This is a genomic window from Microbacterium sp. 2RAF4, assembly GCF_052115285.1.
Lineage (GTDB): Bacteria > Actinomycetota > Actinomycetes > Actinomycetales > Microbacteriaceae > Microbacterium > Microbacterium oxydans.
The window spans coordinates 284523-398678 of the sequence record NZ_JBFRGI010000002.1 but is presented as its reverse complement, the minus strand read 5'-3'; the positions used below and the strand labels follow the sequence as shown (position 1 = coordinate 398678).

99 protein-coding genes, 1 tRNA gene and 1 riboswitch (2 of these 101 running past the window's edge) are annotated in these 114156 nt (G+C 69.7%); of the genes, 49 read left to right on the top strand and 51 right to left on the bottom strand.

The window, feature by feature from the left end:
* The 11 genes from AB4070_RS06080 to AB4070_RS06030 form a co-directional block, all read right to left on the bottom strand.
* On the bottom strand, window positions 1-676 hold the 5' portion of the coding sequence (locus AB4070_RS06080; protein ID WP_441979324.1) for a GNAT family N-acetyltransferase. Its footprint begins 215 nt before the window's first position; the window shows 676 of its 891 coding nt (coding positions 1-676); it begins with the start codon at window positions 674-676; its stop codon lies off the left edge, out of view.
* Window positions 673-1806 carry a M20 family metallopeptidase gene (locus AB4070_RS06075; RefSeq protein ID WP_441979323.1) on the bottom strand — a complete coding sequence of 378 codons (1134 nt, stop codon included), beginning with the start codon at window positions 1804-1806 and terminating at the stop codon, window positions 673-675. The genes AB4070_RS06080 and AB4070_RS06075 overlap by 4 nt, the downstream gene beginning before the upstream one ends.
* On the bottom strand, window positions 1806-5138 hold the full coding sequence (locus AB4070_RS06070) for a serine hydrolase (RefSeq protein ID WP_441979322.1): 3333 nt from the start codon (window positions 5136-5138) through the stop codon (window positions 1806-1808). The genes AB4070_RS06075 and AB4070_RS06070 overlap by 1 nt, the downstream gene beginning before the upstream one ends.
* Before the next feature lie 18 nt (window positions 5139-5156).
* Window positions 5157-6200: an ABC transporter ATP-binding protein gene (locus AB4070_RS06065; RefSeq protein WP_441979321.1), complete on the bottom strand. Its 1044-nt coding sequence runs from the start codon at window positions 6198-6200 to the stop codon at window positions 5157-5159.
* On the bottom strand, window positions 6197-8173 hold the full coding sequence (locus AB4070_RS06060; RefSeq protein WP_441979320.1) for a dipeptide/oligopeptide/nickel ABC transporter permease/ATP-binding protein: 1977 nt from the start codon (window positions 8171-8173) through the stop codon (window positions 6197-6199). The genes AB4070_RS06065 and AB4070_RS06060 overlap by 4 nt, the downstream gene beginning before the upstream one ends.
* Window positions 8170-9168, bottom strand: a complete 999-nt coding sequence (locus tag AB4070_RS06055) for an ABC transporter permease (protein WP_441979319.1) — start codon at window positions 9166-9168, stop codon at window positions 8170-8172. Before AB4070_RS06055 ends, AB4070_RS06060 begins: the two co-directional genes overlap by 4 nt.
* 19 nt (window positions 9169-9187) lie before the next feature.
* A complete protein-coding gene (locus AB4070_RS06050; protein WP_441979318.1) occupies window positions 9188-10780 on the bottom strand; it encodes an ABC transporter substrate-binding protein in 1593 nt (530 codons plus the stop codon).
* A 91-nt stretch (window positions 10781-10871) separates the two neighbouring features.
* Complete coding sequence (locus AB4070_RS06045; RefSeq protein WP_441979317.1) at window positions 10872-11798, bottom strand: serine hydrolase; 927 nt, start codon at window positions 11796-11798, stop codon at window positions 10872-10874.
* The gene (locus AB4070_RS06040) at window positions 11795-13183 is read right to left on the bottom strand and encodes a serine hydrolase domain-containing protein (RefSeq protein ID WP_441979316.1); all 1389 of its coding nucleotides are present in this window, start codon (window positions 13181-13183) and stop codon (window positions 11795-11797) included. The genes AB4070_RS06045 and AB4070_RS06040 overlap by 4 nt, the downstream gene beginning before the upstream one ends.
* A gap of 142 nt (window positions 13184-13325) precedes the next feature.
* Window positions 13326-14690 carry a serine hydrolase domain-containing protein gene (locus tag AB4070_RS06035; RefSeq protein ID WP_441979315.1) on the bottom strand — a complete coding sequence of 455 codons (1365 nt, stop codon included), beginning with the start codon at window positions 14688-14690 and terminating at the stop codon, window positions 13326-13328.
* Window positions 14687-16174 (bottom strand): amidohydrolase family protein, encoded by a 1488-nt coding sequence (locus tag AB4070_RS06030; RefSeq protein ID WP_441979314.1) that lies wholly within the window; start codon window positions 16172-16174, stop codon window positions 14687-14689. The genes AB4070_RS06035 and AB4070_RS06030 overlap by 4 nt, the downstream gene beginning before the upstream one ends.
* A 192-nt stretch (window positions 16175-16366) precedes the next feature.
* Here AB4070_RS06030 and AB4070_RS06025 point away from each other — a divergent pair, with 192 nt between their 5' ends.
* The 4 genes from AB4070_RS06025 (at window position 16367) to AB4070_RS06010 (ending at window position 21708) form a co-directional block, all read left to right on the top strand.
* On the top strand, window positions 16367-17380 hold the full coding sequence (locus AB4070_RS06025) for a LacI family DNA-binding transcriptional regulator (protein ID WP_441979313.1): 1014 nt from the start codon (window positions 16367-16369) through the stop codon (window positions 17378-17380).
* Window positions 17381-17549: 169 nt separating this feature from the next.
* On the top strand, window positions 17550-19163 hold the full coding sequence (mmsA, locus tag AB4070_RS06020; protein ID WP_420845718.1) for a multiple monosaccharide ABC transporter ATP-binding protein: 1614 nt from the start codon (window positions 17550-17552) through the stop codon (window positions 19161-19163).
* Window positions 19160-20530, top strand: coding sequence for a multiple monosaccharide ABC transporter permease (gene mmsB, locus AB4070_RS06015; RefSeq protein WP_058632413.1), 1371 nt, complete (start codon window positions 19160-19162; stop codon window positions 20528-20530). Before mmsA ends, mmsB begins: the two co-directional genes overlap by 4 nt.
* A 62-nt stretch (window positions 20531-20592) precedes the next feature.
* On the top strand, window positions 20593-21708 hold the full coding sequence (locus tag AB4070_RS06010) for a substrate-binding domain-containing protein (protein WP_441979312.1): 1116 nt from the start codon (window positions 20593-20595) through the stop codon (window positions 21706-21708).
* Window positions 21709-21859: 151 nt separating this feature from the next.
* On the opposite strand, the gene AB4070_RS06005 is transcribed toward AB4070_RS06010, so the two are convergent.
* The gene (locus AB4070_RS06005; RefSeq protein ID WP_441979311.1) at window positions 21860-23296 is read right to left on the bottom strand and encodes a DUF222 domain-containing protein; all 1437 of its coding nucleotides are present in this window, start codon (window positions 23294-23296) and stop codon (window positions 21860-21862) included.
* A gap of 59 nt (window positions 23297-23355) precedes the next feature.
* Window positions 23356-24213 (bottom strand): MurR/RpiR family transcriptional regulator, encoded by an 858-nt coding sequence (locus tag AB4070_RS06000; protein WP_441979310.1) that lies wholly within the window; start codon window positions 24211-24213, stop codon window positions 23356-23358.
* Window positions 24214-24325: 112 nt separating this feature from the next.
* On the opposite strand from AB4070_RS06000, the gene AB4070_RS05995 reads away from it, so the two are divergent.
* From AB4070_RS05995 to AB4070_RS05985, 3 genes are read left to right on the top strand one after another with little or no spacing between them, the layout of a single operon-like run.
* Window positions 24326-25210, top strand: coding sequence for an N-acetylglucosamine kinase (locus AB4070_RS05995; protein ID WP_441979309.1), 885 nt, complete (start codon window positions 24326-24328; stop codon window positions 25208-25210).
* Entirely contained in the window at window positions 25200-26135 is a 936-nt protein-coding gene (gene murQ, locus AB4070_RS05990) for an N-acetylmuramic acid 6-phosphate etherase (RefSeq protein ID WP_441979308.1), read from the top strand. The genes AB4070_RS05995 and murQ overlap by 11 nt, the downstream gene beginning before the upstream one ends.
* Window positions 26136-26171: 36 nt before the next feature.
* A complete protein-coding gene (locus AB4070_RS05985; RefSeq protein WP_441979307.1) occupies window positions 26172-26837 on the top strand; it encodes an SDR family oxidoreductase in 666 nt (221 codons plus the stop codon).
* 93 nt (window positions 26838-26930) lie between these two features.
* Here the strand turns inward: AB4070_RS05985 and AB4070_RS05980 are convergent, their stop codons facing one another.
* Together AB4070_RS05980 and AB4070_RS05975 are read right to left on the bottom strand one after the other, a co-directional pair.
* Window positions 26931-28913, bottom strand: a complete 1983-nt coding sequence (locus AB4070_RS05980) for a primary-amine oxidase (protein ID WP_441979306.1) — start codon at window positions 28911-28913, stop codon at window positions 26931-26933.
* 117 nt (window positions 28914-29030) lie between these two features.
* The gene (locus AB4070_RS05975) at window positions 29031-29615 is read right to left on the bottom strand and encodes a TetR/AcrR family transcriptional regulator (protein ID WP_441979305.1); all 585 of its coding nucleotides are present in this window, start codon (window positions 29613-29615) and stop codon (window positions 29031-29033) included.
* An 81-nt stretch (window positions 29616-29696) separates the two neighbouring features.
* On the opposite strand from AB4070_RS05975, the gene AB4070_RS05970 reads away from it, so the two are divergent.
* Entirely contained in the window at window positions 29697-30248 is a 552-nt protein-coding gene (locus tag AB4070_RS05970; protein WP_441979304.1) for a hypothetical protein, read from the top strand.
* Window positions 30249-30257: 9 nt separating this feature from the next.
* Here AB4070_RS05970 and AB4070_RS05965 read toward each other — a convergent pair whose 3' ends face one another.
* From AB4070_RS05965 to AB4070_RS05940, 6 genes are read right to left on the bottom strand one after another with little or no spacing between them, the layout of a single operon-like run.
* A complete protein-coding gene (locus AB4070_RS05965; RefSeq protein WP_441979303.1) occupies window positions 30258-31475 on the bottom strand; it encodes a multidrug effflux MFS transporter in 1218 nt (405 codons plus the stop codon).
* Window positions 31472-32473 carry an alpha/beta hydrolase gene (locus AB4070_RS05960; RefSeq protein ID WP_441979302.1) on the bottom strand — a complete coding sequence of 334 codons (1002 nt, stop codon included), beginning with the start codon at window positions 32471-32473 and terminating at the stop codon, window positions 31472-31474. The genes AB4070_RS05965 and AB4070_RS05960 overlap by 4 nt, the downstream gene beginning before the upstream one ends.
* Window positions 32470-33477 (bottom strand): alpha/beta hydrolase, encoded by a 1008-nt coding sequence (locus AB4070_RS05955; RefSeq protein WP_441979301.1) that lies wholly within the window; start codon window positions 33475-33477, stop codon window positions 32470-32472. The genes AB4070_RS05960 and AB4070_RS05955 overlap by 4 nt, the downstream gene beginning before the upstream one ends.
* 48 nt (window positions 33478-33525) lie before the next feature.
* A complete protein-coding gene (locus tag AB4070_RS05950) occupies window positions 33526-34500 on the bottom strand; it encodes an aldo/keto reductase (RefSeq protein WP_441979300.1) in 975 nt (324 codons plus the stop codon).
* Between the two features lie 8 nt (window positions 34501-34508).
* The gene (locus AB4070_RS05945; RefSeq protein WP_441979299.1) at window positions 34509-35609 is read right to left on the bottom strand and encodes a zinc-binding dehydrogenase; all 1101 of its coding nucleotides are present in this window, start codon (window positions 35607-35609) and stop codon (window positions 34509-34511) included.
* Between the two features lie 10 nt (window positions 35610-35619).
* Window positions 35620-36354, bottom strand: a complete 735-nt coding sequence (locus tag AB4070_RS05940) for an SDR family NAD(P)-dependent oxidoreductase (RefSeq protein WP_441979298.1) — start codon at window positions 36352-36354, stop codon at window positions 35620-35622.
* 100 nt (window positions 36355-36454) lie between these two features.
* Between AB4070_RS05940 and AB4070_RS05935 the strand changes: the two genes are divergently transcribed.
* A complete protein-coding gene (locus AB4070_RS05935) occupies window positions 36455-37417 on the top strand; it encodes an aldo/keto reductase (RefSeq protein WP_441979297.1) in 963 nt (320 codons plus the stop codon).
* A 24-nt stretch (window positions 37418-37441) separates the two neighbouring features.
* Here the strand turns inward: AB4070_RS05935 and AB4070_RS05930 are convergent, their stop codons facing one another.
* Window positions 37442-37885 carry a DUF4259 domain-containing protein gene (locus AB4070_RS05930; RefSeq protein WP_441979296.1) on the bottom strand — a complete coding sequence of 148 codons (444 nt, stop codon included), beginning with the start codon at window positions 37883-37885 and terminating at the stop codon, window positions 37442-37444.
* On the opposite strand from AB4070_RS05930, the gene AB4070_RS05925 reads away from it, so the two are divergent.
* The 9 genes from AB4070_RS05925 (at window position 37884) to AB4070_RS05885 (ending at window position 47446) form a co-directional block, all read left to right on the top strand.
* Window positions 37884-38144, top strand: coding sequence for a hypothetical protein (locus AB4070_RS05925; RefSeq protein ID WP_441979295.1), 261 nt, complete (start codon window positions 37884-37886; stop codon window positions 38142-38144). The genes AB4070_RS05930 and AB4070_RS05925 overlap by 2 nt on opposite strands.
* A gap of 17 nt (window positions 38145-38161) precedes the next feature.
* On the top strand, window positions 38162-39517 hold the full coding sequence (locus tag AB4070_RS05920; protein ID WP_441979294.1) for a DUF222 domain-containing protein: 1356 nt from the start codon (window positions 38162-38164) through the stop codon (window positions 39515-39517).
* A gap of 326 nt (window positions 39518-39843) precedes the next feature.
* On the top strand, window positions 39844-41370 hold the full coding sequence (locus AB4070_RS05915) for an ABC transporter substrate-binding protein (RefSeq protein WP_441979293.1): 1527 nt from the start codon (window positions 39844-39846) through the stop codon (window positions 41368-41370).
* Window positions 41371-41440: 70 nt separating this feature from the next.
* Window positions 41441-42382: an ABC transporter permease gene (locus AB4070_RS05910; protein ID WP_046749688.1), complete on the top strand. Its 942-nt coding sequence runs from the start codon at window positions 41441-41443 to the stop codon at window positions 42380-42382.
* The gene (locus AB4070_RS05905; protein WP_441979292.1) at window positions 42379-44172 is read left to right on the top strand and encodes a dipeptide/oligopeptide/nickel ABC transporter permease/ATP-binding protein; all 1794 of its coding nucleotides are present in this window, start codon (window positions 42379-42381) and stop codon (window positions 44170-44172) included. The genes AB4070_RS05910 and AB4070_RS05905 overlap by 4 nt, the downstream gene beginning before the upstream one ends.
* Window positions 44169-45002: an ATP-binding cassette domain-containing protein gene (locus AB4070_RS05900; RefSeq protein WP_441979291.1), complete on the top strand. Its 834-nt coding sequence runs from the start codon at window positions 44169-44171 to the stop codon at window positions 45000-45002. The genes AB4070_RS05905 and AB4070_RS05900 overlap by 4 nt, the downstream gene beginning before the upstream one ends.
* 47 nt (window positions 45003-45049) lie before the next feature.
* Window positions 45050-45637, top strand: a complete 588-nt coding sequence (locus AB4070_RS05895) for a TetR/AcrR family transcriptional regulator (RefSeq protein ID WP_046749685.1) — start codon at window positions 45050-45052, stop codon at window positions 45635-45637.
* A gap of 34 nt (window positions 45638-45671) precedes the next feature.
* Window positions 45672-46382, top strand: coding sequence for an alpha/beta fold hydrolase (locus AB4070_RS05890; RefSeq protein ID WP_441979290.1), 711 nt, complete (start codon window positions 45672-45674; stop codon window positions 46380-46382).
* A 74-nt stretch (window positions 46383-46456) separates the two neighbouring features.
* On the top strand, window positions 46457-47446 hold the full coding sequence (locus tag AB4070_RS05885) for a methyltransferase family protein (RefSeq protein WP_441979289.1): 990 nt from the start codon (window positions 46457-46459) through the stop codon (window positions 47444-47446).
* A 116-nt stretch (window positions 47447-47562) separates the two neighbouring features.
* On the opposite strand, the gene AB4070_RS05880 is transcribed toward AB4070_RS05885, so the two are convergent.
* The 3 genes from AB4070_RS05880 to AB4070_RS05870 are packed head-to-tail and all read right to left on the bottom strand — an operon-like array spanning window position 47563 to window position 49655.
* On the bottom strand, window positions 47563-48909 hold the full coding sequence (locus tag AB4070_RS05880; protein ID WP_441979288.1) for an amidohydrolase: 1347 nt from the start codon (window positions 48907-48909) through the stop codon (window positions 47563-47565).
* Window positions 48910-48966: 57 nt separating this feature from the next.
* Window positions 48967-49290 (bottom strand): DMT family transporter, encoded by a 324-nt coding sequence (locus tag AB4070_RS05875; protein ID WP_282847920.1) that lies wholly within the window; start codon window positions 49288-49290, stop codon window positions 48967-48969.
* Window positions 49287-49655: a DMT family transporter gene (locus AB4070_RS05870; protein WP_441979287.1), complete on the bottom strand. Its 369-nt coding sequence runs from the start codon at window positions 49653-49655 to the stop codon at window positions 49287-49289. Before AB4070_RS05870 ends, AB4070_RS05875 begins: the two co-directional genes overlap by 4 nt.
* 207 nt (window positions 49656-49862) lie before the next feature.
* Between AB4070_RS05870 and AB4070_RS05865 the strand changes: the two genes are divergently transcribed.
* Both AB4070_RS05865 and AB4070_RS05860 read left to right on the top strand, forming a co-directional pair.
* Entirely contained in the window at window positions 49863-51311 is a 1449-nt protein-coding gene (locus AB4070_RS05865; protein WP_441979286.1) for a glyceraldehyde-3-phosphate dehydrogenase, read from the top strand.
* 57 nt (window positions 51312-51368) lie between these two features.
* Window positions 51369-52445, top strand: coding sequence for a winged helix DNA-binding domain-containing protein (locus tag AB4070_RS05860; RefSeq protein WP_441979285.1), 1077 nt, complete (start codon window positions 51369-51371; stop codon window positions 52443-52445).
* Between the two features lie 27 nt (window positions 52446-52472).
* Here AB4070_RS05860 and AB4070_RS05855 read toward each other — a convergent pair whose 3' ends face one another.
* Entirely contained in the window at window positions 52473-53915 is a 1443-nt protein-coding gene (locus tag AB4070_RS05855; RefSeq protein ID WP_058632906.1) for a helix-turn-helix transcriptional regulator, read from the bottom strand.
* A 109-nt stretch (window positions 53916-54024) separates the two neighbouring features.
* Here AB4070_RS05855 and AB4070_RS05850 point away from each other — a divergent pair, with 109 nt between their 5' ends.
* Entirely contained in the window at window positions 54025-55887 is a 1863-nt protein-coding gene (locus AB4070_RS05850) for a phosphoenolpyruvate carboxykinase (GTP) (RefSeq protein WP_058632905.1), read from the top strand.
* 255 nt (window positions 55888-56142) lie between these two features.
* Here AB4070_RS05850 and AB4070_RS05845 read toward each other — a convergent pair whose 3' ends face one another.
* Both AB4070_RS05845 and AB4070_RS05840 read right to left on the bottom strand, forming a co-directional pair.
* Window positions 56143-58029, bottom strand: a complete 1887-nt coding sequence (locus tag AB4070_RS05845; RefSeq protein WP_441979284.1) for an ABC transporter ATP-binding protein — start codon at window positions 58027-58029, stop codon at window positions 56143-56145.
* A gap of 77 nt (window positions 58030-58106) precedes the next feature.
* Window positions 58107-58313, bottom strand: coding sequence for a hypothetical protein (locus tag AB4070_RS05840; RefSeq protein ID WP_046399014.1), 207 nt, complete (start codon window positions 58311-58313; stop codon window positions 58107-58109).
* A 316-nt stretch (window positions 58314-58629) separates the two neighbouring features.
* Between AB4070_RS05840 and AB4070_RS05835 the strand changes: the two genes are divergently transcribed.
* The gene (locus AB4070_RS05835) at window positions 58630-59010 is read left to right on the top strand and encodes an HAD family hydrolase (RefSeq protein WP_441979283.1); all 381 of its coding nucleotides are present in this window, start codon (window positions 58630-58632) and stop codon (window positions 59008-59010) included.
* Here the strand turns inward: AB4070_RS05835 and AB4070_RS05830 are convergent.
* Window positions 59007-60467, bottom strand: a complete 1461-nt coding sequence (locus AB4070_RS05830) for an MFS transporter (protein WP_046749673.1) — start codon at window positions 60465-60467, stop codon at window positions 59007-59009. The genes AB4070_RS05835 and AB4070_RS05830 overlap by 4 nt on opposite strands.
* 150 nt (window positions 60468-60617) lie before the next feature.
* Here AB4070_RS05830 and AB4070_RS05825 point away from each other — a divergent pair, with 150 nt between their 5' ends.
* The gene (locus tag AB4070_RS05825; RefSeq protein WP_441979282.1) at window positions 60618-61115 is read left to right on the top strand and encodes a metallophosphoesterase family protein; all 498 of its coding nucleotides are present in this window, start codon (window positions 60618-60620) and stop codon (window positions 61113-61115) included.
* Window positions 61112-61603 carry a GAF domain-containing protein gene (locus tag AB4070_RS05820; RefSeq protein ID WP_441979281.1) on the top strand — a complete coding sequence of 164 codons (492 nt, stop codon included), beginning with the start codon at window positions 61112-61114 and terminating at the stop codon, window positions 61601-61603. The genes AB4070_RS05825 and AB4070_RS05820 overlap by 4 nt, the downstream gene beginning before the upstream one ends.
* Window positions 61604-61615: 12 nt before the next feature.
* On the opposite strand, the gene AB4070_RS05815 is transcribed toward AB4070_RS05820, so the two are convergent.
* The 4 genes from AB4070_RS05815 to AB4070_RS05800 all read right to left on the bottom strand — a co-directional run bounded on the left by AB4070_RS05815 (window position 61616) and on the right by AB4070_RS05800 (window position 66655).
* Entirely contained in the window at window positions 61616-63349 is a 1734-nt protein-coding gene (locus AB4070_RS05815) for a glycoside hydrolase family 35 protein (RefSeq protein WP_441979280.1), read from the bottom strand.
* Window positions 63350-63423: 74 nt separating this feature from the next.
* Window positions 63424-64776, bottom strand: coding sequence for an ABC transporter substrate-binding protein (locus AB4070_RS05810; RefSeq protein ID WP_441979279.1), 1353 nt, complete (start codon window positions 64774-64776; stop codon window positions 63424-63426).
* A 69-nt stretch (window positions 64777-64845) separates the two neighbouring features.
* Window positions 64846-65691, bottom strand: a complete 846-nt coding sequence (locus tag AB4070_RS05805) for a carbohydrate ABC transporter permease (protein WP_028503759.1) — start codon at window positions 65689-65691, stop codon at window positions 64846-64848.
* A gap of 46 nt (window positions 65692-65737) precedes the next feature.
* Entirely contained in the window at window positions 65738-66655 is a 918-nt protein-coding gene (locus AB4070_RS05800; RefSeq protein WP_441979278.1) for a carbohydrate ABC transporter permease, read from the bottom strand.
* A gap of 158 nt (window positions 66656-66813) precedes the next feature.
* On the opposite strand from AB4070_RS05800, the gene AB4070_RS05795 reads away from it, so the two are divergent.
* The gene (locus tag AB4070_RS05795) at window positions 66814-67815 is read left to right on the top strand and encodes a LacI family DNA-binding transcriptional regulator (protein WP_441980551.1); all 1002 of its coding nucleotides are present in this window, start codon (window positions 66814-66816) and stop codon (window positions 67813-67815) included.
* 30 nt (window positions 67816-67845) lie between these two features.
* On the opposite strand, the gene AB4070_RS05790 is transcribed toward AB4070_RS05795, so the two are convergent.
* The 7 genes from AB4070_RS05790 to AB4070_RS05760 all read right to left on the bottom strand — a co-directional run bounded on the left by AB4070_RS05790 (window position 67846) and on the right by AB4070_RS05760 (window position 73470).
* Window positions 67846-68199: a Fe-S protein gene (locus AB4070_RS05790; RefSeq protein ID WP_441979277.1), complete on the bottom strand. Its 354-nt coding sequence runs from the start codon at window positions 68197-68199 to the stop codon at window positions 67846-67848.
* Window positions 68200-68252: 53 nt separating this feature from the next.
* Entirely contained in the window at window positions 68253-68726 is a 474-nt protein-coding gene (gene ribH / locus AB4070_RS05785; protein ID WP_441979276.1) for a 6,7-dimethyl-8-ribityllumazine synthase, read from the bottom strand.
* A complete protein-coding gene (gene ribA / locus AB4070_RS05780; RefSeq protein ID WP_441979275.1) occupies window positions 68723-69991 on the bottom strand; it encodes a GTP cyclohydrolase II in 1269 nt (422 codons plus the stop codon). Before ribA ends, ribH begins: the two co-directional genes overlap by 4 nt.
* Complete coding sequence (locus tag AB4070_RS05775) at window positions 69988-70617, bottom strand: riboflavin synthase (RefSeq protein ID WP_441979274.1); 630 nt, start codon at window positions 70615-70617, stop codon at window positions 69988-69990. Before AB4070_RS05775 ends, ribA begins: the two co-directional genes overlap by 4 nt.
* Window positions 70617-71678, bottom strand: coding sequence for a bifunctional diaminohydroxyphosphoribosylaminopyrimidine deaminase/5-amino-6-(5-phosphoribosylamino)uracil reductase RibD (gene ribD, locus AB4070_RS05770; RefSeq protein WP_441979273.1), 1062 nt, complete (start codon window positions 71676-71678; stop codon window positions 70617-70619). Before ribD ends, AB4070_RS05775 begins: the two co-directional genes overlap by 1 nt.
* 63 nt (window positions 71679-71741) lie before the next feature.
* Window positions 71742-71886, bottom strand: a riboswitch (FMN riboswitch).
* Window positions 71887-71962: 76 nt separating this feature from the next.
* The gene (locus AB4070_RS05765; protein ID WP_441979272.1) at window positions 71963-72826 is read right to left on the bottom strand and encodes an Fpg/Nei family DNA glycosylase; all 864 of its coding nucleotides are present in this window, start codon (window positions 72824-72826) and stop codon (window positions 71963-71965) included.
* An 80-nt stretch (window positions 72827-72906) separates the two neighbouring features.
* On the bottom strand, window positions 72907-73470 hold the full coding sequence (locus tag AB4070_RS05760; protein WP_441979271.1) for a GNAT family N-acetyltransferase: 564 nt from the start codon (window positions 73468-73470) through the stop codon (window positions 72907-72909).
* Between the two features lie 78 nt (window positions 73471-73548).
* On the opposite strand from AB4070_RS05760, the gene mfd reads away from it, so the two are divergent.
* The 4 genes from mfd to AB4070_RS05740 all read left to right on the top strand — a co-directional run bounded on the left by mfd (window position 73549) and on the right by AB4070_RS05740 (window position 82414).
* Window positions 73549-77124 carry a transcription-repair coupling factor gene (gene mfd / locus AB4070_RS05755; protein WP_441979270.1) on the top strand — a complete coding sequence of 1192 codons (3576 nt, stop codon included), beginning with the start codon at window positions 73549-73551 and terminating at the stop codon, window positions 77122-77124.
* Between the two features lie 35 nt (window positions 77125-77159).
* On the top strand, window positions 77160-77786 hold the full coding sequence (locus AB4070_RS05750; RefSeq protein WP_441979269.1) for a gamma carbonic anhydrase family protein: 627 nt from the start codon (window positions 77160-77162) through the stop codon (window positions 77784-77786).
* Window positions 77783-80827 carry an aminotransferase gene (locus AB4070_RS05745; RefSeq protein WP_441979268.1) on the top strand — a complete coding sequence of 1015 codons (3045 nt, stop codon included), beginning with the start codon at window positions 77783-77785 and terminating at the stop codon, window positions 80825-80827. The genes AB4070_RS05750 and AB4070_RS05745 overlap by 4 nt, the downstream gene beginning before the upstream one ends.
* Window positions 80828-80986: 159 nt before the next feature.
* Window positions 80987-82414 (top strand): APC family permease, encoded by a 1428-nt coding sequence (locus AB4070_RS05740; protein ID WP_441979267.1) that lies wholly within the window; start codon window positions 80987-80989, stop codon window positions 82412-82414.
* 65 nt (window positions 82415-82479) lie between these two features.
* On the opposite strand, the gene gdhA is transcribed toward AB4070_RS05740, so the two are convergent.
* Together gdhA and AB4070_RS05730 are read right to left on the bottom strand one after the other, a co-directional pair.
* Window positions 82480-83850: an NADP-specific glutamate dehydrogenase gene (gene gdhA / locus AB4070_RS05735; RefSeq protein ID WP_378874521.1), complete on the bottom strand. Its 1371-nt coding sequence runs from the start codon at window positions 83848-83850 to the stop codon at window positions 82480-82482.
* A 132-nt stretch (window positions 83851-83982) separates the two neighbouring features.
* Window positions 83983-86676, bottom strand: a complete 2694-nt coding sequence (locus tag AB4070_RS05730; RefSeq protein WP_441979266.1) for a phosphoenolpyruvate carboxylase — start codon at window positions 86674-86676, stop codon at window positions 83983-83985.
* A gap of 107 nt (window positions 86677-86783) precedes the next feature.
* Between AB4070_RS05730 and nhaA the strand changes: the two genes are divergently transcribed.
* The 4 genes from nhaA (at window position 86784) to AB4070_RS05710 (ending at window position 90915) form a co-directional block, all read left to right on the top strand.
* Window positions 86784-87953, top strand: a complete 1170-nt coding sequence (gene nhaA / locus AB4070_RS05725) for a Na+/H+ antiporter NhaA (RefSeq protein ID WP_441979265.1) — start codon at window positions 86784-86786, stop codon at window positions 87951-87953.
* 103 nt (window positions 87954-88056) lie between these two features.
* Window positions 88057-88662, top strand: a complete 606-nt coding sequence (locus tag AB4070_RS05720) for a MazG family protein (RefSeq protein ID WP_441980550.1) — start codon at window positions 88057-88059, stop codon at window positions 88660-88662.
* A 96-nt stretch (window positions 88663-88758) separates the two neighbouring features.
* Entirely contained in the window at window positions 88759-90009 is a 1251-nt protein-coding gene (gene hisS / locus AB4070_RS05715) for a histidine--tRNA ligase (RefSeq protein WP_441980549.1), read from the top strand.
* 84 nt (window positions 90010-90093) lie between these two features.
* Window positions 90094-90915 carry an SGNH/GDSL hydrolase family protein gene (locus tag AB4070_RS05710; RefSeq protein ID WP_441979264.1) on the top strand — a complete coding sequence of 274 codons (822 nt, stop codon included), beginning with the start codon at window positions 90094-90096 and terminating at the stop codon, window positions 90913-90915.
* On the opposite strand, the gene AB4070_RS05705 is transcribed toward AB4070_RS05710, so the two are convergent.
* Window positions 90884-91426: a VOC family protein gene (locus tag AB4070_RS05705; protein WP_441979263.1), complete on the bottom strand. Its 543-nt coding sequence runs from the start codon at window positions 91424-91426 to the stop codon at window positions 90884-90886. The genes AB4070_RS05710 and AB4070_RS05705 overlap by 32 nt on opposite strands.
* Before the next feature lie 87 nt (window positions 91427-91513).
* On the opposite strand from AB4070_RS05705, the gene AB4070_RS05700 reads away from it, so the two are divergent.
* Window positions 91514-92308, top strand: coding sequence for a helix-turn-helix domain-containing protein (locus tag AB4070_RS05700; RefSeq protein WP_441979262.1), 795 nt, complete (start codon window positions 91514-91516; stop codon window positions 92306-92308).
* A 19-nt stretch (window positions 92309-92327) separates the two neighbouring features.
* Here the strand turns inward: AB4070_RS05700 and AB4070_RS05695 are convergent, their stop codons facing one another.
* From AB4070_RS05695 to AB4070_RS05675, 5 genes are read right to left on the bottom strand one after another with little or no spacing between them, the layout of a single operon-like run.
* On the bottom strand, window positions 92328-93557 hold the full coding sequence (locus tag AB4070_RS05695; protein WP_441979261.1) for an APC family permease: 1230 nt from the start codon (window positions 93555-93557) through the stop codon (window positions 92328-92330).
* Window positions 93558-93561: 4 nt separating this feature from the next.
* Window positions 93562-95280 (bottom strand): CocE/NonD family hydrolase, encoded by a 1719-nt coding sequence (locus tag AB4070_RS05690; RefSeq protein ID WP_441979260.1) that lies wholly within the window; start codon window positions 95278-95280, stop codon window positions 93562-93564.
* The gene (locus tag AB4070_RS05685; RefSeq protein ID WP_441979259.1) at window positions 95277-96575 is read right to left on the bottom strand and encodes an MFS transporter; all 1299 of its coding nucleotides are present in this window, start codon (window positions 96573-96575) and stop codon (window positions 95277-95279) included. The genes AB4070_RS05690 and AB4070_RS05685 overlap by 4 nt, the downstream gene beginning before the upstream one ends.
* Before the next feature lie 35 nt (window positions 96576-96610).
* Window positions 96611-97639 carry an alpha/beta hydrolase gene (locus tag AB4070_RS05680; protein WP_441979258.1) on the bottom strand — a complete coding sequence of 343 codons (1029 nt, stop codon included), beginning with the start codon at window positions 97637-97639 and terminating at the stop codon, window positions 96611-96613.
* Window positions 97636-98646: an alpha/beta hydrolase gene (locus AB4070_RS05675; protein ID WP_441979257.1), complete on the bottom strand. Its 1011-nt coding sequence runs from the start codon at window positions 98644-98646 to the stop codon at window positions 97636-97638. Before AB4070_RS05675 ends, AB4070_RS05680 begins: the two co-directional genes overlap by 4 nt.
* A gap of 104 nt (window positions 98647-98750) precedes the next feature.
* On the opposite strand from AB4070_RS05675, the gene AB4070_RS05670 reads away from it, so the two are divergent.
* Window positions 98751-99755, top strand: coding sequence for a LacI family DNA-binding transcriptional regulator (locus AB4070_RS05670; RefSeq protein WP_441979256.1), 1005 nt, complete (start codon window positions 98751-98753; stop codon window positions 99753-99755).
* Here the strand turns inward: AB4070_RS05670 and AB4070_RS05665 are convergent.
* On the bottom strand, window positions 99736-100206 hold the full coding sequence (locus AB4070_RS05665) for a PaaI family thioesterase (RefSeq protein WP_046749849.1): 471 nt from the start codon (window positions 100204-100206) through the stop codon (window positions 99736-99738). The two genes, AB4070_RS05670 and AB4070_RS05665, sit on opposite strands and share 20 nt — an antisense overlap.
* A 108-nt stretch (window positions 100207-100314) precedes the next feature.
* On the opposite strand from AB4070_RS05665, the gene AB4070_RS05660 reads away from it, so the two are divergent.
* From AB4070_RS05660 to AB4070_RS05610, 11 genes are all read left to right on the top strand, one after another.
* Window positions 100315-100713: a GntR family transcriptional regulator gene (locus tag AB4070_RS05660; protein ID WP_441979255.1), complete on the top strand. Its 399-nt coding sequence runs from the start codon at window positions 100315-100317 to the stop codon at window positions 100711-100713.
* Window positions 100710-101780: a DUF1648 domain-containing protein gene (locus AB4070_RS05655; protein ID WP_441979254.1), complete on the top strand. Its 1071-nt coding sequence runs from the start codon at window positions 100710-100712 to the stop codon at window positions 101778-101780. The genes AB4070_RS05660 and AB4070_RS05655 overlap by 4 nt, the downstream gene beginning before the upstream one ends.
* Window positions 101777-102727: a CPBP family intramembrane glutamic endopeptidase gene (locus AB4070_RS05650; protein ID WP_441979253.1), complete on the top strand. Its 951-nt coding sequence runs from the start codon at window positions 101777-101779 to the stop codon at window positions 102725-102727. The genes AB4070_RS05655 and AB4070_RS05650 overlap by 4 nt, the downstream gene beginning before the upstream one ends.
* Before the next feature lie 31 nt (window positions 102728-102758).
* A complete protein-coding gene (locus AB4070_RS05645; protein WP_046749640.1) occupies window positions 102759-103418 on the top strand; it encodes an O-methyltransferase in 660 nt (219 codons plus the stop codon).
* A gap of 97 nt (window positions 103419-103515) precedes the next feature.
* Entirely contained in the window at window positions 103516-104796 is a 1281-nt protein-coding gene (gene eno / locus AB4070_RS05640; RefSeq protein WP_046749639.1) for a phosphopyruvate hydratase, read from the top strand.
* Between the two features lie 71 nt (window positions 104797-104867).
* On the top strand, window positions 104868-105473 hold the full coding sequence (locus AB4070_RS05635) for an FtsB family cell division protein (protein ID WP_441979252.1): 606 nt from the start codon (window positions 104868-104870) through the stop codon (window positions 105471-105473).
* A gap of 47 nt (window positions 105474-105520) precedes the next feature.
* Window positions 105521-106063: a DUF501 domain-containing protein gene (locus AB4070_RS05630; protein ID WP_441979251.1), complete on the top strand. Its 543-nt coding sequence runs from the start codon at window positions 105521-105523 to the stop codon at window positions 106061-106063.
* On the top strand, window positions 106060-107367 hold the full coding sequence (locus AB4070_RS05625; protein ID WP_441979250.1) for a S8 family serine peptidase: 1308 nt from the start codon (window positions 106060-106062) through the stop codon (window positions 107365-107367). The genes AB4070_RS05630 and AB4070_RS05625 overlap by 4 nt, the downstream gene beginning before the upstream one ends.
* Window positions 107368-107392: 25 nt before the next feature.
* Window positions 107393-108883: an NAD(P)/FAD-dependent oxidoreductase gene (locus AB4070_RS05620; protein ID WP_441980548.1), complete on the top strand. Its 1491-nt coding sequence runs from the start codon at window positions 107393-107395 to the stop codon at window positions 108881-108883.
* A 291-nt stretch (window positions 108884-109174) separates the two neighbouring features.
* Window positions 109175-110029 (top strand): cation-transporting ATPase, encoded by an 855-nt coding sequence (locus AB4070_RS05615; RefSeq protein ID WP_441979249.1) that lies wholly within the window; start codon window positions 109175-109177, stop codon window positions 110027-110029.
* 5 nt (window positions 110030-110034) lie between these two features.
* Window positions 110035-110700: a DedA family protein gene (locus AB4070_RS05610; protein ID WP_441979248.1), complete on the top strand. Its 666-nt coding sequence runs from the start codon at window positions 110035-110037 to the stop codon at window positions 110698-110700.
* A gap of 10 nt (window positions 110701-110710) precedes the next feature.
* On the opposite strand, the gene AB4070_RS05605 is transcribed toward AB4070_RS05610, so the two are convergent.
* Window positions 110711-110783, bottom strand: a tRNA-Leu gene (locus tag AB4070_RS05605).
* 85 nt (window positions 110784-110868) lie between these two features.
* Here AB4070_RS05605 and AB4070_RS05600 point away from each other — a divergent pair.
* From AB4070_RS05600 to AB4070_RS05590, 3 genes are all read left to right on the top strand, one after another.
* Window positions 110869-112116: an amino acid deaminase/aldolase gene (locus AB4070_RS05600; protein WP_441979247.1), complete on the top strand. Its 1248-nt coding sequence runs from the start codon at window positions 110869-110871 to the stop codon at window positions 112114-112116.
* Window positions 112113-113426, top strand: coding sequence for a D-arabinono-1,4-lactone oxidase (locus tag AB4070_RS05595; RefSeq protein WP_441979246.1), 1314 nt, complete (start codon window positions 112113-112115; stop codon window positions 113424-113426). The genes AB4070_RS05600 and AB4070_RS05595 overlap by 4 nt, the downstream gene beginning before the upstream one ends.
* An 88-nt stretch (window positions 113427-113514) precedes the next feature.
* Complete coding sequence (locus AB4070_RS05590) at window positions 113515-114081, top strand: LemA family protein (RefSeq protein ID WP_046749632.1); 567 nt, start codon at window positions 113515-113517, stop codon at window positions 114079-114081.
* A gap of 19 nt (window positions 114082-114100) precedes the next feature.
* On the opposite strand, the gene AB4070_RS05585 is transcribed toward AB4070_RS05590, so the two are convergent.
* Window positions 114101-114156: the 3' end of a hypothetical protein gene (locus AB4070_RS05585; RefSeq protein ID WP_441979245.1), read on the bottom strand. 856 nt of this gene lie beyond the right edge of the window; 56 of the gene's 912 nt are visible here — the last part of the coding sequence; its start codon lies off the right edge, out of view — the gene reads right to left on this strand; the stop codon is at window positions 114101-114103.

The following is a 114156-nucleotide window of genomic DNA, read 5'->3' as shown; positions in this document are numbered from 1 at the left end:
CCTCGCCCACGCTGAGCAGCGGTTCGGCGGTGTCGACCCCGTCGGTGGCCATCTGCTCGATCGCAGGCACCGGCTCCCCGTGACAGGCGGCGACCACCCTGGGGTCGCGCACATACCAGGTCACGAGCATCCGATCGGTGTCGTCCGCCCCGTTGAGAGCATCGGCCATGTGTCCGTAGAAGTTGCGGTGATACGACGTCGGGGTCGCGGCGAGCTTCACGAGATTGAAGTGCGCGTTGCGGCTGATGAGCGGGTCGAAGGTCCAGGAGATCTCATCCAGACCCTCCTCGAGCGCCCAGGCGCGCTGGTGCACCTTGAGGGCGAAGCCGACGCTGCGACCGCGCATCCGCGAGGAGACTCCCGCGATGTGGCTGTGCAGCGCACGCTGATCGGGAGCGGCGAAGAAGCCGAAGCACGCACCGACGAGCTCATCGTGCTCGAATGCTCCGCCCACGTAGCTGCCGGCCTTCGACAGCGCCCGCAGCGTCTCGACGTTCACGGGGGAGGCTTCGCCCTGCTTGGTCCAGATGCTCTGGAACAGCTCGGCGACCAGGGTGAAATCGTCCACATCCTCCAGCAGGCGGATCTCCACCCCGGCTTTCGACGCGGCGGCGTTCGCGGCGTCGGCCGCTTCCTCCGGCGACGCGCGGAAGGCCGCGGCGTCCGTCAGGCTCATGCCCGTTCTCCGTTCCGCGCCGGCGTGCGTTCTCTGACGGCGCGGATCAACTCCTGCAGCAGCACGATGCGCTCCGGGATCAGCGCGACGATCACGTGCTCGTCGTCGGCGTGGGCTCCGCCGCCGACTGCGCCGAGGCCGTCCAGCGTCGGCACCCCGAGAGCGGCCGTGAAGTTGCCGTCCGAGGCTCCGCCGACCGCGACACCCTGGAAGGGCGTCAGGCCCGCGCGCTCGGCGAGCTCGAGCGCCAGGGCGAACAGCGGTGCCGAGGATTCGGGCTCGAGTGGCGGACGGTTCGCACCGCCGACCACGCGCACGGAGGCACCGGGGAGAGTGGCAGGGATCGCACGGAGGGCCGCATCCACGCGCTGCTGCTCCGCGACCGTGCGCACGCGCACGTCGACGGAGAACTCCGCGTCGGCCGGCACCGTGTTGGTCGTGCTCCCGGCGCGCAGGAGGGTGGGGGTCACGCTGGTCCCCGCCGCCTGGTCGCCGAGCCGCGCGACCGCGAGGAGGAGGTGGGCCGCCTCGACGGCGGCGTTCACCCCGCGCTCCGGTTCGAGTCCGGCGTGAGCGGCGCGCCCCGTGACATGCACACGGTAGAGCGAGACGCCCTTGCGTGCGATCTTCACGGCACCGCCGTCGGCTGAGGCCTCGAGCACGAGCACCGCAGCGCAGCCGACCGCCTCCTGCTCGATCAGGGTGCGCGAACTCGGAGAACCGAGTTCTTCATCACCCGTGATGAGGATGCTGATGCCGGTGCGATCGGGCAGTGCAGCGACGGCATGCAGCGCCATCACGACGCCCGTCTTCATGTCGAAGCATCCGGGTCCACGGAGCACACCGTCGTCGATGCCGAACGGCAACCGCCGCAGGGAGCCGACCGGCCACACCGTGTCGTGGTGGCCGAGGAGCAGCACGACCGGATCACCGAACCGCCAGCGCAGATGCGTGCGCCCGTCGATGACGATGCGTTCCGGGGCGATCCCCAGCAGCCTCTCGCCGAGGGCCGCCACGACGTCGGCGCTGCGGGAGACGGCTTCGAGGTCGTCCGACGGCGACTCGCAGGAGACGAGTGTCTCGATGTCGGCGAGGACCAGCTCGAGGTCCGCGTCCGCCTGCACGCGCATCACGACACCTTCGGCGCTGCGCGCACACCGTGGTGCAGGTAGCGCTCGCCGCTGGGCAGGGAGTAGAAGACCACGGCATGCCACCCCTGCTCGCCCTCCGGTCGCATCACGAACTCGCCGTGACGTACCGGGACCAACGGGTGCTCCTGCACCGGATCGGGGAGGAGGGCGGCGAGCGGGCCGTTGAGCGTGGTGCGCATGCGAAGGCCCTCGTCGTCGCGGAAGATCTCGGTGCGGACCCCGGAGCGATCGTAGATGCCCTCGAACTCGGAGAAGTCGTCGGCGAACGGCTCGGCAGGCGGGGTGAGGCCTGCCGGCACGTGCACATCCGCGAGCTCGGAGAAGATCTCGTCGAACAGCTCGGCGTACAGGTCGTGCGTGTTGCCGCCGTTGGTGAGCATCGTCACCGCGAGCTGCTCGTCCGGCAGGATGCGCAGGAACGCCGCCTGGCCGATGGTGTTCCCGTCGTGGCCGTACAGTCGGCGCCCGTCCCAGTCGAACAGGATCCACCCCACGCCCCAGGCATCGCCGAGGGAATACGGGTCGGGCATGTCGACCTCCCGCTGCTGCATCCGTCGCACGCTCTCCTCCGACAGCACCCGCGTGCCATCGGCTGCGAGTCCTCCCGTGAGGTGCATGCGCGCGAAAGCGAGCACGTCGGCGGTCGTGGAGTTCACCAGTCCCGCCGGACCCATCGCGCGCGGGAGCATCCAGGCAGGGGCGAGCGTCGGTCCGTCATCGCCCACTTCGGTGTGGCCGCTGGCGGCGCGGAACATGATGGCCTCTTCGGGGAGCGTGCAGGAGTGCGTGAGACCGAGGGGCGTCATCAACAGATCGCGCATCGCCTGGTCCCAGCTGGTACCCGTGATCTTCTCGATCACTCGACCGGCCAGCACGAATCCCGAGTTGCAGTACGACATGGTGGCACCGAGCGGGTGGTTCTGCGCGACGCCGTCGAGCAGGGCGACGTACTTCTCCAGAGTGTCGTCCCCGCGGCCGGTATCGGTGAACACGTCTCCGTCGATCCCGCTCGTGTGGTTGAGCAGGTGGCGCATCGTGACGGTGCGGGTCACTTCGGGATCCGACGAGGCGAACTCCGGGACGTACTCCACGATCGGGGTGTCGAGGTCGAGCCTGCCCTCGTCGACGAGTCGCATCACCACGGAGGTGGTCCACACCTTGCTCATCGAGCCGATCTGGAACACCGAGTCGTCGGTGGTCTCGATGCCCGTGCGCACGTTGAGTATGCCGTGATGCGCATATACGGGCTCCTCCCCGAGACGGAGGATGCCGAGGGTCGCCCCCGGGACCTTGTGGGCCTCGGCCAGGGCGCTCAGCCGTTGCTGCCAGTGCCGGGCGTCGAGTCGTGCGCGCACCGGCTTCCCCGCGGGCGGGGCGTACTGCTCCACCCAGTCGATCACCCGCTGTGAGAAGTCGGCGCGGTGCGACGGCGGCCCGGACAGCACGAAGAGGTGCGAGCCGCCGGGGTAGAGCACGAGGCGGGTCGGCACACCGCGCTCGCGCAGCGCGGTGAACCACTGCTCCGCCTGACCCACCGGGCAGCGGTCGTCGGCTGCGCCGTGCAGGATCAGCGTCGGCGTCTTCACCTGATCGACCCGCGTGAACGGCGACTGCGCGGAGATGCGCTCCTCGTCGCGCCAGGGCAGACCTCCGTTCTCCTTCGAGGAGAGGTAGTGGCCGAAGTCCGACGTGCCGCCCATCGAGAACAGGTCGGTGACGACGCCACCGGCGACGGCGGCCGCGAAGCGGTCGTCGCGCGAGGTGAGGAAGCACGTCATGAAGCCGCCGTAGCTGTAGCCCGTGACCGCGAGGCGCGCAGGATCGGCGATGCCCTCGGCGACGAGGGCATCGATCGGCTCGAGGAAGTCGTTCGCGTCGTTGACTCCCCAGCCGCCGGAGACCGCCGAGAAGAACGCGTCGCCGTAGCCGTCGCTTCCTCGGGGGTTGACGGTCAGGACCGCCCAGCCGCGGCGCGTGAGCACCTGGTGGTACGGGTGCGCGATGTCTGCGGCCCCGTTCCAGGCGTTGTGCGGCCCGCCGTGGATGTCGAGCAGCAGAGGGAGCGGGCCGGTGGCGTCGGGGTCGCGGCGCAGCCACCCCGTGACGACCGTGCCGTCGGAGATCGTGAAACGGCGCTCCTCGGCTGGCACCAGGTCGAACTCGGGAGTGCCATAGTCGGTGAGGGTGCGCGCGGTGCCGTCGGAGAGGTCCAGGAGCGAGACATCGCCGAAGGACTCCGGCGTGGCGAGCACGATCGCCGCGGACGATCCGGCGACCGACAGTCCCGAGACGTTCGCGGTGCCGTCCACGAGCGACACGGCACCGGAGCCGTCCTGCGCGACCCGGTACACGTGCGAGTAGCCGTTGTCGCGAAGGCAGAACACGATGTCGCCGTCTTCCGTGAACTGCGGCATGCCACCGGGGTACCCCGGACCACCGGGCATCACGTTGCGGTCGATCCCCGCGGTGAGGTTCCGCGGGTCTCCGCCGTCGACGGGGAAGAGCAGCAGGTCCGCGTTGCCGACCTCGGTGTCGGTGCGTCCGGCCGCGAGCACGTGGCGACCGTCCGGGGTCCAGCCCACCGCCGTCGCCTGCACGTCGGCGGGGCTGACCTGCACCGGCGGGCTGTTCGGATCGGTGGACGAGCACACGAGCACGGGGATCCGCATCGTCAGGTCCGCGTCGTCCTCGACGCTCGCGGAATAGGCGATACGGGTGCCGTCCGGCGACCAGAAGGGCTCGGAGGCGTGCGAGCGTCCACGCGTGAGCACGGTGATCTTCCCGGAGGCGACGTCGAGCACGTGCAGCTGCTGCACGAGTGTGCCGAGGTTTCCGGCGCCATCCGCCTTGTATCCGAGACGGTCGGTGCCGGTGGGAGCCGAACGACGGGCCAGGATGGTGTCCTTGTCCTCGCCGGGGAGTGCCGCACTGTCGACGGGGGCGGTGAAGGCGATGCGTGCACCATCCGGACTCCAGGCCGCCGCGCCGGCGCCGAGAGGGAGAGCGGTCAGGCTGCGGCCCTCGCCTCCGCCTGCAGGGAGGACCCAGAGCTGCGCTGGTCCGTCCTGTGCCCGCAGGAACGCCAGCTGCGCACCGTCGGGGCTCCACACGGGGGCAGAATCCCCCGTGCCGTGCGTCAGCGGTGCGGGGGCTCCGCCGGAGGACGCCACCTGCCAGAGCGCGCGGGTGTCGCGGTCGCCGTCGCGGTCGGTCGTCCGCAGCACGTAGGCGATGCGGGTGCCGTCCGGAGACAGCGCAGGCTGCTCCGGTGTGCGGACGGAGAGCAGGTCGTCGACGGTGACGCGGTTCATGAGAGCTCCAATCGATGGTCAGTTCACTGTGTCCGCTGAGAGCGGGGACGGTGTTGTGGTCGCGGCCGAAACCAGGGGGATGCTTTGGGAGGTGGGCACAGTTCCGAGCGCGACGTCCGCATGGGTGCCGGCGAAATGGCATGCGGCTCCGGCTGAACCGGAGGGCAGGGGAGGATCCGCGATCACGCAGATCTGACGATCGGGTCGCGCCGCGGGACCGATCGGGCACCGCGGGTGGAATCGGCATCCGCTGGGCGGTGCATGCGGATCGGCGGGCTCCACGTCCACGGGGGCGAGCGGGTCGACCGCCAGCAGGTCGCCGTTCCTGGTGGGCGCCGCCTGCAGCAGGTCCCTCGTGTACGGGTGCTGCGGGTCGGCGAGCACCTGCTCGGTGGGTCCGAACTCCACGATCCGCCCCAGATACATCACGGCGATGTGGTCGCTCAGATAGCGCACGACCGAGAGGTTGTGCGAGATGAACAGCATCGTGAGGTCGAGTTCACCGCGCAGCTCCCGCACGAGGTTCAGCACCGAGCCCTGCACCGACACATCGAGCGCCGAGGTGATCTCGTCGGCGATCACGACCTCCGGCCTCGCGGCGAGGGCTCTGGCGAGGGCGATGCGCTGTCGCTGCCCGCCGGAGAGCGCTGCCGGAAGAGACGGGGCGCGGTCGGCGTCCAGGCTCACCAGGTCGAGCAGTCGGGCGACCTCCGCCCGTCGAGCAGCGGTGCCGCGGATGTCTCGGGGGAGCGCCTCGGCGATGGACTCGCCGATCGTCATCCGGGGGTCGAGCGAGGAGAACGGATCCTGGAACACCATCTGGATGGGGCGCCGACGACGGAAGCTCCGCACATCCGCACCGTCGAGTGTGATCGTTCCCTCACTGATCGGCGCGAGGCCGATCGCCGCGCGAGCCAGCGTCGACTTGCCCGACCCCGATTCGCCGACCAGCCCGACCACGGACCCGGACGGCACGACGAGGGAGACGTCGTCGACGGCCGTGAGACCGGCGCGGTGCGTTCCGTATCGCACACTGACCCGATCGAATCGCAGTTCGCTCATCTCAGGACCGTCTCTTCCTCTTCAGTGCTCGTCTCGTCAGCAACCGTCTCGTCAGCAACCGTGGCGATCGCCACGGGTACCGGCGCCTCGCCGTCGACCGGGTGCCAGCACGCGACCCGGTGTCCCGCTGCATCGGCCACGAGTTCGGGGTCGCTCTCGCGGCACAGATCGGTGGCGAGGGGGCACCGGGCGGCGAACGCGCATCCTACGGGGAAGGCCCCTGGTGCCGGCGGGCGGCCGGGGATCATCTTGAGCGGCTCGCTGCGGTCGGCGTCGAGCTCGGGCACGACCTCGAGCAGTGCCCTGGTGTACGGGTGCCTGGCGTCGGTGTGCAGGGTCGCCGCGGGCAGGTCTTCGACGATGCGGCCCGCGTACATGACCAGCACCCTGTCGCAGGTCTGCGCGACCACGGCGATGTCGTGGCTGATCAGCAGGATCGCCGCATCGGTGTCGCGCCGCACTCCCGCGAGTAGCTGGAGCACCTGTCGCTGCACCGTCACGTCGAGCGCGGTGGTGGGCTCGTCGGCGATGATCAGCCGCGGGTGGTTCATGAGTCCCATCGCGATCATCGCGCGCTGCCTCATGCCGCCGGAGAACTCGTGCGGGTACTGGTGGGCGCGGCGGGCGGCCGCGGGCACCCGCACCGACTGCAGGCGCTCGATCGCCCGGTCCATGGCCTGCTTCCGCGTGATCTCCTGGTGTTCGGAGGCTGCCTCGGCGAGCTGCGATCCGATGCGCCTGGTCGGGTTGAACGACGTCATCGGGTCCTGGAAGACCATCGCGAGCGACGTGCCGAGCAGGCTTCGCACCGACCGATCCGAGGTGGTCAGCAGCGGGGTGCCGCAGAAGTCCAGCTTCGCGGCGGCGACATGGCCGGGACGCTCGATGAGCCGGGCTGCGGCGAGGGCGGTCAGGCTCTTGCCGGACCCGGATTCGCCGACCACGCCGATCGCCTCGCCGCGCGACACGGTGAACGAGACGCCGCGCACCGGGGTGACCCACCCGGCGGGCGTCGGGAAGGAGACGCGCAGGTCGTCGACGAGGAGCACCACTTCTTCACCGTCGACCTGCGCGGGCTTGCTGGCATCGAGTCCGGTCGCTCCGGAGAGCGCGACGGCGGGGAGGCGGTGGCGGCGCCGAGCCGACCGTCCGCCCAGGGCTGCAGCGGCGGTCTCCCCGAGGAGGTTGAAGGCGAGGCCGGCGATCACCACGGCCACGGCCGGTCCGAGCGCCGCTGCGGGGTTGAGGTAGATGCGGTTGAGGCCCTCGCCGAGCAGGCGACCCCAGTCGTACTCCGGCACCTGCACGCCCAGACCGAGGAACGAGAGTCCGGCGAAGGCCAGCAGTGCGGAACCGGCCGCGACGGTCGCGTTCACGATGAGCGGTTCGCCGATGTTGGGCAGGATGTGGCGGATGAGGACGCGCACGCGCGAGACTCCGGCGACCCTGGCAGCGGAGATGAAGTCGCGACCGGCGATCGCCGCCGACAGGGTCTGGGTGAGACGGGCGAACTGCGGCGCCATCGCGAAGCCGATCGCAAGCACGGCACCGGTGGAGCCGACCCCGAAGATGACGGCGAAGAACAGGGCGAGGAGGAGGCCGGGGAAGGCCACGGCGATGTTGACGAAGCCGACGATCGGGCGTCCGACCCATCGGGGGAGCACCGACGGTGCTGTCCCGAGCAGCGTTCCGGCGACCACGCCGATGAGCACCGCGACCACGGCGAGCACCACCGAGAGCCGGGTCGCGACCAGTACGCGGGCGAGCACGTCGCGGCCGAGGGCGTCGGTTCCCAGCAGATGCTCCGCGCTCGGTCCCTGCGTGATCGCGGTCGGGTCCACCTGCTCGGCCTGGGCGCCCCAGATCACCGGGGCGAAGATCGCGCCGAGCGTGACGAGCAGGATCAGGCCGAGGGCCGTTATGCCGAGGGGCGAGCGAACGATGCCGGACCATGCCGTGCGTGCGGACATCATGCCTCCCTGATGGCGGAGCGGGGATCGAGGAGCGCGAGGATCACGTCGATCACGAGGTTCACGACCAGCACCCCCACGCCGTAGACGAGCACGATGCCCTGCACGACCGAGTAGTCCTTGGTGAGGATCGACTGCACGATCATGGTGCCGAGCCCCGGCCAGGCGAAGACGTTCTCGACCAGCACGGTGCCCGCGACCATGCCCGTCAGGAGCAGGCCGGTGAGGGTCAGGGTGGCGGTCATGGCGTTCGGCAGCGCGTGGCGGGAGTAGATGCGGTGCGGGGCGAGACGCTTGGCCCGTGCCGTGCGGATGAAGTCCTGGCCGAGCACGGAGAGCACCTCGACCCTGATGATGCGCGAGAAGACCGCGATCGGCCCGACCGCGAGTGCCACGACCGGCAGCACGAGCGCGAACGGAGCGGTGTTCCCGGCGACCGGGAACCACCCGAGCGACACCGCGAACACGTAGACGAGGCCGACGGCGAGGAGGAATTCGGGGATCGCGGCGAGGATGACCGAACCGGTCGCGAACGCCAGCTCCAACCCGCGTCGGCGACCGCCGCGGGTGGCGACGGCCATGGTCACCCCGAGCGGGACCGAGACCAGCAGGACGAGCACGACCGCGAGCAGGGCGAGCTGGAGGGTCGCGGGGAGCCGGGTGGCGATGATCTCGGAGACGGGCTGGCTGGTGATCATCGAGGAGCCCATGTCACCGGTGAACAGCCCCCCGATGTAGCGGAAGTACTGCACGATGAGCGGCTGGTCGAGGCCGAGAGCCGCGCGCCGGGCCTCGACGAGCTCGGCCGGGGCGTTCAGCCCGAGCGCCGCGCGCACCGGGTCGCCAGGCACGAGGTGGATCATGAGGAAGGCAGCCGTGACCAGCACCCACACCGAGAGCAGGAACTGCCCTCCGCGCCGGACCAGGAAGGACAACCAGGGGTTGTCCGACCGGGCGGATCTGATCAGTATCGCCTGCGTGGCGGTGGTGCTGGCCATCGGCTGTCTCCGGTCTCGATTACTCGTACATGCGGATCGACGTGGGGTCGATGCCGTCGCCCTCGGTGAACGTCGCCTTGGTCGCGAAGGTCGACCGGTCGATGTTCGCGTACGGCATGACACTGGTCGTCGCGTACAGGGCCTGCTCGGCGGTGCCCCAGTCGTCGCACCCTTCGCTGCCGGCCTTCGCGGATGCCGCGGTGACGGCCTCCGTGTACTCCGGGTTGTCGATCGAGGCGAAGTTGGTGCCGTTCGGCGGCGTCGGGCCCGAGTAGAACGGCACGAGCATGCTCGGCAGCGAGACGGTGAGCGGCGCGGCCGAGATGTCCCAGTCGCCCGTGGAGAACAGGGTCTCGCTCAGCGTGGGCGAGTCCACGGCGGCGACCGTGATGTCGACGCCCAGCTCCTTCCAGGCGGCCTGGGCGAGCTCCGCCGCGGCGTTGCCGGCGTCGCCGAGCTGCGAGGAGTAGATCATGCGCAGGGTCAGCGTCTCGCCGTCCTTGGTACGCACGCCGTCGCTGCCGGCCTTCCACCCCGCGCCGTCGAGCGCTGCGGCTGCGGCCTTCGCGTCGAACTCGGGCATGAAGCCCTTCAGCACGTCCGCGCGGCAGGGGTTCGGCGACACGGTCACGAGCCCGGTGGGCACGCTGGCGGATCCGCTGCCGAGAACCTGGCGCATCTGGTCGAGGTCGAGTGCCTCGAGCAGCGCCTCGCGCACCGCCTGGTCCGCGGTGGGGCGTCCCTCCGCCTGGTTGAAGATGAACTGTCCTGCCGGGGTCGGGATCTCGGTGTGGAACAGCCCGGCGTCCTTGAGGCGCTTGTTGTCCGGGCCGATCACGAGGGCGGCGTTGACCTCGCCGGAGAGCAGCAGGTTCGTGGCTGTCGTCTCGTTCGGGATGACGCGGAAGACCACGGCGTCGGGGAGCCCCTTCTGCTTCGGGTCCCAGTCGTCGGGGCCCCAGGCGAAGTCGTCGCGACGGGTCAGCGTGTACTGGCTGTTGGGGACGACCTCGGTCATGGTGAACATGCCGGTGGCCCCTTCGCCCTTGGCGAGCGCATCCGGGTCGTCGATCACCGATCCGCAGACGATCGAGATGCTGCCGATGTTCTCGATCAGGAACGAGTCCGGTCGTCCACTGGTGACGGTCACCGTGCCGGCGGTGTCGTCGCCGACGGCACTGGTGCCCGGCTGCACCTGCAGCCCGACCAGGGGCGAGCCGTTGGCCGGGTCTCCGATGTGGGTGATGTTCGCGGCCACGTCGGTGGCCGTGAGCGGGGTGCCGTCCTCGCACGTGAGGCCGTCACGGAGAGTGAAGGTCGCGGTCGTGGTGTCCGCCTCCCAGGAGTCGGCGAGGCCTGAGGCGATGCTGCCGTCCTCCAGGACCTCGACCAGCCGCGCGTACAGGAAGCGGTCGATCGAGCGCGCGACGGACATCACGGTGACGAAGGGGTCGAGGCTGCCGGGGTCGGTGGAGATCACCGAGGTGAACGTCTTCCCGTCGGCGAGCACGCCGTCCGTGGCATCCCCGCTGGGCGGGGCGCCTCCGGCGCAGGACGTCAGGGCGAGCGCCGCAGCGCCGAGCAGCGCGATCAGCGGGGTACGAGAACGCATCAGAAGCCTCCAGCAGTGTTCGGGATGGTGCAGGTGGATGGTGCAAGGGCGGTGCAGGGGTGGTGCAGATGGGGGGAAACGGGGGCGGCGATCAGCGCGAGCGCAGCTCTTCGACGGCGGTGGAAGCGGCGCGTCCGATCGAGGCGTCCACGAGCGGCTGCCGGTCGGTGAGCGCGTCCGCACGGGTGAACACGGCCACGGCGTACTGACGGCCGTCGGGGTAGGTGACCACGCCGGCTTCGTTGCGCCAGGTGGGAAGCGTGCCGGTCTTCGCGGCGATGCGCACCTCGGCAGGGAACCCGGAGGTGAGTCGGTGCGGCCAGATCTGCAGTGCCATGATGTCGCGCGCCTGGCGGCAGGCCTCCGGCGTGGCGGCGGCGTCGGTCCACAGCGCGTTCAGCACGGCGGTCACCGCGCGCGGCGTGGAGTGCGAGGTCCGCAGCGGGTGCACGGCGTCGAGAGCGAGGATCTGCTCCGCGCTCGCTCCGGCCAACAGGTCGTCCAGGTCGCTGTCGGCCGCGCCGCCGAGGTCGGCGACCACCGAGGCGAAGAGGTCTTCGCAGCACCCCACGAGCTGGGTCTGCCGCAGCCCGAGGTCGGAGATGACACGATCGATGGCCTCCCCGCCCAGGCGGTGGTAGATGACGTCGGTCGCCGCGTTGTCGCTCATGGTCATCATGTTCAGGGCCAGATCGCGCCAGCTCATCTCCACGTCGTCCGCGAAGCCGGCTGTACCCACCCCTCCGATGCGGTAGCGCGCCGTCACGGTCGTGCGTGCCGTGGGGTCGAGCTCTCCCGCGGCGACGGCGCGGACGAACGCGGTCAGCACCAGGATCTTGAAGACCGAGGCGAGCACCACCGGCTCATCGGCGCCGACGGTCACCTCAGGACCGCCCTCGACGCCGATCTCCCTGGCATGGAGGAAGCCCGTGGCCCCTGCATCTGCGAAGATCTCGGCGATCCGTCGTTCGAGGCCCGACGCTCCCGTTTCCGGTACGGCGGCCGCGACGCTGGTCATGCGTCCACCCGGCGGTCGGCTCGTCCGGTGTGCAGGTACAGAGCACGTCCGCTGCCGTCGTCGCCGACGAAGGCGTGCGGCATGCGCATCCCGTTCTGCGCTTCGCGGGGGAGCAGGGTGTCTCCGGCCCAGCCGATCAGCTCGACGGGCTCCGGCGCCGGTCCCAGCTCGGCGAAGATCCCCTTCATGGTGCGTTCGAGCCAGATGCGGCCATCGTCGTCGACCCGCACTGTCGAGTCGGAGACCGACGACGAGTACGTGCCGAGGATCCGCTCGAGGTCGATCGCGACCGGAGAGTCGGGGATCGACGGCAGCTCCGGAACGGTGACTCCGGCGAGGGCGGCCAGCACCTTCGACGTGATGGCATGGTACGCGTCGACCGTGCGTCCACCGTTCGTGAGCACCGCCACCGCGACTCCCGCGCCCGGCACCATGCGCAGGAAGGCGTTCTGACCGATCGTGCCGCCGTCGTGGCCGATCACCGGTCCGCCGTCCCAGTCGAAGATCTCCCAGCCCAGACCCCAGGCGTCGCCCATCAGTCCGAGTTCGGGCAGGTCGACCTGCCGTTCCTGCATGGCCAGCACGCTCTGCTCCGAGAGCACCCTGGTGCCGTCTGCGGCGACGCCGCCGTCCAGATGCATGCGGGCGTAGGTCACCAGGTCTCGCGACGTCATGGCGAGCATCGATCCCGCGGGGGCGTTCGAGCGCACCAGGCTCCACACCGGCGCTGCCACGGGCTCGTCGCTGCCCTCCGCGGGGATGTGCCCGAGCGCCGCGCGGAACATGATCGCCTCCGCGGCCGTGGTGGCGACGTGCGTGAGCCCCAGGGGAGCGGCGAGGTGGGTGCGCAGCGCCTGATCGTAGGACGTACCGCGCAGCACCTCGACGATGCGGCCGAGCACCACGAATGCGGCGTTGTTGTACGAGAACCGCTCGCCGGGGGCGAAGAGCTGCGGGGCGTCGGCGATCGTCGCGAGGTACTTCTCCACCGCGTCGTCGCCCACCCCGGTGTCGTTGAAGAGGTCGCCCTCGAAACCGCTCACGTGACTCAGCAGCTGACGAGGGGTGATCGCGCTCGCCGCCGTGTCGTCGCCGATCGTGAACGCGGGCACCACCTCGCGCACCGGGGCGTCGAGGTCGAGCAGACCCTCGTCGACGAGCTGCATGATCAGCGTGGCCGTCCATGTCTTCGTGATGGAGCCGATCTGGAAGACCGAGTCCTCGTCGGCTTCGACGCCGGTGTTGCGATTGAGGATCCCGGCTGCGGTGGTGAAGATCTCGCCACCGGCCAGGATCGCGACGGATGCGGCAGGGATATGCGCGTCGGCCAGCATCGTGGGAAGGTTCTCCCGCACCCAGCTGCCGATTTCGTTCAGGTCGGACACGTGCGCTCCTCTTCGTCGAGTGGGCCGTCGTCTTCGGGCGACGGCGATGGGGCCGAGACTATTCGGGCGATCCGATGCCTCGTTGGTTCCCGGCGACGAGACTTGCGCAGACCTTGGTGCGGCCGGACGAACGTTCCGCGGGTCAGCGCCGCCGCACAGCGCGCAGGCCCACATGGAGCAGCTCGGGGCCGCCTTCCGTCTCGTCGAGGAGACGGCCGACGGGCTGGGCCGCATCCGTGATGAGGGCGCCGTCGGCACGCACACGCAGCCGCAGCGGTGGCCGCGGGGGGATGCCGAGCGCGGCGATGTCCGCACGCAGCACCATCGCGAACTCGAGAGCATCACCCGCGCGGGTCACGTCGTAGTGCCACTGCCCGGCGTCGTAGACGCCCACCACGTCGTCGAGCCTGTCCGCGGGGCTGAGCTCGACCGTCTCCGGCGTCTTCTCGATGCCGCGCAGATGGCGGAAGCACCAGTCGACGACGGCCGTCCCCAGCGCTTTCCCGCCTCCGCTGTTGGTCAGGACCGTGACCGCGAGGTCTTCGTCGGGGGCGAGCACGAACTCGCTGAGCTGGGTGTCGGCGATGTTCCCTCCGTGCATCACGACCCGCGCCGACCCGTGATGGGCGAGCAGCCACGGCAGACCGATCGCATCGACGGGCGGGCCGGCGGCGAGGTGGGGCTGCTGCATCAGGAGTCGCGTGGCGTCGCTCACCGGCGTCGTTCCCGAGGTCTCGCCACGCATCTGGAAGCGGGCGTACGCGAGCTGATCGCGCACGGACGACACGATCCCGCCCTCCGGCGCGATGTCACGGGTCAGCGGCCAGTGCGGGAACGTCGTCATCGCTCCTGATCCGTCGGGGACGTGACCCACCGCGTGCGGGCGGGCGATCACATCCCAGGGGAAGAAGAACGTCGCGGTCATGCCCAGAGGATCGAGCACGACGCGCTGCACGGCACGTTCGAACGACTCGCCGGTGACTCGCTCGATCACACGGCCGAGCAGCCGGATTCCCGCGTTGCTGTACGAGGCGATGGTGCCGGGAGGGAAGAGCTGCGGGAGCTCGCCGAAGGTCGCCACGTTGCGGGCGAGAGCATCGTCGTCCCACCCAGGGCGCTCATCCGCGTCGCCGAGGAAGCCGCCGGAGTGGGTGAGGAGGTGCCGGATGCGCAGCTCCGCCAGCGCATCCTCGTCGGCGAGCCGGAAGTCGGGGAGCACCTCGGCCACGCGGGTGTCGAGGTCGATGGCCCCGGTCTCGACCAGATGCATCGCGACCGTTCCGGTGAAGGTCTTCGAGGTCGAGCCGATCTGGAAGAGGGTGCTCTCGGTCACGGCTGCGCCCGTGTCGCGCGCGGCGACACCGGTCGTCGCGACGATCTCCCTGTCCCCGTCGATCACCCCGACGACCGCGCCTGGCACGTCCAGCGCAGCGGCCGTCTCATCGAGGAAACCCTGCAGGTCTGCGCTCGTCCCGTGCGTCGTGCTCGCCCCGTGTGCTGTGCTCATGATGCATCCCCCCGTACGGCGCGCCCCGGAAGCGCAGTGGTCACGAGCTCTCCGTCGTGCACGACGCGAGTGCCGTTCACGAACAGCTCCCGTACACCCTGCGACGGTCGGGTCGGATCGGCATAGGTCGCCCTGTCGGTCAGCGTCGTCGGGTCGATCACCACCACGTCCGCATCCGCTCCGACGGTCAGGTGCCCCTTGCTCCGCATGCTGGACGAGACCTCGTCCAGCACACGCGCCGGCAGGAAGGAGCAGCGGCGGAACGCCTCCAGCCAGCTCCAGGTCGAGCTCTCGAGCACCATCAGCCGGAGCGACTTGGCGAACGTGCCGGCGGTGCGCGGATGCGTGTGCCCACCCGGAGGGAGCGGCCAGTCGCGCTGCTCGTACAGCGTGCGGCCGTCGATCCCCGTCCAGGAGACCGGCATCGCGTCGCTCGCCACGATCGAGTCCGGGTAGGCGAGCGCGCGGTGCAGGTGCGCGCGGTCGAACGGATCGGCCTCGTCGAGGAACGTCACGATGCAGGTCGCTCCGGGGTCGGTCGCCCGCACCTCCCGCAGCCTGGCCTCGTCGGCGATGCGCTCGCCGGTGTCCACGAGCACCAGCGCGCTCGGGGTGATGCCGAGGCCGGGGAGCTTCTCGGGGGCGAGGAAGAATGCGCCGATCGCCGTGCTGCCCGCGCCGTAGGGGTAGGCCTCGACCGTGACGCGGGACCCTGCGGCGCGGCTGCGTTCGATCAGCCCCAGCACGCGGTCCACGTGGCGCAGCGAGGTGCTGTTCACGTGGCAGTGGTGCATCGCGGCCCCCGTCTCCGCGGCAGCGCGGACGAGCTCCTCAGAGCCGTCGATCGGAGTGCGGGGGTCAGCTTCTATCAGCTCTCGCACATGCGTGAAGGTCGGAGCGTGCGCGGCGGCGGCGAGGCGGGAGAGGTCGAGGTACTCGTCCGGATCGGAGCGTGGCGCGTATCCCATGAGCACGCCGATGCCGAGGGCACCGGCCCCCAGCTCGTCCTCCAATGACCCCAGCCAGCGGCGGCGCTCCGCGGGGGAGGACGAGCGCTGCCACTCCGGCGTGCCGAGCAGATCCATCGACGCGGTGAAGTCGGCGACGGGCACCCGGTCGAGGTGCGCGTACGCCCGCGCCTGCGACCAGGAGGCCGAGAAGCCGTAGTTCAGCGGCCGGCCGTCAGCGGCGGCACGGGCGAGGGCTTCGGCGATGGGCATGAGTCCGGCCTCGAGGTCGAGCGCCGTGGTGACGCCGTCCATCGCCTGCAGCCGCTGTCCCGCGATGGAGTGCACGTGGCTGTGCAGGTCGACGAAGCCCGGCCCGACGATGAGACCGGTGGCGTCAACCACCTCGGCATCGGCCGGCGCCGTGAGCCCGTCGCCGAGCGCCGCCACGCGCCCGTCGGCGAGGAGGAGGTCGGTGATCCGGTCGGTCTCCGTCTTCGGGTCGATGACGCGCCCGCCGCGCAGCAGAGTGTCCACGCTGTCACCCTGCCATGCGGGACGGGGGCGATCCGGTGCGGTGCGACGAAACCGGGTGGTGGTTCCGGTGCGGCCGTACAACCCGTTCTGCGCGCCTCGGTGCGCGAGTCGGTGCACGGGGAGGTGCACGGGAAGGCGTCGACAGACATAATGTACTGGGGATGTGACCGTGCACACGCAAGGAGGCAAGTGATGTCCACCGCCTCCGAGCGCGCCCGCCTGCCGAGTATCCGCGATGTCGCCCGCCTCGCCGGTGTCTCGCATCAGACCGTGTCCCGCGTGCTCAACGATCATCCGAGCATCCGGCCGGAGACGAAGGCGAAGGTACTCGACGCCATCTCGGTCCTCGATTACCGGCCCAATCTCGCCGCGCGCGCCCTGGTCACCAGCAAGTCGAACATGCTGGGGATCCTGTCCGCGACGATCGGTGAGTTCGGACCCACCTCGTCCATCGCCGGCATCGAGGATGCGGCGCGGGAGGAGGGCTATTCGGTCTCGACCCTGAACCTCGCCGACACGACGCCGGAGGCGATCGGCCATGCGGTGCGGCAGCTGTCGCGGGAGCAGGCCGACGGGATCGTGGTGCTCGCTCCCCAGGTGCGGGTCTTCCATGTCCTGCGCGGCATGTCCGTCGACATGCCGTTCGTGACGCTGCAGACGGCGTCCGGATCCGACGGCGTGAGCCTGTCGGCGGATCAGGTGGCCGGTGCGAAGGCGGCCACCGAGCACCTCATCTCCCTCGGACACAGTGACATCCTGCACCTGGCCGGTCCCCAGGACTGGATCGAGGCGGAGTCGCGCATGCGGGGGTATCTGGACGGACTGCGCGAGGCCGATCTGCCCACGTTCCCGCCCATCCGCGGCGACTGGACGGCGGACTTCGGGTACTTCGCGGGCAAGGAGCTCTCACTTCGACGCGACTTCACGGCGGTGTTCGCCGCGAACGATCTGATGGCCATCGGTCTGATGCACGGGTTCCGGGACTCGGGGGTGCGGGTGCCGCACGACGTGAGTGTCATCGGCTTCGATGACATCCCCGTCGCGGCACACGTCGCTCCGACGCTGAGCACCGTGCACCAGGACTTCCCCGAGCTCGGTCGGCGGGCGGTGCGTATCCTGCTCGCGGAGATCCGCGGCGAGCAGCCGCCGGCCTTCGGTCCGCTGCAGACGATCCTGCGCGCCCGCGAATCCGCCGTCGCCCGCTGACTCGTCCCCGGCCGCGCTGCGCGAAGGCTCGCGAACGCATCGAATCCTTTCGATCCGTGCTGTCGCCTGGGGGCTCACGATCACGCGCATCTCGGCAGTGTCACGGTCGGGAATCGAAATGCCGATGCCGACTTGACAGCGGTCCCGACGAAGACGACGATATACCGATGTGAACGGTCACATCGAAGGTGACCGCACGTCGCGAGGAAGATCCGTGAGCACCACAGCAACGTTGCCTACCGTGTCAGGCCCCATCCTGGAGATGCGCAGCATCACCAAGGAGTTCCCGGGGGTCAAGGCGTTGGCCGACGTCTCCATCACCGTCCGAGCCGGCGAGATCCACGCGATCTGCGGTGAGAACGGCGCCGGGAAGTCGACCCTGATGAAGGTCCTGTCCGGGGTGTACCCCTACGGGACCTACGACGGCGAGATCCTGCTCTACGGCGAGGAGCAGCGGTTCAGGGACATCGCGGCCAGCGAGCAGGCGGGTATCGCGATCATCCATCAGGAGCTCGCCCTCATCCCCGAGCTCTCGGTCACCGAGAACATCTTCCTCGGCAACGAGATCCAGCGCGGTGGCCGCATCGACTGGACGGCTCAGAAGGAGCGGGCCATCGAGCTCCTCGCCCGCGTCGGGCTGAGCGAAGACCCCGACGTGCAGATCAAGACCCTCGGCGTCGGCAAGCAGCAGCTCATCGAGATCGCGAAGGCGCTCAACAAGGACGTCAAGCTCCTGATCCTCGACGAGCCGACCGCCGCGCTCAACGAGAACGACTCGCAGCACCTGCTCGACCTGATCCTCGGGCTGAAGGCCAAGGGCATCGCGTCGATCATGATCAGCCACAAGCTCAACGAGATCGAGCAGATCGCCGACGAGATCACGATCATCCGCGACGGCCGCACGGTCGAGACGCTCGACATCTCGCGCGGAGAGATCAACGAGGACCGCATCATCCGCGGCATGGTCGGTCGTTCGCTCGAGAGCCGCTACCCGGATCGCACCCCCGAGATCGGCGAGGTGTTCTTCGAGGTCAAGGACTGGTGGGTGCAGCACCCGACCGTGCCGGAGCGCATGGTCGTCAAGGGCTCGAACATCAACGTGCGCCGCGGCGAGGTCGTCGGCATCGCCGGTCTCATGGGAGCTGGTCGCACCGAGTTCGCCATGAGCATTTTCGGGCGCTCCTACGGCACCTTCCTCTCCGGAACCCTGATCAAGGACGGCCAGGAGGTCGCCCTGCACGACGTCGCCTCGGCGATCAAACACGGACTCGCATACGTCAGCGAGGACCGCAAGGTGCTCGGACTCAACCTGCTCGACACGATCAAGCGGTCCATCGTCGCGGCGAAGCTCTCCAAGATCGCGCACAACGGCGTCGTCGACTCCCGTGAGGAGTTCTCGGTGGCTGAGCGCTACCGCAAAGCTCTGCGCATCAAGACGCCGTCGGTCGAAGAGGGCGTCGGCAAGCTCTCCGGCGGAAACCAGCAGAAGGTCGTGCTGGCCAAGTGGATGTTCACCGATCCCGACCTGCTGATCCTCGACGAGCCGACCCGCGGCATCGACGTGGGTGCGAAGTACGAGATCTACGCGATCATCAACGAGCTCGCCGCCCAGGGCAAGGGTGTCATCGTCATCTCCAGCGAGCTTCCCGAACTCCTCGGCATCTCCGACCGCATCTACACCGTCTTCGAGGGTCGGGTCACCGACTGCATCCCGGCCGACCAGGCGACACCCGAGGACCTCATGCGCAGCATGACCTCCACGAACCAGAAAGCATCCGCATGACCACCGACACCACCGCAACGAAGCGCGGCTTCCACTTCAAGGACATCACGAAGATGTTCGGGGGAGGGCAGTCGACCCTCCGTCAGTTCGGCATCCTCGGCAGCCTCGTCGTGATCCTGGTCGTCTTCCAGGTGCTGACGTGGATCTTCAAGGGCACCGGACTGACGCTGTCCTCCGGCAACCTGATCAACGTCGTCAACCAGTACTCGTACATCCTGATCCTGGCGATCGGCATGGTGATGGTCATCATCATGGGCCACATCGACCTCTCGGTCGGATCCGTCGCCGCGTTCACGGGCATCGTCGTGGCCAAGGCCATGGCCGACTGGAACCTCCCCTGGCCGCTGGGCATCCTCCTCGGTCTCGGTGTCGGCGTGCTCGTCGGTGCCTGGCAGGGGTTCTGGGTCGCCTATGTCGGGGTGCCGGCGTTCATCGTGACGCTGGCCGGCATGCTGTTCTTCCGCGGCGCGAACCAGTGGGTCGGCGACTCGCAGTCGGTGCCCGTGCCGCAGGGCTTCAAGGTGATCGGTGCCGGCTACCTGCCCGAGCTGCCGTTCATCCCGGTGCCGTTCAACGTGTTCACGATGCTCCTCGCCCTTCTGGGTGTCGCCTGGATCGTGTTCTGGGAGTTCCGCACGCGTCGCATCCAGCGCAAGATGGGTGCCGATATGGCGCCGGCGTGGGTGAGCGTCACCAAGGTCGTGCTGATCTCCGCCGTGATCCTGATCGCGGGCTGGCTGTTCGCCACCGGGCGTGAGGGCACCAGCTTCCCGATCTCGGGCATCATCCTGCTCGCCCTGGTCATCCTCTACTCGTTCATCACGAACAACACCGTGTTCGGCCGTCACATCTACGCGGTCGGCGGCAACCGGCAGGCTGCGCGCCTGTCGGGTGTGAAGGACCGCTGGGTCGACTTCTTCGTGATGATGAACATGTCGGTGCTCGCGTCGCTGGCCGGCATGATCTACGTCGCCAGGGCGACGGCCTCCGGTCCCCAGGACGGCAACGGCTGGGAGCTGGACGCGATCGCCTCGGTCTTCATCGGTGGCGCGGCCGTCTCCGGCGGGATCGGAACCGTGATCGGGTCGATCATCGGTGGTCTCGTGATGGCCTTCCTCAACAACGGTCTCGCCCTGCTGGGCGCCGGTGCCGACGTGGTGTCGATGATCAAGGGACTCGTGCTCCTGTTCGCCGTCGGTGTCGACGTCTGGAACAAGCAGCAGGGTCGCCCGTCGATCATCGGGTTCCTCACGCGTCGCTTCGGCCGCAAGCAGGATCCGGCGACCGACACGTTCGATCCGACCAAGACGAACTACCCCACCAGCCAGAAGTACGAAGCCCCCGCCGTCGAAGAGACGCGCGGATAGTAGGGGCCCAGGCGCGTACCGCACGCGCACCTGGACCTTCACACACCAGAGAAAGAGATCACATGAAGAAGATTCTTCTGTCGGCGACAGCGCTTGTCGTCGCGGGCGCCTTCGCCCTCACCGGCTGCTCCTCGGAGCGCGGTGGCACCGGCTCGGGAGCGGGGGAGGAGACCGCCAAGGGCTTCGCCGCCGACGCCACGATCGGTGTCGCCCTTCCGGACAAGACCTCGGAGAACTGGGTTCTCGCCGGTCAGCTGTTCACGGATGGTCTGAAGAAGGCCGGGTTCAAGGCCGACGTGCAGTACGCGCCGGCCAGCAACACGGTCGCCGAGCAGCAGAACCAGATCCAGGCGATGGTCACCGGTGGCGCCAAGGTCATCATCATCGGCGCGAAGGACGGCAAGCAGCTCGCCACCCAGGTCGAGGCCGCCCGTGACGCCGGCGTCACGGTCATCGCGTACGACCGTCTGATCGAGAACACCGAAGCCGTCGACTACTACGTCGCGTTCGACAACTTCAAGGTCGGTCAGCTGCAGGGTCAGGCTCTGCTCGACGGGCTCGCCGAGCGCGCGGGTCACGAGGCTCCGTACAACATCGAGCTGTTCTCGGGGTCGCCCGATGACGCGAACTCGGCCGTGTTCTTCAACGGTGCGATGGACGTGCTGCAGCCGAAGATCGATGACGGCACGCTGAAGGTCGTGTCCGGCCAGACCGAGATCGCCCAGACGGCGACCGAGGGCTGGAAGGCGGAGAACGCTCAGCGCCGCATGGACTCGCTCCTGACGTCGACGTACAGCTCCGAGACGCTCGACGGCGTCCTGTCCCCGAACGACACCCTCGCTCGCGCCATCATCACCTCGGTGCAGGGTGCGGGCAAGCCGGTCCCGGTGGTCACGGGTCAGGACTCCGAGGTCGAGTCGGTGAAGTCGATCATGGAGGGCGTCCAGTACTCCACGATCAACAAGGACACCACGCTCCTCGTCGAGCAGTCGATCAAGATGGTCGGCCAGCTCCAGAAGGGCGAAGAGGTCGACGTCAACGACACCGAGCAGTACGACAACGGCGTGAAGGTCGTTCCGGCCTACCTGCTCGACCCGATCATCGTCACCAAGGAGAACGCGGCAGAGGCCTACGCCAACGTCCCGAGCCTCCTCGAGATCGTGAAGTCGTACCAGTAAGACACATCAGTCCGCGACGCTCGTCGTCGCGGAACACGAGCCGTCCGGACCCTCGGGTCCGGGCGGCTCGTTCGCGTTGCGAGGCGAGTGTGTTCGCAGTAGCGCAGACGGGTCTGCGTACTGAGCGTAGGTGCGCACCTGCATGGTGTCATCAGAAGCGCGGGCGAACTGGCTCTTGCGCCAGTCTCTCGTCTGGTGCTGGTTCGTCTGGTGCCGGTTCGTCCGGTGCCGGCTCGTCCGGTGCCGGCTCGTGGGTGAACACCACCGTGTTCTGGGGTGGTGGGCGGTCGATGTATTCGCGCCCGGTCGGGCTCGTCCATTCCAGGACGCCACCGGGGCGCTGCTCGACATGCCAGGGGGAATGGTGTTTGAGCATGTGATGTCGTCGGCAGAACGCGGAGAGGTTCGAGTCGCAGGTGGGCCCGCCCCTCGCGGCCGCATGATTGTGGTCGAGGTCGCACTTTCGGGCGACGATCCCGCAGCCGGGGAACCGGCAACGTTGGTCTCGGGCTCGAAGGTGTCGTCGCAGCTGCGCGTTCGGCCGGTAGCGATCCACCGCGAGCATCTCGCCGGAGATCGGATGCGTGAGCACCCGATCCCACCCGGAGGAGAGACCGGCGAGGGCTCGAGCAGTCGCCGTGTCGATCGGAACCACACCGTCGAGCTCTGCCGGCGGCGACGCGGAACCTGCCGGCGGCGGCACGGAACCGGGCACGAGAGGTAAAACCCTTCGCACGGCATCTTCGCAGCCCATCAGGGTCATCACCGGAACCGTGATCTCGACGCGGGCCTGGATCTCTCCGAGCAGGCCGTCGGCGGTGTCGTGTCCTGTGGGCGCTCCGGTGAGCACGAGGTCGGCCAGCAGGTCTGCGCGCAACTGATCGACCGTGCGCTCATCGGTGGTGTGCTCATCGGCGGCGTGATGATGGACGGCGGCGGTGCTCTGCTCCTTCACCGCGTGAGCCATCTGCGAGAGCCGATCGAACATGCCGTGCACGAGCACGGCGGGACCCTGGACGCCGAGCTCGGCCATGCCGTCATCGAGGTCGCGCACCCAGACCCGGCGCTTCTCCCGCGCATCGAGATGCCTCTCGGTGAGCGTGCGCTCCTGGAATCGGTCTGCGAGCCGGCGAGCCAGCCTGCGCAGCCGGTTCGGGGACTCGCCCTCGGCCAGTTCCACCGCCTCGTCAGCGAACGCCTGTCGGTCTGCAGCGTGGTCGAGGTGCGCGCCCGCATCGACGATGACGCGCGAATGAGCCGCGCTGATGCGTCCCTCGCCCTGGGCCTGCCACACCGCCGGGAAGCGCTCGACCAGCCAGGAGGCATCGGCCATCCGCCGTTCCACCGTGCGGTCACTCACGCGCTGTGCGGCCCCGATCTCGGCGGCCACGGCGCGGATCGCCATGTCTCCCCGGTCGGGGTGCTCGGCGGCGCGGGCGATGTCGACGGCAAGGCGCCCCGCCATCGCCAGCATGCCGTCGCGCGCGGCTTGCATGCTGCTCAGCGTGGCCTCCGCCGCTTCGAGCGACGCGACCAGATCGGCGAGCATCGCCATCTGGGTGTCCGTCGCGTCGAGCAGTGCGTTCATGGACTCAGTCCATCATGAACCACCGACACTCCGACGGGAGCTGTGCACGGTGAAGTCGCTCAGCCGCGAAGCTCCCGCGTCGCCTGGCCCGTGCGCTGCAGCGCGTCGACCGTCTCGGCGTAGCGACGCTTCGCGACGCCGAGGAACAGGCAGTCCACGAGCGTGAGCTGGGCGATGCGGCTCACCATCGCCCCTGCGCGGAAGCTCGACTCGCGCACCTCGGTGAACAGCGCGTGGTCGGCCGCACGGGAGAGCGGAGAGTCCTTGGCGGAGGTGACCGCGATCGTGGTCGCGCCGCTTGCGTGCGCGGTCTCCAGGAAGCGGACGGTCTCGAGGGTCGAACCCGAGTGCGAGAAGCCGATCGCGACCGTGCTCGCGGTGGGCAGCGCCGACACGGCGACGGCCTCGTGGGGGTCGGTGGGCATGTGGGCGTTGCGCCCGACGCGGAGCAGCTTGTGGCTGAGGTCCTCGGCCACGAAGCGGCTGGCGCCGAGACCGTAGAGGAGGATGCGCTCCCCGCGGTCGATCGCGTCGACGGCAGCCTCGAGCACGTCGAAGTCGAGCCGGGCGACGGTCTCCTCGATCGCCAGGAGCTCGAGCGACGCGACCTTCGACACCGCCTCCTCCAGGGTGTCGGACTCCGAGATCTCCGACCCGTAGGCGCCTCGTGCCGAGAACTGGGCGGCCTCCTTGCCGAGCTCGGAGGCCAGGGCCATGCGCAGCGGCGCATATCCGCTGAAGCCGATCGCCCGGCAGAAGCGCACCACCGACGCGACGGAGGTGTCGCACTCCGTGGCGAGTTCGTTGATGGTGCTGTCGATCACGACGGAGGGGTTCTCGCGCACGACGAGGGCGATGCGGGCGAGGGAAGGGGTCAGCGTGGATGCTGCCGCCTCGATCGTCGACTGGATGCTCATGCGTCCTCCGTCGTGGTGAGGTGTAAATTCTTTTTGCCGAGTCTACTTCCGATGTAGGCTCTTTTCACAGACTTTTTCGCCGATCCGGAGGGGAGGGCCCATGGAGGCACGCGTGACGGCATCCATCGATCTCGGCAAGTCACGGTGCCGCGTCCTCGTCACCGGACCCGACCGGCGGATCGAGCGGGACGGCGTCGGAGCGCCCGGACTCGCCGCCGCGGGCGGGGTGGAGAGCGCGCTCGCCGCGATTCTTCCGCTCCTGTCGGGAGAAGACAGTCTGCAGCTGGTCGGAGTGGGTGCGGCCGGGGCATGGCTCGCGCCCGATGCTGCGCGGGATCTGGCCTCGTCGCTCGCCGCGGCGACAGGAGCGCAGACCGCTGTCGCGTCCGACGTGGTCACGGCTCATGCGGGAGCCCTCGACGGCCACGCCGGCGTGCTCCTCATCGCCGGGACCGGAGCGGCCGCGTTGGGCATCGACGCCGAAGGAGCGCGCCTCGTCGACGGCTGGGGTCCTGAGGTCGGCGACCTCGGCAGCGGCTCGTGGCTGGGACGGGAAGCGCTGCGCGCCGTGCTGCGCGCGAACGACTCGCTGGGGCCGAGCACGGTCCTCACCGCTGCTATCGCCGATCCGGTCGGCGGCGTCGCCGACATCCAGGAGTGGCTCGCGGGCGGCGAGCCCCTTCCGCGGCGCCTCGCGACGCTCGCGCCCCTCGTGCTCGACGCCGCGCAGGACGGCGATGCGGCTGCCTCCGCGATCGTCGACGAGGGCATCCGTCTGCTCACGGCGACGGCGACCGCCGCTTCCGCCCTCACCGCCGACACCGTCATCCACGGCGGTCTCACCGACCACGTCTGGTTCCGCCAGCAGCTCGCGTCGTCCCTGCAGGCAGCCGAGCGTCGGGTGGTGCCCGCGCGCGGCGACGCCCTCGACGGGGCGCTGCTTCTCGCGCGCCGCACAGACCTCCCCCATGAAAGGTTCGTCCATCGTGCCGAATGACGACTCCCGCCTGACTGCCCTCCTCTCCGTGCTGGAGCGCCTCGACACCGAGGCCTCGACGACGGAGCGGGGCGACCTCGACCTGCTCGGCACGGCCGAGCTCGTGCGACGGATGAACGCGGAGGACCGCCGCGTGCCCGAAGCCGTCGCCGAGCGTGCGGAGGAGATCGCGACCGCCGTCGACGGCATCACCGAGCGGTTCCGTCGCGGCGGACGCCTCATCTACATCGGAGCGGGCACCGCGGGACGCATCGGCGTGCTCGACGCGAGCGAGTGCCCGCCGACGTTCGGCACCGACCCCTCGATGGTGGTCGGTCTGATCGCGGGTGGTGAGACGGCCATCCGCTCCGCCGTCGAGAACGCCGAGGACGACGACGCGGCCGCCGAGGCTTCGCTGCGCGAGCTCGGACTCACCGAGCGGGACACGGTGGTGGGCATCTCGGCCTCCGGTCGCACCCCCTACGTCGTCGGCGGTCTGACCTACGCGCGCGGCATCGGCGCGTTCACGGTGGCGATCGCGTCGAACGCCGACTCCGAGATCGGGGCCGCGGCCGAGGTCGCGATCGAGGTGGTCACCGGACCCGAGTTCATCTCCGGGTCCACGCGGCTGAAGTCCGGGACGGCGCAGAAGCTCGTCGTCAACATGCTCACGACGCTGTCGATGATCAACCTCGGCAAGACCTATCGCGGGGTGATGGTCGATCTGCTGGCCACGAACGAGAAGCTGCACGCCCGTTCGATCCGCACGGTGTCGCAGCTGTCCGGCGTCGACACCGCGCGGGCGGCCACCGCGCTGCAGGAGGCGGACGGTTCAGTGAAGCTCGCGCTGCTGATGCTCGCCGCCGATGCGACGGCGGAGGCTGCAGCGTCCGCGCTCGACGAGGCCGACGGGATCCTCCGCGACGCCATCACCGCGCTCGCCTGATCGGCGCGCTTCCCGAGCGTCCGGTACGGTATGCGGATGCCCCTCGCTCTGATCACCGGCGCCGCGCGCGCCGACAGCATCGCCGCCGGAATCGTCCCCCGGCTGCGTGCCGCAGGCTGGACCGTCGTCACCAGCGACCTGCGCGATGCCGACCACCCCGCCGACCTCTCCACGGTCGAGGGACCCGAAGCGCTGATCGCGGAGGTGACGGCAGCTCATGGACCGATCACCGCCCTCATCCTGAGCCACGCGCACGATGTGGAATCCGGAGTGCTCGACACCACCGCGGAGAGCTTCGACCTGCACGTCGCCGTGAACGCGCGTGCGAGCCTGCTGCTGATCGCGGCCTTCGCGCGTCAGGTCGGCGACGACGGGGGAGTGGTCCTGGCACTGACCAGCGACCACGTGACCGGCAACCTCCCCTACGGTGCATCGAAGGGGGCGCTCGACCGCCTCGTCATCTCCGCGGCGCGCGAGCTCGGCCCACGGGGGATCTCCGCGAACGTGCTGAACCCCGGACCCGTCGACACCGGCTGGATGGACGATGAGACGCGCACGGGCCTTGCCGGGATGACCCCGCTCGGACGCCTCGGCCGACCCACCGATGTGGCGGCCGTTGTGGAGTTCCTCGTGTCCGACGATGGTCGCTGGATCTCAGGGCAGCTGCTGAAGTCCGACGGGGCCTTCTCGGCGCAATACTGAGGCGCGGTGCCTGGCACCCTGCAGGCCGGGGCGGTCCGCTCGCCCGCGGGCCCAGCGCCCGCAGGTGCAGGCCCAGCGTCCGCAGGTGCAGGGTCAGTGCCCGCAGGTGCAGGACCCTCCGCCGCAGCAGGCGGATGCCGCACCTCCGTGCGCCTGAGAGGACTCCGGCACGTCCATGGCCGGGTTCTGATCGAGGAACCCTGCGGGCTTGAACCAGAATCCGGCGTAGTCGACGGGCATGATGGGCCAGTCCTCGGGGCGGGGGAAATGCGTCAGGCCGAAGGTGTGCCAGAGCACGATGTCCTGCCCGTCGATGTCCCGGTCCGCGGCGGCGTACTCCGGCAGCCCGGAGCCGCCCTGGTGGGCATTCGGGTAGCGACCGGCCGGCCAGATCTGCCCCGGCTCGAAGCGCGTCGCCCACAGGTGCCTCGTCGCGAAGGCGGCGCGCGCGGCGACGGAGGACTCCGGGTCGGCCATCAGCAGCGCCGTCGGCTCCGGGATGAGGTGGTACGCCGTAGGCCGACCGACGTGATTCGTGCGCGATGCGCTCTGCACCTCCCAGACGCGTGCCACCGAGGAGTCCGCGTCGCGCTGCGCCTCGGACTCGGTGCGCAGCGGCGTCTCCGACCACGTGAAGGCGTTGCCGAAGGGGTTGTCCTCGCCCATCGGGATGCGCTGGGCATCCACCTCGACGAGCCGGTTGTCCTCGCCGTCGATCGCGACGTCGAGGCGCGCGCAGAACAGGTGCTGGTGCACGGGGGCGAACACGCCGGGCGCGAGTTCGGTCGCATGCTTCTGCCGCACGCCGGGTTCACCCGCACCGGCGAACACGATGCCCGTGGCCTTGGCGACGACCTCGATCGAGCCGTCCAGGCCGAAGTTCCAGTAGAAGCCGTAGTCGTAGTTGCCGATCGTGGAGAAGTACGACACCACGAACCGACGCGAGCGGCGCACGTCGGAGCGTCCGGCGAGGTCGGTGTGCTTCCAGAGGATGCCGTAGTCCTCCTCGTGCATGCAGATCACGTTCGGGATCCGCACAGGGTGGCCGTGGTCGTCGGCGACGTAGCCATCGACGTACCGGATCACACCGAGGCAGTCGCAGCCGAGCTCGAGGTGGTTGGCGTTCTTGCCGAGCAGGTACTCGCCGGCGTCGAAGTAGCTGATCCAGAACCGTCCGGGAGCGGTGTCGCCGTAGGGGACCACCATCTCGGGAACGCTCGCCCTGCTCAGCACGGACCGTCCCTGGAACGTGACGTCGTGCAGCACGAGGCCCTCGCGCGCGTTGAAGTCGACGCGCATCGACCAGCCCTCCCACTCCACGAGCGACCCGGTGACGGAGAAGCTGGGCCCCTCCGGCTGGGTGATCTCGATGGGTTTCAGAGTGGTGCGCGCCTCGCCCTGCACCTCGGGGTAGTAGTTGCCGTGTCCGGCCGGCACCGGCACGTCGCCATGGTCCTCGACGCGGATCACGCTGTTGGAGGTGAGATCGATGTGCACGATGAGGCCCTCGACCGGGTGCGCCCACGGGGAGTCGTGCTCGTCGTACTTGAGGAACGTCAGCGAGCGGATCACCCGGCGGCCCTCCTCATCGGCACGCCCGGTGTATCCGGGGGCGAGGGGGCCGCAGAAGGCGAGAGCCATGTGCTCCTCGAGGCCCCGACGCTTCATCGCGGCCTGCCATTCCGGCGAGGCCTTCGCGATGCTCTCCGCGCGCTCGTACTCCTCGAACAGATACTGCGGCTGTCCGTAGGGCGGGGCGTCGTTCGGCACCCGGTGCGTGCGCAGCACCTCGCGGCGGGTGATCGAGACCACGACCTCCGTGGCGATCCCGGTGGCGATGTCGAGCAGCGTCACGTCGACGCGGCGGTCGACGGCGGAGCCTGCTGTCCACGTCGCGAGCTCGTCCTTGGTGGGCTCATCGGGGAGCAGCATCGGCACCCGGGTGGTCGCCGTCATCAGACCAGCGGCGTCGAGCACCTCGCGGGCGGCGGCGATCTCGGGTCCCGTGAGGGGGTCGTGCGGGTGCGGAGTGGCGATCTTCCCGATCGACACGGGCTGCGGAGCATGGTGGGACATCGTCGACCTCACTATTTTCGAGCGACTGCTCAATAAACGGGTTGGCACGATGATAGGGCCGACGGCCCGTTCTTCGCAACGCCCCGTTCTTCGCAACGGGGCGTGCGGAGACGGGCCTCAGGCGCGCCAGGGAGCGAGCGCAGCGTCGAGCACGGCGAGGTGCGCGGCGGCGGACTGCGGCTCCGTGACCTCGACGATCTGCTGCCCGTAGGTGATGGAGCGCAGCAGCGTCACGATCGTCTCGGTCGGGGTGTCGGTGCGCAGCTCGCCGTCCTCGACCGCCTCGCGCAGCGCGAGCCGTGTGCTGTCCTGCCAGGTGGCGAGGGTCGGCACCGCCGCGTCCGGTGCGGGTGCGAGTGCTGCGAGGCGCCCCCAGAATCCGACGACGACGTGCGCCTCGGTCCGGGTGCGCTCGTCGATCGGGAGCACCTCGCGCATGAGTGCGTGGAGGCGGGGGAGGCCGCGGAGTCCTGCCGTGGCCGCGGCGATGCGGTCCTCGGTGCGTCGGGTCACCTCAGCCGCGGCCGCGCGCACGACCTCGTCGAAGCCGTCGAAGTAGTGCCAGAGTGCGCCCGTCGCGACGCCCAGTTCCTTCGCGACGGCCCGCGATGACACGCTCTCGTGTCCGTCGCGAGCGGCGACGGCGAGCAGCGCCTCGGCGATCTGCCTGCGGCGCTCATCGTGGTCGACGATGCGGGGCATGTCTCCATCCTGGCGCATGGCGTCGAGACCTGCGGCATTGCGGTCTAGCGTTATTGAGCGATTGATCAATATACTGCGGCTGTGGATCACCTCCTCCCCGCAGCACCGTGGCTGATGGCCGCGGCGGCGATCGTCTCTGCCGCCGCCACCGCGGCGCTCTGGCGCGCCGTGCCCTGGCAGGGGAGGCAGGCGTCGCTCATCATGGCGGCAGCCATGCTCGCGCTCGCGGCGACCGACGGCCGCAACCCGCTGGTCGGGCTCGTCCTGGGGGCCGTGCTGCTTGTGTCGGCCATGGTGGGCACGATGGGGGTGCGCGGCACGTCGGCAGCGGCGAGCTGCTGTCATCGAGCGCTGGTCTCCCTGGTGATGGCGATGTGCGCGTTCGACGGGGCGGTGGCGGCAGATCCGGTCGGAGCAGGCGTCTCGACATCCGTGTCTTCCGGTCACGGCGGGCACGGGCTGTCGGGAGTGCTGTCGGTGCTCGTGCTGGTCGGAGTCGTCGGGGTCGTGCTGTGGACGGTCGTCGCTGAGTGGTTCGTCGCTCCCGTGCATCGTGGCCGCACGGCGCGTCTGCTCACCGTCGAGTCGTGGGCGATGGCCGCCGGCGTCGCCGTCATGTGCCTCGGGTTCTGATCGGAGCTCTCAGACGGCCGCGGCCGGGCGCACGAACGCCCACGCGGCGACCGCGGCGACGGCGGCCGCCACGGTCATCGTCACGGCCATCGTGACGGCGTTCGTGCCGCCGACTCCTGCGGCGATCGGCGCGAGCACGGGTCCGAACAGGAACGTCGACATCCCCAGCAGGGCGGAAGCCGTGCCCGCTCGCGCGCCGTGGTGGGCGAGGGCGAGGGTCTGGCCGTTGGGGCCACCCAGCCCCGAGCACAGCATGAAGCCGATCAATGCGGCGACGATGCCCGTGACGCCGACGTCGGAGAGGGCGAGCATCAGGAATGCGGTCGTCGCGACCAACGTGGCCGAGATGCCGCCGAGGTACACGCGCAGCGGGCCCCATCTGCCGACCACGAGACGGCTGAGCTGGCTGCCGGCGATGCTGGCCAGCGCTCCGGCCGCGAAAGCGAGGCTGAACGACTGCGGGCTCAGGCCGAATTCGTCCTGCAGCACGAACGACGACATGGACAGGTAGGTGAAGAAGGCCACACCGCCTCCTGCTGCGGCGCACAGCACCGCCACGAACAGACGATCGCGGACGACGGCCCCGGCATGGAGTCCGAGCGTGCGCAGACCTCCGCCGTGACGGGCGGCGGCGGGCAGGGTCTCCGGCAGGGCGAGCACGACGACCAGGAGCAGCACGACACCCACCGCGCTGAGCACGCCGAAGATGCCTCGCCAATCCATGATCAGCGCGAGCTGACCGCCGACCACGGGCGCGACGATCGGCGCGGTGCCCGAGACCAGGAACAGCAACGACAGCATGCGCGACAGCTCGATGCCCTCGAACTGGTCGCGGGCGATCGCGAGACAGATCACGATGCCGGCCGAGCCCGCGAGACCCTGCAGGAAGCGGACCACCAGCAGGACCTCGATCGTCGGGGCGAGAGCGCACAGGAGGGAGAGCACGGCGAAGGCCGAGACGCCCACCATGAGCGGGAGCCTCCTGCCGAGACGGTCGCTGAGCGGTCCGGCGACGAGCTGGCCGAGGCCGAGGCCGATCATGCAGGCCGACATCGTCGCCTGAGCGAGCGCCTCGGTGGTGTCGAGGGACGCGGCGAGCTGCGGCAGCTGGGGCAGATACAGGTCCATCGACAGCGGACCGAACGCCTCCAGCATGCCGAGCACGAGCATGGCCCGCAGTGTGCTCATCCGCGGGCGCGGGGCTGCTCCGGACGCGGTGATGCTCATCCGTCCAGGCGCAGGGTGCGCCGCAGCCAGCTGTCGCGAGCGGCGTCGGCCGCCCGTGAGACCTCCGCTTCGGCGGAGAAGCCGGAGAACCCGTGATAGCCGCCGGCCCAGACGTGCAGCTCCGCGCGGCCTCCCGTCGCCCAGATACGCAGGGCGTAGTCGACGGCCTCGTCTCGGAACGTCTCGGCCGCTCCGACCTCGATGAACGCGGGCGCGAGGCCCGACAGGTCGTCGGCCCGGGCGGGCGAGGTGTACGGAGAGACCCGGTCGGTGCCGCGGTCGGATCCGGTGATCGCGTTCCAGGCCGTGTCGTTGTTGTGGCGATCCCAGGCGCCGAACCCGTCGTACTGGCGACTGGAGACGGTGTCGTTGCGGTCGTCGAGCATCGGGCAGCCGAGCAGCTGTCCTGCCAGGCGCGGCCCGCCGCGGTCGCGCGCCATCAGGGCGACGGCGGCGGAGAGCCCGCCGCCCGCGCTCATGCCGGAGGCGATGATGCGGTCCGGGTCGATGCCGAGCTCGTCGGCGTGCGCGGCCATCCATTCCAATGCCGCGTAGCAGTCCTCCGCCTGTGCGGGGCCGGGATGCTCGGGGGCCAGGCGGTACTCGACGGCGACACCCACCACGCCGTGGCGTTCGGCGAGGTCGATGAGCTCGCCCGTGCCGAAGAACCGGGTGCCGAGGACCATGCCGCCGCCGTGGATCGACAGCACGGCGGGTGCCGGTGCATTCGCGGGTGCCGAGGCGTTCGCGGGTGCGGTCGGGCGGACGATCGTGATCTCGATGTCGGGGGCGCCGTCAGGGCCGGGGATCGTCCGGTCCTCCCAGGCGACCGCCCGCCCTTCTGCCTGTGTCGCCATGGGCGGGATGATCGTCGCGAAGTGGTCGCGGTTGGCGTGGATCGTCTCGGCGCGCAGCGGGATCACCTCGACGAGGTCGACGAACGCCGTCAGCCCAGGGACGAGCGCGGGATCGTACGGCACCGGTGCGGGAGCGGTCATCGGCGGGCCAGCCAGATCCGGCGCAACCAGGAGGCGCGGGTGGCGAGGGCCGCGCGCGAGATCTCGGCATCCGGCATGTACATGTCGAAGCCGTGCGCGCCACCGCCCCACACGTGCAGCTCCGCCTGGCCGCCGGTCGCCCAGATACGCAGGGCGTACTCGGTGTCCTCGTCGCGGAAGGCCTCCGCCTCGCCGACCTCGATGAAGGCGGGTGGGAGGGAGGAGAGGTCCGTCGCACGGCTCGGAGCGGCGTACGCAGGGGCTTCCGGACTGAAGGCGAGGTCGTCGCCGAGCACGCACGACCAGGCGAGGAGGTTCATCTCCCGCTGCCAGGTGCCGATGCCGTCGTACTGGCGGCTCGCGACGCTGGTGTTCGTGTTGTCGATCATCGGGCACAGCAGCAGTTGCCCTGCCATGAGCGGGCCGCGCCGGTCGCGGGCCATCAGCGCGACGGCCGCCGCGAGACCACCGCCGGCGCTGCCGCCTCCGACCACGATGCGATCGGGGTCTATCCCGAGGTCGGCGGCGTGGGTGTGCACCCAGACGAAGGCCGCGTAGCAGTCCTCCACTCCGGCAGGGAAGGGGTCCTCCGGCGCGAGACGGTATTCGACGTTCACCGCGACGACGCGGTGCTCGGCGACGATGTCGACCACGCGGCCGGTCTCCCAGGAGCGGTGGCCGACGATCATGCCCCCACCGTGGATGTTCACGAAGCCGGGGAGCACATCGTGCGCGGTGCCAGCAGGACGGAACACCGTGATCGCGATGTCCGGGGCGCCGGCTGGGCCGGGGATGATCCGGTCCTCCCACTCGATCGCCCGTCCGGCGATCACGGTGTCGTTGTCCGGGAACATGCGGTCGGTGCCCTCGCGCGGGAGGGTGTCGCGGGTCAGCGCCGGCTGCGGGTTCCTGTCGAGCTCATCGAGCACGGCCTGCACCTCGGGGTCGAACGGCACGGGGGTGAGGGTGGGACGTCCGGCGGCGGTGGCGGTGGGGGTGGTCATGGGTCTCCTTGCGAAGGGCTTCGGGCGGGCGTGGTCGCGGGACCGGGTTCAGGGGCCCTCGGGATCGACGACGTCGCGGTCGGCCCAGAACGGCTCGACGAGTTCGCGGAGTGCCGCGGCGCCGACGCGCTCGACCAGCACGGCGGCGTCGAGGTTCGCCCGCAGCTGCGTGACGCTCGATGCGCCGAAGAGCGTGGTCGTGAGGGCAGGATGCGTGAGGGTGAAAGCCAGGCCGAGCTGTGCGGGCGAGGCGCCGAGCGATTCCGCGAGCGCCGTGAACGCGGGCACGTCGGCGATGATCCGCGTGCGGATGTCTCCGGGGTCGCGGCCGATCTGCCGGTCGCCGTTCACCTTCCCGGCGAGCACGCCGCCTTCCAGGCAGTCCGACGCCTGCAGGGTGAGGCCCTGCTCCCACAGGCGGGCGAACGGGGCGCCGTCGGGGATCGAGCGTCGGGACACGCTGTACTTCAGCTGTGCGATCTGCGGTCCGGCGACCCCCTCTCGTGCGGCGAGGTCGATCAGCGTCTGGATGCTCGAGGCCGACCAGTTGTTCACGCCCCACGCGCGGATGAGTCCGGCGTCGGTGAGCCGGGCGAGATCGATCACGAGGTCGCGCAGGTCGAGGTCGTCGCGCCGCAGGTCGCCCAGGATCACGAGGTCGGCGTGTTCGACTCCCACCCGCATCAGGGCGTTCTCGAGCTGCGGGCGGAAGCCGTCGGCGTCGAAGGCCTCGAGCCACAGCTTCGAGGACAGCAGCCAGTCCTCACGGGCGAGACCGGCGGCGCGGACCATGGCGGAGAAGATGACATCCGTGAACACGGGCGGGGCGCCGGGCGCGGAGTACACGCCGACGTCGAAGAGGTTGACACCGCGCTCCACGGCCTCCCGCAGCATGGCCACCGCGTCGGCGAAGTCCATGCGGTCGTAGGTGTGCCACGAGCCGAGCGAGAACAGCGAAGCATCGATGCCGCTGCGACCTATCTCGCGGCGGGGAACGCTTCCGTGGGGGCGGGGAGTGATCATCTGAAGGCTCACATTCTCGGGTCGATGACGGCCTTGACCTCATCGAGGTGGTGCATACGGGCGATCTTGTCCGAGGCGTCGGCGAGACCGACGGGGGCGCTGAACAGGGTGTCCCACGGGTAGCGATCGGCGAAGGCGGCGAAGAAGTCGATGGCCCTGGCGTAGTCCGAGATGTCGCCGTTCAGCGAACCGACCACCGTGAGCTCCTTGCCCATGATCGTGCTGAGGGCGAAGCCGTCGCCCGCTGGTCCCGTGGAGCCGACGATCGCGATCGTGCCGCGCTGCGCGGCCATGCCGACGGCATCGGGGCCGACGCTCGGTGCCCCGGCGAAGTCGAAGACGTGGTCGGCGCCGACGCCGCCGGTGAGTTCCAGAACCTGATCCACGACGGGTCCGTCGCGGAAGTCGACGACGGCATCGGCACCGAAGCGCGCGGCGAGCTCGAGGCGCGCGGCAGGAGCGCCGACCGTGATGACGCGACCCGCACCGGCGATCTTCGCGACGGCGGTGGCGAAGATGCCGAGCGCTCCGGACCCCTGGACCACGACGGTCGAGCCTGGACGGATGCGGCCCGCGCGCTCGAAGGCGCGCAGCACGGTCTTCGCCGCGCATCCCGCCATCGACGCCCACGTGTCCTTGACCGTCGGTGGCAGCAGCAGCTTGGCCGCACCGGGCGTGACGTAGGCGTACTCGGAGAGCCCCGCGGTGGCGAACGGGTGCACATCGGCGCGCTGCAGGAATCCGTAGCCGCGGCGCGAGCATGCGACGGGCTCGCGCAGGACGACGCAGCCGTGGCACTCCCCGCAGGTCGACTCCGACCAGCCGATGCGGTCGCCCGGGGAGAGCGGTCGCCCGAGCGCATCGCGGGTGTCCTGGCCGACGGCGACGATCTCGCCGACCATCTCGTGCCCGAGGACCATGGGCAGCATGCCGGGGAAGGTCATCCTCCCCTCCCAGATCTCGATGTCGGTGCCGCAGAGGGTGGTGCAGGCGATGCGCACGAGCGCGGCGCCCGGGTCGACCTCGCTCGGAAGGGGGAGCTCCTGCAGCGCGAGGGGTTCGCCGTGGGCGGTGAGCACGGCGGCGCGGGTGAGGGTGGGGATCGACATGGGGGTCCTCTCAGACCAAGAGCTGGCCGCCGTCGACGGCGACGGAGACTCCGGTGATGTGGCTGGCGGCGTCGCTCGCGAGGAACAGCACGAGCGGCGTGATCTGGTCGACCTCGGCGATGCTCCCGAGCGGGATGCGCGACTCCCAGGCGGCTCGGGCGTCGGGGTCGGAGGCGAAGCCGGCGGTCAGCGGGGTGAGGACCGGACCCGGCGCTATGGCGTTCACGCGCACTCCCGAGGCGGAGAGCTCGAGGGCGGCGGTGCGGGTGAAGGCGTCGACCGCGGCCTTGGTCGCCTCGTAGTGTCCGAGGCCCGCGGTGGGCTGGCGGGCGCCGATCGAGGAGATGTTGACGATCGAACCATGTCGCGCCTCGGCCAGCAGCGCGCCGAAGACGTGGAGCATGAGGAACGTGCCGCGTACATTGACGCGGAGGACGGCATCCACCACATCCACCGGCACCTCCTGCAGCGTGCCGCCACCAGCGACGATGCCGGCGTTGTTGACCAGCACGTCGATGCCGCCGGACTCCCTGACCCGCTCGGCCGCCGCTCGCACCGACGCTTCGTCGCCGATGTCGAGGGGGAGCGGGACGGCGCCGATCTCGGCGGCGACGGCAGCGGCTGCGTCGGCGTCCACGTCGCCGATGAACACCTCGTCGCCGGCCGTGCGGAAGGCGGCGGCGATGCCGCGGCCGAGCCCGGACGCCCCTCCGGTGACCAGGATGCGGCGGGGGGAAGCGGTCATGGTCGTCCTCACTGACGGGTGTTCTGACGGGATGAGTCCGTTATATTCTACAAACATAGAAAAACACAACCCTGTGCTACGAGACGGCGAAGGAGCCCTCATGCCCGATCCGACATATCCCCGCACACCCCTGTTCTCGGGCGGTGCGCCGGTACCGCCGCTCGCCCTGGGGTCGTGGAACACCTGGGATCGCATGGAACGGGACGAAGCTGTCACTCTCATCCGGCGCGCGATCGAGCTCGATGCGGGGTTCTTCGACGTCGCGTACTACAACATGGGTCCGCACGCCGAGAACTCCCGCACCGACGTCCTGTTCGGCGAGGCGCTGCGGGCGAGCGGCGTCGACCGGGCGGACATCGTGCTGTGCGGGAAGCTCTGGCTGTGGGACTGGCCGAACCAGGGGTTCCGTGCGCAGCTCGTGGAGTCGCTGCAGCGGGCCGGCCTCGACCGGTTCGACACCCTCGTGGTGGGCGACTACCTCGATGCTCCTGACCTGCCGCGGCTCGTGGCCGACGTGAACGCGCTGATCGACGAGGGTCTCGTCGGTTCCTGGGGTATCAACAACTGGCGCATCGAGCACACGCGGCAGGCGCTCGCGGAATCCGAGGCTCAGGGGGCGGCCGGACCGGTGTTCGCGCAGTTGAAGTACGGCATCGCTCGTCGGTCGATGGCGGAGGGTGAGGCTTACGGGCCGCTGTTCGCCGACGGCACGTTCACCCTCCAGGCGTCGGACGTGTTCGAGGGCGGCATCCTCGCCACCGGGCGGATGCCGGAACGGAAGATCGGTGCCGACGTCGGCGGGATCCGTGAGCAGATCGCGGCCGTCTACCCCGAGGTCGCGCGGGTCGCCGAGGGGTTCGGCGTGACGCCGGCAGCACTCGGCATCGCCTTCTGCCTGTCCAACCCCGCGACGGCGAACGTGCTGTTCGGCGCCTCACGCGTCGCACAGCTCGAGCTCAACCATGCCGCCCTCGCGCTGGCGCGCGACCACGGCGACGAGGTGCGCACCGCCCTCGCCGACTGCTGGGTCGACCGCGGAGTGCGGGCGGATGGAGCGTGGTGAGTGGTGGGGGAGTGCGGGTGGTGTTTACGACTCCCGCTCGCGGGCGAGTGAAACGGCGCGCTCGAAGGTCGACACGATGACCTGTCGCCGGTCGATGCGATAGTCCTCGTCGGGATCGAGCTCGTCGATGTACTCGTCCCACACGCGGACGTATCGATCCCGCCACCCTTCGAGGGTGCTGCGGGAGGGGAAGGTCGCCCCCACGCGACCTGCGGACGCGATGTCGGTGAGGATCTCGAGCCACGCGGGGGCCATCGACCCTCCCCATTCGTCAGGCTGCAGCTCGGTGTCGTCGTCCTCGTCGGCGAACACCTCCGCGATCTTCGCGATCAGGTCGTCGGTGATCGCGCTCAGTCCGTCCGCGACGGTGTCGTCGTCGAAGTTCCCCGGTCCCCATGTGCCCACGTCGCCCTCTTCTCTGTCGTCCGGTGCGGTTGCTCCGGTGAACCATGCGAGCATGATGCGCATGGCGGGAAATGGAGAGCGGGAGTCGGTCGAGTTGCAGCTGACGGCTGGCGGAGCGCTGGTGCTCTTCGAATGGCTGGCCGCTGCCAACGCGAGTGGTGCGCTCGTGGTCGATGAGGCGGAGCGGCGTGTGCTCTGGGATCTGGAGGCGCAACTCGAGACGAAGCTCGTCGAGCCGTTCCTCCCCGGGTATCGTGCGCTCGTCGATGAGGCGCGGAATGCCGGAATGGAATCGAACATAACTTCGAAACTGGAGCGCTGATTCGATAGAATCGAGGCATGTCGAAGTTGGCCGTGTTGCACGAGGCGATGTCCCGCCTCGATGCGGCATGGGCCGACGCCGAGAGTTCGGGAGACCTCTCGCGTGAACAGCTGATCGCGGTGAGTACGTCGATCGGCGTGCTCCAACGCCGGCTGGACGCGGTGCATATCGAAGTCGCCGCATGCATCTCGCGGGAGTCGCGTCCGGAGCTGGGGGCGGAGAGCCTTGCGAAGCAGCAGGGCTTCCGGAATCCGGCGACCTTGATCGCGGCGACCGTCGGGGTGTCGCGCGGTGACGCGCATCGGCTGGTGAAGGTCGGAGAGGCGGTCGCACCACGCGCCGATCTCCTCGGCGTACCGCTGCCGCCGAGGTATCCGCTGGTTCGGGAGGCGCTCGGCGCGGGCGCACTCAGCGCTCAGGCGGCGGCGGTGATCATCGCGCTGCTCGACCGATGCCGCGTGGCGGTCGGCGTCGAGCGTGTCGCCGAGACGGAGCGTGTGCTGGTCGAGAAGTCGGCGGGGCTCGCGCTCGACGACGTGCGGAGGCTGGTCGTGCGGGCGGAAGCCTGGTGGGACCCGCAAGGGGTGGAGTCGCGTCTGGAGGAGCAGCGTTCCCGACGATCCCTGACCATCCACGAGCGCGGCGGGATGGTGCATCTGAATGCCGTCCTCGATGCGGAGACCGCCGCGCCCGTCGTGACCGCCATCCGCGGCTACGTGAGCGCCGCATTCGCCGCGCGGAAGGATGCGGCGGCCCCGGACGCGCCCGATGTCGATCGTCGCACCGTGCCGATGATCCAGGCCGACGCGCTCGCGGTGTTCGCCGGGCATGTGCTCGACTGCGAGGCTCGCCTGCCGTTGGCGGGCGCGACCGTCATCGTGCGGCTGAGTCTCGACGCCCTGGAAGGGGGTGCGGGGTCGGCCGAGATCGACGGAATCGAGCAGCCCGTCAGCATCGGGGCTGCGCGGCGGATGGCTGCGGGCGGGGGCGTGATCCCGTGCATACTCGGTACCGCGAGCGAGGTGCTCGACTGGGGCCGGGAGAAGCGCCTCTTCACGCGATCGCAACGACTGGCCCTCGTGGAGAGGGATGGCGGCTGCGCCATGTGCGGACTCCCACCGGAGATGACGAAGGCGCACCATATCCGCTGGTGGAGACGTGACCACGGGCCGACCGATCTCTCGAACGGCGTGCTGCTGTGCGAGACCTGTCATCACCGCATTCACGACAACGGGTGGGACATCCGCATCGGTGGCGGTGGCGGGGGCGGTGGCGGAGATCGCGACAGGGTGTGGTTCCTGCCGCCCGCCTCGATCGATCCGGCGCGCACTCCGCGACTGGGAGGGCGAGCACGCTTCGATGTCGCTGCCTGAGATGTCGCTGCCTGAGACGGGCGCTGCCTGAGACGGGTGCTGCCTGAGGTGGGCGCTGTCTGAGGTGGGCGCTGTCTGAGGCGGGTGCTGCCTGACACGGGCGGCGTCTGTGTGGGGTACCGATCTGCCGCTATGCCTGCGCGCTCGGACAAGCCCGGTGCACCCCCGGGCATGGAGCGGGGTATCCGCACTGAGAATCGCCCTTGCGCTCTTTTTCCACGCCTGTAGACTAACCAGCGCGACACATCGAGGTGACGCCGGATCCGGCCTCCGGCCAGCGGCACTCCGAGCCTTCTTCACCACCCTTGCACCCGAGAGAAGGAACCATGAAACGAATGCCCCTCGCGCTCGCCGCAGCCGTGGCCGCGACCCTCGCGCTCGCCAGCTGCAGCGGCGGAGCACCATCCCCGTCCGACGGCAGCGCCGCCGAAGGCCCCGACGCCCTGAACATCGGCAACTTCCTCGACATCACGTCGTGGGATCCCTCCCTCGCCGACATCGGCTTCGACGGTCCGTACCTCTCCGCGGTCTACGACGCCCTGATCGCCCTCGACGCCGACGGCGAACCGATCCCGTCGCTGGCGACCGAGTGGACTGTCGCCGACGACGACCTGAGCATCGACCTCGACATCCGCACCGACGCCGTGTTCAGCGACGGCACCCCGGTCGACGTCGACGCCGTCATCACCAGCCTCGAGTACCTGAAGGCGGGAGCGCGCTCCGGGGAGGCCTACGTCAACGTCGCCGCGTTCGAGAAGGTCGACGACGACACCGTGCGCATCGTGCTCACACAGCGCGACGACACGATCCTCTACTTCATGGGCCTCGGCCGCAGCTATGTGGCCTCGCCCGCCGCCATCGAGGCGGGAACCCTCGGCAGCGAGCCGATCGGCTCCGGCCCCTACGTCCTCGACAGCGCCACGAGCGTCGCCGGTGCGGAGTACCACTTCACCAAGACCGCCGACTACTGGGATGCCGAGACCTATCCGTTCTCCGAGCTCGCGATCTACCCGATCACCGACGCCACCGCTCGGCACAACGCGATGCTCAGCGGCCAGATCAACGTGCAGTACGGCGACGTCGCCAACCTCGAACAGGCGAAGCAGCAGGGCTGGAACACCGCGGAGCGCGTCTCCGGCTGGGCGGGACTCGTCATCACCGACCACACCGGCGCCAAGAGCGAGCCCCTCGGCAAGCTCGAGGTGCGCCAGGCCCTGAACTACGCGTTCGACGGCGCCGCGATCCTCGGCGCCGTCGGCAGCGGCGCTGGCGTCGCCACGAACCAGGTGTTCCCCGACGGCGGCTCGGTCAACGACCCCGCCCTCAACGAGACCTACGCCTACAACATGGACAAGGCCAAGCAGCTGCTCGCCGACGCCGGCTACCCCGACGGCTTCGCGATCTCGATGCCCATGTCGCCGATCTTCGAGATGTGGAAGCCCTCCGCAGAGCAGGCGCTCAACGAGCTGGGCGTCACGGTCACCTGGGACAACATGCAGATGCCCGACTACCAGCTGAACGCGCCCAACTACCCGATGTTCATCTCGTTCCTCGCGATGGACGGCAACGACGTCGCGACGGTGGCCCGCCAGGTCACCAGCGTGCAGTGGTTCAACCCCGAACCCGACTATGCCCAGAACGAGGTCATCGCCCCGCTCGTCGACAAGGTGCAGAAGGAACGCGGCGACGCGCAGACCGACGCCGTCAAGGAGCTCAACAAGGCCCTCGTCGATCAGGCGTGGTGGTCGGTCTGGTACCAGGCCAACAACATCTACTACACGGCGCCCGGCATCCAGCTGCAGCCCGTCGTCGGGATGATGTTCCCCACCCTGCGCTACATCACCCAGGGCTGATGCCCTCCGGGGGCGGCCACGACACGGCCGCCCCCGGATCCTTCCCCCTCCGACCCCTCCCGAGGTTCTCATGCTTGTGTTCACGGCGAAGCGGGTGCTGTCCGGCATCCTCCTGCTCGTCGCGGTCTCGATCGGCACCTTCTTCCTGGCGCACCTCGCCATCAGCGACCCGACCGCGTCCCTGCTCGGCACCACGGCGAGCCCCGCCCAGCAGGCGGCGTTGGCCGAGAAGATCGGTCTCGACCGTCCGCTCCTCGTGCAGTTCTGGGACTGGCTCTCACACGCCGTGCTGCTCGACTTCGGCGTCTCCTGGCGCAACTTCCAACCGGTGAGCGCACAGCTCGCGATCAAGGTCCCGGTGACGCTGAGCGTCGTGACCTTCGCGACGCTCATCACCGCGGTCGTCGGCATCGGGTTCGGCATGATCACCGGACTCCGACCAGGCACCTGGTTCGACCGCATCATCAAGGGCATCTCCGTCGTGCTGTTCGCTCTCCCGGGATTCTGGGTCAGCCTCGTGCTGGTGATGTGGCTCGCCGTGCAGCTGAAGTGGTTCCCGGCCGTGGGCTACGTGCCCCCGACGCAGTCCGTCGACGGCTGGCTGCGCTCCATCACCCTTCCGGCGATCTCGCTCGCGCTGGGCGGCATCGTCGCCGTGTCGGAGCAGCTGCGCAACGCCGTCATCGCGCAGAGCCGACAGGACTGGGTGCGCACGCTTCGCAGTCGTGGACTCTCCGCCGCTCGCGTCAACCTGCACATCCTGCGCAACGCCTCGCCGGCGGCCCTCACCGTGATCGCGCTCATGTTCGTCGGCCTCCTCTCCGGTGCGATCGTGGTCGAGCAGATCTTCAGCCTCCCGGGTCTCGGCCAGCTCACGAACCAGTCATCGCAGAACGGCGACATCCCCATGCTGCTCGGCATCACGGTCGTCTCGGTCGTCTTCGTCGTCCTCATCAACCTCCTGCTCGACCTCGTGCTCGGCTGGATCAATCCGAAGGTGCGCGTCGCATGACCACGACAGACATCAGGGTCGCGTTCGACCGTGCGGCGCAGAAGCGGAGGTCGAGCCTGTTCCGGCGGTTCCTCCGTCACCCCGGTGGGTACATCCCGCTCGGCATCTTCGTGCTCATCGTGCTGGTGGGCGTGTTCGCCCCGCTGCTCGCACCGATGGACCCGAACTTCGTCGACCTGTCCGCCGCGAAGGCCGCACCGGGACCGGAGCATCTGCTCGGTGGCGACTCCACGGGGCGGGACATCCTCAGCCGCCTCATCTACGGCACCCGCACGACGCTGTGGGGCGCGCTCATCACGATCGTCACGGCCCTCGTGATCGGTGTGCCCGCCGGTGTCGCCGCCGGCTATTTCGGGGGAGCGTTCGATCGGGTCTCCACCTGGATCAGCGACGCCCTGCAGTCGATCCCCGGCATGATCATCCTGCTCGTCGTGGCCGCAGGCTCCCGCAACAACTTCGAGCTCCTGATGGCCACCGTCGGCGTCTTCATGGTGCCCGGCTACTTCCGCATCGCCCGCTCGCAGACGCTCGCCGTGCGCAGCGAGCCGTACATCGACGCCGCGAGGGTCTCCGGCCTCTCCGACGGACGGATAATCTTCCGCCACGTGATCAAGGCCGTCTACCCGCCCGTGATCATCCAGACGGCGCTGACCGCCGGCATCGCGATGGGCATGCAGGCCGGCCTCCAGTTCCTCGGCATCGGCGATTCCAATGTCCCGAGCTGGGGAGCCATGATGCTGGAGGGCTTCCGCCTCATGCTCACGTATCCGCTCATGCTGCTGTGGCCGTCGGCAGCCCTCGGTCTCACGATCGCGGTGCTCGCGATCATGGGGTCGACGCTCGCCGAGCTGGTGCAGGTGCGCACGCCGCGGGTGTCCCGTCGTCGGAAGGACGCCGCCGTGTCCGCCGCCGTGTCCGCCGCGAACTCCTCGTCCGGCGCGGCGCAGCACGCCGCGGAGGCCTCGGCTCTGCGCGTGGAGAACCTCCGGGTCGTGCACGCCACACCGAACGGCGAGACCGAGGTGGTGCACGGGGTGACCCTCGACGTCGCCCCCGGCGAGGTCGTCGGCATCGTCGGCGAGTCGGGATCCGGCAAGTCGCAGACGGTCTTCTCGGTGCTCGACCTGCTTCCGGCCACCGGGCGGGCGACCGCCGACGCGATCTGGGTCGGGGGTGTCGACGTCACGCGGGCGACACCCGCGCAGCGCCATGCCCTTCTGGGGCGCTCCATCGGCTACGTGCCGCAGGAGCCGATGAGCAACCTCGACCCCTCGTACACGATCGGCCATCAGCTGGTGGAGCCGCTGCGCCGCACGCACGGACTCGGCAAGGCCGCGGCGAAGGACCGCGCCAGGGAGATGCTCGTGCGAGTGGGCCTCACCGATCCCGACCGGGTGATGCGCAGCTACCCGCACCAGGTGTCGGGTGGCATGGCGCAGCGGGTGCTGATCGCGGGGGCGATCGCCGGCAAGCCGTCGCTCCTCGTCGCCGACGAACCGACGACCGCACTCGACGTCACCGTGCAGGCCGAGGTGCTGGAGCTGCTGCGCGAGCTGCAGGCGGAGTACGGGATGGCATTGCTCATCGTCACGCACAACTTCGGCGTCGTGGCGGACATCTGCGATCGGGTGATCGTGATGCGCGGGGGCGACATCGTGGAGTCGGGCCCGGTCGACGACCTCTTCGCCGCCCCCACCGTCGACTACACGCGAGAACTGATCGCCGCGTCGCTCGACGACGCCGAGGGCAGAGCCGAGCTCGACCGCCGCACGACGGGAGTCCCCGCATGAACCCGCTGCTCGAGGTGAACGACCTGGTCGTGGAGTACGGTCGCGGACGGCAGGCCTACCGGGCACTGCACGGCGTCTCTCTCGATATCGGACCGGGGGAGTGCCTCGGTCTGGTCGGAGAGTCCGGGTCGGGGAAGTCGACGCTCGGCAAAGCCATCCTCGGGCTTGCCCCCGTCACTGCCGGCAGCATCCGGTTCGACGGGCGCGAGATCAGCCATCTCGGCTCCCGTCATCGCCGCGCGCTCGCCGATGACGTGCAGGTCGTCTTCCAGGACCCTTACGGTTCGCTGAATCCCGCCATGACGATCGGCGACATCCTCGCCGAACCGCTGCTCACCACCGGCATCGGTGCCAGGGCCGCAGAGGCGAAGGTACGGGAGATGCTCGATCGCGTGCGGCTGCCGTCGACGTCGGTGGACCGGTATCCGAGCGAGTTCTCCGGCGGGCAGAGACAACGGGTCGCGATCGCCCGCGCTCTGGTGCGGGGCCCTCGCCTGATCGTGTGCGACGAGCCGGTGAGTGCGCTCGACCTCACCACGCAGGCGACGATCCTCGACCTGTTCATCGAGCTGCAGCGCGATACCGGCGTGGCCTACCTCTTCGTCTCCCACGACCTGGGCGTCGTGCGGCGGGTCTGTCATCGGGTCGCCGTGATGTATCGCGGTGAGCTGGTCGAGGTCGGGGAGGGCGAGCAGGTGACCCGTGCGCCCGAGCATCCCTACTCCGAGCGCCTTCGGCTGGCCTCGCCTGTCGCCGACCCGCGCGCCCAGCGCGAACGTCGCGCGCAGTGGCTCGCTCTGCGGGAGGTGCGCGATGCGGCGGTACGGTAGCTCCAGGCCGGAACACTCCACGCAGCAGAATCGGCCGGAAGGACGACATGCCGAAGATCATCGACCACGACCAGCGTCGACGGGACATCGTCGAGGTGGCGAAGAGCATCATCCTGAAGGGCGGATTCGAGGCGGCGACCATGCGCAGCATCGCCGCCGAGGCCGGATTCGCGAACGGCGCCCTGAAGCACTACTTCCCCGGGAAGGAGAGCATCGTCGCCGCCACCTTCGAGACCGTGCTGCTCGAGCACGACACCTGGCTCCAGGAGTCGATCTCGGAGGGCGCGACGCCCGAGCGGATGCTGCAGCAGGTGCTCGAGGGAACGTTGCCGAGCAGTGTCGGGGAGATCGCGAGCGGGCGTGTGCTCCTCGCCCTCTGGGAGTACGCGATGTCGAACGATCAGCTCACGGTGCTCTACCGCACGCATCTCGCGCGGTGGCACGCGATGCTCGTCGAGCGGATGGAGGCGGCGCGCGATGCCGGATCCATCCGGGATCAGGACTATGCGGCCCTCGCGAACGAGTTCATCTCGGTCGCCGTCGGAGCGACGGTGATCAACCTCATGTATCCCGAAGGCGAGCGCATCGCCGACTACGAGGACTACATCCGGAAGTTCCTGGCGCGACTCCGCTGACCGCGAGGCGCCGTATTCGAGAGGAAGGCGCCTCATGACCGCATTGCTGTCCGTCTCGCACCACGCGGGGGTGGGGCGACCGGTCGTGTTCCTCCACGGCCTGGCCTCGCGGGGGCGTCTGGACTGGCCCGAAAGCGAGTGGGACGTCGTGTTCGGCGAGCGGCCGCGCATGGCGATCGACCTCCCGGCACACGGCGACAGCATCGCGCTCGGGGCCGCGCCGACCTCGGCCGTGATCGACGCGATCGCCGCGTCGATCCGTGCGACCGTCGGTGAGCAGGAGGTCGACCTCGTCGGCTACTCGCTCGGGGCACGGCTGGCGTGGGATCTCGCGTCCCGTGGCGACCTCGCCGTGCGGCGGCTCGTGCTCGGCGGGCTCAGCGCAGAGGAGCCCTTCTCCTTCGTCGACCTCCCGGCCGCGCGAGCCTCCCTCGCGGACGGCAGCGCGCCGGGCGATCCGCTCACGGGCATGATCCTCGGCATGGTGTCGACGCCGGGCAACCGTCCCGCCGACCTCCTCGATCTGATCGAGGGGCTGGCGGCGGAGCCGTTCGTCGCCGATCGCAGCGGGCCGAGCGTTCCGGTCCTCCTGATCGGCGGAGTCGACGACGGGATGGCGGCGGGGATCGACGACCTCGCGGCGCTGCTGCCCGATGCGCGGACCCGGCATGTTCCCGGCGACCATCTCGCGGCCCTGCACGCACCGGAGTTCCGGACCGCGGTGCGGGAGTTCCTCGCGGACTGAGACCACTCCACGACACCCGGCTCCACCCCTGCTCTTTATTTCCAACATTTGTAGACAATTCGAAAGGCTCGCTCATGACCGACACCCCCACCGCCGACGCGGCGCGGATCCTCGACATCGCCACCGGCTACATGGCCTCCAAGCAGCTCTTCCAGGCCAGCAGGATCGGCCTGTTCGCGGCGATCGCCGACGGAGCGGACACGGCTGCCGCGATCGCCGAGCGGTGCGCGGTCAGCGATCGCATCGCGACGCTGCTCGCCGATGCGATGGCCGCCAAGGGGCTGCTCGCCCGCAACGGCGGACGCTATGCGCTCGCCGAGGACGCCGCCGCGTACCTGGTCGGCGACGAGGCGGCGATCGACCTCGCCCCCTTCCTCACGTTCCTCGACGAGATCAGCTACCCGCACTGGCTGCAGTTCGCACATACGGTCGATACGACCGAGCCGGGCGACCTGCAGATGGACGACGCCCGCTGGGCGACCTTCATGGCCGGCGTCATGACGTACAACCGTCTGCACGCGCAGGAGTTCGGCCGCCACGTCGACCTCGGCGGCGCGACCAGGGCGCTCGACTTCGGTGGACTGTCCGCCGAGTTCGCGCTGTCCGTCATGGCGGACAACCCCGAGCTGCACACCACGTTCCTCTATGCTCCCGGCTTCGAAGACGGCATCGCCGACGCGGTCGCGGCTGCGGGAGTGCAGGAGCGTGCCACGGTCGAGGTCGGCGACACGGCGACCACCGCCCCGGAGGGGGAGTACGACGCGGTCTTCGCGAACCACGTGATCCACCGCTTCTCCGCCGAGGAGAACGCGCAGATCTTCCGCAACCTGCGGGCGGCTGCCGTCGACGGCGCGACCCTGACCGTGCTCGACTTCTTCCTGGACGAGGATGTGGAGCAGCGCGGACTCGACGCCCTGCACGCGGGCGAGTACCTCGTGATCGACGGCACCGTCGTCTATCCCGAGACCGAGGTGCGCGGATGGCTCGCCGACGCCGGCTGGTCGGTGCGCGACAAGGTCGCCCTGCCCGGCAGCCCGCGGGTGCTCGTGGCGACCGCGGTGTGAGACTCGTTCCGGCACCGGGCGACCGGCGCCGGGACGCACGACTGGTCCGAGGGGGATCAGAGGCGGGCGGCATGCGTGAACATGCCGCCCGCCGTTTTCGTGCGTCGCTGTCGGGATCAGCCTCGCGAGAAGACCGTGCGCCCGTCCACGATCGTGCGGCCGACGCCGATCGTCGCGAGGTCGCGGCCGGGCGTCAGAGGATCCTCATCCAGGACGGTGACGTCGGCGACCATGCCGACTGCCAGCGAGCCCTTCCAGCTCGAGGCGCCGTCCTGCCGAGCAGGGTCGACGGTGACGGAGCGCAGCAGTCGGTTCCTGGTGCCCGCGTCGTCCGCGACACCGGCGGCGGTGAGCAGTCCGAGGGACGCGTCGAGACCCAGCCGCCAGTCCGGGCTCGCGATGGGGGAGTCGCTCGTGATCGTGGTCAGTGCGTCCGAGGTCAGCATCTCGGCGAGCGGCCATGCGGAGGCGAGTCTGGCCTCTCCCAGCTGCAGCGCCGCCCAGGAGTGCGTGTGCGCCGCGATCAGCGGCTGCACGGCGAACCCCGCGCCTATGCTTCCCATCCTGGTGATCTGCTCGGTCGTGGCGAGATCGCCGTGCACGACATAGTGCGGACCCGACGGCGTGGGGTGCTGTGCGTGCAGGCCCTCCAGCACGGACAGGAACTCGGCGATCGAACGGTCTCCCGTCGCGTGCACCGCGATCTGCAGCCCGCGGGCCGAGGCCAGTTCGAGCATGCGCCGGAAGGCGGTACGGGCGTCGGGCTCGCCGCGGGTGAGCAGGCCGCCGGTGGTGCCGTCGGCGTAGGGTTCATCGACCCAGGCGGTCGCCATCGGGGGGATGCCGTCCGCGAAGATCTTCACGCCGGGGATCGCGAGCCATCGAGGGTCGGAGGACGGTGCGGGGGTGCGCACCCCGCGCTCGAAGTCGTCGAGTGTGCTCTCGCCGTCGATCGTGCCGAACAGCCTCAGCAGGGTCACGCGGGAGGTCTGCGCCCGCTCGCGGTGCAGCTCGAGGTAGGTGTCGAGCATGTCGGAGCCGAAGCATCCGGTCTCGCCGTCGTCCTCGCCCGGGCCGATCCCCGGCTCGGTGTAGCTCGTGATGCCGAGCTCGGCGAGCAGTGCCCATGCGCGTCGCAGCGCCGACCGGCGTTCCCCCGACGTCGACACGAGCCGCCCGGACGGCTGCTCCTCCGGCGGTGTGTCGGAGAAGAAGAGATGCGGCCACCGTGCCCCCAACCACGCGGCGTGCAGGTGGGCGTCGTTGATGCCGGGGACTGCGGTGCGCCCGTCGAGCTCGATCACCGCGCGCGAGTCCAGGGCCTCCGCCTCCGCACCGAGGGCGACGATGACCCCGTCGCGGATGGCGAGCGACTCCGTGACCGTCTCGGAGGAGTCGAGGGTGCGGATGCGGCCGCCGCGGATGATCAGGTCGGCATCGTCGCCGTGGAGTGACTGTGTCATTATTCCACCAGTGTAGACGTAAAACTGCTGCGCCGGAGAAGCTCATGCGCGCTGTCGTCAGTGGCCGCCGCCGAACTCGATCATCCCCACGCCGACCGCGATCAGCGCGACGCCGACCGCCATCATCGCCGAGAAGTGATCCTTGAAGATCACCCGCCCGAGCACCGCGGTCAGCGCGACGCCGGCGGCGGCCCAGATCCCGTAGGCGACCCCCACCGGCATCCCCATCGCGAGGATCGTGCCGAGCAGGGTGAAGGCGGCGAGATAGCCGACGACGATCACGGGGATCCAGCGGCGACGGCGCAGGCCCTCGGATGCGCGCAGACTCAGTGTCGCCGTGACCTCGCTCGCGATCGCGAGCGCGAGGAACACCCAGGTCATGGCGTCGCCTCCGTCGTCTCGCGCGTATGGGATCCGAGTTCGACGAGCAGCACGCCGACCACGATCACGCCGACGCCGACGATCTGCACCGGTCCCAGCAGCTCGCCGAACAGCACCGTGCCGAGCGCGGCGGTGAGCACGACGCCGATCGCCGACCAGATGCCATACGCGACGCCGACGGCCATGCCGCGGTCGAGCACGACCGACAGCAGCCAGAGCGACCCCGTGTAGCCGAGCACCACGAGGATCAGCCAGAGCGGATGTGTGAACCCCTCGGCGGCTCGGAGCGAGAGGGTCGCGCTCACCTCGAGGGCGATCGCGAGCAGCAGAGGCGGCCATGCCGAGCGGCGGGGGCTGGGGGTCATCGCGAGCCTTTCGTGGAGCGTCCGAGGGGGAGAACGCGACGGGTGACCGGGGGATTCCCTCGAGAACCGGGGCGTGCTCGACCCTGGTCCGCAGCCGTCGGATTCGGCACGTGTTCCTGCGACTTGTACGCTGGATGCATCCCCCGATCCACCCGGCAATTCGCGCGCCGGTGACCTCGGCGCGCGCTCACACATGCAAGGACGCAGATGAACGATTCCGCGGCACACCGCGACGACTGGACAGAGAGCGAAGAGCTCGCGGAGCGGATGATCCCGCTCATCGGGGCGCTCCGACGGGAGCACGACGTCGTCACCTCGCTCCACGGGCATCGTCTGCTCGGCTTGTCGGCGACGGGGCTGGTCGAGGTGCACGAGCGTGTCGCCCAGCTCGGTCACGAGCGTCTGCCGATCGAGGACAGCCTTGCGGTGCTGGAAGCGATCCATGCTCTCGCGCCCGGGGCCTCCTCCCTCGACGTCGCCCGCCTGGTCGCCGGCCACGCCGAGAGCGGCCAGCCGTTGGAGGCCTATCTCGCAGATGTGCTCGCTCCGGCCATGGGAGCCGTCGCCGCCGAGGCCACCGACGTCGTGCTCTACGGGTTCGGGCGCATCGGTCGCCTCCTCGCGCGTATCCTCATCGCCCACACGGGAGGCGGGAGCGGGCTGCGTCTGCGTGCCATCGTCGTCCGTCGCGGTGCCGAGAACGATCTCGTCAAGCGCGCGTCGCTGCTGCTGCGCGACTCCGTGCACGGACGCTTCGCCGGTTCGGTCACGGTCGACGAAGAGGCCGAGCAGATCATCGCGAACGGCACCCGCATCCAGGTGATCTACTCCGACGACCCGGCGACCATCGACTACACCGCGCACGGCATCCACGACGCGATCGTCGTGGACAACACCGGACGCTGGCGCGACGAGGCGGGGCTCTCCCAGCACCTGCAGTCGAAGGGCGTCGCCCGCGTGCTGCTCACGGCCCCCGGCAAGAGCCCGCTCAAGAACATCGTCCACGGCATCAACGACGACACCATCGCCGACTCCGACCGCATCCTCTCGGCCGCGTCCTGCACGACCAACGCCATCACTCCCGTGCTCGCGGCGATCGATGAGGCGTACGGCGTCGTCAAGGGGCACGTCGAGACCGTGCACTCGTTCACGAACGACCAGAACCTGATCGACAACTTCCACAAGGGCGACCGACGCGGACGTTCGGCCGTGCTCAACATGGTCATCACCGAGACAGGGGCGGCCAAGGCCGTGGCCAAAGCGCTCCCGCAGCTCGAGGGAAAGCTCACGGGCAGCTCGATCCGCGTGCCCACGCCCGACGTGTCGCTCGCGGTGCTGCACCTCACCATCGAGCGCCCCGCGACCAAGGACGAGGTCAACGACTACCTGCGCCGCGTCTCGCTGCACTCCAAGCTCCGTCAGCAGATCGACTACGTGGAGAGCCCCGACGTCGTCTCCACCGACTTCGTCGGCTCGCACCGTGCGGGCATCGTCGACGGCCTCGCCACCATCGCCGACGAGGACACCCTCATCCTGTACGTCTGGTACGACAACGAGTTCGGATACTCCTGCCAGGTCATCCGCGTGCTCGAGGTCATGGCGGGCTCGCACCCGATCGTGCTGCCGGAGCGCCGCGAGGTGACCCTGCAGGGCTGAGTCTCGTCGTTCGCCGGGTTTCATCGTATCGTCCGGGGTACCCGGCATGATGAGGTCATGAAGACTGCGGCTCAGCGTACCGATCGCCTCCGTTCGCACCGCCTCCGTTCGCTCCGCCTCCGTTCGCACCGCCTGACCGCTCCGGCGCGCACCGTGACGGATGCGGCACAGCACATGCTCGCCGTGCAGAGTCAGGACTTCACGGCCGGGCGGTGGGCGCTCGCCGTCCGCACCCGCGGTGAGCCGACGCTGCGCGACGTCGACCGGGCCTTCGATCGCGGCGACATCGTGCGCGCGTGGACCATGCGCGGCACCCTGCACACCGTCCCGGCGCGTGATCTCGGCTGGATGCTTCAGGTCACCGCCGGACGGCAGCGGCAGCAGGCCGCCACCCGTCACCGTGACCTCGGCATCGACGACGACATGGTCGCCGCGGCCGTTCGCGCCCTGACCCCGCGTCTGCGCGATGGCGGGTGCACGCGCGCGGAGGTGTTCGAGGTCCTGGAGGGGATCGGCATCGACCCCTCCGGTCAGCGCGGCATCCACCTGCTGTTCACCCTCACGATCGCCGGTCTGATCTGCCAGGGACCGGTCATGGCCCGCGTCGGTGTCGCCCGCGAACAGCGCTTCGTCCTCGTGGAGGAGCACATCCGCGAGCACGCAGCACCCGATGATCCGCTCGCCGAGCTGTTCGTCCGCTACGTCGACGGTCACGGTCCTGCCGGGGTCGCCGACTTCGCATGGTGGTCGGGCCTCACCCTGGGGCAGTCGCGTGAGGCGGCGGAGCGGGCGGCCTCCCGCGTCGACGAGGTCAACGATGGACTCTTCGTCGCGCGCCGGCCCCCGCGTCGGGCGAGCGGCGCCGCGGCGGTCCATGCCCTCGGTGCGTTCGACGAGTACTACATCTCCTACGCCGACCGCACGGCCGTATGCGACCCGGCGCACGTGGCGGCGATCGGGCCGGGGAAGAACGGCATGGTGCGTCCGACGATCGTCGAACAGGGCCGCGTCATCGGCACCTGGTCGCATGCGAGCGCGACCAGGAGTGCACCGCCGGAGCTCTTCGAGGAGCCAGAGGATCCCCACGCCGTGTCCGCAGCCATCGCGCGGTTCGCCCGGTTCGCCGACGACTGAGACGCCCGCCCGAGCCCGACCCGCCCGCTACTCGCTGGCGTGGCGCGCGAGGAAGCTGTAGACCTCGTTGTCGTCGACGCCCGGGAATGCGCCGCGGGGGAGGGGGGAGAACATGTGCGTGTGCACACGTGCGCTCGGCCAGGCCCGTCCGCTCCACCGATCGCTCAGCTCGGCCGAGGGGCGACGGCAGCACGACTCGTCGGGGCACGTCGACACCGCGCGGTCGTTCGTCTCGCGTCCGCGCCACCACCGCGCGTCGTCGAAGGGCACTCCGACCGTCACCGAGAACTCGCCGTCGGTCGACGAGCCGGTCTGCGTCGAGCACCAGAAAGTTCCTGACGGGGTGTCGGTGTACTGGTGGTGCTCCACCGTGCGGTTCTGCTGAGTGAACGCGGCGCGCGCCTGGAATTTGCGGCATACCCGCTGCCCCTCCACGGCACCGGTCACATCCATCGGCAGCGGCAGGTCGTCGTTCTCGTACACACGGGTGATCGCGCCGGTGGAGTCGACGCGCAGGAAGTGCAGCGCCATGCCGAGGTGCTGCGTCAGCAGGTTCGTCATGCGCATGCCCGCCGCCTCGTGCGTGACCCCGAAGCCGTCGCGGAAGTCCTCGACCGCGAGGTTGCGGTCCTTCTTCGCCTGCTGCAGGAACGCGACGGAGGCCGTCTCCGGCATCAGGCAGCACGCGGCGAAGTAGTTGATCTCCAGGCGCTGCTGCAGGAAGTCGGCGTAGTCGGTCGGCGGGGTGTGTCCGAGAAGTCGGTGCGCCATCGCCTGCAACGCCATCGAGCGCAGGCCGTGACCGCCGGGGATCGATGCCGGCGGCAGGTAGATCCGCCCGTTCTCGAGGTCGGTGACCGACCGTGTCGAGTGCGGGAGGTCGTTGACATAGATCAGTTCGAACCCGAGCTTCTCGGCCATGATGCTCACGGTGCGGTGGGTGAGCGCACCCTGCACGTGTCCCGCGGCCTTGAGGTGCTTCTCGGCGAGCTTCTCGATCTCGGGGAGGTAGTTGTTCTGGGCGCGCATCCGCAGCCGCAGCTCGGTGTTGGCTCGGCGTGCTTCCTCCGGGGTCGCGATCGCCTCGCGCTCCCGCCGCTCCAGCTCCCGGTGCAGGCCGAGAACGGATTCGATGGTCTCGTCGCTCATCCCCTTGGTCACTCGCACGGGTGCGACACCGAGCTGCCGGAACACCGGGCTCTCCTGCGCGCGCTCCAGGGCGATCTCGAGCGCGGCACGCCGGTTCGGCGGCTCGCCGGAGATGAGGTCGGTCACCTCGGTCTTGGTCGCCTGCGCGATCGCTTGAAGGAGGGAGAGCTTGGGTTCGCGCTTGCCGTTCTCGATCAGGCTCAGCTGCGAGCCGGCGACACCGACCAGCGCGCCGAGCTCGTCGAGCGTGTAGCCGTTCTCCAGCCGGTGGTGACGGATGCGGTGGCCGAGGGTCGTGAGGTGGATGCCGGAGGACGCCATTCCTTGAGTCTAGCGAAAGAATCGCTGTTCTTATCGCTCGAAATTGCCGAAAGTCGAGTTCGAACCGGAAGAAGATAGGTGCAACGCCCCACACTTCTAAGGAGCAGTCATGGCCATGGCCGAAGTCCTCACCCCTCGCACGTCTCCCGTCTCCCCGACGCGCACGTTCGGGGCGGCTCCGACGTATGACACTCCTGCGATGGCCGAGCTGGCCGCCTGGGTCGAGGAGATCCGGGCGCTCACCCAGCCCGATTCCGTGCACTGGGTCGACGGCTCGCGGGCTGAGAACGACTGGCTGCTGCGCGGACTCGTCGACGAGGGCAAGCTGATCAAGCTCAACCCCGAGTGGCGACCCGGCTCGTACCTCGCGCGCTCGCACCCCAGCGACGTCGCTCGCACCGAGGGGCGCACGTTCATCGCCTCCGAGCGCGAGGAGGACGCGGGCCCCACGAACAACTGGGCGGCTCCGGCGGAGATGCACGCCAAGATGGATGAGATCTTCGAGGGATCGATGCGCGGGCGCACCATGTACGTCGTCCCGTTCTCGATGGGACGCGTCGGCGGCCCGCTCTCGCATATCGGCGTGCAGATCACTGACAGCGCCTACGCGGTCGCCTCGATCGGCATCATGACCCGTGTCGGCGATGCCGTCACGCGTCAGATCGCCGAGGGCGCGCCCTGGGTCAAGACCGTGCACACGGTCGGTGCCCCGCTCGCGCCGGGCGCGCAGGACGTGGAGTGGCCCTGCAACGACGACAAGTACATCGTGCACTTCCCGGAGACGCTCGAGGTCTACTCGTACGGCTCGGGCTACGGCGGCAACGCGATCCTCGCCAAGAAGTGCTTCGCGCTGCGCATCGCCTCGGTGATCGCCCGCGACGAGGGCTGGCTCGCCGAGCACATGCTGCTCATCCGCGTGATCGACCCGCAGGGCAAGGCCTACCACGTGGCCGCCGCGTTCCCCTCGGCATGCGGCAAGACGAACCTCGCCATGCTGCGTCCGACCATCCCGGGCTGGCGCGTCGAGACCCTCGGTGACGACATCGCCTGGATCCGTCCGGGTGAGGACGGCCGCATGTGGGCCATCAACCCCGAGGCGGGCTTCTTCGGCGTCGCACCCGGCACCGGCGAGTCGACCAACGTCACCGCGGTCGAGACGCTCTGGGGCAACACCATCTTCACGAACGTGGCGCTCCGCCCGGACGGCGACGTGTGGTGGGAGGGCCTGACCGACGAGGCGCCGGCGAACCTGATCGACTGGGAGGGCAACGACTGGACCCCCGAGTCGGGACGCCCTGCTGCGCACCCCAACTCCCGTTTCACGGTGTCGGCGGCCCAGTGCCCGCAGATCTCCGAGGACTGGGAGGAGGCCGTGCCGCTCGACGTCATCCTGTTCGGTGGACGCCGCGCGAGCAACGTGCCGCTCGTCGTCGAAGCAACTGACTGGACGCACGGCGTGTTCCTCGGCTCGAACATCTCCTCGGAGCGCACGGCGGCGGCCGAGGGCACGGTCGGCGAGTTGCGTCGCGACCCCTTCGCGATGCTGCCGTTCTGCGGCTACAACATGGCGGACTACTTCGGCCACTGGCTCAAGGTCGGTCGCGGTCTGCGCTTCGACCGCGCACCGCGCATCTTCCAGGTCAACTGGTTCCGCCGCGGCGACGACGGCCGGTTCCTGTGGCCGGGCTTCGGCGACAACTCGCGTGTCGTCGACTGGATCATCCGCCGTATCGCGGGCGACGTGCCTGCAGTCGACAGCCCGATCGGACGCCTGCCGCGCGTGGAGGACCTCAACCTCGACGGGCTCGACATCCCCGCCGCCGACCTCGACGAGCTGTTCTCCGTCGACGCCGAGGCGTGGAAGACCGAGGCCGATCTGACCGAGGAGTTCTACGACACCTTCGGCGACAAGGTCCCCGCGGCGCTGCGCGCCGAGCTGGCCTCGCTGCGCTACCGCCTCGACAAGGCGTAGCCCCCAGACCGGTGCCGGTTCGGGGGAGCCGGCACCCTCAGGGCCTCGTGCCCTGCAAACCCGCGAAGGCGGGACATCAGAGACGAACCCATGGCTGAGTGGTCTCCGACGTCCCGCCTTCGTGTTGTCGTGTCTCTCGTCGAGACCCACGCTCGTCGTCGAGACCCACGCTCTCAAGCGTGGGGGAGGATGGGTCTCGACGAACGCGATGGGTCTCGACGCCGTGGGGACGGGGTGCGGGACGTGGGGACAGGGTCAGGCGAGCAGCTGGTGCCGGGCGAGATCGCGGTACAGCGGCGTCGACTCCACGAGCTCGGTGTGGGTGCCCTGGCCGACCACGACACCGTCCTGCAGCACCACGATCAGGTCGCTGTCGACCACGGTCGAGAGGCGGTGGGCGATCACGACGAGCGTGCGATCTGTGGACACGGCGTCGATGGCCTCGCGCATGCGCTGCTCGTTCACGCCGTCGAGCGATGACGTCGATTCGTCGAGCAGCAGGATCGGGGCGTCGGTCAGCAGGGCACGGGCGATCGCGAGCCGCTGACGCTCGCCGCCGGACAGCATCACGCCGTCCTCGCCGACGGGTGCCTCGATCCCGAGGGGGCTGCGCTCGAGCACGTCGCCGAGATTCACGGCGCGCAGCACGCGCTCGCAGTCGGCGTCGGTCGCCTCGGGGGAGGCGAGCCGCAGGTTCTCGGCGAGAGTGCCGGCCAGCGTCGGCGCATCCTGCTCGACGTAGCCGAAGTGGGCGCGCAGCTCGTCGCGCGGATACGTGCGCGCGTCGTGGCCGTGCACGCGGATCGATCCGCCGGTCGGGTCGTAGAAGCGCTCGATGAGCGACAGGATCGTGCTCTTGCCGGCGCCGCTGGGGCCGACCAGGGCGACGCGCGCACCGTGCGGCACGGAGAACGACACCCCGCGGAGCACCTCGTGGTCCTGTGCGGCGGCCGTGGCATCCTCTGCGGATTCCAGGTGTGCATCGGCGAGCAGGGTCCGGGCCTCCTTGGCAGCGGCCTCGCGGGCGGCGACGACATTCGCCGGGTAGTGGAAGCGCACGTCGCGGAACTCGATGGCCGGCGCGTCGGGGGCCGGTGTCTCGCGAGGCAGCGACGCCGCGATCTTCTCGTCATCCTGTGACTCGGTCGGCAGATCGAGCACCTCCTGGATGCGACCGAGCGCACCGAGGGCCTGGTTCACCGAGGTGATGGCGCCGAACGTGGTGGCGAGGGGCATCACGAGCAGGAACAGGAACATGATGAACGAGATCAAGGAGGCGATCGTGATCGCCCCGGCCGCCACGCGGAAGCCGCCGACGCCGAGGACCACCAGCAGCGAGAGCTGCAGGGCGATGCCGGAGACGGGTACCACCATGGAGGAGATCTTGGCGATGCGCACGCCGATGCCGTAGGCGTCGGAGGCGAGCGCGGACACAGCGGTGGTCTCGCGCTCGGTCGCCCCGGAGGCGCGGATGGTGCGGATCGAGCCGACTGCGCGCTCGACGCCGGAGGCCAGTTCTCCGACCTTCTCCTGCTGGGCGGTCGATGCGGTGCGGATACGCCCGCTCAGGAGCACGACGACGGCGACGGAGATGCCGATCACCACGACGATGAGCAGCAGCAGGATCGGGTCGATCACGAGCATCGCGATCAGCGCTCCCACGAAGAGCACCGCGCTGCCGACGGCATCGGCAAGGCCCTGGGTGAGCACGGCGTAGAGCAGCGTCGTGTCCGTGCCGACGCGGGAGACGAGGTCGCCGGTGCGGCGCGCGTCGAACTCGGAGGTCGGCAGGTGCAGGATGCGGGCGATCAGCTTGCGACGGCTCGAGTACACCACGGCGGTGCCCGTGCGCTGGAGCAGGTAGTGCTGGAAGCCGGAGATGATCGACGACACGATCACGAAACCGACCAGGAGCCAGACGAGGATCCCGATCCCCGTATCGGACTGCACGGCCTCGATGACCTGGGCCACGAGGAGCGGCTGCACGAGCGACGTCGCTGCGCCGATGACGCTGAGCACGGCGACCACGATGAGGGTGCGCTTGTGCTCGAACAGGAAGGGGAGGAGTTGGCGGAACGTCGCGCGGGGGCCTTCGGGCTGTGCGCCACGTCCGCGACGGCGTGCTGTCGCCGAACCGGACATGCGGGACCTCTATCTGGAGATGGTACTTCGACCGTACTTCGTTCGCGGTCGGATCCTATGGAGTGGCTGTAAGAGCGTCAGGAGCGGCCGAAACGTCGGTGGGCCGCCTGTTTGCTCACCCCGAGAGCGCTGGCGATGGCCTGCCACGAGTAGCCGAGGTTGCGTGCACGACGCACGTTCGCCTCCTCGGCGCGGGCGACCTCCTTCCGCACCTCGGCGAGGCGGTGCAGGGCGGCCAGGGGTTCGCTCCCGTCATCCTGGGCGATCGCGGTCGGCATTGTCATGATGGACCTCCTGCGTCAATAGTCATTGACGCAGGCCGGGAAGTCAATACATGTTGACGTGGCACTCTGGGGAGATGCCTTCGAAGAGATGGGTCCTGTTCGACATCGGCGGAGTTCTGGAGGTCGTCGACGACGACGCATGGCAGCAGGAGTGGTGGGATCGCTGGCGCGCGGTGAGCGGTCTCGACCGCGGTGTCCTCGATGCGCGCATCGCGGCCGCCGATCTTCCGGCGATCGACGTCACCACGGGGACGGAGTCGGAGTTCTGGGGCGCGGTGACCACGGCGCTCGACCTCGATGCGCGCAACGCAGCGCCATGCGCGCCGACTTCTGGGACGCGTACTGCGGCACTGCCAACGTCGATCTGGTCGAGTACGCGCGAACCCTCTCGTCGCGCGCGCGAACCGCGATCCTCTCCAACTCGGCCGATGGCGCGCGAGAGGAGGAGGAGCGTCGCTTCGGGTTCTCCGAGATCTTCGATCCGATCTGCTACAGCCACGAGCAGGGTGTCAACAAGCCGGATCGTGAGGCCTACCTGCGCGCGTTGCAGCGCATGGGGGCGAAGCCGGGAGACGTGCTGTTCATCGATGACCACCAGGTGTCGGTCGACGGAGCCGAAGCGGTCGGGATCCGCGCCGTGCGGCATGTCGACAACGCGACGACGATCGCCGCGATCGAGGCGTTCCTCGCGGACTAGAGTTCGACGGCTGCGGCCACGCCGAGGTCGTCGTCGTAGTCGTGGTCCTTCGTCTCCGGCGAGAGGATCAGCGCGATGAAGGTCAGCACACCCATCGCCGACAGGTAGAGGCCGACCAGCCATGGCGCGCCACCGGCCACCTCCCACAGCTTCAGAGCGATGAGCGGGGCCACCGCGGCGCCGAGGATCGAGGAGACGTTGTACGCGATCGCCGACCCCGTGTACCGGACGTTCGTCGGGAACAGCTCGGGCAGCAGAGCCCCCATCGGACCGAACGTGGCGCCCATCAGCATGAAGCCGAACACCAGGAACGCCTGCGTGAGCGCGCCCGTGAACTTGGGGTCGATCGCCGGGAGCAGGAACGCGTTGAAGGTGAGGCCGAACACGATGATGGTTCCCGTGACCCACAGCAGCAGCTTGCGCCGTCCCACCGCATCGGCGATGGGACCCGAGAGCAGGGTGAAGACACCGAAGAACACCACACCGATGATCTGCATCAGCACGAAGTCGGTGTAGCCGAAGCCGAGTCCCGGATAGAACTGCGCGGCGAACTTGGTGGGATCGAACGAGGCGCCGGTCGCCTCGGCCGCCGCCTTCGCCGCAGCCGAAGCCGTCTCCAGCGACGCGGGCTTGGTGCCGTAGGCCAGGGTGAAGTTCGTCATCAGATAGAACAGCACGTACGTCGCCAGCATGATGAACGTGCCGAGGATGAGCTGCTTCCAGTGGTGGCGGAACACGGTCGCGAGCGGCAGCTTGCGGATCACGCCCTTCGTCTCGGCCTTCTTGAAGGTGTCGGACTCGACGAGCTTGAGCCGCACCCACAGGCCGATGATGACCATCACGGCGGAGAACAGGAACGGGATGCGCCAGCCCCAGGCGAGGAACGCCTCGGACTTCAGTGCCGGGTTGTCGGCGTGCGGCAGCAGCCAGTTGATCGCGAGGAAGAGGAAGTTGGCGATGATGAACCCGAGCGGGGCGCCCAGCTGCGGGAAAGTGCCGTACCAGGCGCGCTTGCCCTTCGGGGCGTTCTCGGTGGCGACCAGCGCGGCCCCGGACCACTCGCCGCCGAGCGCGAAGCCCTGCGCGAGGCGGAGGATCAGCAGCAGCAGTGCCGCCCACCAGCCGATGTCCTGGTAGGTCGGCAGCAGACCGATCACGAAGGTCGCGATGCCCATCGTCAGCAGAGATGCCACGAGCGTGGCCTTGCGTCCGAACTTGTCGCCGAAGTGGCCGAACACCACAGCGCCGATCGGTCGGGCGACCATCGCGGCGCCGAAGACGGCGAACGAGGAGAGGAGCGATGTCGTGTCGTCGCCGGTGGGGAAGAACAGCACCGGGAACACGAGCACGGCCGCCGTCGCATACGCGTAGAAGTCGTAGAACTCGATCGTGGTGCCGACCAGGCTCGCGGTGATGACGCGCGAGCGGGGATTCGCCGGCGCAGTGGCAGTGCTCATGTGTGTTCCTCCGATCGAGTCCCCGGTATACCAAGGGACTCGGGCGAGTTTACGCCTTCCTGAGTGTTTGCTGTACGCGCATGTCGCGTGTCATCCCGGAGAGCGCGTGCGGTGCGTAGAGTCGGGGACACGGGACGCGGGGAGGACACCATGGCGACGAGGATGCTGCTGCTGGCGGACACGCACGTCCCGAAGAGGGCGAAGCGGCTGCCGGAAGCCGTGCTGCGCGCGGTCGACGAGGCAGACATCGTCGTGCATGCGGGCGACTGGGTGGACGAGGCGACGCTGGACCTGCTCGCGTCCAAGGCACGCATGCTGCAGGGCGTGTTCGGCAACAACGACCCAGGCGAGCTGCGCGCGCGGCTCCCCGAGGTCGCCCGATTCACCGTCGAAGCCGTCGACGTCGCCGTCGTGCACGAGACGGGGCCGTCGCGGCAGCGCGAGAGTCGTATGGACGAGGCCTTTCCCGAGGCCGACCTGCTGATCTTCGGGCACTCCCACATTCCGTGGGACACCGTGTCGCCGGCGGGCATGCGGCTGCTGAATCCCGGGTCGCCGACCGACCGTCGACGACAGCCCGCCTGCACGATGATGTGGGCCGAGATCGACGGCGCCACGGTAGAGGCCACGCTGGTGACGCTGCCGTGAGCGAGCTTCCCGTGTACCGCGCGCCGATGCGTTCGCGTGACGACCGGGTTCCCGCAGGAGCCGCGGTCGAACGTGCTCTCGTCCTCGGCGTGTGCGGGCTGGGTGGACGCCTCGATGCCGCCCCCGAGGGGCTGACGGATGCGCTCGTCGCGGTCGACCTCCGGCACGGCGAACGCATGGCTCGACGGATCGAGCGCTTCGCTGCGGCGCCGGACGGGGCGCTGGTGTGGACACGTGATGCCGACGGACTCTTCTGGCTCGGCGCGCTCGACGGGCCGTGGCGCTTCGACGACTCGTCCGCCGCGGACGAGGTCGACCTGGTGCACGTCAGGCCGTGCCGGTGGCTGGCGACGCCCCTTCCGCCCGCGCTCGTGCCGGCCGGGGTGCAGACGGCTTTCGAGCGCGGGGGCCGCAATTGGCAGCGGATCCGGGACGTGGACGCCGCGGCGGCCAGTATCGAGCTTCAGCGGCGTCTCGCCGACGCGTGAGCGCCCTGGCCGTCACTCCTCCGTGACGCCCAGCATCGGCGACTCGACGAACACGGCACGCGGGGCGATGACCTCCTCGAGTTCTCGCACGACGAGCGTGTTCGTGCCCTGTCGCGTGACGGGGGCCGGTACATAGAGCGTGCGCTGCGGCCCGTTCCGCCAGTAGCGGCCGAGGAAGAACCCGTTCACGAACGCGTATCCCTTGCCCCAGGTCGCGGTGTCGAGGAACAGGTCTGCGGGCGTCTCCAGCGTGAACTCCGCCGTCCAGGCGAGCGGCCCTGCACCGGCACCGCCGTCAGCCTCAGCATCGGGGGCGGGGTCGATCTCGGCCACGTCCACCGGTGTCGACGTCCATCCGGTCACCGGAGTCCCGTCGATGGCGACCCCGCCGATCAGGCCCTTCTGCTCGCCGAGCCGATGGTCGTAGTTCACGCGTCCCTGATCCTCGACCAGGAGGCTCAGCGCCTGCCCGTCCGGTATGCGGATCGCGCGATCGTTCCGTGTGCGGGAGAGCGTGCCGACGACAGGTCCGTCGACGCTCACCCAGGCCAGGTCGCGCACCTCTCCGACGACGAGGAGCCCGCCACGCCCGCCCGGCAGCGCCGCGTCGTAACGCACCAGGGCGCTCGAGTGGCCGAGCGCGTCGAAGGTCTTCGGCTCCGAGGTCGTGGCTGCGGAGGCGGGGGTGTCCGTCCAGGCGCCGGCAGCGGCGAGAGGGACGTCGAACGCGGGTGCGGGGTCGGCTGCGGGGGGAATCTCGTCCGGCACCGGTGCGTATCGGGAGATGACGTCTCGGAAGGCGAAGAACTTCGCCGTGGGGTTGCCCGCCTCATCGAGCGGGGCGTCGTAGTCGTAGGACGTCACGAGGGGCAGATAGCGGCCCTTGTGGTTCGCGCCGTTCGTGAGGGCGAAGTTGGTCCCGCCGTGGAACATGTAGATGTTGACCGATGCTCCCGCCGCCAGCAGCTCGTCGAGGTCGTCGGCGGCGGTGGCGACATCGGTCGTGTGGTGCACGCCTCCCCACCAGTCGAACCATCCGTCCCAGAACTCCGAGCACATCAGGGGCCCGGTCGGCTGGTGCCGGCGCAGGGTCGCGAGCCGCTCCGCACTGCGGGAGCCGAAGGAGGCGGTCTTGTGCAGCTCGGGAAGACTTCCCTCGCTCAGCATCCGATCCACGGGCTGGTCGACGGTCGTGAGGGGAACCGTGATCCCGGCGTCGCGCGTGACGGCGACGAGAGCCTCGAGGTAGGCCCGGTCGGATCCGTAGGCGCCGTACTCGTTCTCGATCTGCACCAGCACGACGGGACCGCCACGATCGATCTGCCGCGGCGTGACGATGTCGTACACCCGGCGCAGGTACGCGCTCACCTCCTCGAGGAAGTCGGGAGCGGAGGAGCGCAGACCCTCGACGCTCCCGGTCAGCCACACCGGAAGCCCGCCGTTGTGCCACTCGGCGCAGATGTAGGGTCCCGGCCGCACGATCGCATCGAGTCCCTCGGCACGGACGAGATCGAGGAAGCGCCCGAGGTCGTTCCACCCGCTCGCGTCCCACTCGCCGCGGCGAGGCTCATGCGCGTTCCAGGCGACGTAGGTCTCGATCGTGTTCAGCCCCATCAGTCGGGCCTTGCGGATCCTGTCCTGCCACTGGTCCGGATGCACGCGGAAGTAGTGGATGGCGCCGGAAATCACCTGATGCGGCTGTCCGTCGCGGAGGAAGTCGGTGTCACCGAGGGAGAAGGATGTCACGTGTCGTGGTGCTTTCGATGAGGCGGGTCGAGCCGGTCCCGGCCCGGGGATCCGGGACCGGCTCTGCCGCGGTCCTACTTGTTGACGGTGAAGCCCTGCGCGTTGCCGTACTCGACCAGCGCGTCCTGCCAGGCGGTGAGGCCCTTGTTCAGGTCGGTGCCGTCCTGGTACGACTGACCCACGGTGTCGCCGAAGATGCTGTTGGCGTAGACCTGGTACGGCAGGTAGCTCCAGCCCTCGACCACATCGTCGGCCGCAGCCGCGAGCACCTCGTTGATCTTCTGGCCCCCGAAGTACTCCGGCGCCTCGGCGAGGAATTCCTCGCTCGACAGGTCGGCGGTCGTCGACGGGAAGCCACCGCTCTCGAGGAAGATCGAGATGCTCTCCTCGGAGTTGTTCAGCCACCACAGGAATCCGGCGGCCAGCTCGGGGTTCTTGCTCTGGGTCGTGACGGCCTGGCCGCCTCCGCCGTTCTCCGCGCTGGCCGGGGAACCGTCGTACGTCGGCATCGGCGCGACGCGCCAGTCGCCGGAGCCGTCAGGGGCGCCGGAGATGAGGTTGCCCGGCATCCAGGCGCCGATCACGAGGCTCGCGAGGCTGCCGTCGCCTAGCGCGCGGAACCATTCGTCGCTCCAGCTGGAGTACGGCGCGAGCAAGTCCTCCTCGACGAGCCGGTTCCAGTTCGCGGTCCACTTCTTCGACCCGGCGTCCTGCAGGTCGATCGTGACGTCGGTCCCCGAGGTCTCGAAGGGCTTCCCTCCGGCCTGCCAGATCATCGAGGTCGCGAATCCCGCGTCTCCCGTGTCGTTGGTGATGTAGGCGTCGGGGTTCGCCGCGTGGATCGCCTTGGCGGCCTCGTAGTACTCGTCCCAGGTGGTGGGGACGGCGACACCGGCCGCATCGAACACGCTCTTGTTGTAGAACAGCGCCATGGGACCGGAGTCCTGCGGCAGGCCGTAGATCGCATCGCCGTCGGTCACCGAGTTCCAGGTGGAGGCGGTGTAGTCGTCCTCGAAGTCGGCGAACCCGTACTGCGACAGGTCGACGAACGCATCGGTCAGCGCGAACTGCGGGAACGCGTAGTACTCGATCTGCACGACGTCGGGGGCGCCGGAGCCCGCCTTGATCGCGTTCTGCAGCTTGGTGTACTCCTCGTTGTTGGTGCCGGCGTTCACCAGCTTGACCGTGACGTTCGGATACTCCTTCTGGAAGGCCTCGACCTGGGCCTCGGCAGACGGCGTCCACGACCAGTACGTGATCTCGCCGCCCTTCTCGAGAGCGGCCTCGATCGAGTCGAAGGAGCCGGAGCCGCCGCCGCCGGAGCCGGCGTCGCTGCCGGTGCTGCAGCCGGCCAGCGCGAGCGCTGCCACGGTTCCTGCGGCGAGCACCGCGAGGGTGCGCCGCGTCGGGGAGGGAAGGTGCTTCATTGCTGTGTCCTTTCGGGAGGTGCGATCCGGCGTCGGATCGCGGAGGTGATGCCGGAGGGGTGCGGGGCGCTACTGCTTGACGCTCCCCGCGGTGAGACCTGACTGCCAGAAGCGCTGCAGCAGCAGGAAGGCGATGACGATCGGGATGATGGTGAGGAGCGACCCCATGATCACGAGGTTGTAGATGGGCTGCGACCCCGCGCCGATGGCTTGAGCGCTCCACTGGTTCAGACCGACGGTGAGCGGATACCAGGCGGGGTCGGACAGCATGATCAGCGGCAGGAAGTAGTTGTTCCAGGTCGCCACGACCGTGAACAGCGCGACCGTCACGATGCCGGGGGCGAGCAGCCTCATCGAGATCGTGAAGAAGGTGCGGAACTCGCCGGCGCCGTCGATGCGCGCGGCCTCGAGCAGCTCCGTCGGCACGGATTCCGATGCGAACACCCAGATCAGATACAAGCCGAACGGGCTGATGAGCGACGGGATGATGACGGCCCAGGGCGTGTTCGTCAGACCGAGCTCGCTGAACAGCAGGAACGTCGGCACGGCGAGGGCTGTGCCCGGCACCGCCACCGCGCCGAGGACGACGGCGAACACCGCGCGGCGTCCGGGGAACCGGAACTTCGCGAGGCCGTATCCGGCCATGGTGGCCAGCAGCGTGGCCCCTCCGGCGCCCACGACGACGTACAGCAGGGTGTTGCCGAGCCAGCGCAGGAAGATGCCGTCGCGGTAGGAGAACGTGGCCACGAGGTTGTCGAAGAAGGCGAAGTCGTCGGCGAACCACAGTCCGAAGGAGCTGAACAGCCCCGCCTGCGTCTTGGTCGAGCTGAAGAGCAGCCAGACCAGCGGTACGAGCGTGTACAGCGCGTACACGATCATCACGATCAGCAACGTGTTCGACTTCCGCGGATTCATCGGGTCGTGGCGTCGGCGGGACGGGCGGGCGAGGGGGAGTGCCATATCAGCGCACCTCCGACTTCGAGCCGCGCAGCTGCACGACGTAGGCGATGACCGCGGTGATGACGCCCATGATGATGGCGATGGTGGCGGCGTAGTTGAACTGCTGGCCGGCGAACGACAGGTTGTACGCGTACATGTTCGGGGTGAAGAACGTCGTGATCACGTTCGGGGCCAGCGGGCGCAGGATGTTCGGTTCGTTGAAGAGCTGGAAGCTCCCGATGATCGAGAAGATGGTCGCGATCACGAGCGCCCCGCGGACGGAGGGGATCTTGATCGAGAAGATCGTGCGCCAGGCTCCGGCGCCGTCGAGCGAGGCGGCCTCGTACATCTCGGTCGGGATGGTCTTGAGCGAGGAGTAGAAGATCAGCATGTTGTAGCCGACGAACTCCCAGGTGACGATGTTGCCGATCGAGAGGAGCATCCACTCCTTCGCGAACGGGGTGATCGCATCGACGCCGAGGAAGTCGTTGATGTTGCTCGTGAGGCCGAACTGGTCCCCGTAGATGTAGCCCCACATCAGCACGGCGACGACTGCGGGGACGGCGTAGGGGAGGAAGATGAGGATGCGGAAGAACGAGGCTCCGCGCAGGCGGGCGCTGTCCAGGGCGAGCGCGGCGCCGAGGGCGAGGACCAGCATGATCGGCACCTGCACGACGAGGAAGACCAGCACGCGGCCGAACGCCTCCCAGAACTGCGGGTCGGTGAGCGCGCGCACGTAGTTGTCCACCCCGACGAACGCGGTGCCTCCGATGAGCTTCTCCTGGAAGAAGCTCAGGTACAGCGCATAGGCGAGCGGTGTCAGGAACACCAGGGCGAACACGATCATGAACGGGCCGACGAAGGCCCATCCCTTCCAGTCGCGCTTGTCGCGACGCCGGAGACCGGGGGCGCCGGGGGCCGCGGGGATATCAGTCGTCATCGACGAGTCCTTCTTACGTTCGGGCGCACCGTGCGCCGTGTGTCAACGTCAACATATTCGACCGACTGGTAGTGTGTCAACGTCAACACATGAGGGGATGGGTGATCGTGACCCCAACGCATCCGGCGGACGCCTCGACGCGTCGACGCGAGCCCTCGATGGAAGACGTCGCCCGTGAGGCCGGAGTCTCCGGTCAGACCGTGTCACGCGTCGTCAACGCCAGGGGCTACGTCGGTGCCGCCACCCGCGAACGCGTCGAGGCGGCGATGCACAGCCTGGGGTACCGCCCCAACAGTGCGGCTCGCGCGCTGCGCTCAGGGCGATTCCGCACGATCGGCGTCGTGATGTTCTCGTTCAGCTCGTACGGCAACCAGCGCACGCTCGACGCGATCGCCGTGCGGGCGGCGCAGCTCGGCTACGCCCTCACGCTCATCCCGGTCGAGTCGAGCGCGACCGAGACGGTGGCCGGAGCCTTCCGCCGGCTCGAGGAGCACGCGGTGGACGGCGTCATCATCGTGATCGAGGCCCACCAGCTGGACGAGGCCGACATCGAGATCCCGGAAGCACTCCCTGTCGTGTTCGTCGACTCGAACCGCGGCGAGACGCATCCGTTCGTCGACACCGATCAGGCGCAGGGTGCGCGACTGGCGACCGAGCACCTGCTCGACCTCGGTCACGACACGGTCTGGCACATCACCGGTCCCGCGCGCTCGTACTCTGCGGAGCGTCGGCGCGAAGCCTGGCGGGAGACGCTCGAGAAGCACGAGCGCACCGTGCCTGCGCCGATCGCGGGGGACTGGACAGCGGCATCGGGCTACGCAGCCGGCGTCGAACTGCGGGAGATCGAGGGCGTCACCGCGGTCTTCGCCGCGAACGACCAGATGGCGATCGGCGTGTTGCGGGCCTTCCGCGAAGTCGGGCGCGAGGTGCCGGGAGACGTCAGCATCGTGGGATTCGACGGGCTGCCCGATGCCGCTCAGCTCTGGCCGCCACTGACCACCGTGCAGCAGCACCCCGAGCGCGTGGGAGCACTCGCGGTGGACGCTCTGCTCGCGGAACTCGAGGGTGCGGGGTCGGCCGCTGTCGACCGACCGCAGACGCCTCTGGTCGGAACGGAACTCATCGTGCGGGAGAGCACAGCGCCTCCCCGGAAGCGCTGAGCGCTCCGAGCGTCATGCCGACGTGTGCGGTCAGCGCCAGATGACGGCGAGTCCCGCGTTCAGGAGTGCCAGGATGCCGATCAGCCAGAACACGGCCGGCGGCACGGAATCTCCGCGCTTCTGCCGCGCCGAACCGATGCCGAGGAGCGCGCCGATGATGACCAGCACGACAAGCTTGACGCCGATCTTGACGTAGTTGAGGTCGTAGTCGATGCCCCACGGCGCGGCGAGGGCGAGACCTGCGACACCGGCGATCGCGAGACCGTAGTCCATGATCTTCGTGATCTGGCGCTTACCGCCGAAGGCCTGCGCGGCCCAGGCGCCGAACAGCACGGCGAAGCCGATCAGGTGGATGAACACGACGATATGACGCAGGATCTCCATGCCCTCACCGTACGAGCGCGGAGCCCTCCTGCGCTAGCAAGGGCAGGCTGACCTCAGCCGTGGAGCTCCCTCGTGACGAGAGCGGTGCGCAGCGCGGCATCGGCGGCCTCGGCGCCCTTGTCCTCCTTGGAGCCCTCCAGCCCCGCACGGTCCAGTCCCTGCTGCTCGTCGTCGAGAGTGAGCACGCCGAAGCCGACGGGCTTGCCGGCATCCAGTGCGACCCGCGTGAGGCCGTCGGTAGTCGCCGCCGACACGTACTCGAAGTGCGGCGTTCCGCCGCGGATGATCACACCCAGCGCGACGACCGCATCCGCTCCACCGGCGAAAGCGGCCTGCGCGGCGATCGCGAGCTCGAAAGAGCCGGGCACGCGCACGAGCCGATGCGTGGCGTTGGCGGCGTCGAGCACGCGCTCCGCCCCGGCGATCAGGCCGTTCGAGATCGTCTCGTGCCAGGTGCCGGCGATGATGACGACGTTCAGACCCCGCCCGTCGATGTTGCCGGTCTCGGGTGCTCCTGCGCCGCTCATTCGTCGTCCTTTCCGTGGGCGAGTGCCTCTGCGAGGTCTGCTTCGCCGATGATGTGACCCATCCGGTCACGCTTGGTCTCCAGATACTGGTGGTTGTTCGGACCCACCCCGACGATCAGCGGCACCTGCTCGACCACGTCGAGGCCGAGCTCGCGCAACTGCGCGACCTTGTCGGTGTTGTTCGTCAGCAGACGCACCTTCGATACGCCGAGGTCCGAGAGGATGCCGGCCGCCGCGGCATAGTCGCGCGCATCTGCGGGCAGCCCCAGCGCGAGATTGGCGTCGACCGTGTCGAGGCCCTCCTCCTGCAGGCTGTAGGCGCGCAGCTTGTTGATCAGGCCGATCCCTCGCCCCTCGTGGCCGCGCATGTAGATGACGATCCCGCCCTCCTTCTCGATCGCGTCGAGTGCGGAGTCGAGCTGCGGACCGCACTCGCACTTCAGCGACCCGAACGCCTCGCCGGTCAGGCACTCCGAGTGCACGCGCACCAGAGCGGTGTCGCCCGGTTCGCCGGAGACGACCGCGATGTGGTCGGTGCCGGTGATGCGGTCCTTGTACGCGAGGAAGCGGAACGTGCCGTGGGTGGTCGGGACGGTGGCGTCGGCGCGCAGGCTCACGCGACGTCCGCGGTGCGCACTCGGCGTCGCGCCATCGGGGTCGATCTCGTTCAGATGGGCGATCAGCTGCTCGATCGTGATCACGGGTACGCCGTCTCGCGCACCGAGCTCGATGAGTCCGGGGAGGCGCATCATGCTGCCGTCCTCCGCGACGACCTCTGCGATCGCGCCGACCGGGCGGAGCCCCGCCAGCTTCATGAGCTCGACGGCGGCCTCAGTGTGGCCGCTGCGCTCGCGCACGCCGCCGTCGACCGCCCGCAGGGGCAGCACATGTCCGGGGCGGATGATGCTGGTCGACGTCGACTCCGGGTTCGACAGCACGTTCAGTGTGTGGGCGCGATCATGGGCACTGATGCCGGTGGTGACCCCCTGCGCGGCGTCGACGCTCACGGTGTAGGCGGTCGAGCGGGCGTCTTCGCTCGCGGCGACCATCGGCGGCAGGTTGAGGTGGTCGGCGAGGTCGGCGGGCATCGGGGCGCAGATGAAGCCGGACGACCAGCGCACGGTCCAGGCCACCCACTCCGGGGTCGCGAGCTCTGCCGAGAGGATGACATCGCCCTCGTTCTCGCGGTTCTCGTCGTCGGCGACGAGGACGGGACGCCCGGCGCGCAGGGCTTCCAGGGCTTCGTCGATCGTGGAAAGGCTCATCGCGAGCCTCCTTCCGGTGCAGCCCGGAACGCGAGAAGGCGTTCCACGTGGCGGGCGAGGATATCGGTCTCCAGATTCACGCGGTCTCCCACGGCGCGGACGCCGAGGGTCGTCGCGGCGAGGGTCTCGGGGATCAGCGAGACCTCGAACCACGGAGAGGGGTCTGCGGGGGCGCTGACGGCGCTCACCGTCAGCGAGGTGCCGTCGACCGAGATGGAGCCCTTGTCGACGACAAGCGGGGCGAGATCGGCGGGCAGGCTGATCCGGAGCACGCTCCACTGCGCGCCGGGCCGCACCTCGAGCACCTCGCCGACCCCGTCGACGTGGCCCTGCACGATGTGTCCGCCGAGTCGGGCGCCCACCGGCATGGCCTTCTCGATGTTCACGCGGGTGCCGACCGTCGCCGATCCGATCGCGGCCACATCGAGCGTCTGCTTCATCACGTCGGTGTCGAAGGTGTCCGCGGTCGAGCCGACCACGGTCAGGCACACACCGGAGACGGCTATCGACTCGCCGTGCACGGCATCCGCAGCAGCGCGGGGCGCGCGCACTGTGAGGCGCCAGCCGTCGCCGGCGGGGGCGATCGCGGTGATCTCGCCCATCTCCTCGATGATTCCGGTGAACATCAGGCGGCTCCTTCGCTCTGGGGGTTCGCGGTGTGCGCAGGGTCCGCCGCGTCCGCGGGGTGTGCGTCGGCGAGCAGGTCCTCGCCGAGAGGTACCCATTCGTCGACGACGAGGCGGCGCGCCTCGTCGATGGATCCGACGCCGATCTCCGTCAGGGCGAGCCGGCGTCCGCCCAGCAGCACGGGCGCGATGTAGGCCAGGACCCGGTCGGCGAGCCCCGCCGCGATGAAGGCACTGGCGAGCGTGGGGCCGCCCTCCACGAACACGCTCTGCACGCCGCGGGCATGGAGGTCGGCCGTGACGGCGTGCAGGTCGCGGGTGTCGAAGAACAGGGGTGTCTGCGGGTGGCGATGCACTGCTGCCGCGGCGGGTGTGGGCCGCGTTCCGATGATCACGGGGATCGGCTGATGCGGGTGCAGAGCGTCACCGTCGCGGGCCGTGAGGGCGGGGTCGTCGGAGAGCACCGTCCCCGTGCCGACGACGATCGCATCGGCCACTGCCCGGCGACGGTGCACGTCGGCGCGGGCTGCCGGTCCGGTGATCCACCGGCTCGACCCGTCATCGGCGGCGGCGCGGCCGTCGAGGCTCTGCGCCCACTTGACGGTGATGTGCGGACGGCCGAGTCGCTGCGCCGTCAGCCATCCGGCGATGAGGGAGTGCGCGGCCTCTGCCTGTTCGCCGGCCTCGACCTCGACGCCGGCAGCGCGCAGACGTTCCGCGCCGCCCCCGGACACCACGCCGGGATCGTCGAGGGCGTAGACCACCCGTGAGATGCCCGCCTCGATCAGGGCGACGGCGCAGGGGCCCGTGCGCCCGGTGTGGTTGCAGGGTTCGAGGGTGACCACGGCCGTCGCGCCGTCGGCCTCGCCGGGAGCGAGTTTCGAGAGGGCGTCGACCTCGGCGTGCGGAGTGCCGGCGCCGTGGTGCCAGCCCTCGGCGAGCACGGCGCCGTCGGGGGAGAGGATGACCGCGCCGACCTGCGGGTTCACCCCGCGGGGCCCGCGTGCGGCGAGGTGGAGAGCGCGATCCATCGCGGTGCGCTCTGCCGCGTTCACTGCCATCCGTCGTCCTCCTCTGAGGCTCCGGAGTCGTACAGGGATGGCGGAACGGACGCACGTATGCGTCTCGTGCTGCCTCCCTTCCGGACTAGCGAGGTCTCCCTCGCATCACCGTCGGTCCCGGAATTCCACCGGATCGGCATCTCGATCTCTCGAGACGCTCGCGGACTGTCACCGCCGGTTCGGATTCCCACCGACCCCGGAGCACGTTGTTGATCTGAGTGTAGTCAACGCATCTGCGCAGATTTCATTCCAAGACATGAATCCGGGTGCGCCACGGCTCGCCGTCACTTGAGAAGCCGGGACAGTCGCCGGTCGGCGAGCACCTTGCCGCCGGTCTGGCAGGTGGGGCAGTACTCGAGCGAACGGTCGGCGAAGAACACGCTGCGGACGGTGTCGCCGCACACCGGGCAGGCTTCCCCCCGGCGGGCGTGCACCTGCATTCCTCGACGCTTCGCATCCTTCAGGTCGGCCGGTGGCTTGCCGGAGGCTTCGGCGACCGCTTCGGTCAGGGTCTCGCGCATGGCGTCGAAGAGGCGATCGATCTCCGCACCGTCGAGCGTGTCGGCGATCGCATACGGCGACATGCGAGCGGCGTGCAGGATCTCGTCCGAGTACGCGTTGCCGATACCGGCGATGACCGCCTGGTCGCGCAACAGCCCCTTGATCTGCATGCGGCGGCCCTCGAGCAGAGCGGCGAACGTCTCGCGCGTGAACGTCTCGTCGAGCGGATCGGGTCCGAGCCTGGCGATGCCGGGCACCTCCTGCGGATCGCGGACGACATACACCGCGAGCGACTTCTTCGTGCCCGCCTCGGTGAGATCGAACCCGCTCCCGTCGTCGAGCGCGACGCGCAGGGCGATCGGCGACTTGCCCGGCTTGATGAGCGTCGTGGGGAGGGCCTCGTACCAGCGCAGCCAGCCGGCCTTCGCGAGGTGGAACACCAGGTGCAGTTCGTCGCCGCAGGAGAGCACGACGAACTTGCCGAGACGGGTGGACGCCGTGATCGTCTGCCCCTGAAGCGCATGGATCGGCGGATCGTACGTCTTCAGCGCGGCGATCGCCGAGACGGTGGCGCGCATGATCGTGTGCCCCACGGCGCGCTCGGCGAGGAAGGTGGACAGCCCCTGGACTTCCGGCATCTCCGGCATGTGTTCATCCTGTCATCGGCCGCCGACACTGTCACCCTCGGCTGCCGAGGTGGTCATCGCCCGCCGCGCGGTCACGAACCTCAGAGGATCGGCCAGTCCACCGGCGTGCGGTCGTCGCTCGGCAGCAGCCCGGCCATCCAGCCGTCGTCCCGGCCCCGCGGGCTCGTGAGCGCCTGCCGTTGCAGGCCCTCGTACCGGAAGCCCAGTGCGCGCGCGGCGCGGGCGGAGGGGACGTTGCCCGCGACGGCCTGCCAGCGGATGCGCACCAGCCGGAGTCCGACGAACCCCCAGTCGACCACGGCCCTGCCCGCTTCCGCGAGATAGCCCTTGCCCCTGGCCGCCTCCGTCACCCAGTAGCCGAGCTCGGCGGTCGAGCCCGTGAAGTGCTCGGTCATGTTGTGCAGACCGATCATGCCGACGAGTTCGCCCTCCGCGTACATGCCCCAGACGACCTCCGACCCGGTGTCCCACTGCGCGGCGACCATGCGCACGAACTCTGCGGCGTCCTCGCGACCGTACGGACTCGGAACGGTCGTCCAGCGCGGGATCTCCGGGTCCTGGCAGGCATCCGTGATCGCATCGATGTCCGCCTCCGTCGGGGCGCGGAGGACGAGGCGTTCGGTGGTGAGGACGACGGATTCCATCCCGACAGCCTAGGGAGAACGGCGCCCTTGCGAACGCGGAGCGGCCGGAGTGTCGGTGGGCGCGACTAGTCTTGTCCGGTGACTGTTCCGGGGATTCTGCGCGCCTTGGAAGAGGCGTCTCTGTACCGCGATGCCCTCAGCTGGGCGCGCACCGACGCCGATCTCGGCCTGGTCGACGGGCTCGATGCGCCCGCGCTCGCCGGGCTGCTCGAGAAGCGCGCCGCGGCAGGGCACCCCGCCGCCCTGCTCGCCGTCGTCCCCACGGGCAGGAGGGCGGAGAGCCTCGCGCTCGCGATGCACGCCTACCTTCCCGACGCCGACGTCCTGACCTTCCCGGCCTGGGAGACGCTGCCGCACGAGCGGCTCAGCCCGAGCCCCGACACGGTCGGCCAGCGACTGCAGACCCTGCGCCGGATCGCCGAGTGGTCGGGCGATCACCCGCTCGTCGTCGTGGCATCCGTGCGCGCCGCGCTCCAGCCGATCGCGGGCAACCTGGGAGAGATCGCCCCGCTCGAACTCGCCGTGGGCAGCAGGGGCAACGAACTCGATCTGGTGGTGGAGCAGCTGGTCGAGCGCGCGTATTCGCGCGTCGACATGGTGTCCCGTCGCGGAGAATTCGCGGTGCGCGGCGGCATCCTCGACGTCTTCCCTCCTACGTCGGAGCATCCGTATCGCGTCGAGTTCTTCGGCGACGAGATCGATCAGATCCGCGCGTTCTCGGTCGCCGATCAGCGCTCCCTGCCCGGCGATGTCACCGGTGTCGATCTGCCTCCCACCCGCGAGCTGCTGCTCACCGCCGAGGTCCGCGATCGTGCCCGTGCCCTGGTCGGAGGCTTCCCCGCGATCTCGGGAATGCTCGAGAAGATGGCCGAGGGCATCCCGGTCGAGGGCATGGAGTCGTTGCTCCCCGCCGTCGCAGGGCCGCTGAAGTCGCTGGCCGAGTACCTGCCGGTCGGCAGCGCCACGGCGATCATCGACCCGGAGCGTTCGAGTGCGCGTGCCATCACCCTCGGCGACACGAATCGCGAGTTCCTCGATGCCGCGTGGAGCGCCGCGACCTCGGGAGCGTCGGCTCCCATCGACCTCGGCGCCGGCGACTTCCTGACGATCGCGGAACTGCGCGACGTCGTGCGGGACCGGGACGGAGTGTGGTGGCGGCTCAGCCCGTTCGGGGCCGGGCTCGGCGAGGGCGACGCCGACGCCACGAACCTCGGCGCCGCCGTCATCCCGTCGTTCCACGGCAACGTCGACGGCGCGATCTCCTTCGTCGAGGCGAAGCTGACCGACGGGTGGCGCGTCGTCGTGATCGCGGCAGGTGGCGGTCTGGTCGACCGCGCACGTGACGTGCTCGCCGACCGCGGCCTGGCCGCCAGAGTCGTCGAGACGCTCATCGAGGCACCGGAGGGCGGCGTCGCGACACTGGTCACCGGCTCCGTCGAAGCCGGCTTCCAGGTGGCGGAGGCGAAGCTCGCGGTCCTCACCGACAACGAGTTCTACGGCCGTACCATCGGCGGAGACCAGCGGGTGGTCAAGAAGCTCGCGTCGCGCCGCAAGAACGTGGTCGACCCGCTGCAGCTCAAGCAGGGCGACTTCGTGGTGCATGCCACCCACGGCATCGGCCGCTTCGTCGAGATGACCAAACGCGAGGTGTCCACCGGCGGACGCAACGCCACCAAGTCCATCCGCGACTATCTCGTGCTCGAGTACGCGCCCTCCAAGCGCGGGTACCCCGGCGACAAGCTGTTCGTTCCGACGGATCAGCTCGACCTGCTGTCGAAGTACGTCGGCGGCGAGGCGCCCACACTCTCGAAGATGGGCGGCAGCGACTGGTCGCAGGCCAAGGGCAAGGCGCGCAAGGCCGTCCGCGACATCGCCGTCGAGCTCGTGAAGCTGTACTCCGCCCGCATGAGCGCGAAGGGCCATGCGTTCGGGCCGGACACCCCCTGGCAGCGCGAGCTGGAAGAGGCCTTCCCATTCGCCGAGACCCAGGACCAGCTGCAGACGATCGACGAGATCAAAGCCGACATGGAGCGGCCCATCCCGATGGACCGACTGCTCTCGGGCGATGTGGGCTTCGGCAAGACGGAGGTCGCCGTCCGCGCCGCGTTCAAGGCGATCCAGGACGGCAAGCAGGTCGCCATGCTCGTGCCGACGACGCTGCTCGTGAAGCAGCACCTCGAGACGTTCACGGAGCGCTTCGCGGGCTTCCCGGTCAAGGTGCGGCCGCTGTCGCGCTTCCAGACCGACAAGGAGGCGCGCCTGACCCTGCAGGGGCTGCTGGAGGGTTCGGTCGACATGGTGATCGGCACCCACCGCATCCTCACCGATCAGGTGATCTTCAAGGACCTGGGCCTGATGATCATCGACGAGGAGCAGCGCTTCGGCGTCGAGCACAAGGACGCGCTCAAGAAGATGAAGACGAACGTCGACATCCTCGCGATGAGCGCGACCCCGATTCCGCGCACGCTGGAGATGGCGGTCACCGGCATCCGCGAGATGTCGACCCTGGCGACGCCACCGGAGGACCGGCATCCAATCCTCTCGTTCGTCGGTCCCCGCAGCGACAAGCAGATGGCGGCGGCGATCCGACGCGAGATCCTGCGCGAAGGCCAGGTGTTCTTCGTGCACAACCGGGTGCAGTCGATCCAGCGGGTCGCGAGTGAGCTGGCCGAGCTGGTGCCGGAGGCCAGGATCGCGGTCGCACACGGTCAGATGGCGGAGCACCAGCTCGAACAGGTCGTCGACGACTTCTGGGAGCGCAAGTTCGACGTGCTCGTGTCGACGACCATCATCGAGACCGGACTCGACATCGCGAACGCGAACACGATCATCATCGACCGCGCCGACAAGTACGGACTCAGCCAGCTGCACCAGCTGCGCGGCCGCGTCGGTCGTGGTCGAGAGCGCGCCTACGCCTACTTCCTCTACGACGAGATGAAGCCGCTGAGCGAGACCGCAGCCGACCGTCTGCAGACGATCGCGGTCAACAACGAACTCGGTTCGGGGATGCAGGTCGCGCTCAAGGACCTCGAGCTGCGTGGTGCAGGCAACATGCTCGGTGCAGAGCAGGCCGGCCATATCGCCGGCGTGGGCTTCGACCTCTACCTGCGCATGATCGGCGAGGCCGTCGCGACCTTCCGCGGCGACGAGGTCGAGACCGGGCAGGAGCTGCGGCTCGAGCTGCCCCTCGACGCGCGCATCCCCGAGTACTACATCGACAGCGAGCGGCTGCGCCTCGAGGCGTACCAGAAGCTCTCCGCCGCATCCGCTGCGACCGCGAAGGACGATGCCATCGACCTCGTCGTCGAGGAGCTCGTCGACCGCTACGGCACTCCGCCGGAAGAGGTCGAGGGGCTGCTGGCGGTCTCGCGCCTTCGTCGTCGTGCGGCACGGGCCGGGCTGACGGACGTCGTCGTGATGGGGTCGAACCTGCGCATCGCGCCCGCGCGGCTCGAGGACTCGATCAAGGTGCGGCTGCAGCGTCTGTACCCGAAGGCGAAGCTCGTCTCCGGGGGAGAGGCCCTGGTCGTGCCGATGCCCACGGTCCCTGCTGCAGTCGGCGTGGGGCTCGAGCCCCTGCCCGACGCGCAACTGCTCGAGTGGGTCGGACAGCTGTTCACGGCGATCTTCCCCGAGCCGGTCAAGGCCGAGTAGCGCGCGGCCGCGAGCGGCAGTACTAGTCTGGCCGCATGTTGTACGAGCACCTCGGGGCTCGCCCCCGCATCCATGACACCGCCGTCATCGCCCCCACCGCCGTCGTCTCCGGAGACGTGGAGATCGGGCCGGGCTGCCAGGTGCTGCACGGCGCCGTGATCACCGCCGAGGGAGGCACGATCACCCTCGGCGAGCACGTCATCGTCATGGAGAACGCGCTCATCCGGGCGACCGCGGCGAACGCGGTGCACATCGGATCGCACACCCTGATCGGCACGCTGTCGAGCATCGCCGGTGCGACCGTCGGGGAGGAGACGTTCCTCGCCTCGGGGTCGCGGCTGTTCAACGGCTCCCTGATCGGATCGCGCTGCGAGGTGCGCGTCAACGCGATCGTGCTGCGCCGCGCGGTGCTGCCTGAGGGCACCGTCGTGCCGATCGGGTGGGTCGCGGTCGGCGACCCGGTGCAGCTGTTCTCGCCCGACCGGGAGGAGGAGATCGCGGCGGCGCAGCCCGACCTCGACTTCCCCGGGCACGTCTTCGGCGTCGACAGGGACACCCCCGACCTGATGGTGCAGCTGACCGAGCGCTACGGCAGCTCGCTGTCGCGGCATGCCCACGATGTCGGCCTCGACGACGCGCACCGCGGGCAGCCCCGCGCATGACGGGCGACGTGGGCCTGGTCCGCCCCGCCGTCAGCACGTCCGATGCCGAGCGTATCGCCCTCGACTGCTGGGGGATCGTGGTGACCACGGAGGAACTGGGCAGCAACCAGGATCGGAACTTCCTGCTCACCGCGCAGGACGGGGCGAAGAGCGTGCTGCGGATCGACAACCCGGTGTTCGGCGAGCACGAGCGCGAGGCGCAGCACGTCGCGCTCGACGCCTACCGTGACGCAGGCGTCCAGGTCCCGGCGGTCCTCCCCGGGCTCGACGGCGCGCTCACCCAGCGCTGGAACGGGTTCGCCGTGCGGCGCAGCGAGTTCGCGCCGGGCGAGCCGATGGTGGACGCCGGATATCTCGCTCCCGTGGTGCTCGCGGAGTTCGGGGCGCTTGCCGCCGCATCCGTGAACGCGCTGTCGGCGCTCGATCATCCCGGCCTCGACCGCCGGCAGATGTGGGACATGCGCGTCGCGTACGAGCAGATCGATGCGCTCGCGCCGTCGATCGCCGATGCCGCACTCCGGGGACGGGTGCTGCGCGCCGCGACGAAGGCGCATGCCGCCGTCGAGCCTCTCGCCGACCGGCTCCCCGTGCAGGCGATCCACGGCGACCTCACGGACGACAACGTCATGGGGGAGAGGGGCGACGACGCACGGCTGCACCCGCGCACGGTGCTCGACCTCGGCGACCTCGGGCTCGGCTGGCGCGTCGCCGAGCTGGCGGTGTGCGCGGCATCGATGCTGCATCACGAGCCGGAGCGGCCGTTGCGGGTGCTCGAGACGGTCGCCGCCTTCCATCGCCATGCACCGCTGAGCGACGCGGAGGCGAGAGCGGTCTGGCCGCTCGTGGTGCTGCGTGCTGCCCTGCTGGTGGCGAGCGGGTGGCGTCAGCTCGAGATCGACGGGGGCAACGACTACGCGCGCGAGAGAGTCGCGGGCGAGCAGGCGATCTTCGACGCCGCGACACTGCTGCCGCTCGTCGAGATGACCGAGCACGTGCTCGCCGCGGTCGGTGTCGATGAGGGCCCCGGCTTCGACGCGGCCGATGTGGTGACCGATCCGGACGCCGCTCCTCTGGCCGCGCTCCTGCCGGATCTCACCGGCCGCGTCGCGGTGCTCGATCCCGGTGTCGAGTCCGCGGACCTCGACAGCGGACGCTGGCTCGAGGAGACGTCGGAGCGGGATCTGGTCGCCGACGCGATCGAGCTCGGTGTCGCCGTGGCGGTCCTGCCCTACGGGGTGTTCCGACTCACGCGGGCGCGCATCGACGAGGCGGAGTCGGGGGAGACATGGGCGACGGCGTGCGAGCTGCATCTCCCTCCGGGCCCTCGCGTGAGGGTGGCGGCACCGGCGAGCGGGCGGGTGACGCAACGGGGTCGGGTGGCCCGTCTCGTCCTCGATCTCGACGGTGCTGGCGACGGTGATCTCGACGGTGCTGGCGACGGTGATCTCGACGGTGATCTCGAGGGTGCTGGCGATCGACCCGGCGACGGTCACGACCGGGTGCTGGAGATCTCGGGGCTCGATGCGGAGGAGCGGCGCGAGCGTCCCGTGGCCGTCGGCGAGACCGTGGGCTGGCTCGCCGCCGCATTCGAGCCGCGACGCCTGACCGTCGGCATCCACCGCGATGACGCTCCCGAGCATCAGGCGGACGGTGCGCCACTCGTCGCGCCCGAGCGCGTCCCTGCGTGGAGTCGTCTCACCGCCGACCCTGCGCCGCTGCTCGGGCTGCCGTCGTTCATGCAGCGCGACGACGCGGCCGCGGAGCTGCGGCGACGTGAGCGGATCTTCGCCTCTGCACAGGAGCGCTACTACGAGCGTCCCCCGCAGATCGAACGCGGATGGCGGCACCACCTGATCGACACCACCGCGCGCACCTACATCGACATGGTGAACAACGTCGCCGGCCTCGGGCACGCCCATCCGAAGGTCGCCGATGCGGCGGACCGCCAGCTGCGCACCCTGGCCACGAACTCCCGCTTCCTGTTCCGCGACCTCGCGGAGTACAGCGAACGGCTGCTCGCGCTGATGCCGGAAGGAAGCGGACTCGACACGGTGCTGCTGGTCAACAGCGGGTCGGAGGCGGTCGATCTGGCGATCCGTATGGCCCAGGCCGCGACCGGACGACGCACGGTCGTCGCACTGCGCGAGGCGTATCACGGCTGGACCGCGGCGAGCGATGCGGTCACGACCAGCGCCTACGACAACCCCTCCGCTCTCGAGACGCGTCCCGACTGGGTGCACGTCGCGGATGTGCCCAACCGCTTCCGCGGCACGTATCGAGGTGCGGATGTCGCCGGGGACTATCTCGCCGACCTCGGGAGCGATCTCGACCGGCTGCAGGGCGAGGGGCGGGAGGTCGCGGCGTTCCTGTGCGAGTCGATCCTCGGCAACGCGGGCGGGGTGGTGCTCCCCGAGGGCTACCTGGATGGTGCCTATGCGCGGATCAGGGCGGCGGGCGGACTGTGCATCGCCGACGAGGTGCAGGTCGGGTTCGGGCGGATGGGGTCCGCCTTCTGGGGGTTCGAGCTCGCCGGCGTGGTGCCGGACATCGTCACGATCGCGAAGCCTATGGGCAACGGCTACCCGATCGGCGGAGTGATCACGTCCAAGCGCATCGCGGACGCGCTGTCGACGCAGGGGCAGTTCTTCTCATCGGCCGGGGGCAGCTCGCTCAGCTGCCGTGTCGGACTCGCGGTGCTCGACGCCATGGTCGAGGACGACCTGCAGCGCAACGCCGCCGTGATCGGCGCCCGCCTCGCCGAGGGCCTCCGCGGCCTCGCCGACCGGCATCCTCTGGTGGCCGTCGTGCATGGGGAGGGGCTGTACCTCGGCGTCGAACTCGTGCGTGACCGCGACACGATGGAGCCGGCCGCCGCCGAGGCTGCGGCGATCTGCGAACGGATGCGGGAGCTCGGTGTGATCGTGCTGACCACCTCCGAGAGATCCAACGTCCTGAAGATCAAGCCGCCGCTGTGCCTCACGGCCGAGAGCGCCGACCATGTCGTCGCGATGCTGGATCGGGTGCTCACCGAAGGATGGTGACAGCGGGGCGGATCTTCGAATCCCGCGGTCGGTCCGATTGTTAAAAGCGCATTTCGAACCGAATTCGCCGTAGCGCAGGTGATTCCCTCCGGTCCATACTGTTGCTCAGCGTCGGACGACCCGAAGTCCGACCCATGCGCTGTCCCCCGAGGAGTACCCATGGCCACGAAGACGAAGCCGCTCGCGCAAGGCGGAGGAACGCTGAAGAGAAACCTCGGGCTGTGGGCGATCGTCGGCCTCGGTCTCGGGTACATGACGCCGACCGTCGTGTTCGACACCTTCGGCATGGTCGCCCGTGACACGGACAACGTCGTACCGGCGGCGTACCTCGTCGCCCTGGTCGTGATGGTCTTCACCGCGATCAGCTACGGCAAGATCTCCAGTGCGATCCCGAGCGCCGGGTCCGCGTACACCTACGTGCGCGAGTCGATCCACCCGAACCTCGGGTTCATGGTCGGCTGGACGTCGCTCATCGACTACGTGCTGCTGCCGATGGTGAACTGCCTCATCATCCGCAGCTATCTGGAGGCGCTGTTCCCCGACATCCCGGGCTGGATCTGGGTGGTGCTGTACTGCATCCTCGTCACGAGCATCATCTACCTCACGATGCGCGGCACCTCGAACATGAACATGATCCTGCTGGTGTTCTCGATCGTCGTGATGGCCGTGTTCGTGGTCCTGGTCGTCGCGCAGCTGATGCGCGGCGACGGTGCGGGCACCGTCGCGTCGATGACCCCGTTCTTCCACGACGGGGCCACGATGGGTGCGGTGCTCATGGGTGCCACGATCGTGTGCTTCTCGTTCATCGGCTTCGACGCCGTCACCATGTACGCGGAGGAGGCGAAGGACCCGAAGATCATGCCGAAGGCGATTCTCCTCACCGTGCTGCTGGGTGGGGCGATCTTCCTGATCTCGGGCTACCTCACGCAGCTGCGTTTCCCCGACTGGAACGAGTTCGCCCCCGGCGGCGACATGCAGTTCGTGGAGGACTCCACGCTGCCGGTCATCGGGAACCTGGTCGGCGGCCCTGTGCTCATGGCCGTGCTGACCGCGGCCGGCTTCTGCGCGACCCTGGCCTCCGGTCTCGCCTCGCACGCCTCGGTGTCGCGCATGCTGCTGGTGATGGGTCGCAACAACGTGCTGCCGCAGCGGGCGTTCGGCTACATCAACCCCCGCACCCACACCCCGACGTTCAACATCGTGCTGGTGGGCGCCATCTCGCTGCTCGCGATCCCCTTCACGCTCGAGCTGATCGCGGCGTGGATCAACTTCGGCGCGCTGATCGCCTTCACGTTCGTCAACATCTCGGTGATCGCCTGGTTCGCGATTCGCAAGGGCCGCCGCAAGACCCCCGGCGACATCTTCAGCTTCATCGTGATGCCGGGCATCGGCATGCTGCTGACGGGCCTGCTGTGGGCGAACCTGCACGAGGACGCGCTGCGCGGCGGGCTGGTGTGGACCGCGATCGGGGTGGTCTACCTCGCGATCATCACCAAGGGCTTCCGCAAGAAGGTCGTCGCGTTCGACGAGAACCAGGCGGTGACCGGGTACAACAAGGTGGTCAAGGTGCCGGTCGACGAGAGCTGAGCCCGCTCCGGTCGCGATATGTCAGCTCAAAAGGCGGAAACAGCTGACATATCGCGACGGGAAGGTCAGATCACTCCCTGTGCAAGCATCGCGGCGGCGACGCGCTCGAAGCCGGCGATGTTGGCGCCCGCCACGTAGTCGCCGGGGACGCCGTGACGCTCGGCGGCGTCGAAGGCGGCGTGGTGGATGTCAGCCATGATCTCGCGGAGCTTGTTCTCGCTGTCGCCGAAGCTCCAGCGCTGCCGCGAGGCGTTCTGGCTCATCTCCAGCGCCGAGGTGGCGACACCACCGGCGTTCGCGGCCTTGCCGGGGGCGAACAGCACGCCGGCCTTCTGGAACGCATCGACGGCGTCGGGAACGCAGGGCATGTTCGCACCCTCGGACACGGCGCGCACGCCGTTCGCGATCAAGGCCTCCGCATCCGCCAGGGAGACCTCGTTCTGCGTGGCGGAGGGCACCGCGATGTCGACGGGCACCTCCCACACGCTGCCGCCTTCCACGAAGCGGGCGCTCGGGCGACGGTTCGCGTACTCGACGATGCGGGCGCGCTCGACCTCCTTGATCTGACGCAGCAGGTCGAGGTCGATGCCGGCGTCGTCGACGACGTAGCCCGACGAGTCGGACGCCGTGACCGCGGTCGCGCCGAGCTGGGTGGCCTTCTGGATCGCGTAGATCGCCACGTTGCCGGAGCCCGAGATGCCGACGCGCTTGCCGTCGAGGGAGTCGCTGTGCACGGCGAGCATCTCCTGCGCGAAGAACACCGCGCCGTAGCCGGTGGCCTCGGTGCGCACCTCGGCGCCACCCCAGCCAGTGCCCTTGCCTGTGAACATGCCCGACTCGTGCCGGTTGGTGACCTTGCGGTACTGACCGAAGAGGTAGCCGATCTCGCGCCCGCCCACGCCGATGTCACCCGCGGGGACGTCGGTGTGCTCGCCGAGGTGCCGGTACAGCTCGTTCATGAACGACTGGCAGAACCGCATGACCTCGGCGTCGGAGCGGCCGTGCGGGTCGAAGTCGGACCCGCCCTTGCCGCCGCCGATGCCCTGACCGGTGAGCGCGTTCTTGAAGATCTGCTCGAAGCCGAGGAACTTGATGATCGACAGGTTCACCGAGGGGTGGAAGCGCAGACCGCCCTTGTACGGGCCGAGCACGGAGGAGAACTGGATGCGGTAGCCGCGGTTGACGTGCAGCTTCCCGGCGTCGTCGATCCACGGCACACGGAAGAGGATCTGACGCTCGGGCTCGACCAGGCGCTCGAGGATGCCGCCGTCGACGTATTCCGGGTGGCGCTCCAGGACGGGTGCGATCGAGTGCAGCACCTCGTGGACGGCCTGGTGGAACTCCGGCTCGTGCGGGCTGCGGGAGAGCACCGTGTCGAACACGGGCTGCACGGAGTCGGCGAGCGGGTGGAAGTCGGCAGGAGACGTAGCGGTCACGCGGAAGGGCTTTCTGGTGGCGGATGGGGTGCGGGCGATCGTGTCGCACGCGAAAGCAGAGCCGGGTGAGGCGGAGGTTTCACTCTAGCGTCGGCCACAGCCGCGTCAGCGCACCCGGCGGGAGGGCTCGGGTCACCCGGTGTTCTGCAGGCCGGCGGCGACCCCGCTGACCGAGAGCAGCAGCAGCCGCTGCTGCTCCGCGTCGGCTCCGGAGCCGGTCGGGCCGTGATCCGCCGAACGCAGGGCCCGCAGCGCCCGGAGCTGCAGGAGCGAGAGCGCGTCGACGTAGGGGCTGCGCAGCTGCACGGCCCGCTGCAGCACGGGCTTGTTCTCGAGGAGTCCGGTGCCGCCGGTGAGACGGATCACCCAGCGCCGCGTGAGGGCGAGCTCGTCCAGCACCAGCTGGGCCAGGTCGTCGCGGTCACCGAGGGCGAGGTACTGGCGGGCGATGCGCTCGTCGGTCTTGGCGAGGCTCATCGCGACGTTGTCGATCATGGTGTGCAGCAGCGGCCACTCCCGGTACGCCTCGGCGAGCAGTTCCTCGTCGCCGACGGCTTGCAGGGCGGAGCCGAGTCCGAACCAGCCGGCGAGGTTGATGCGGGCCTGAGTCCAGGCGAACACCCACGGGATGGCGCGGAGGTCCTCGAGCGACTCGACCGACAACCCCCGTCGGGCGGGGCGCGAGCCGAGCGCGAGCAGGCCGATCTCCTCCATGGGGGTCACGGTGGCGAACCAGGATGCGAACCCCTCGGCCTTCACCAGCGAGAAGAAGCGCTCACGAGAGGCCGCGTCCATCGCCGAGGCGACCTCGGAGTAGCGCTCGGCCGCGCGGCTGGTGCGCTCCTCCTCGGTGGGGGACGATGCGAGCAGGGTGGCCGCGGCGACCTGGTCGATGTGCCGCATCGCGATCGCGGGCTCGCCGTAGCGCGCGAAGATGACCTCGCCCTGCTCGGTGAGCTTGAACCGGCCGTCGACCGAGTGCGGTGGCTGCGCCAGGATCGCCGAGTTGGCGGGGCCGCCGCCGCGCCCGAGTGCGCCGCCACGACCGTGGAAGAGCGTCAGTTCGATGTCGTTGTCCTGGGCCCAGCGCGCGATCTTCTCCTGCGCTTCGTACAGTGCCAGGTTCGCGGCGACGGGGCCCACGTCCTTCGACGAGTCCGAGTAGCCGAGCATGACCTCGAGTCGGTTGCCGGTCGCGGCCATGCGCTCGCGGAACTCGGGGAAGGTCACGGCCTCTGCGAGGATGCCCGGGGCGGCCTGGAGGTCGGCGAAGGTCTCGAACAGCGGCACGACGTCGAGCACCGGCGCATCGTCGCCGAGTGCGTACCGGGCGAGACGGTGCACATTGGCGAGGTCGGAGGCTGCCTGGGTGAAGGACACGACGTACCGTCCCGCCGCACGCAGACCCCGGTCGTGCTGGATGTCCGCGATCGCGCGGAACACGTCGAGCACCTCTTCGGTCTGTGCGCTGACGGCTTCGCCCGCGTCGAGCTCGGCGAGAGCCTTCGCGTGCACCTGGGAGTGCTGACGCACCTCGAGCTCGGTCAGGTGGAAACCATAGGTCTCGACCTGCCAGATGAGGTGCTGCACCCCGCCGAACGCGTGGCGCTTCGCGCCGGCGTCCGCGAGCGACGCCTGCACCGCCCGCAGATCGGCGAGCAGCTCCTCGGGACGCGCGTAGGGCTGGCCGCCGTCACCGCGGCGGGTGTCGGCGACGCGGCGCGCCAGCACCAGCAGCACGCGACGGTGCGGCTCATCGGGTGAGCGGGTGGCGAGCTCGGCCGCCTGGTCGGGCTCCGTCTGGGCGAAGCGCTCCCAGAGCGCCGTGACCTCGGCACTCGGGGGCGTGTCGTCTGCGGCGAGGGTGAGGGTCCGGCCGATGCGCCCCAGTGCGCGCTCGAGACCGCGCAGCACATGGTCCGCGGCGATCTGCGACGCCTCGCGCGTGACGGAGGCCGTGACGAACGGGTTGCCGTCGCGGTCACCGCCCACCCAGGAGCCGATGCGCACGAACGCGGGGACCACCGGGGCGCTCGCACCGGAATCGTCTCCGCGGAGCGCGTCGTCGATACGGCGGTACACGTGCGGCACCGTGGTGAAGAGGGTCTCATCGAAGACGCCCATCACGGTGCGCACCTCGTCGGTCGGAGTCGGCTTCTGCGACCGCAGCGGGGCCGTGCGCCAGAGCGTGTCGATCTCCTCCAGCATGCGCCGGCGGGCACGGTGCTCCTCCGCACCGCCCTCGCTCGCCGCATCGTGCTGCGTGAGCAGTTCGGACAGACGGCGGATGCTCGACGACACCGCACGACGGCGGGCCTCGGTCGGGTGCGCGGTGAAGACCGGGTGGAAGCGGAGCCCCTCCAGACGGCGTCGCGCCTCGTCGTCCCCCACCTCGGTGCGCAGGCGCGCGTATGCGGTGGCGACGGTGTCCGCGGCGTCCTCGCGACCCGGCTGGCCGGCGCGCTCGCGCAGCACGCGCACGCGCTGATGCTCCTCCGCGAGGTTCACGAGGTGGAAGTAGCAGGTGAAGGCGCGGGCGACCTCATCGGCACGGGCGACCGTGAACGACTCGGCGATGGCAGCGGCACGCTCGAAGGCGTCCGAGGTCTCGTCCTCATAGGCCTGGATCGTGGCGAGGCGCAGACGTTCGACGTCCTCGAACAGCTCGTCGCCACCCGCCTCGCGCAGCACTTGACCGAGCAGCTGGCCCAGCATGCGGACATCGGTGCGCATGGCATCGGGGATGCCCTGGCCCGCCTCGAATCGGCCGATCACGCGGATGGCCTCGGTGTTCGTGGGTTCGGAGAAGGAGTGTGCGGGGGTCACCCCTCGAGAGTATCCCGCGTGCGAGGGGTCGCCTGCACGCATGACGACGCACTCCGTCACGGCGTCATCGGGGGCCCGCAGCACGTGCGCGACCTACGATGGACGGGATGCGCATCTCAGCAAACCCCCTCCGCGGACAGCAGTTCCCCGCCGTCCTCCTCCTCATCGCGGCCGGTCTCGGCCTGTTGCTCGCGAACCTCCCGACGCATGATGCGCTCGCGGCCTTCCTCGAGGTGCACATCCCCGTGCCCGGCACAGCCCTCGACCTGTCGATCGCGCACTGGGTGTCCGACGGTCTCCTGGCCGTCTTCTTCCTGGTCGTGGCCATCGAGCTGCGCCACGAGCTGACCCACGGTGAACTCGACTCCGCGCGCAAGGCGGTGCAGCCCGCCATCGCGGCCACCGGGGGCGTCTTCGTCCCGATCGCGGTCTACCTGCTGATCGCCGGTGGGGACAGCGTCACGGCACCGGGCTGGCCCATCCCGACCGCGACCGACATCGCCTTCGCGCTCGGCGTGCTGGCGATGTTCGGCAAGGGGCTCCCCTCCCGAGTGCGCGTCTTCCTGCTCGCGCTGGCGATCCTCGACGACATCATCGGGATCGTCTTCATCGCCGTGCTGTTCGCCGTCGACGTGCAGTGGCTGCTGTTCGGGCTCGCGATCGTGGGCGTGGCCGTGTTCTGGGCCCTGAGCCGCCTCCTGCATGCGAAGGGCCACCCCCTGATCGCCGTGGCCATGGCCCTGGTCGGCGTGGTCACCTGGGGTCTGGTCGCCTCCTCGGGCATCCACGCGACGATCGCCGGCGTGCTGCTCGGACTCGTGATGGCCCCGGTCCCCGCCGAGCGCACGAGACACGCGCTCGAGCCGACGGTGAACGGGGCGATCCTGCCGCTGTTCGCCTTCGTCGCGGCGTTCGTCGTGATCCCCGCCGTCTCGATCACGCAGCTGTCCCCGGCGTTCTGGGCGATCGTGGTCGCCCTGCCCGTGGGCAAGATCATCGGCATCTCGCTGTTCGGCTGGATCGCGATGCGCATCCGCCCGAAGGGATCGGATCCGGCGCTGCCGTTCGCCGACATCCTCTCTGCCGGCGCTCTCGGCGGTATCGGGTTCACGGTGTCCCTGCTGTTGGCGAACCTCGCCTTCGCGGAGGACGGCGGCATCAGGGACCAGGCGATCCTCGGTGTGCTGGTGGGTTCGCTGATCGCGCTGGTGCTCTCCGGCATCATCGTGTCGCTGCGTGCGCGCTGGTACCGTCGGCTCGCATCCGCATCGTCGTGATCGGGTCGTCGTGATCGGGTCGTCGTGAGAAGGAGGAACCGTGAGCGTTGAATCCGAGGTCCGCTCGCACGGGGACGACCCGCTGCGCGAGGCTGCCGAGACCATGCGCGCGGTCAGGGAGCGCTGCGTGTGGTCGCAGCAGATCACGCATCGTGATCTCGTGCCCTATCTGATCGAGGAGTCGCACGAGGTGATCGACGCCGTCGAGGCGGGAAGCCGCGACGACCTGCGCGAGGAGCTGGGGGATCTGCTCTGGCAGGTGCTGTTCCACGCGGCGATCGCCGCGCAGGACCCCGATGACCCGTTCGACATCGACGACGTGGCGCAGACGCTCACGGAGAAGATGGTGCGACGTCATCCGCATGTGTTCGCCGGAGAGGTGGCTGAGACCCCCGAGCAGGTGCTGGTGCACTGGAACGCCGCGAAGGCCGCGGAGAAGCGCACCCGCAGCAGCGTGCTCGACGGAGTGCCGCGCGGGATGCCGGCGCTCGCGCTCGCGCAGAAGATCGCCGGTCGTGCAATCGGCGCAGGAGTGCCCGTCGAGCCGGTCGCCGCTGTCGCCGCCCCCGCCTCGGAGGGAGAGCTGGGCGACGCGCTCCTCGCACTGGTGGCGACCGCCCGCGAGCAGGGGTGGGACGCCGAGCGAGCCCTCCGCGAGAGGCTGCGCGCGGTGGAAGACGAGGTGCGCGCCGCCGAAGCCGCGCGCTGACCCCGGCACGACCATCCCGGCACGAGCATCTCGGCACGACGGAGTCGGCAGACCTGGAAAGATGGAACCGTGGCTACCGTGAACCCGCCGCGCGGCATGCGCGACATCCTCCCCGCCGACAAGGCCCGCCGTGAGCGTGTGCTCTCCGTCATCCGCGAGCGCTATCTCGCCCATGGATTCGACGAGATCGAGACGCCCGTCGTCGAGGAGTACGACCGCCTTCATGCCGGCATCGGCGGCGACAACGAGAAGCTCTCGTACAACATCCTCCGCCGTGGCCTGGATGCCGACGCGATCCGCGCCGCCGCCGACGACCCCGCCGCGCTCTCCGATCTCGGCCTCCGCTACGACCTGACGGTGCCGCTCGCGCGTTTCTACGCGAGCAACCGCGGTCAGCTGCCGGCCGTCTTCCGCTCGATCCAGATCGGACCGGTCTGGCGGGCGGAGCGCCCGCAGAAGGGCCGCTACCGCCAGTTCGTGCAGTGCGACATCGACATCATGGGGGACGACACCGCACGTGCCGAGGCCGAGCTGATGGTCGCCTCGCTCGACGCCGTCGACGCTCTCGGCCTCGACGGGGCGACCGTGCGCATCAACGATCGCCGGGTGCTGGAGTGGATGCTCGACAGCTTCGGGTTCACGGCCGAGGAGCGTCCCGGTGTGCTCATCACGATCGACAAGCTCGACAAGATCGGCCCGGAGGGAGTGGCGACCGAGCTCCGAGAGCGCAGCGCGTCGACCGCAGCCGCCGACGCGTTCGACGCCTTCCTCCGCCGCCCGCAGACGCTGGAGTACAACCCCTTCGGCGAGCGGCAGATCCGCAAGGCGCTGCCCGACGGCGCCCCCGCCGAACTCGTGGAGCACCTGGTCGGCATCGGCGAGGCCGTGGCTGCGGGGCGGGGACAGTCCGACATCCCGCTCGTCTTCGACCCGTTCCTCGTGCGCGGCATGGGGTACTACACGGGCACGATCTTCGAACTCGCGCATCCGTCCGTCAGCTACTCCCTCGGCGGTGGCGGACGCTACGACGGCATGATCGGCCGCTTCCTCGGGCAGCAGGTGCCCGCGGTGGGCTTCTCGCTCGGGTTCGAGCGCCTCGTCGACCTGATCTCCGAGGAGTCGGACGTCACGACGAACGCGGTCGTGCTGATCCACGACGCCGACGTTCCGGTGCACGAGCTCGTCACGCACAAGGCCGCGCTCATCGCGGACGGCGCCAGGGTCCGACTCGAGCGCCGCACCAAGAACGTCAAGGCGCTGCTCGAGCGTTCGGCGGCCGACGGCTACACCTCGTTCGCGATCGTTTCCGCCGGCGCTGCAGACCTGGAGCTCAAGCCCCTGTCTTGAGCATCGTCCGTCCGGCTTCCGAGGGCGCCTGCCGGACCGATGCGCGTTCACGCCGCGTTCACGCCGACGGGGTGCAATCGTGGGGTGAGTCGCATCGGCACCCCGTTCGTCGTCCGCATCGTCCTGGCTGGCGCCGCTCTGGCCATCGTCCTCGGGGTCGTCCGCGTCGTGCTGGTGCAGCAGGCCGCGCTCGCCCGACGGCGGATCGGGAAGCCGCTGGGGGAGCACTCCCTCGACGCGGATCGTGTCTGGCGTCGGTCGCTCGGCGGCGAGCCGCTGGAGCTGCTGGTGCTCGGCGACTCGATCGCGGCAGGGCTCGGGGCCGAGCACCGCAAGGAGACTCTCGGCGCTCGCCTGGCGAAGGCGACGGGGCGCCGGTTGCAGCGACCGGTGCGGTTGCGCACGGCAGCCGTCGTCGGGTCGGAGTCTCCCGATCTGCCGAGTCAGTTCGATGCGCTCCCCGAGGGATACCGTCCGCACGTCGCCGTGATCGTCGTCGGCGGCAATGACGTGACGCACCGACTGCCTCCTGCGCTGTCGGCACAGCATCTGCATGAGGCGATCCGCAGGCTGCGCGGCATGGATGCCGAGGTCGTCGTCGGCACGTGCCCCGACCTGGGCGCGCTCCGCGCCGTGCCGCAGCCGCTGCGGCGGATCGCCTCCGGTCTGTCCCGCCGCCTGGCCGAGATCCAGGACGAGACGGCGCGGCGAGCGGGCGCGGAGCCGGTCGATCTGCGTCGGGCGGTGGGCCCGATGTTCTTCGACGAGCCCGAGGCGATGTTCAGCCTCGACCGCTTCCACCCGAGCGCCCTGGGCTACCGCCGCACGGCCGAGGCGCTGCTTCCGGCGGTGTGCCGCGCGGCGGAGCGGTCGCTCAGCTCGCCTCGTCCGCCGGAGACGCGCTGAACGACGCCGCCCACTCCGCCACCCGACGGCTGCTCTCCTCGTCCGAGATGTCCTCGACGCGCGTCATCACAGACCAGCGCACCCCGAACGGATCGCGGATGCTGGCGAAGCGATCACCCGAGACGAAGGGTGCGGGTGCTTCGCGCACTGTCGCCCCCGCGGCGACCGCCTTCTCGACGACCGCATCGACGTCCGCGACGTACAGGCCCATCGAGTAGCAGTCGTCGTCGCCCTCCGGGGAGCGCACGAGGTGGTACTCGGGATGGGGCTCTCCAAGCTGGAGCAGGCCGAGACCGAAGTCCAGGTCGGCGTGCGCCACCACGCCGCCGAACTCGGTCACGTCGACGACTCTGGCTCCGAAGACGTCGCGGTAGAACGCGATGGCCAGCTTCGCGTCGGGGATGGCGAGGAAGGGGGTGAGCGAGGTGGCGCTGTGCGGGCGGCCGTTCGTCGTGTACGTCCCGTTCGCGCCGGTCGTGGGGGTGTGCATCGTGGTGTGGTCTGTGCTCATGACGCAACGGTAGGACAGGGGATGCGGCGGCGGCTTGAAGATCCGCGACAGCCTCGCCCTGTCGGCGTCGGGGCCTACGCTGGGCCGATGGTGAACCCGACCCGCGGGGTGCTCTACCCCGCTCGCCTTCCGCAGTTCCACCGGCTGCCACCGCCGCCAGCAGCCGCGGAACTGGTGGAGTGGTTCTGGATCCCGGAGTGGGACATCGAGCCGGGGCGCTCGTCGCGGCAGGAGATCGTGGCGTATCCGGCGCTGAACCTGGTCGTCGATGCGAACACCGTCACGCTCGCCGGAGCGACGACGCGGGCGTCGCACCGCGATCTGCGGGGGAGCGGCTGGGCCGTCGGGGCACTGCTGCGTCCGGCGGCCGTCGCCGCCCTGATCGACGATCCGGCGTCTCTCGTCGACGGCGAGCGGGGCCTGGATGATGTCGTGGAGGGGATCGCCGACCTCCGCGGCGCCGTCTCGGCAGCGATGGCCTCTGGCGAGGGCCACCGCGAGAAGGCGGTGGCGATCTTCGCCGACTGGCTCGAGGAGCGGGCCGCACCGGTGGAGCACTCCGCCCACCAGGCCAACGCCGCCATGGACGCGCTGTGGGGCGACGGGGCGGCGCTCACTCCCGAGGAGGCTGCGACGCGGCTGGCCGTCTCGGTGCGGACTCTGCAGCGTATGACCCATCGCCATGTCGGCCTCCCGCCGGCCGCCGTGATCCGCCGTCGGCGCTTGCAGGAGGCGGCGGAGCGGGTGCGGGAGAGTCCAGAGACTGACCTGGCTTCGATCGCCGCCGAGCTCGGCTACGCGGATCACGCGCATCTCACGCGCGACTTCCAGGCGGTCCTCGGCATCCCACCGCGTGCTTACCGCTCCGAGGCGACCAGCTGAGATCCGATCCGTGCGCGTATCAGACCCGTGCGAGTCTCAACCGCAGCATCCGATATCCGACGCCGACGAGCACCACGACGGTGCCCACGAGGGAGGCCAGCACGGGCAGCGTGGCGACCAGCACCACGCAGCCGAGAGCGCCGACGATCTGCAGCGCACGCGGGTAGCGGCGGGCGGGTCCGATCTGCCGGAAAGCGGCGGCGTTCGCGATGAGGTAATAGAGCAACACGCCGAAGGAGGAGAATCCGATGGCGCCGCGCAGATCGGCGATCAGCACGATGGCGACCACGATCGCGGCGATGGCGATCTCCGCGCGCTGCGGCACCTGATGCCGACGGTCGATGGCGGCGAGGAACCGAGGGACGTCACCCTCGCGAGCCATGGCGAGGGTCGTGCGACCGATTCCCGTCAGCAGCGCCAGCAGAGCGCCGAGTGAGGCGGCAGCCGCTGCCACACGGACGACCGGTGCCCACGTCGAAGCGCCGGCGGCGGCGAGCAGATCGACCAGGGGAGCCGTCGAACCTATGGCACCGGCGCCGAGCACCAGGACGACGGCGAGTCCCACCAGCGCGTACACGACGACCGTGCCCCCCAGCGCCAGCACGATGGCACGAGGGATCGTGCGCCCGGGATCGACGACCTCCTCACCCATGGTCGCGATCCGGGCGTATCCGGCGAACGCGAAGAACAGCAGGCCGGCGCCCTGGAGCACTCCGTAGGCCGTGGCATCGGGCAGGGGTGTCGGGTTCGCCGCCGGAGCGCTGGCGAACCCGAAGACGACGACCATCGCGAGACCGAGCAGGGAGCACACCACGAGGATGCGGGTGACCAGGGCGGTGCGGGTCACGCCGAAGCAGTTCACGACGGCGAGCAGCACGACAGCGGCGACCGCGACGGGCAACTGCCAGCCGGCCGGTGCCGCGTAGGCGGCGAACGTCATGGCCATCGCCGCGCAGCTCGCGATCTTGCCGATCACGAAACTCCACCCCGCGATGAACCCCCACCAGGAGCCGATCTCCGCGCGGGCGTACGCATAGGTGCCACCGGCCACCGGGTGGGCAGCGGCGAGCTGCGCCGATGAGGTGGCATTGGCGTACGCGACGACCGCGGCGATCGCGAGGGCGATGAGGACGCCGCTGCCCGCGACGCCGATCGCGGGAGCCCACACGGCGAAGACGCCGGCGCCGATCATCGAGCCGAGGCCGATGGCGACCGCGTCTCCGAGGGTCAGGCGACGGGCGAGGGGCATCCCGTCATCGTGTCACGCGCCGGTGAACGGCGGGTGAAGAGGCGTCCGAGCGTGACGGCACGACGGCCAGTGCGGGCAGCGTGAGGGTAGCCGGCGCCGTGCCGCCCACGCGGACGGTCTGATCGCTCGGGACGAGCCGCGAGTGGTCGCGTACCGGGTCCTCGGTTCCGGGGTTGCGCAGGTGCAGCGGGTGCGCGCCCGACGACACCTGCACGCGCAGGCGTGATCCCGCCGCGAACCGGTGGGCGAGGGGCGCGAGGTCGAGACGGATCCGACCGGCCTCGTCCGTGTGCACCTCGTCCGTGTGCACCCCCTCCGTGTGCTCCTTTTCCGGCCGAAGGCGCCGGTACCCGTCGGTGAGGGCCCGCGAGACACCTCGCGCATCCACTTCGCACAGACGGACGAACAGGTCGGCACGCGGGTTGGACGATGCGAAGGACAGCGTGATCGCGGGTGAGCCCATGACGAGGAGGTCGTCGGGAAGCGGGCCTCCCGTGAAGACGAGCACGTCGGCCCGGTGTTCGCGGGTGCGTTGGGGGCGCCGCCCGGCGGAGAACGGATTGAGGGTCCTGCCACCCGCATCCGGGGTCGGGTCCGCCGGATCGTAGCGATACGTGAGGTCGGCGGCGGGGTGCGCGACGCCCGCGGCGTCGAGGCGCCCATCGCGGGTGAGTTCCAGCTCCACGGCCGTATGCGGCGGGGGCCAGTTCTCCAGGTCCCGCCAGCCGCCACCACCTGTCACGTCGATGCGCACGCCCTCGGTCTGCGCCGTTCCGGTGAACGAGCGCAGCACCTCGCGGACGCCGATGACGGTGATGTCGGGTGCCCCGTGCACCCAGTCGCCGACGATGAGGCGAACCGGACGACCCGCATCGCGGAGGGCCGCGTAGTCGTCGAGCTGGCCCACGAGGAACAGATCCTGCCAGCCGGCGACGAGCGTGACGGGCGGGATGGAGTCGACGTCCTGTGCGAAGTGCATCGGCTCCCACCAGGGGTCGCCCTGATCGCTGTGCTCGACCCAGTCGCGGTAGAACTGCGGATCGGCGCCTCGGGCCACACGTACGGCATCCGCCGGCGGGACGGCGAGCGCACCGCGACGGAATCCGCGCCGGGCACGCAGCAGCGCCCAGGCCTTCGATGGCAGCGACCGCTCCTGGATGTCGAGGGCGTATGCCCACGTGAGCGGGGTGTCGATCGAGAATCCGCCGCCCGGGTAGAGGATGGCATCGTCGAAGCGCCGCGCGGAGATCGCGATGCCGAGGGCGTCGGGGCGGTCGTCGCCGTCGCAGTACGCCCACTGCGTCACCCCGAAGTAGCTTCCGCCCCACGAGTGGACGCGTCCGGTCGCCCACGGCTGCATGCGCAGCCACCGCATCGTCGCCTGTCCATCGGCGACCTCGTCGTGCAGCGGATCGAAGGTCCCGCCAGAGCCGAACGTGCCGCGGCAGCTCTGCACGACCACATGGTGCCCTCGCTCGGCCAGGAAGAGCGCGACGCCGGCGATCCCGTCGCGGCCGTACGGCGTGCGGATCAGGATCGTGTCCCCACCGGATCCTTCCGCGTGCCAGTGATCGGTGAGGAGTGCGGTGCCGTCGTCTGCCGTGACCCGGATGCCGGCGGTCCGGGCGACGTCCGGGTGTGTCTTCGCCGGCATGTCGTCGGCGCGGGCGAGGCGCCGGTACTCGCGCCGCGCGGCACCGCCAAGGCGGGGAGCATCGGTCATCGCACGCCCTTCACTCTGGTGACCGCGAACGCGGCGATCACGGCCATCACGACCGCGCCGATGTAGAGGGCCGCGAAGTTCTCACCTGTCGGCGAGCCTATGCGGGTCGCGAAGAATCCGAAAACGGGGACGAGGATGCCGGGCAGCAGGTAGGCGAGAGCCACGATGCCGAGGTCCTTGCCGGCGTCTTCGACCGAGGGGAGGCACTCCGTCATCAGCGCGACGTCGGCGGCGATGTAGGCGCCCTGGCCCGCCCCGACGATCGCGATGCCGACGAGGAAGAAGGCGATGTCGCCGAAGGAGATCGCGAGGATGAGACCTCCGGCGCTCGCGAGGGCGCCGATGATGACGCTCGGCTTGCGGCGACCCGTGCGATCGGAGATCACGCCGAACACGAACGCCATGACCAGGTTCATCAGTGTGAAGGCCGCCGTGGCCTGGGTCTGCACGGCCGCGATCTCGGTCGGGTCGTCGATGCCGAAGCGACCGGAGATCGTGAGGTAGAGATAGCTCGTGACCGAGACGATCGACGCGGTCATGAAGAAGCGGCACACCCAGGCCCACGCGAAGTCCGGGTAGCGACGCGGACTCAGCCAGAACGTGGCGAGCACCCCGCTCCAGTCGAGCGGCTCGGCGGGCAGCAGCCGCCGGATGTCCTTCAGCGTGAAGAACAGCGTGAGCGCGAGGACCACGGAGAGGCCGCCGGGGATCAGGAACATGCCGACCTGGCCCAGGGGCGCGACGATGCCCGCGAGGGAGACTCCGCCGAGGATGCCGATGGCGGTGGCTGCGCCGGTGACGGCGGACATGATCGCGCGGATGCTGCGGCGGATCTGATCCGCGAACAGGGTGTGGACCGTCATCGACACGGCACCCCATCCGACGAGCACCAGGATCGTGCCGACGCCGAGCACGAGGAGGTTCGGCGCGGTCGCCTGGATCACGTAGCCGATCAGGGCGATCAGCGCGCCGGAGAGGATCCAGGGGCGGCGGATGCCGAGCCTCGACATCGAACGGTCGCTGAGCCGACCGAAGATCGGCGTCGTGATGAGGATGGCAGCGCCGCCGAGGGTGAGGATGATGCTGAGGTTGCCCGTCGCCTGGTCGGGGTCCCATTCCTTGAGCAGCTGGGGGATCGCGACACCGGCGACACCCTGGGCGATGCCGGAGCCGAACCACGCGAGCACGAAGGTGATCCAGAACAGGCGCGTCTGGCGCTGGCCGGGGATCGCGTCGGCGGTGAGCGGGGGCGCGGGCTCTGCGGGGAAAACGGGATCGACGGCGTGGGTGGACATCTTCGTCTCCTGGTCTCGGTCGGGGTGGGAACTGCTCATGGCCGGGTGCCGGTGGTGGTCACGGCTCCATGCGGCGGTCGGGGCATCGGGTGGGATCCGGCGCGGTAGGCATCGGCGAGCTCTTCGACGAAGGCATCGCGCCATTCGCGGGCGCCCTCCCAGCGGCCGGTGAGCCCGGGCGACGCATGGTCGTGCCCGAGTCCGACGTGCAGCACGACGGGGACACCGGCTTCGCGCAGGCAGTCGGCGTACGCGAGGGCACCGTCGCGGAGCGGGTCGTACTCGGCGGCGAGGATGAGTGCGGGCGCGAGCCCGCGGTGATCCGGCGCATCCAGTGGTGAGGCCTCGGCGAGTGGTGCTCCCGCGCGATAGAGCCCGGCGAGATGCTCGATGCCCGCGCGCTCGGCGGGCCGAAGGCGGCGGTGCATCGAGTCGCCGAACAGCCGCAGTGCCGCGGGCAGCACTTCGAGTGCCTGGTGATGCAGCGGCTCTCCGGCGTCGCGCAGGCGCAGAGCGGTGGTCGCCGCGATCGTCGCCCCCGCGGAGTTGCCTCCGACCCCGAGTCGGTCGGCATCGACGTCGAGTTCGGCGGCGCGCTCGCGGAGGTCGGCGAGAGCGGCGACGGCGTCGTCGACGGGGGCGGGGAACGGATGCTCGGGCGCCAGACGGTACTCGAGCGCGACGATCTGCACTCCCGACCGCAGCGCACGATCCGCGCACAGGCGGTCGTTGAGGAGCTCGTCGATCGTGCCGCCGGTCCACCCGCCGCCGTGCAGCCACAGCATCGTCGGCATCGCCCCGATCTCCGACGCCGGGCGGAAACGCCGCGCGCGCAGCGGTCCCGCTCCGCCCGAGAGCACGAGATCGTCGATCTCCACCCCGGAGGGAACGGGGGCTGTGAACTCGACGGCGAGGCGGTCGCTCAGTTCACGCTGCGCCCGGCGACGTACCCCCGTCTCGGACGACTCGAGGTCGGGGAGCGTCGTGGAGAGGTCGCGGATGCGCTGTATCCATTCGCGGACCTCCGGGCCCAACGGCGGTTCGCGGTACTCGGGAGTGCTCATGCGGTCGCTCCTCGGTGGAGCGTGCGCAGCTCGGAGACGACGAGGCGGTGTGCGACATCGGCGGAGGGCACGAATCCGGTCGAGCCCAGCGAGCCGTGGGTCTGGCCGATGAAGCGCATCGCCGTCACCGGCACGCCGGCCGCGGAGAGTGCGCGCGCATAGGCCTCCCCGTCACCGCGCAGAGGGTCGAGCTCCGAGGTGAGGATCAGCGCCGGCGGCAGGCCCTCGTGAGAGGCGGCCCGCAGCGGGGACGCGTACGGTCGACGTGCCGCTGCGGCGTCGTCGCCGATGTACTGGCGCACGAGCGTGCGACCGACCGCGCGCACGATGACGCCAGGCATGCGCGCATCGATGCCGCTCATGTCGGCATGTCCCATCGTCAGGTCGAGGGCGGGATTCTCCAGCAGCTGCAGAGCGATCGGATGCGCGGAGCGATCGCGGTTCATGAGCGTCACGGCCGCGGCGAGGTCACCTCCCGATGATGCGCCGCCCACGGCGATGCGCTCCGAAGAGACGCCCAGCTCCTGCGCGTGCGCGTGGGTCCATTCGAACGCCGACCAGCACTGCTCCGGCTGCGTGGGGAAGCGCTCCTCCGGCGCATGGGCGTAGTCGGCGGCGACGATCACGATGCCGGCGTCCCGTGCTCTGACCCGGAAGCGTGCATCCCAGGAGACCCAGTCGATGCCCGCGATGGTGAACCCGCCGCCGTAGAAGTACACGAGCGCGGGGAGCCCCGATCCGGGCGGTGTGCGCTCCTCGCCGGGCCAGTAGACGCGCACGCGCACGTCGGGGTGCCCGTCGACCGGGACGATGTGATCCTCGGTGGCGGTCGGCAGCGGGGTGATCCCCAGCGCGGCGCTCACGGCCTCGTCGTTCTGAGCCGCGGCCCGGCGGCGGCCGGCGGGGTCTGCGGGCTCCGGGGCGAGCAGCGGCGCGACGCGTTCCTCCCACGCCGCCACCGCGCTGTCGAGCGCGGGGCGTCGGAATCGGGACCGTGCTGTCGGCATCGGGCATCTCCTTCGATGGGTTCGCGTCTCGGCGGGTTCCCGCGCGACGAGTTCCGACCTAGTCTGGGCAATCGAAGAACTTCGATGAAGAGAGAAGTCGAGCGATGCGCGCACGACCGGGCAGGGTCACCATCTACGACGTCGCGGAGCGCGCCGGGGTGAGCATCTCCACCGTCTCGCTGGCGGTGAGCGCACCGCACCGGGTGCGACCGGAGACCCGTGAGCGCATCGTCGCGGCGGCCACTGCGCTCGGTTATCGGATGACGCAGGGCCGCCGTGTCGGGGCTGCCCGCATCGCGGTGGCCGCACCGTTCACGACCTACCCGTCGTACTTGCGGCGGCTGTCGGGGATGCTCCGGCGGGCCAGGGACGCGGCGGTGGACATCATCCCCTATGACCTCGATTCCGCCGCGGCCGCGGATGAGCCGCTGCTCGACGTCTTGCCCACGCGCACGGACGCCACCGGTCTCGTGGTGATGGGGGTTCCGCTCGGGGGAGCAGCGCGGCGGGCGAGCAAGGCGGCACGCATCCCTGTCGTCTATGTCGACGTGGTGCCGACGCGGTCCGACGTGGGCGGGCCGGTCGTCCTCGTCGACGACCGCGACGGCGGTGCGCAGATCGGCCGCCACCTCGCCGGGCTCGGGCATCGCCGTGTGCTCTTCGTGCACGAACCGCAGCGCTCGCCGGCGTACGTGTCGGCCGGGATGCTCCGCATCGAGGGGCTGACGCAGCACCTGGGGGTGGCGGACCTGGCCGTGGCGGATCCGTCCTCGGTCGACAATCGCGTGATCGCCGCAGCCCGAGCCGCAGGAGCGACGGCGATCGTCGCGAATCACGACCAGTTCGCCGCCGGCGTGCTGTCCGCCCTGCGCTCCGACGTCGACACCCCGCCGCTCGCGGTCGTCGGCTATGACGACGGCGAGGTCGCCGATGCGCTCGACCTCACGACCGTCCGCCAGCCGTTCGAGGAGAGCGGACGCACGGCCCTCGAACTCGTCCTCGGTCTGGTGTCGGGGGCGTCGACCGCGCACGACACCGTGCGACTCGCCCCCACCCTGATCGCGAGGTCGTCGACGCTCGGCCCCGGGTTCAACCCCGCGAGGCGGTGACCCGCTTCTTCTCCCGGATGTACACCTCGCGGCGCACCTTCGCCACGACGTCGCCCTCCCGGTCGGTGATGACCGTCTCGAACCACTCGAGCACCTTGGCGCCCCCGTGCGCGCGCTCGCGGATCTCCGCGGCCTTCTCCTTCGACACCTCGAACTCGGCCGTCAGCACCCCGCGTCCCGGCTTGAGGAACTCGATCTCGCCTCGGGTGTCCCATACGACGTAGTCACGTCCGAGCTGATGCATGACCAGCATGAAGAAGTAGGGGTCGGTCATCGCCGACATGGAACCGCCGAACGCGGTCTTGACGTAGTTGCGGGTGAAGACGTTGACGTGGAGCTCGACGGTCGCGTGCGTCCAGTCCTCGCGGAAACGACGGACGCGGATCCCGCTGAAGAGGTTGGGGATCCACAGGCTCATGCCGATCGCGAGACGGCGGGGAGTGATGCGCATGAGGTCAGTGTGGAGCACCCGACCGAGTCCGACAAAGACCTCTGGAGGGTTGTCACAGTTGTTATAGTTCGCATAGAATAAGTAGAGATTCCACGAGAGGAGGGCCGGATGCTGATCCGCGTCGATCCCGACAGTCCTCGCGCACTGTATGACCAGGTGGCGGCTTCCGTCCGCTCCGACATCCTCGCCGGCGTGCTGGCGCCCGGCGATCGCCTTCCTGCGGCGCGCGACGTCGCCGAAGCGTTGGACATCAACCAGCACACCGTGCTGCACGCCTACCAGCAGCTGCGTGACGAGGGATTGGTGGACCTCCGCCGCGGCAGGGGAGCGGTCATCGCGGCCTCGGCCGCGCCCCTGGCCGACCTGGCGCACGACATCGACGACCTGGTGCGTCGCGCCGCAGCGCTCGGCGTCTCCGCCGACACGCTCGCCGGCATCGTCCGCGCCCACCGCGACGCCGGCACCGGTATGCACCCGATCGATAACCCCGAGGAGGATTCGCCATGACCGATCACGAAACCACCCACGACCTCACGCGCACACCGCCTCCGCTGCTGCGACGCGCCCGGCTGACCTTCTTCCTCGTCGCGGTGGTCCTGCCGGTCGTCATCACGGCGATCGCCGTCGTCGTCCTGCTGACGTGGTTGCCCACGCTGCCGCCGGAGGTCGCGACGCACTGGGGCCTGAACGGTGCCGACGGCTTCGGAGCTCCGGCCACGTACCTCTGGATCCTCATCGGTGTCGGCCTCGGGCTGCCCGTGCTGATGGCCATCGTGACGCTCGCCGCGGTCGGCGCGCACTGGGGTGGTGCTGCACGGCTGATGGGTGCGCTCGCCGCCGGCATGTCGGCCCTCGCCGCCGTCACGAGTCTCGGTTCGCTCGCGATCCAGCGCGACCTGGCCGACCCGGCTGACGCGCCGGGAGTCGGCGGCGTCGTGGCCGTGGCCTTCGGTGCACTCGCGGTGGTCGGTGCCATCGCGTGGGCCGTGCAGCCTCGAGTGCGAGCGGAGCAGGGGCGCACGCTCGAGCCCCGGTACGCGGTCCACATCGCGAAGGGGGAGCGCGTCGTGTGGGTCGCCACGGTCACGATGCCGCGCGGGGCTCTCTTCTCCCTGCTCGCCGTGCTCTTCGGTCTCGTCGTGCTCGCGGCGTTCATGCTCGGCACCGGCGTCGAGGGCGGCTGGGTCGTCGCGGTGGTCGCGCTCGTCGTGGGATTCGCGCTGGCGGCGACCACGTCCTTCCGCATCAAGGTCACGCCCGAAGGCTTCTCCGCCCGCTCCCTGCTGGGGTGGCCACGCGTTCGCATCCCTCTCGATGAGGTCGAGTCCGCCCGCGCCGTGGACATCTCCCCGTTCGGAGAGTTCGGCGGATGGGGCTGGCGTATCGCCGTCGACGGCCGCACGGGAATCGTCATGCGTCGTGGCGCGGCGATCGAGGTGTCCCGCCGCGGTCGACGGCCCTTCATCGCGACGATCGACGGTGCGGAAGAGGCTGCCGCACTGCTGCAGTCCTATGTCGACCGCTCGCGAACACCGGGCACCCCCACGACCGACGACGGAAAGGCGACCTCATGAACGACCGGATCCTGCACGCGCGCCGTGTGCCCTGGGCCGCGGTGATCGTCTTCGTGGCGGTGTCGTTCGCCCTCGCCTGGCTCGTGGCCCTGCCGCTGTGGCTGGGCGACGGTCTCGCCGAGCCGATGTCGGTCTTCCTGCTGCCGATCATCATGTTCACCCCCGCGATCGCCGCGCTCGTGGTGACGTTCCTGATGCGCGTGCCCGCACCAGGACAGCGCGCCCGCTTCCTCGGACTGTGGCCACTGCGCCCCGCGAAACGCGTGATCTGGCTCATGGTCGCCGGCTGGCTCGTGCCGCCCCTTCTGGTGGCACTGGGCATCCTGCTGTCCGCAGCCCTCGGCTTCGTGCAGCTCGACCTGACCTTCGCCGCCTTCGCGGCCGAGCTCGAGAAGGCCGTCCCCGCCGGTGCACCCCTGCCGCCCGTCCAGGTCATCGTGTTCGCGCAGCTGGCGATGATCCCCGTCGGCGGATTGTTCAACAGTCTCTTCGCGTTCGGAGAGGAGCTCGGCTGGCGGGGCTGGCTGCTGCCGGCATTGCGCCCACTCGGAACCTGGCCCGCGCTGATCCTCAGCGGCGCGATCTGGGGCCTCTGGCACAGCCCGATCATCCTGCTCGGCTACAACTTCGGGCGCACCGACATCACCGGGGTGCTGTTCATGGTCGGCGGCTGCGTGGCCTGGGGCATCCTGCTCGGCTGGCTGCGTCTGCGGTCGGCCTCCGTGTGGCCGGCCGTGATCGCACACGGTTCGTTGAACGCGGCTGCGGGGATGATCCTGATCTTCGCCGCTGCGCAGCCGGACCTCGCTCTTGCAGGTCCCCTGGGGGTCGCCGCATGGATCGTGATCGCCGTGGTCGTGGTCGTGCTGGTGTCGACCGGACAGTTCCTACGGCAGCCCGAGCTCGCTGACGCACCCGGTCGTCTGCTCTCCGCGCCGCGCCCTTGACGGAGGGCAGCGGCGGGGGTTGGCTGAGGCCATGGAATCCACCCCCGCCGCCTGGTCCGATGCCGACTCCTACCTCGCCGACCTGCTCGTCGGTCCTGACCCCGACCTGGAGTCGGCGCTCGCCGCCCAGCGTGACGCGGGCATGCCCGAGATCGAGGTCGCTCCGGTGGCAGGCAAGCTCCTGCATCTGCTGGCCCGGATCAGTGGCGCGCGCAGGGTGCTCGAGATCGGCACCCTCGGCGGGTACTCCACGATCTGGCTCGCCCGCGCCGTCGGCTCCGAGGGTCGCGTCGTGACGGTCGAGGCGGAGGCGGACAACGCGGCGGTCGCACGCGCCAGCATCGACGCCGCGGGCGTCGGAGACCGCGTTGACATCCGGGTGGGCAGGGGAGCGGACGTGCTTCCGACCCTGGTCGGCGGATTCGACCTGGTGTTCATCGACGCCGACAAGGAGTCCAACACGATCTACCTCGACTGGGCGGCGAAGCTCGGTCATCCCGGCACCGTGATCGTTCTCGACAACATCGGGCGCGAGGGCGAGATCGTCCGTGACGACTCCGACGACCCCAAGGTCGTCGGCACACGCGAAGGTCTGCGCATGCTGGGGGAGGACCCGCGGTTCGATGCCACCGCGCTGCAGACCGTGGGGGCGAAGGGCTGGGACGGCTTCGCGATCGCGGTCGTCGTCTGACGGGCGCGTCCCTGATCGTGTCGGACGGCCGGGCTAGACTGGGCGCGGATCGACGACGCTCCACACAACGTTTTCCCCCTGAGCAAGGAGCACATCAGTGGCACTGATCGAGGCTGTAGGCGCACGCGAGATTCTCGACTCGCGCGGAAACCCGACCGTCGAGGTGGAGGTCCTCCTCGACGACGGCATCGTGCAGCGGGCGGCCGTGCCGTCCGGTGCATCCACCGGCGCGTTCGAGGCGTACGAGCTCCGCGACGGCGACAAGAGCCGCTACGGCGGCAAGGGCGTGCTCAAGGCCGTCGAGGCCATCATCGACGAGCTCGGACCGGCGATCGAAGGCGTCGAGGCCAGCGAGCAGCGCATCGTCGACGAGATCCTGATCGAGGTCGACGGCACCGAGAACAAGAAGCGCGTCGGCGCCAACGCCATCCTCGGCGTGAGCCTCGCGGTCGCGAAGGCAGCGGCCGACTCGGCCGACCTTCCGCTGTTCCGCTACCTGGGCGGTCCGAACGCCCACGTGCTCCCCGTTCCGCTGTTCAACGTCATCAACGGTGGCGAGCACGCCGACAACGGCATCGACATGCAGGAGTTCTTCCTCGCCCCGATCGGCGCGGAGACCTACTCCGAGGCACTGCGCTGGGGCGTGGAGACCTACCACGTGCTGCGCGCCGAGCTGAAGGCCGCCGGCTACGCGACCGGCCTCGGCGACGAGGGCGGCTTCGCCCCCGACCTGCCCAGCAACCGCGAGGGGCTCGACTTCCTCGTGAAGGCGATCGAGAAGGCCGGCTTCACGCCGGGCACCGACATCGCGCTCGGCCTCGACGTCGCAGCGACCGAGTTCTTCAAGGACGGCGTCTACCGCCTCGACAACAAGGACTGGGACGCCGCCGCTCTCACCGAGTACTACGTCGGACTCGTCAACGACTTCCCGATCGTCACGATCGAGGATGCTCTGGCAGAGGACGACTGGGACAACTGGAAGCACCTGACCGAGGCGCTCGGCTCGAAGGTGCAGCTGGTCGGCGACGACCTGTTCGTCACCAACCCGCAGCGTCTCGCCGACGGCATCAAGCGCGGTGTCGCCAACTCGCTGCTCGTGAAGGTCAACCAGATCGGCACGCTCACCGAGACGTTCGACGCGGTCAGCCTCGCGCAGCGCTCGGGCTACACGGCGATGCTCTCGCACCGTTCGGGTGAGACCGAGGACACCACGATCGCCGACCTGGTCGTCGCGACCAACGCCGGTCAGATCAAGGCCGGTGCGCCCGCTCGCAGCGAGCGCGTCGCGAAGTACAACCAGCTGCTGCGCATCGAGGAGGAGCTGGGCGACGCCGCGGTCTTCGCCGGCCGTTCCGCGTTCCCGCGCTACCAGGCCTGAGCGCACACGCACGCAGAGCCGCCCGCGGGCGGTGAACACCGCCGCTGATGCGGCACGACGAAGGAGGAGCCGTGGCACGACGACCGGCTCCTCCTTCGCCGTCTCCGGGAGCACACGGGCCGAAACCCGCGGCGAAAGGCAAGGGCAGGGCGACGCCGAAGGCCCGCGCGACCTCGCCGTCGACCGCCCGCGCAGCTGCGCCTTCCACCGCGCGCGCGGCGGCGGGGAGCCGAGGCGGAGCCCCCCGCGTCGATGTGCGCGAATGGGCTTCCGGCATCCGCCTCTCCGCCTTCTCCGTCATCATGCTCTCGCTGGTGGTGCTCGGTGCGTGGGTGCTGGTGCCGACGCTCGGGACCTTCATCGACCAGCGCCAGAAGATCGCAGCCCTCGAGGCCTCCGTGCAGGTGAGCGAAGACCAGATCGCGGCGCTCGAAGCCGAGCGCGAGCGCTGGAACGACCCCGCGTACATCACGACGCAGGCCCGCGAGCGTCTCTACTACGTGAAACCCGGCGAGGTCGTCTACCTGATCGACAACGACCTCGATCCTGCTGCTCTCCCGCGGGAGCAGGAGCCGGTGAGCGACACGCTCGTCGAGAAGCCGACGGACTGGATGCCGCAGCTGCTGCGCACCGTCGTCTCGGCCGGGCTCAGCGACACCGCCGCCGTCACTCGCTGAGCATCCGCTCCGAGCATCTTCCCTGCCGCCTCCCCTACGCTGGTGGGGTGAGCACGCCGCCCTTCCCCGCCCCCACTCCCGCCGAACTCGCCGTCGTATCGGCTCAGCTCGGCCGTTCCGCCCGGGGCGTGGTGGGTATCGCGGCCCGTTGCGTCTGCGGCAATCCGACGGTGGTCGCCACGACGCCGCGCCTGCCCGACGGCACGCCGTTCCCGACGTTCTATTACCTCACGCACCCCGCGGCCACGGCGGCGATGTCGACGCTGGAAGCCACCCAGGTGATGCCCGAGCTCGCCGCACTGATCGCCGAGGACGAGGGCGTGGCTGCGGCCTATCTCGCAGCCCACGAGGCCTACCTGGCGGATCGTGCCGAGTTCGGCGAGGTCCCGGAGATCGACGGCATCTCCGCAGGTGGCATGCCCACGCGTGTCAAGTGCCTGCATGCTCTGGCCGGGCATGCCCTGGCCGCCGGTCCTGGAGTGAACCCGATCGGCGACGCGGCGCTCGCGCGTTCCTCCTGGACGCCCGCCGTCTGCCGCTGCGAAGACCCCGGCGCTGCCACCCGCGACGCGGCGGCCTCCACGGCATGACCGTGCGTCGGACGCTGCGCAGCGCTGCCGCCATCGTGGTGGTCGCAGCGTCCGTGCTGCTCATCGGGGCCACGGCCACCCCGCCACCGGTCCCGGACGACCCGGCCGACCCGGTGCGGGCCTCGGAGTACTGGCTCGACGGCGCGCGTATCCGCGAAGCCTGGCAGACCACACGTGGCGAGGGCGTGACGATCGCCGTGATCGACACGGGTATCGCCAAGGTGCCCTCCGTCTTCGGCGACGCCGTGGTCGGCGGAACCGACGTATCGGGAACCGGCACGCCGGATGGTCGCACCCCTCTGGGGGCCGTCGACGGCAATCACGGATCCTGGGTGGCGTCGCTCGCGGCCGGACGAGGCGCTCCCGACGGCACCGGGATGATCGGCGTCGCTCCGGAGGCGAACCTGCTCTCGATCTCCGTCGGATTCGGCGCCGCCGCGGCCGTGCCGTTCACGGAGCAGGTCGCGAAGGGGATGAAGTGGGCCGTCGACAACGGTGCCGACATCATCAACCTCTCCTTCACCACGAACACGCTCGATTGGGACGAGAGCTGGGATGAGGCGTTCCTCTACGCGTTCCAGCACGACGTCGTGGTGGTCGTCGCGGCGGGGAACAGAGGGAGCGGCACGAACATCATCGGTGCTCCCGCGACCATTCCCGGGGTGCTGACGGTCGGCGGCGTCGACCAGACCGGCACGGCCAGCATCGAGGCCTCGACGCAGGGCATCACGATCGGCATCTCCGCGCCCAGCGAAGGCCTCATCGGCGTCTCGGCCGACGGAACCGTCACGCCGTGGCGTGGCACGAGCGGCGCAGCCCCGATCGTCGCAGGGGTCGCTGCCCTGATCCGCTCGGCGCACCCCGAGATCAAGGCGATCGACGTGATCAACCGCATCATCAAGACCGCCATCCCCGTCCCCGATGCGGTCAAGCCGCAGGATCCGCTGTACGGATACGGGCTGGTCGACGCCGCTGCGGCGATCTCCGCGAACCTTCCGGCGGTGAGCGAGAACCCGATGGGGGACCTCGCCGAGTGGATCCGCGTCTTCCGCCGCGCGCAGACGGCGCCGGAGACGGCCGCGCCCGTCACACCGGTCGATGTCCCGCCTCTGCCGGCAGCTGACGCACCCACCGAACCCGGTTCACCGCTGCTTCCCAGCGCGGATTCACTGCGCTACGGTACCCTGCCGCTCATTGCGCTCACAGTCCCTGGTATCCTGATAGCGCTTGGCGTCACCGCTGCTGCCCGGCGCATCCGATCGGCGCGCATTTCCGTACGCCACACCCCCGACTCCGAGGAGTAGTTCTTCTGTGCCTCAGAACAGCACTGTGCCCAAGATCCTGATCGTCGGCGGAGGGTACGCGGGTTTCTACACCGCGTGGAAGCTCGAGAAGCACCTGCGCAAGGGCGAAGCCGACGTGACCATGGTCGACCCGCTGCCGTACATGACGTACCAGCCGTTCCTCCCCGAGGTCGCCGCGGGCTCCATCGAGGCCCGCCACTCGGTGGTCGCGCACCGTCGTCACCTCAAGCGCACCAACGTGCTCACCGCCAAGGTGACCAACATCAACCACGCCCAGAAGGTCGCGACCATCACGCCGCCGCTGGGAGAGCCGTACGAGTTCGCGTACGACCAGATCGTCGTCACCGCCGGCGCGGTGTCGCGTACCTTCCCGATCCCCGGCATCGCCGACAACGCGATCGGTCTGAAGACGATCGAAGAGGCCGTCGCCATCCGCGACAAGGTCATGTCGAACTTCGACAAGGCCGCATCCCTTCCCGCCGGTCCCGAGCGCGACCGTCTGCTGACCGTCGTCGTCGTCGGTGGTGGCTTCGCCGGCATCGAGGTGTTCGCCGAACTGCGTTCGCTGGCGTCTGCGCTCGTCGGCAAGTACCCGCAGATCAGCTTCGAGGACACGCACTTCCACCTCATCGAGGCGATGGGCCGCATCATGCCCGAGGTCTCGCTGCAGACCAGCGAGTGGGTGCTCAAGGATCTCGCCAAGCGCGGCGCGAACGTGCACCTCGACACGCAGCTCACCAGCGCGGTCGACGGCAACGTCGAGCTCTCCACCGGTGAGGTCATCCCGACCGACGTCATCGTGTGGACCGCCGGCGTCATGGCCAACCCGACCGTCGTGCGCGGCGGAGATCTGCCGGTCGAGGAGCGCGGTCGCATCCAGACCCGCGCCGACCTGCGCGTCGGCACACCCGAGGCCTTCGTCGAGGGTGCATGGGCGGCCGGAGATGTCTCCGCTGTCCCCGACCTCTCGGGGGGTGGCGTCGGTGGCTTCTGCGTGCCGAACGCCCAGCACGCGGTCCGCCAGGCGAAGCTCCTCGCGAAGAACCTCGTGGCCGTGCTCCGGGGCGAGAAGCCCAAGGACTACTTCCACAAGAACCTCGGCGCTGTCGCAGGTCTCGGCCTGTACAACGGCGTCTTCCAGTCCGGCAAGATCGCCCTCAAGGGCTTCATCGCCTGGCTCGCACACCGCGGTTACCACGGTCTCGCGATGCCGACGTGGGAGCGCAAGTGGCGCGTGCTGTGGGGTTGGTGGAACAACCTGTGGCTCGGCCGCGATCTCGTGAACCTCGAGACGGTGCAGAACCCGCGCTACGTCTTCGAGGAGTTCGCCGCCCGTCCGCGCCCGGCCGCTCCCGCTGCGCCCGTGGCTGATGCTCCGGCGAAGGCCGCCCCGGCGGCGAAGGCCGCTCCGGCGGAGAAGAAGCCGGCCGCGAAGAAGCCTGCCGCCAAGAAGCCGGCTGCGAAGAAGCCCGTCGCGGAGAAGACTCCCGAGACGGCGGAAGCAGCGGCGAAGTAGTACTTTCCGCACGACGACGATCGGCCCCGAGCGCACTGCGCCGGGGCCGATCGTCGTCGTGGCGGGTCGTTCCGAGGCGACGCATAGGTGCGGTCGGTATCGTCTCGCGGGCAAGGGGAGTACTCCCGAATGCGGCGACGTCGTCATTACGAGCTCGAGATCGTGCTCCGGCCCGCCGGCCCGTGAGGGTGGAGGAGACCTTGGCGCCCGCATCGCGGGCTGCTGAGTGAACCCTGCCGTCGTCCCGACGTCGTGGATCCCGGGTGGCCCGCACCACGAAAGGGACCACTCATGGGAAAGCTCTCCCGATTGATCGGAATGGCCTCCGAAGCACTGGAGAAGAATGCCTCCTCAGGGCGCAACGGTCACTCGGCCGGCGGATCGCGCTCCCACGACGATTCCCGGTCGACGGATTGGAGCGGGATGCTCCGCGGCGCCGTCGACGCCGTGCGCGGGCAGGGGGATGCCGGGCGGACTTCGCGGCCTGGTCCCGCAGCCGGTGACCCGTACACTCCGCCCGCAGCCGGGGACCCGTACACGCCGCCCGCGGCTGGTGGCTCGCGCGCGTCGCAGTCCGTGACCGATGCTGATCGGGCGGCCATCGCCCGGTACGACTACCTTCTGCAGACGGCCGATCCGCAGCGTGTCGAGCAGATCCACCGTGAGGCGTTCGCGCGACTTTCGCCCGAGCAGCGTGCCCTCGTCGAGGCTCGAATGCGGCAGGAGCTCGCACCGGAGGAGCGTCCGCGCTCCTCGTCAGCCGACGACCTCGCCAGGGCGGCGGGCCGCACAGAGGCCATGAACCCGGGAAGGATGCGCGGACTGCTCTCGCGCGTGCGGGGCGCAGGCGTCGGCGGCGCTGCCGTCGCCGCAGGGGGCGCGGCGGTCGGGCTTCTCGGTGTCGTGGCCGGTGGCGCGGTGGTCAGCACCGTGGCCGGGCCTCTCCTGGAGCAGGCGGCGAACATGGGCGTCGACTTCGGCGCACTCGCAGAGGGCGTCGACATCGAGTCGCTCGCCGGCGGCGCGGGCGACCTGATGGGAGCCGCCGGCGAGACGGTGTCCGGGATCGGAGACGCGGCGAGCGGGTGGGGCGAACAGCTCGGCGACCTCGGCATCCCCGGCATCGGCGACATCTTCGGGCGCTGACCCGCATGATCCGCACCGCTGCCGCCGAACACGGTTTCACCGGCCTCACCGGATTCGCCGCCGACGTCCTCACAGCCCTCGGAGATGTCGGCGTCGGCGTGCTCGTCTTCCTCGAGGTGCTCGTGCCTCCGATCCCGAGCGAGGTCATCCTGCCCTTCGCGGGGTACCTGAGCCAGAGCGGCTCCCTGAATCTCGGGTGGCTGATCTTCTGGAGCACCGCGGCGTCATGGCTGGGGGCGCTGCTGCTGTACTGGCTCGGTGCGGCGATCGGCATGGACCGGGCGGTGCGGATGCTCGCTGCCACGAAGCTCGTGAGTCGCTCGGACCTCGAACGCGGGTCCGAGTGGTTCGTGCGCAGCGGTGGCTGGACCGTCCTGGTCGGACGCATGGTTCCCGGTGTCCGCAGTCTCATCTCGATTCCCGCAGGCGCGTCGCGGATGAACCTCGTGACCTTCAGCGTCTACACGATCATCGGGAGCGGGCTGTGGAACGCACTTCTACTCGGAGTCGGAGCGGCCTTGGGCACCCAGCACGAACAGCTGGAGCAGTACCTCGGCTATCTCGACTACGCCGTCTATTCCGCCATCGCGATAGCTCTCGTCGTCCTGATCGTGCGCCGGATCCGGGAGGCTGCGGGTGAGCGGAAAGCGGTCGCGCAGGGGGAGGACTGAGCATCGGCGGTGCCCCCGCTGGGACTCGAACCCAGACTGAAGCGATTTTAAGTCGCCTGCCTCTGCCATTGGGCTACGGGGGCCTCCGGGTCAGCCTATCGTCGCGCTCGACTGCGACGCCGTGCCGTCAGGGGTGAACCGGAGTCCGAGAGGCCTTAGGGTGGGGGAGTGCTCGACCTCATCGATGAACTGAGCCCCGTCCACGGTGCCCCCGCGGTCGCCCCCGAGTGGGAGGACCCGGCCCGTTACTGGCCGCGCCTGTCCGCGGCGACAGGACACCTCCCGGCCCCGGTGGCGGTGATCGACCGCGAGGCACTCCGCTACAACGCGATGGATCTTCTGGTGCGCGCCGGTGGACTGCCGATCCGCGTCGCCTCGAAGTCCGTCCGGGTGCGTTCCGTGCTCGACGCCGTGCTGAAGCTGCCGGGGTTCCGCGGCATCCTCGCCTTCACCCTCGAAGAGGCGCTCTGGCTCGCCGAGACGCACGACGACATCATGCTGGGCTACCCGACCGTGGACCGTGCGGGACTGGCGCGGCTCTTCGCCGACGAGCAGGCCGCGCGGCGCATCACGCTGATGGTCGACGACCTCGTGCACCTCGATCTGATCGACAGCGTCGCGGGCCCCCGGTCGCGCCCCGAGCTCCGGGTCGCCATCGATGTCGATGCCTCCTGGCGGTCCTCGATCCTCGGCCACATCGGAGTGCGCCGCTCCGCTCTGTTCAGCGCGGGCGAGGTCGCCGCTTTCGCCCGAAAGGTGGTCGCGCGCCCAGGGTTCCGCCTCGTCGGACTGCAGATGTACGACGCGCAGATCGCCGGTCAGGGCGATGACGCCGGTCCCGATGCGCCGCTCATCCGCATGGTGCAGGCGCGCTCGCGCAGCGAGCTGCGTGAGCGTCGAGCCGAGATCGTCGCCGCAGTCGGGTCCGTGGCACCCTTGGAGATCCTCAACGGCGGGGGGACGGGCTCGCTCGAATTCACGGGAAGCGACGAATCCCTCACCGAGGCGAGCGCAGGCAGCGGGCTCCTCGGCGGGCACCTCTTCGACGGCTACCGGTCGTTCCGGCCCGCACCCGCCTCCGCGTTCGCGTTCGATGTGGTGCGCCGCCCTGCCGCCGACATCGCCACGGTGCTCGGAGGCGGATGGATCGCCTCCGGCCCCGCGGTGGCTTCCCGGCAGCCGCGAGCCGTGTGGCCCCAGGGCCTCCGCACCCTCTCCCGCGAAGCCGCGGGCGAGGTGCAGACGCCGTTGCAGGGACCGGCGGCCGCGTCGCTCGGCGTGGGAGACCGTGTCTGGTTCCGTCACGCCAAGAGCGGTGAGCCGGCAGAGCGCATCGAGAGCTACCACCTGATCTCCGGGGACGAGGTCATCGACGAGCTGCCGACGTACCGCGGCGAGGGAAAGGCCTTCCTGTGACGAGAATCGGCGGCACCTGGCAGAACTGGGGTCGCTCGGCGTCCGTGCGTCCCGTGCGCGTGGAGCGGCCGCGCAGCCCGGAGGGCGTGCAGCGCGCGGTCATCGCCGCGGTCAAGCACGGACTGCCCGTGAAGGCGGTGGGGGCCGGTCACAGCTTCACCGGCATCGCCATCGCTCCTGGTGTGCTTCTCGAACTCGACGACCTGCAGGGCCTCGTCTCCGCCGATGCCGACACGGGCAGGGTGACCTTGCTCGCCGGAACGCGCCTGCACCGGATCCCCGGGCTCCTGGCGCCGTACGGACTCGCGATGGAGAACCTGGGGGACATCGATCGCCAGTCCATCGCCGGAGCGATCTCCACAGGCACCCACGGCACGGGAGCCGGATACGGCGGCCTCGCCACCCAGGTCGTCGGCGTCACGATGGTCACGGCCGCGGGCGAGTTCCTCCGGATCGACGAGGAGCACGAGAGTGAGCTCCTGCCCGCGGTGGCACTGGGACTCGGCGCCCTCGGCATCATCGTCGAGGTGACGCTGCAGTGCGTGCCCGCGTTCGTGATGCACGCCATCGACGAGCCGGTCCCTCTGGACGAGGTGCTCGCCACCCTCGACGAGCGCGTCGCCGCATCCGACCACTTCGAGTTCTACTGGTTCCCGCACACCGACGTCGCCCTGACGAAGCGCCAGACGCGTCTTCCGGAAGCGACGGTCCGCAAGCCGCTCCCTGTGGTCGGGCGATGGATCGACGAGACGCTGCTCTCGAACGGCGTCTACCGCGTCGTGTGCGCAGCCGGTCAGGTCGTCCCGGCGATCACGCCGTCGTTCAGTCGGCTCGCGGTCAAGCTCACCGGCGATCGCGAGTACACCGAGCTGTCGCATCGCGTGCTCATCCAGAGCCGGACCGTGCGCTTCCGGGAGATGGAGTACGCGATCCCGGCCGAGAACGTCGTGGCGGCGTTCCAGGCGGTCAGGGCGCTCATCGCCCGGCGCGGCTGGCGGATCGAGTTCCCGATCGAAGTGCGTTTCGCCGCAGCTGACGATCGCTGGCTCTCCACGGCTCACGGGCGCGACAGTGCGTACGTCGCCGTGCATCGGTACTGGCGAGCCGACCCCACGGAGTACTTCGGAGCGGTGGAGGAGATCATGCACGAGTTCGGCGGACGTCCGCACTGGGGCAAGCTGCACACGCTGACCGCGGAGACACTCCGGGAGCGGTATCCACGCTTCGACGATTTCCTCGGATTGCGCGATCGGCTCGACCCGGAACGTCGGTTCGGGAACCGCTATCTCGAACGGGTGCTCGGCAGCTGAACCGACTGCGGCGGGTGCCGCGCATGCCCAGTCCACGTGCAGGCTGCGCGTCTAGGATGAGAGAAACACGAGGAAGGGTGGGCCTCTGATGGAATGGCTCGTGCCGGTACTGATCGTTGTCGGAGTGATCCTGCTCGTCGGCATCTATCTGTGGGCCACGTACAACTCGCTGGTGCAGCTGAATGTGCGCGTAGACGAGGCGTGGAGCGGCATCACCGTGCAGCTCAAGCGACGAGCCGACCTCATCCCCAACCTCATCGAGACGGTGAAGGGCTACGCCTCCCACGAGAAGGCGGTCTTCGAGAACGTCACCCGTGCGCGTGCCGAGACGCTGTCGGCGGGAGGGCCCGGTGAAGCCGGTATCGCAGAGGGCCACCTGCAGCAGGCTCTGCGCAGCCTGTTCGCGGTCGCTGAGGCGTATCCGCAGCTGCAGGCGAGCACCAACTTCCTCCAGGTGCAGCAGGCTCTGGTCGACACCGAGGACAAGATCCAGGCGGCGCGCCGGTTCTACAACGGCGGCGTGCGCGAGCTCAACACCAAGATCAAGGTCTTCCCCAACAACCTGTTCGCCAAGGGGCTGGGATTCACCGAGCGAGAGTTCTTCGAGGTCGCCGACAGCAGCGCCATCTCGGAGCCCCCGCGCGTGCAGTTCTGACGAACGGTTCTGCGACGGCTCACCACGGCGAGAGCACGAGGTCGTCGGCGGTGAAGGACACGTCGCCGCGAAGCG

Coding starts and splice junctions, on each gene's coding strand:
- AB4070_RS05795 (WP_441980551.1), top strand. CDS start 66,814: ATGGAAGACGTCGCCCGTGAGGCCGGAGTCTCCGGTCAGACCGTGTCA.
- AB4070_RS06000 (WP_441979310.1), bottom strand. CDS start 24,213: ATGAGCATCCAGTCGACGATCGAGGCGGCAGCATCCACGCTGACCCCT.
- AB4070_RS05885 (WP_441979289.1), top strand. CDS start 46,457: ATGACCGACACCCCCACCGCCGACGCGGCGCGGATCCTCGACATCGCC.
- AB4070_RS05910 (WP_046749688.1), top strand. CDS start 41,441: ATGCTTGTGTTCACGGCGAAGCGGGTGCTGTCCGGCATCCTCCTGCTC.
- AB4070_RS05740 (WP_441979267.1), top strand. CDS start 80,987: ATGGCCACGAAGACGAAGCCGCTCGCGCAAGGCGGAGGAACGCTGAAG.
- AB4070_RS06010 (WP_441979312.1), top strand. CDS start 20,593: ATGAAGAAGATTCTTCTGTCGGCGACAGCGCTTGTCGTCGCGGGCGCC.
- AB4070_RS05675 (WP_441979257.1), bottom strand. CDS start 98,646: ATGCCGACAGCACGGTCCCGATTCCGACGCCCCGCGCTCGACAGCGCG.
- AB4070_RS05790 (WP_441979277.1), bottom strand. CDS start 68,199: ATGGAGATCCTGCGTCATATCGTCGTGTTCATCCACCTGATCGGCTTC.
- AB4070_RS05980 (WP_441979306.1), bottom strand. CDS start 28,913: ATGTCCCACCATGCTCCGCAGCCCGTGTCGATCGGGAAGATCGCCACT.
- AB4070_RS05660 (WP_441979255.1), top strand. CDS start 100,315: ATGCTGATCCGCGTCGATCCCGACAGTCCTCGCGCACTGTATGACCAG.
- AB4070_RS05840 (WP_046399014.1), bottom strand. CDS start 58,313: ATGACAATGCCGACCGCGATCGCCCAGGATGACGGGAGCGAACCCCTG.
- AB4070_RS05825 (WP_441979282.1), top strand. CDS start 60,618: ATGGCGACGAGGATGCTGCTGCTGGCGGACACGCACGTCCCGAAGAGG.
- AB4070_RS05830 (WP_046749673.1), bottom strand. CDS start 60,467: ATGAGCACTGCCACTGCGCCGGCGAATCCCCGCTCGCGCGTCATCACC.
- AB4070_RS05670 (WP_441979256.1), top strand. CDS start 98,751: ATGCGCGCACGACCGGGCAGGGTCACCATCTACGACGTCGCGGAGCGC.
- AB4070_RS05850 (WP_058632905.1), top strand. CDS start 54,025: ATGGCCATGGCCGAAGTCCTCACCCCTCGCACGTCTCCCGTCTCCCCG.
- AB4070_RS05810 (WP_441979279.1), bottom strand. CDS start 64,776: ATGAAGCACCTTCCCTCCCCGACGCGGCGCACCCTCGCGGTGCTCGCC.
- AB4070_RS05610 (WP_441979248.1), top strand. CDS start 110,035: ATGATCCGCACCGCTGCCGCCGAACACGGTTTCACCGGCCTCACCGGA.
- AB4070_RS05625 (WP_441979250.1), top strand. CDS start 106,060: ATGACCGTGCGTCGGACGCTGCGCAGCGCTGCCGCCATCGTGGTGGTC.
- AB4070_RS05945 (WP_441979299.1), bottom strand. CDS start 35,609: ATGTCGATCCCCACCCTCACCCGCGCCGCCGTGCTCACCGCCCACGGC.
- AB4070_RS05985 (WP_441979307.1), top strand. CDS start 26,172: ATGCCCCTCGCTCTGATCACCGGCGCCGCGCGCGCCGACAGCATCGCC.
- AB4070_RS05865 (WP_441979286.1), top strand. CDS start 49,863: ATGAACGATTCCGCGGCACACCGCGACGACTGGACAGAGAGCGAAGAG.
- AB4070_RS05655 (WP_441979254.1), top strand. CDS start 100,710: ATGACCGATCACGAAACCACCCACGACCTCACGCGCACACCGCCTCCG.
- ribD (WP_441979273.1), bottom strand. CDS start 71,678: ATGGCAGTGAACGCGGCAGAGCGCACCGCGATGGATCGCGCTCTCCAC.
- AB4070_RS05720 (WP_441980550.1), top strand. CDS start 88,057: ATGCGCGCGGTCAGGGAGCGCTGCGTGTGGTCGCAGCAGATCACGCAT.
- AB4070_RS05930 (WP_441979296.1), bottom strand. CDS start 37,885: ATGCGCATCATGCTCGCATGGTTCACCGGAGCAACCGCACCGGACGAC.
- AB4070_RS05760 (WP_441979271.1), bottom strand. CDS start 73,470: ATGGAATCCGTCGTCCTCACCACCGAACGCCTCGTCCTCCGCGCCCCG.
- AB4070_RS06070 (WP_441979322.1), bottom strand. CDS start 5,138: ATGAACCGCGTCACCGTCGACGACCTGCTCTCCGTCCGCACACCGGAG.
- AB4070_RS05975 (WP_441979305.1), bottom strand. CDS start 29,615: ATGCCCCGCATCGTCGACCACGATGAGCGCCGCAGGCAGATCGCCGAG.
- AB4070_RS05750 (WP_441979269.1), top strand. CDS start 77,160: ATGTTGTACGAGCACCTCGGGGCTCGCCCCCGCATCCATGACACCGCC.
- AB4070_RS05950 (WP_441979300.1), bottom strand. CDS start 34,500: ATGATCACTCCCCGCCCCCACGGAAGCGTTCCCCGCCGCGAGATAGGT.
- AB4070_RS05680 (WP_441979258.1), bottom strand. CDS start 97,639: ATGAGCACTCCCGAGTACCGCGAACCGCCGTTGGGCCCGGAGGTCCGC.
- AB4070_RS05900 (WP_441979291.1), top strand. CDS start 44,169: ATGAACCCGCTGCTCGAGGTGAACGACCTGGTCGTGGAGTACGGTCGC.
- AB4070_RS06050 (WP_441979318.1), bottom strand. CDS start 10,780: ATGCGTTCTCGTACCCCGCTGATCGCGCTGCTCGGCGCTGCGGCGCTC.
- AB4070_RS05925 (WP_441979295.1), top strand. CDS start 37,884: ATGGCGGGAAATGGAGAGCGGGAGTCGGTCGAGTTGCAGCTGACGGCT.
- AB4070_RS05960 (WP_441979302.1), bottom strand. CDS start 32,473: ATGACCGCTCCCGCACCGGTGCCGTACGATCCCGCGCTCGTCCCTGGG.
- nhaA (WP_441979265.1), top strand. CDS start 86,784: ATGCGCATCTCAGCAAACCCCCTCCGCGGACAGCAGTTCCCCGCCGTC.
- AB4070_RS05965 (WP_441979303.1), bottom strand. CDS start 31,475: ATGAGCATCACCGCGTCCGGAGCAGCCCCGCGCCCGCGGATGAGCACA.
- AB4070_RS05870 (WP_441979287.1), bottom strand. CDS start 49,655: ATGACCCCCAGCCCCCGCCGCTCGGCATGGCCGCCTCTGCTGCTCGCG.
- AB4070_RS05650 (WP_441979253.1), top strand. CDS start 101,777: ATGAACGACCGGATCCTGCACGCGCGCCGTGTGCCCTGGGCCGCGGTG.
- AB4070_RS06025 (WP_441979313.1), top strand. CDS start 16,367: ATGTCCACCGCCTCCGAGCGCGCCCGCCTGCCGAGTATCCGCGATGTC.
- AB4070_RS05745 (WP_441979268.1), top strand. CDS start 77,783: ATGACGGGCGACGTGGGCCTGGTCCGCCCCGCCGTCAGCACGTCCGAT.
- AB4070_RS05920 (WP_441979294.1), top strand. CDS start 38,162: ATGTCGAAGTTGGCCGTGTTGCACGAGGCGATGTCCCGCCTCGATGCG.
- AB4070_RS05690 (WP_441979260.1), bottom strand. CDS start 95,280: ATGACCGATGCTCCCCGCCTTGGCGGTGCCGCGCGGCGCGAGTACCGG.
- mmsB (WP_058632413.1), top strand. CDS start 19,160: ATGACCACCGACACCACCGCAACGAAGCGCGGCTTCCACTTCAAGGAC.
- AB4070_RS05860 (WP_441979285.1), top strand. CDS start 51,369: ATGAAGACTGCGGCTCAGCGTACCGATCGCCTCCGTTCGCACCGCCTC.
- AB4070_RS05890 (WP_441979290.1), top strand. CDS start 45,672: ATGACCGCATTGCTGTCCGTCTCGCACCACGCGGGGGTGGGGCGACCG.
- AB4070_RS05935 (WP_441979297.1), top strand. CDS start 36,455: ATGCCCGATCCGACATATCCCCGCACACCCCTGTTCTCGGGCGGTGCG.
- AB4070_RS05700 (WP_441979262.1), top strand. CDS start 91,514: ATGGTGAACCCGACCCGCGGGGTGCTCTACCCCGCTCGCCTTCCGCAG.
- ribA (WP_441979275.1), bottom strand. CDS start 69,991: ATGAGCCTTTCCACGATCGACGAAGCCCTGGAAGCCCTGCGCGCCGGG.
- AB4070_RS06045 (WP_441979317.1), bottom strand. CDS start 11,798: ATGACCAGCGTCGCGGCCGCCGTACCGGAAACGGGAGCGTCGGGCCTC.
- AB4070_RS05705 (WP_441979263.1), bottom strand. CDS start 91,426: ATGAGCACAGACCACACCACGATGCACACCCCCACGACCGGCGCGAAC.
- hisS (WP_441980549.1), top strand. CDS start 88,759: ATGCGCGACATCCTCCCCGCCGACAAGGCCCGCCGTGAGCGTGTGCTC.
- AB4070_RS05615 (WP_441979249.1), top strand. CDS start 109,175: ATGGGAAAGCTCTCCCGATTGATCGGAATGGCCTCCGAAGCACTGGAG.
- AB4070_RS05645 (WP_046749640.1), top strand. CDS start 102,759: ATGGAATCCACCCCCGCCGCCTGGTCCGATGCCGACTCCTACCTCGCC.
- AB4070_RS06065 (WP_441979321.1), bottom strand. CDS start 6,200: ATGAGCGAACTGCGATTCGATCGGGTCAGTGTGCGATACGGAACGCAC.
- AB4070_RS06035 (WP_441979315.1), bottom strand. CDS start 14,690: ATGAGCACAGCACACGGGGCGAGCACGACGCACGGGACGAGCGCAGAC.
- AB4070_RS05895 (WP_046749685.1), top strand. CDS start 45,050: ATGCCGAAGATCATCGACCACGACCAGCGTCGACGGGACATCGTCGAG.
- AB4070_RS05875 (WP_282847920.1), bottom strand. CDS start 49,290: ATGACCTGGGTGTTCCTCGCGCTCGCGATCGCGAGCGAGGTCACGGCG.
- AB4070_RS05590 (WP_046749632.1), top strand. CDS start 113,515: ATGGAATGGCTCGTGCCGGTACTGATCGTTGTCGGAGTGATCCTGCTC.
- AB4070_RS05775 (WP_441979274.1), bottom strand. CDS start 70,617: ATGTTCACCGGAATCATCGAGGAGATGGGCGAGATCACCGCGATCGCC.
- AB4070_RS05940 (WP_441979298.1), bottom strand. CDS start 36,354: ATGACCGCTTCCCCCCGCCGCATCCTGGTCACCGGAGGGGCGTCCGGG.
- ribH (WP_441979276.1), bottom strand. CDS start 68,726: ATGAGCGGCGCAGGAGCACCCGAGACCGGCAACATCGACGGGCGGGGT.
- AB4070_RS05800 (WP_441979278.1), bottom strand. CDS start 66,655: ATGACGACTGATATCCCCGCGGCCCCCGGCGCCCCCGGTCTCCGGCGT.
- AB4070_RS05805 (WP_028503759.1), bottom strand. CDS start 65,691: ATGAATCCGCGGAAGTCGAACACGTTGCTGATCGTGATGATCGTGTAC.
- AB4070_RS05915 (WP_441979293.1), top strand. CDS start 39,844: ATGAAACGAATGCCCCTCGCGCTCGCCGCAGCCGTGGCCGCGACCCTC.
- AB4070_RS05855 (WP_058632906.1), bottom strand. CDS start 53,915: ATGGCGTCCTCCGGCATCCACCTCACGACCCTCGGCCACCGCATCCGT.
- AB4070_RS06075 (WP_441979323.1), bottom strand. CDS start 1,806: ATGCGCGTGCAGGCGGACGCGGACCTCGAGCTGGTCCTCGCCGACATC.
- AB4070_RS05665 (WP_046749849.1), bottom strand. CDS start 100,206: ATGCGCATCACTCCCCGCCGTCTCGCGATCGGCATGAGCCTGTGGATC.
- AB4070_RS05695 (WP_441979261.1), bottom strand. CDS start 93,557: ATGCCCCTCGCCCGTCGCCTGACCCTCGGAGACGCGGTCGCCATCGGC.
- AB4070_RS06005 (WP_441979311.1), bottom strand. CDS start 23,296: ATGAACGCACTGCTCGACGCGACGGACACCCAGATGGCGATGCTCGCC.
- AB4070_RS05905 (WP_441979292.1), top strand. CDS start 42,379: ATGACCACGACAGACATCAGGGTCGCGTTCGACCGTGCGGCGCAGAAG.
- AB4070_RS05765 (WP_441979272.1), bottom strand. CDS start 72,826: ATGCCGGAGATGCCGGAAGTCCAGGGGCTGTCCACCTTCCTCGCCGAG.
- AB4070_RS06060 (WP_441979320.1), bottom strand. CDS start 8,173: ATGATGTCCGCACGCACGGCATGGTCCGGCATCGTTCGCTCGCCCCTC.
- AB4070_RS05880 (WP_441979288.1), bottom strand. CDS start 48,909: ATGACACAGTCACTCCACGGCGACGATGCCGACCTGATCATCCGCGGC.
- AB4070_RS05955 (WP_441979301.1), bottom strand. CDS start 33,477: ATGACCACCCCCACCGCCACCGCCGCCGGACGTCCCACCCTCACCCCC.
- AB4070_RS05845 (WP_441979284.1), bottom strand. CDS start 58,029: ATGTCCGGTTCGGCGACAGCACGCCGTCGCGGACGTGGCGCACAGCCC.
- AB4070_RS05685 (WP_441979259.1), bottom strand. CDS start 96,575: ATGTCCACCCACGCCGTCGATCCCGTTTTCCCCGCAGAGCCCGCGCCC.
- AB4070_RS05835 (WP_441979283.1), top strand. CDS start 58,630: ATGCGCGCCGACTTCTGGGACGCGTACTGCGGCACTGCCAACGTCGAT.
- AB4070_RS06055 (WP_441979319.1), bottom strand. CDS start 9,168: ATGGCCAGCACCACCGCCACGCAGGCGATACTGATCAGATCCGCCCGG.